Source organism: Ignavibacteriales bacterium (genome assembly GCA_026390595.1).
Lineage (GTDB): Bacteria > Bacteroidota > Ignavibacteria > UBA10030 > UBA10030 > UBA9647.
In genome coordinates this window covers 173014-288356 of the sequence record JAPLFQ010000020.1, presented here as the reverse complement: position 1 = coordinate 288356, position 115343 = coordinate 173014, and the positions used below count along the sequence as shown (strand labels likewise).

The 115343-nt window shown below is 54.1% G+C and carries 84 protein-coding genes, 2 tRNA genes and 2 pseudogenes (2 of these 88 only partly in view); 72 read left to right on the top strand and 16 right to left on the bottom strand.

The annotated features are described in order from the left end of the window. From NTU47_09315 to NTU47_09305, 3 genes are all read right to left on the bottom strand, one after another. Nucleotides 1–782 carry the beginning of a thioredoxin domain-containing protein gene (locus NTU47_09315; GenBank protein MCX6133996.1) on the bottom strand. Its footprint begins 1357 nt before the window's first position, so 782 of the gene's 2139 nt are visible here — the first part of the coding sequence; its start codon is at nt 780–782; its stop codon lies beyond the left edge, outside the window. Between the two features lie 250 nt (nt 783–1032). After that, on the bottom strand, nt 1033–2856 hold the full coding sequence (locus tag NTU47_09310; GenBank protein MCX6133995.1) for a thioredoxin fold domain-containing protein: 1824 nt from the start codon (nt 2854–2856) through the stop codon (nt 1033–1035). A gap of 61 nt (nt 2857–2917) precedes the next feature. Continuing rightward, nucleotides 2918–3406, bottom strand: coding sequence for a TlpA disulfide reductase family protein (locus NTU47_09305; protein ID MCX6133994.1), 489 nt, complete (start codon nt 3404–3406; stop codon nt 2918–2920). Between the two features lie 361 nt (nt 3407–3767). On the opposite strand from NTU47_09305, the gene NTU47_09300 reads away from it, so the two are divergent. The 10 genes from NTU47_09300 to sucC all read left to right on the top strand — a co-directional run bounded on the left by NTU47_09300 (nt 3768) and on the right by sucC (nt 17714). Then, on the top strand, nt 3768–4634 hold the full coding sequence (locus tag NTU47_09300) for a hypothetical protein (GenBank protein ID MCX6133993.1): 867 nt from the start codon (nt 3768–3770) through the stop codon (nt 4632–4634). Then, nucleotides 4631–6103, top strand: a complete 1473-nt coding sequence (locus NTU47_09295; GenBank protein MCX6133992.1) for a glycosyltransferase family 2 protein — start codon at nt 4631–4633, stop codon at nt 6101–6103. Before NTU47_09300 ends, NTU47_09295 begins: the two co-directional genes overlap by 4 nt. Nucleotide 6104: 1 nt before the next feature. Further along, nucleotides 6105–6614: a GNAT family N-acetyltransferase gene (locus NTU47_09290; GenBank protein ID MCX6133991.1), complete on the top strand. Its 510-nt coding sequence runs from the start codon at nt 6105–6107 to the stop codon at nt 6612–6614. A gap of 83 nt (nt 6615–6697) precedes the next feature. Further along, nucleotides 6698–7684, top strand: coding sequence for a DUF4922 domain-containing protein (locus NTU47_09285; GenBank protein ID MCX6133990.1), 987 nt, complete (start codon nt 6698–6700; stop codon nt 7682–7684). A 21-nt stretch (nt 7685–7705) separates the two neighbouring features. Further along, entirely contained in the window at nt 7706–9040 is a 1335-nt protein-coding gene (locus tag NTU47_09280) for a SpoIID/LytB domain-containing protein (GenBank protein ID MCX6133989.1), read from the top strand. Nucleotides 9041–9296: 256 nt separating this feature from the next. Then, nucleotides 9297–11156: an MFS transporter gene (locus tag NTU47_09275; GenBank protein ID MCX6133988.1), complete on the top strand. Its 1860-nt coding sequence runs from the start codon at nt 9297–9299 to the stop codon at nt 11154–11156. A 204-nt stretch (nt 11157–11360) separates the two neighbouring features. Next, nucleotides 11361–14258, top strand: a complete 2898-nt coding sequence (locus tag NTU47_09270; protein MCX6133987.1) for a serine hydrolase — start codon at nt 11361–11363, stop codon at nt 14256–14258. A gap of 33 nt (nt 14259–14291) precedes the next feature. Beyond that, nucleotides 14292–15848, top strand: a complete 1557-nt coding sequence (gene pruA, locus NTU47_09265; protein MCX6133986.1) for an L-glutamate gamma-semialdehyde dehydrogenase — start codon at nt 14292–14294, stop codon at nt 15846–15848. Between the two features lie 164 nt (nt 15849–16012). Then, nucleotides 16013–16534 (top strand): hypothetical protein, encoded by a 522-nt coding sequence (locus NTU47_09260; protein ID MCX6133985.1) that lies wholly within the window; start codon nt 16013–16015, stop codon nt 16532–16534. Between the two features lie 16 nt (nt 16535–16550). Then, the gene (gene sucC, locus NTU47_09255) at nt 16551–17714 is read left to right on the top strand and encodes an ADP-forming succinate--CoA ligase subunit beta (GenBank protein MCX6133984.1); all 1164 of its coding nucleotides are present in this window, start codon (nt 16551–16553) and stop codon (nt 17712–17714) included. 30 nt (nt 17715–17744) lie between these two features. On the opposite strand, the gene NTU47_09250 is transcribed toward sucC, so the two are convergent. Beyond that, a complete protein-coding gene (locus tag NTU47_09250; protein ID MCX6133983.1) occupies nt 17745–18143 on the bottom strand; it encodes a four helix bundle protein in 399 nt (132 codons plus the stop codon). Nucleotides 18144–18287: 144 nt separating this feature from the next. On the opposite strand from NTU47_09250, the gene gatB reads away from it, so the two are divergent. From gatB to NTU47_09045, 41 genes are all read left to right on the top strand, one after another. Then, complete coding sequence (gene gatB, locus NTU47_09245; GenBank protein ID MCX6133982.1) at nt 18288–19757, top strand: Asp-tRNA(Asn)/Glu-tRNA(Gln) amidotransferase subunit GatB; 1470 nt, start codon at nt 18288–18290, stop codon at nt 19755–19757. Between the two features lie 270 nt (nt 19758–20027). After that, nucleotides 20028–20789, top strand: coding sequence for a triose-phosphate isomerase (gene tpiA, locus NTU47_09240; GenBank protein MCX6133981.1), 762 nt, complete (start codon nt 20028–20030; stop codon nt 20787–20789). 519 nt (nt 20790–21308) lie between these two features. Further along, entirely contained in the window at nt 21309–23798 is a 2490-nt protein-coding gene (locus tag NTU47_09235) for a hypothetical protein (GenBank protein ID MCX6133980.1), read from the top strand. Continuing rightward, nucleotides 23798–27346, top strand: coding sequence for a chromosome segregation protein SMC (smc, locus tag NTU47_09230; protein ID MCX6133979.1), 3549 nt, complete (start codon nt 23798–23800; stop codon nt 27344–27346). Before NTU47_09235 ends, smc begins: the two co-directional genes overlap by 1 nt. 14 nt (nt 27347–27360) lie before the next feature. Next, the gene (locus NTU47_09225) at nt 27361–28077 is read left to right on the top strand and encodes an MtnX-like HAD-IB family phosphatase (protein ID MCX6133978.1); all 717 of its coding nucleotides are present in this window, start codon (nt 27361–27363) and stop codon (nt 28075–28077) included. Nucleotides 28078–28245: 168 nt separating this feature from the next. Beyond that, a complete protein-coding gene (locus NTU47_09220) occupies nt 28246–28827 on the top strand; it encodes an isoprenylcysteine carboxylmethyltransferase family protein (protein MCX6133977.1) in 582 nt (193 codons plus the stop codon). A 3-nt stretch (nt 28828–28830) separates the two neighbouring features. Continuing rightward, complete coding sequence (lpxB, locus tag NTU47_09215) at nt 28831–29952, top strand: lipid-A-disaccharide synthase (GenBank protein MCX6133976.1); 1122 nt, start codon at nt 28831–28833, stop codon at nt 29950–29952. A 9-nt stretch (nt 29953–29961) separates the two neighbouring features. Further along, entirely contained in the window at nt 29962–30999 is a 1038-nt protein-coding gene (gene lpxK / locus NTU47_09210) for a tetraacyldisaccharide 4'-kinase (GenBank protein MCX6133975.1), read from the top strand. 12 nt (nt 31000–31011) lie between these two features. Next, nucleotides 31012–31746 carry a gamma-glutamyl-gamma-aminobutyrate hydrolase family protein gene (locus tag NTU47_09205; protein MCX6133974.1) on the top strand — a complete coding sequence of 245 codons (735 nt, stop codon included), beginning with the start codon at nt 31012–31014 and terminating at the stop codon, nt 31744–31746. Nucleotides 31747–31777: 31 nt separating this feature from the next. Further along, entirely contained in the window at nt 31778–34549 is a 2772-nt protein-coding gene (gene ppdK / locus NTU47_09200) for a pyruvate, phosphate dikinase (GenBank protein ID MCX6133973.1), read from the top strand. A 138-nt stretch (nt 34550–34687) separates the two neighbouring features. Then, entirely contained in the window at nt 34688–35725 is a 1038-nt protein-coding gene (gene queA, locus NTU47_09195) for a tRNA preQ1(34) S-adenosylmethionine ribosyltransferase-isomerase QueA (protein ID MCX6133972.1), read from the top strand. Nucleotides 35726–35787: 62 nt separating this feature from the next. After that, a complete protein-coding gene (gene ispD / locus NTU47_09190; protein ID MCX6133971.1) occupies nt 35788–36507 on the top strand; it encodes a 2-C-methyl-D-erythritol 4-phosphate cytidylyltransferase in 720 nt (239 codons plus the stop codon). Nucleotides 36508–36606: 99 nt separating this feature from the next. Then, nucleotides 36607–37299, top strand: a complete 693-nt coding sequence (plsY, locus tag NTU47_09185; protein ID MCX6133970.1) for a glycerol-3-phosphate 1-O-acyltransferase PlsY — start codon at nt 36607–36609, stop codon at nt 37297–37299. A gap of 75 nt (nt 37300–37374) precedes the next feature. Next, the gene (locus tag NTU47_09180) at nt 37375–38370 is read left to right on the top strand and encodes an NAD(P)H-dependent glycerol-3-phosphate dehydrogenase (GenBank protein ID MCX6133969.1); all 996 of its coding nucleotides are present in this window, start codon (nt 37375–37377) and stop codon (nt 38368–38370) included. Nucleotides 38371–38547: 177 nt separating this feature from the next. After that, a complete protein-coding gene (locus NTU47_09175) occupies nt 38548–39198 on the top strand; it encodes a glycerol-3-phosphate acyltransferase (protein MCX6133968.1) in 651 nt (216 codons plus the stop codon). Nucleotides 39199–39213: 15 nt separating this feature from the next. Then, the gene (locus NTU47_09170; GenBank protein MCX6133967.1) at nt 39214–40416 is read left to right on the top strand and encodes a trypsin-like peptidase domain-containing protein; all 1203 of its coding nucleotides are present in this window, start codon (nt 39214–39216) and stop codon (nt 40414–40416) included. Between the two features lie 14 nt (nt 40417–40430). Continuing rightward, complete coding sequence (purB, locus tag NTU47_09165; GenBank protein MCX6133966.1) at nt 40431–41726, top strand: adenylosuccinate lyase; 1296 nt, start codon at nt 40431–40433, stop codon at nt 41724–41726. A gap of 15 nt (nt 41727–41741) precedes the next feature. After that, nucleotides 41742–43235 (top strand): aldehyde dehydrogenase family protein, encoded by a 1494-nt coding sequence (locus NTU47_09160; protein MCX6133965.1) that lies wholly within the window; start codon nt 41742–41744, stop codon nt 43233–43235. Nucleotides 43236–43360: 125 nt separating this feature from the next. Then, entirely contained in the window at nt 43361–44797 is a 1437-nt protein-coding gene (gene lat / locus NTU47_09155) for an L-lysine 6-transaminase (GenBank protein ID MCX6133964.1), read from the top strand. Between the two features lie 29 nt (nt 44798–44826). Further along, on the top strand, nt 44827–45672 hold the full coding sequence (locus NTU47_09150) for an NAD+ synthase (GenBank protein MCX6133963.1): 846 nt from the start codon (nt 44827–44829) through the stop codon (nt 45670–45672). Nucleotides 45673–45797: 125 nt separating this feature from the next. Continuing rightward, complete coding sequence (gene rsmI, locus NTU47_09145; GenBank protein ID MCX6133962.1) at nt 45798–46508, top strand: 16S rRNA (cytidine(1402)-2'-O)-methyltransferase; 711 nt, start codon at nt 45798–45800, stop codon at nt 46506–46508. Nucleotides 46509–46768: 260 nt separating this feature from the next. Next, nucleotides 46769–47062, top strand: a complete 294-nt coding sequence (gene groES / locus NTU47_09140) for a co-chaperone GroES (GenBank protein ID MCX6133961.1) — start codon at nt 46769–46771, stop codon at nt 47060–47062. A gap of 26 nt (nt 47063–47088) precedes the next feature. Then, nucleotides 47089–48726, top strand: coding sequence for a chaperonin GroEL (gene groL, locus NTU47_09135; protein MCX6133960.1), 1638 nt, complete (start codon nt 47089–47091; stop codon nt 48724–48726). A gap of 229 nt (nt 48727–48955) precedes the next feature. Then, the gene (gene dnaG, locus NTU47_09130) at nt 48956–50833 is read left to right on the top strand and encodes a DNA primase (protein ID MCX6133959.1); all 1878 of its coding nucleotides are present in this window, start codon (nt 48956–48958) and stop codon (nt 50831–50833) included. Between the two features lie 83 nt (nt 50834–50916). Further along, entirely contained in the window at nt 50917–51171 is a 255-nt protein-coding gene (locus NTU47_09125) for a 4Fe-4S binding protein (GenBank protein ID MCX6133958.1), read from the top strand. A gap of 14 nt (nt 51172–51185) precedes the next feature. Further along, nucleotides 51186–52352, top strand: coding sequence for an NAD(P)/FAD-dependent oxidoreductase (locus NTU47_09120; GenBank protein ID MCX6133957.1), 1167 nt, complete (start codon nt 51186–51188; stop codon nt 52350–52352). Nucleotides 52353–52468: 116 nt separating this feature from the next. Beyond that, a complete protein-coding gene (locus NTU47_09115; protein MCX6133956.1) occupies nt 52469–53512 on the top strand; it encodes a glycosyltransferase family 9 protein in 1044 nt (347 codons plus the stop codon). Next, entirely contained in the window at nt 53512–54360 is an 849-nt protein-coding gene (locus tag NTU47_09110; protein MCX6133955.1) for a DUF3108 domain-containing protein, read from the top strand. Before NTU47_09115 ends, NTU47_09110 begins: the two co-directional genes overlap by 1 nt. Nucleotides 54361–54365: 5 nt before the next feature. Then, nucleotides 54366–55325: a hypothetical protein gene (locus NTU47_09105; GenBank protein MCX6133954.1), complete on the top strand. Its 960-nt coding sequence runs from the start codon at nt 54366–54368 to the stop codon at nt 55323–55325. Next, nucleotides 55326–56273: a CPBP family intramembrane metalloprotease gene (locus NTU47_09100; protein MCX6133953.1), complete on the top strand. Its 948-nt coding sequence runs from the start codon at nt 55326–55328 to the stop codon at nt 56271–56273. 88 nt (nt 56274–56361) lie between these two features. Then, a complete protein-coding gene (locus tag NTU47_09095; protein ID MCX6133952.1) occupies nt 56362–57315 on the top strand; it encodes a phosphatidate cytidylyltransferase in 954 nt (317 codons plus the stop codon). Beyond that, nucleotides 57312–58640 (top strand): 30S ribosomal protein S12 methylthiotransferase RimO, encoded by a 1329-nt coding sequence (gene rimO / locus NTU47_09090; GenBank protein ID MCX6133951.1) that lies wholly within the window; start codon nt 57312–57314, stop codon nt 58638–58640. The genes NTU47_09095 and rimO overlap by 4 nt, the downstream gene beginning before the upstream one ends. 4 nt (nt 58641–58644) lie before the next feature. After that, on the top strand, nt 58645–59958 hold the full coding sequence (locus tag NTU47_09085) for a GWxTD domain-containing protein (protein MCX6133950.1): 1314 nt from the start codon (nt 58645–58647) through the stop codon (nt 59956–59958). Nucleotides 59959–60062: 104 nt separating this feature from the next. Beyond that, entirely contained in the window at nt 60063–61754 is a 1692-nt protein-coding gene (locus NTU47_09080) for a BamA/TamA family outer membrane protein (GenBank protein ID MCX6133949.1), read from the top strand. Continuing rightward, on the top strand, nt 61744–62583 hold the full coding sequence (locus tag NTU47_09075; protein ID MCX6133948.1) for a geranylgeranylglycerol-phosphate geranylgeranyltransferase: 840 nt from the start codon (nt 61744–61746) through the stop codon (nt 62581–62583). The genes NTU47_09080 and NTU47_09075 overlap by 11 nt, the downstream gene beginning before the upstream one ends. A gap of 8 nt (nt 62584–62591) precedes the next feature. Beyond that, nucleotides 62592–63254 (top strand): ribonuclease HII, encoded by a 663-nt coding sequence (locus NTU47_09070; GenBank protein ID MCX6133947.1) that lies wholly within the window; start codon nt 62592–62594, stop codon nt 63252–63254. After that, nucleotides 63251–63604 carry a YraN family protein gene (locus tag NTU47_09065; protein MCX6133946.1) on the top strand — a complete coding sequence of 118 codons (354 nt, stop codon included), beginning with the start codon at nt 63251–63253 and terminating at the stop codon, nt 63602–63604. Before NTU47_09070 ends, NTU47_09065 begins: the two co-directional genes overlap by 4 nt. Before the next feature lie 51 nt (nt 63605–63655). After that, nucleotides 63656–65071 (top strand): nicotinate phosphoribosyltransferase, encoded by a 1416-nt coding sequence (locus NTU47_09060; protein ID MCX6133945.1) that lies wholly within the window; start codon nt 63656–63658, stop codon nt 65069–65071. Nucleotides 65072–65087: 16 nt separating this feature from the next. Beyond that, entirely contained in the window at nt 65088–65633 is a 546-nt protein-coding gene (locus NTU47_09055; GenBank protein ID MCX6133944.1) for an isochorismatase family protein, read from the top strand. A gap of 113 nt (nt 65634–65746) precedes the next feature. After that, nucleotides 65747–67600 (top strand): carbon starvation protein A, encoded by a 1854-nt coding sequence (locus NTU47_09050; protein ID MCX6133943.1) that lies wholly within the window; start codon nt 65747–65749, stop codon nt 67598–67600. A gap of 270 nt (nt 67601–67870) precedes the next feature. After that, nucleotides 67871–69115 (top strand): class 1 isoprenoid biosynthesis enzyme, encoded by a 1245-nt coding sequence (locus NTU47_09045; GenBank protein ID MCX6133942.1) that lies wholly within the window; start codon nt 67871–67873, stop codon nt 69113–69115. 189 nt (nt 69116–69304) lie between these two features. Here the strand turns inward: NTU47_09045 and NTU47_09040 are convergent, their stop codons facing one another. The 4 genes from NTU47_09040 to tilS all read right to left on the bottom strand — a co-directional run bounded on the left by NTU47_09040 (nt 69305) and on the right by tilS (nt 74126). After that, nucleotides 69305–70018, bottom strand: a complete 714-nt coding sequence (locus NTU47_09040; protein MCX6133941.1) for a dolichol kinase — start codon at nt 70016–70018, stop codon at nt 69305–69307. Next, nucleotides 70015–72066 carry an ATP-dependent zinc metalloprotease FtsH gene (gene ftsH, locus NTU47_09035; protein ID MCX6133940.1) on the bottom strand — a complete coding sequence of 684 codons (2052 nt, stop codon included), beginning with the start codon at nt 72064–72066 and terminating at the stop codon, nt 70015–70017. Before ftsH ends, NTU47_09040 begins: the two co-directional genes overlap by 4 nt. A 97-nt stretch (nt 72067–72163) precedes the next feature. Further along, the gene (gene hpt / locus NTU47_09030) at nt 72164–72712 is read right to left on the bottom strand and encodes a hypoxanthine phosphoribosyltransferase (GenBank protein ID MCX6133939.1); all 549 of its coding nucleotides are present in this window, start codon (nt 72710–72712) and stop codon (nt 72164–72166) included. Nucleotides 72713–72728: 16 nt separating this feature from the next. Beyond that, nucleotides 72729–74126: a tRNA lysidine(34) synthetase TilS gene (tilS, locus tag NTU47_09025; protein ID MCX6133938.1), complete on the bottom strand. Its 1398-nt coding sequence runs from the start codon at nt 74124–74126 to the stop codon at nt 72729–72731. A 512-nt stretch (nt 74127–74638) separates the two neighbouring features. Between tilS and NTU47_09020 the strand changes: the two genes are divergently transcribed. Next, nucleotides 74639–77596, top strand: a complete 2958-nt coding sequence (locus NTU47_09020; GenBank protein ID MCX6133937.1) for a PAS domain-containing protein — start codon at nt 74639–74641, stop codon at nt 77594–77596. Between the two features lie 13 nt (nt 77597–77609). Further along, a complete protein-coding gene (locus tag NTU47_09015) occupies nt 77610–78167 on the top strand; it encodes a PAS domain-containing protein (GenBank protein ID MCX6133936.1) in 558 nt (185 codons plus the stop codon). 142 nt (nt 78168–78309) lie between these two features. On the opposite strand, the gene NTU47_09010 is transcribed toward NTU47_09015, so the two are convergent. Both NTU47_09010 and NTU47_09005 read right to left on the bottom strand, forming a co-directional pair. Next, nucleotides 78310–78383, bottom strand: a tRNA-Met gene (locus tag NTU47_09010). Between the two features lie 230 nt (nt 78384–78613). Continuing rightward, nucleotides 78614–79348, bottom strand: coding sequence for a hypothetical protein (locus NTU47_09005; protein MCX6133935.1), 735 nt, complete (start codon nt 79346–79348; stop codon nt 78614–78616). A 602-nt stretch (nt 79349–79950) separates the two neighbouring features. On the opposite strand from NTU47_09005, the gene NTU47_09000 reads away from it, so the two are divergent. The 5 genes and pseudogenes from NTU47_09000 to NTU47_08980 all read left to right on the top strand — a co-directional run bounded on the left by NTU47_09000 (nt 79951) and on the right by NTU47_08980 (nt 83814). Next, on the top strand, nt 79951–80478 hold the full coding sequence (locus tag NTU47_09000; GenBank protein MCX6133934.1) for a nuclear transport factor 2 family protein: 528 nt from the start codon (nt 79951–79953) through the stop codon (nt 80476–80478). 144 nt (nt 80479–80622) lie between these two features. Next, complete coding sequence (locus NTU47_08995) at nt 80623–81006, top strand: hypothetical protein (protein ID MCX6133933.1); 384 nt, start codon at nt 80623–80625, stop codon at nt 81004–81006. A 399-nt stretch (nt 81007–81405) separates the two neighbouring features. Further along, nucleotides 81406–82104 (top strand): annotated as a pseudogene (locus tag NTU47_08990) (S8 family serine peptidase). After that, nucleotides 82093–82905, top strand: a pseudogene (locus tag NTU47_08985) (S8 family serine peptidase). Before NTU47_08990 ends, NTU47_08985 begins: the two co-directional pseudogenes overlap by 12 nt. A 576-nt stretch (nt 82906–83481) precedes the next feature. Beyond that, nucleotides 83482–83814, top strand: a complete 333-nt coding sequence (locus NTU47_08980) for a T9SS type A sorting domain-containing protein (GenBank protein ID MCX6133932.1) — start codon at nt 83482–83484, stop codon at nt 83812–83814. Nucleotides 83815–83898: 84 nt separating this feature from the next. Here NTU47_08980 and rpsU read toward each other — a convergent pair whose 3' ends face one another. Beyond that, nucleotides 83899–84105 (bottom strand): 30S ribosomal protein S21, encoded by a 207-nt coding sequence (rpsU, locus tag NTU47_08975; GenBank protein ID MCX6133931.1) that lies wholly within the window; start codon nt 84103–84105, stop codon nt 83899–83901. A 26-nt stretch (nt 84106–84131) separates the two neighbouring features. Then, a complete protein-coding gene (locus tag NTU47_08970) occupies nt 84132–84560 on the bottom strand; it encodes a hypothetical protein (protein ID MCX6133930.1) in 429 nt (142 codons plus the stop codon). A gap of 497 nt (nt 84561–85057) precedes the next feature. Between NTU47_08970 and NTU47_08965 the strand changes: the two genes are divergently transcribed. Beyond that, a complete protein-coding gene (locus NTU47_08965) occupies nt 85058–87643 on the top strand; it encodes a glycosyltransferase family 39 protein (protein ID MCX6133929.1) in 2586 nt (861 codons plus the stop codon). A gap of 161 nt (nt 87644–87804) precedes the next feature. Here the strand turns inward: NTU47_08965 and NTU47_08960 are convergent, their stop codons facing one another. Beyond that, nucleotides 87805–89841, bottom strand: a complete 2037-nt coding sequence (locus NTU47_08960) for a pectinesterase family protein (GenBank protein ID MCX6133928.1) — start codon at nt 89839–89841, stop codon at nt 87805–87807. Between the two features lie 558 nt (nt 89842–90399). On the opposite strand from NTU47_08960, the gene NTU47_08955 reads away from it, so the two are divergent. Next, the gene (locus tag NTU47_08955) at nt 90400–92100 is read left to right on the top strand and encodes a T9SS type A sorting domain-containing protein (GenBank protein MCX6133927.1); all 1701 of its coding nucleotides are present in this window, start codon (nt 90400–90402) and stop codon (nt 92098–92100) included. A gap of 106 nt (nt 92101–92206) precedes the next feature. On the opposite strand, the gene NTU47_08950 is transcribed toward NTU47_08955, so the two are convergent. From NTU47_08950 to NTU47_08940, 3 genes are all read right to left on the bottom strand, one after another. Continuing rightward, on the bottom strand, nt 92207–93406 hold the full coding sequence (locus NTU47_08950) for a T9SS type A sorting domain-containing protein (GenBank protein MCX6133926.1): 1200 nt from the start codon (nt 93404–93406) through the stop codon (nt 92207–92209). Between the two features lie 20 nt (nt 93407–93426). Next, complete coding sequence (locus tag NTU47_08945; GenBank protein ID MCX6133925.1) at nt 93427–94203, bottom strand: T9SS type A sorting domain-containing protein; 777 nt, start codon at nt 94201–94203, stop codon at nt 93427–93429. Between the two features lie 690 nt (nt 94204–94893). After that, nucleotides 94894–95361: a hypothetical protein gene (locus NTU47_08940; protein ID MCX6133924.1), complete on the bottom strand. Its 468-nt coding sequence runs from the start codon at nt 95359–95361 to the stop codon at nt 94894–94896. A 541-nt stretch (nt 95362–95902) separates the two neighbouring features. Between NTU47_08940 and NTU47_08935 the strand changes: the two genes are divergently transcribed. The 12 genes from NTU47_08935 to NTU47_08880 all read left to right on the top strand — a co-directional run. Beyond that, nucleotides 95903–95976, top strand: a tRNA-Ile gene (locus tag NTU47_08935). A 184-nt stretch (nt 95977–96160) separates the two neighbouring features. Continuing rightward, nucleotides 96161–97840 (top strand): hypothetical protein, encoded by a 1680-nt coding sequence (locus NTU47_08930; GenBank protein ID MCX6133923.1) that lies wholly within the window; start codon nt 96161–96163, stop codon nt 97838–97840. Between the two features lie 24 nt (nt 97841–97864). Continuing rightward, entirely contained in the window at nt 97865–99448 is a 1584-nt protein-coding gene (locus tag NTU47_08925) for a DUF2723 domain-containing protein (protein ID MCX6133922.1), read from the top strand. 107 nt (nt 99449–99555) lie between these two features. Next, a complete protein-coding gene (locus NTU47_08920; GenBank protein ID MCX6133921.1) occupies nt 99556–101142 on the top strand; it encodes a DUF2723 domain-containing protein in 1587 nt (528 codons plus the stop codon). Between the two features lie 234 nt (nt 101143–101376). After that, complete coding sequence (locus NTU47_08915) at nt 101377–101760, top strand: hypothetical protein (protein ID MCX6133920.1); 384 nt, start codon at nt 101377–101379, stop codon at nt 101758–101760. A 207-nt stretch (nt 101761–101967) separates the two neighbouring features. Continuing rightward, nucleotides 101968–103347 carry a type II secretion system F family protein gene (locus NTU47_08910; GenBank protein ID MCX6133919.1) on the top strand — a complete coding sequence of 460 codons (1380 nt, stop codon included), beginning with the start codon at nt 101968–101970 and terminating at the stop codon, nt 103345–103347. Nucleotides 103348–103532: 185 nt separating this feature from the next. Next, a complete protein-coding gene (locus tag NTU47_08905; GenBank protein ID MCX6133918.1) occupies nt 103533–105329 on the top strand; it encodes an ATPase, T2SS/T4P/T4SS family in 1797 nt (598 codons plus the stop codon). Nucleotides 105330–105808: 479 nt separating this feature from the next. Further along, nucleotides 105809–107128, top strand: coding sequence for a PilT/PilU family type 4a pilus ATPase (locus NTU47_08900; protein MCX6133917.1), 1320 nt, complete (start codon nt 105809–105811; stop codon nt 107126–107128). Between the two features lie 70 nt (nt 107129–107198). Next, the gene (locus NTU47_08895; GenBank protein ID MCX6133916.1) at nt 107199–108788 is read left to right on the top strand and encodes a hypothetical protein; all 1590 of its coding nucleotides are present in this window, start codon (nt 107199–107201) and stop codon (nt 108786–108788) included. A 6-nt stretch (nt 108789–108794) separates the two neighbouring features. After that, nucleotides 108795–109706 (top strand): hypothetical protein, encoded by a 912-nt coding sequence (locus NTU47_08890; GenBank protein ID MCX6133915.1) that lies wholly within the window; start codon nt 108795–108797, stop codon nt 109704–109706. Nucleotides 109707–109713: 7 nt separating this feature from the next. After that, a complete protein-coding gene (locus NTU47_08885) occupies nt 109714–110949 on the top strand; it encodes a hypothetical protein (protein ID MCX6133914.1) in 1236 nt (411 codons plus the stop codon). Between the two features lie 44 nt (nt 110950–110993). Next, nucleotides 110994–115343 carry the 5' portion of an Ig-like domain-containing protein gene (locus NTU47_08880; GenBank protein MCX6133913.1) on the top strand. The gene runs 1095 nt beyond the window's last position, so only the first 4350 of its 5445 coding nucleotides appear in the window; its start codon is at nt 110994–110996; its stop codon lies beyond the right edge, outside the window.

The window sequence follows — 115343 nt, the reverse complement described above, 5'->3', positions numbered from 1 at the left end:
TGAAATCCGCCCCCTATATGATCGTACATACCGCCGTGTGCCATGCGGCAAAGGGTCTCAAGGGGCATATCGAGTGCACGCGGGTTCTTGCTGCGCGCATGATATCTGAGAAGAAAATTCAGCGCCACGGGGCGCGGAAACTTTGGCGCTCCTCCGAATCCTGCATTGTGATGATCAAAATTCTTCTGGAATGACTCGAATGCCGACTGAAGCGCACCTTCATCGGGATCAACGCCGCCGCCCTCCGCTTTGGTGAGTCGTACCAGATAGTCGTTCGCCGTTTCGGCAGCATCGAGAACCTTCTGGCGATCGGATGACCAGACCTCGCATATTTTTTCGAGGATCTGAGGAAATCCTGCACGGCCGTGCCGTTCGGTGGGAGGGATGTATGTCGCGCCGAAGAACGGCTTGAGATCGGGTGTCAGAAACATCGACATGGGCCAGCCGCCGCTGCCGCTCATCGCCTGCAGAGCCGACATATAAATCCGGTCGATGTCGGGGCGTTCCTCGCGGTCGACTTTGATCGGCACGACCAACCGGTTCATGAGCGCGGCGATCGTCTCGTTCTCAAAAACCTCTCGTTCCATAACATGGCACCAATAGCACGTTGAGTATCCGATAGAGAGGAAGATCGGCTTGTCTTCCTGTCGCGCTTTCTCAAATGCCTCGTCGCCCCACGGAAACCAATCCACAGGGTTGTAGGCGTGCTGGAGAAGATAGGGGCTCTTTTCCTGGAGGAGTCGGTTGGGTCTTCTGGTTTGAGTGATGTTTGGCTCGTGCATTGGGAATAGGGTCTTCCTACGTGCAACACATGGTGGCGGCGCAAAGTTGCAGTCTGCCAAGGTTCGCGAAAAGGTGGGGGTGACTGGTGTGCAGGGAAGATGTATGCGTAAATACTACACTGACTCTTCGAACCAACCACTCGTGCACAAATCTGTGGTCATCAGTACGATCTGTGGTATCCGTGTTCTATTCGATGATCCAACGGTTATCTGTGCATTGCCGGCACAGAGACGGTTCCATTCCAATTTGCTATGACCCCGTCGCCAGTACAGGTTTCACTTTTTCGAGGAATTCCTTCGGAGGGAGATACCCGACGACGCGAGAACTCGCTACTTCTTGACCTGTCCTGTCGATGAACACAATTGTCGGCACGCCGGAGATGTTGAATTTCTTCCGCAGTGCTTCGGATTCCGGCGAATCGAAATGCGTGAGATCGACTTTGAGCCGTACGAAGTCTTTCGTCCCGCTGATGACCTCCGCGTCAGTAAAGGTCTTGTGCTCGAGTTCCAGGCACGGGATACACCAGTCGGCATAGAAATCCATCACAACAGGTCTGTTCTGGTTCTTCGCCTCAGTGACTCTCGCCTCAGAGAAGCTCTCCCACGTCATGCCGGTTTCGCGCAGAGCGTTTGCCGACACGAGTCCGAATACGAGTGCGAGGACGCCAAACGCCCATTTAAACCGCTGCAGGCCTTTCTTCTCTTTTCCGGACGGCTCGAGAAATCCGAGATAGATGCCGCCGAGAATCAGTGCGGTTGGTATCACGAACACCGAGAGTTTCGGTACGAATGCCAGCGCCAGATAAAACAGTCCTGCCGCGCTCAGGATCACTCCGAACATTCTCTCGACCCAGACCAGCCACGCGCCAGACCGGGGAATCTTCTTCAGCATTCCCGAGAACGTGCCGAGGATGAGATATGGAAACCCGAGCCCGATCGAAAGTGTGAAGAAGACCCAGAACCCGAAGACCGGGTCGGCTTTTGAACTGACAAGCGTAAGCAGGGCGATGACAGGAGGGCCGATGCATGGCGCCGCAAACACACCGACCACAAGACCCGACAAGTACAAGCTGATGATACCAGTTCCTGTCGTGCCGCCGAGTTTGCTCGTGAGCCAGTACGGCATTTGGATCTGGTAGAGACCGAAACTGCTGAGGGCGAGTCCGATGAGGAGCGCCCCGATGCCGCCGAGAACCCATGGACTTTGAAGCCAGCTGCCGAAGAGCGTCCCGCTCAGCGCCGCGCTGACTCCAAGCACGGTGTACATTGTGGCTATCCCCAGAACGTACATCACGGCTTTCAGAAACACCTTGATGGCGTTTGTTTCGGATTGACCGCCGAACAATGACACGGTGACGGACAGCATAGGATAGACGCACGGTGTCAGGTTCAGGGCGAGTCCGATCAGAAAAATCGCGAGGAACGCGACGAAGGTCCCTCTTTCTTCAAACAACTGGCCAATGTCGCTCCGTGAAGTCGCTGCCGGCAAGGCGCCCTGTGAAGAATAGGCGGAGAAGACGTCATCGTTGATTGGATTAGTCTTTTCGTGTTCCCCGACGATCTCAATCGGCATGTTGACGTCGATTGTGGCAGGGGCAAGACACACCTGATCGTTGCACGCCTGGACCTGAAGCTTGGCTCGCAGCGTGTCATAGCCGGCGCTGACTTTCGAGGAAAGCTTGATTGTGAGAAAGATGACCGGCGTGCCTTCGTAGACGCTGAGGGAATCTTCCGCGAAGCCGAATTTCAGTTTCTCCCCCTTGGGGTAACGTAGGTCCGTCACAATGAATCCCTCGCGCTGGGGCGGCTCGATGCTTGTGGCGATGAGGTAGTCGTACGTGGGTGTGTTCGAATTGATGTGCCATCCGTCGGCAATCTTCAGGATCACCGCGGCTTTCAACGTGGAGCCCGCGGCGGCTTTGTCGACCGAGAGCTTCGACTCAGCACGCACTTTTCCTGCGCTGGAACTCGGACCTCCGCCGATTTGGAATGCGAAGCCGGCGGACGAACGCAGCACACCAAGCAGGAGAACAATGAATGCAACGCTGGCGATACTAATGTGTGAACGACGCATGCTCTGGTATCCTTGTAGTTTTCCTGTCAACGAGTGTTCGGTATTTCGCGGTAGATATTTCTCAAACGCCCTTCTTCAAGTACTGCTTGATCTTGCTTTCCAGCATCGCTTTCGTCATAACGCCGGTGTGCTCATCGACGATGGTACCGCTGGGATCGACAATAAACGTAGTGGGAATGAACTGGATCTTCCCGAAGGTCGATGCGACCGCTCCGTCGTCGAGGACCACAGGATAGTTGATCTTGTTCTGCTTCACGAACGGATTGACCTTCTCCCATCCCCCCTTGTCGAGCGAAACGCCGACTATTTCCACTCCCTGATCCTTGTACTTTTTGTAGATTTCGATGAAGTCGGGGATTTCTTGCCGGCACGGTCCGCACCAAGTGGCCCAGAAATTCACGACGATTACTTTTCCTTTGTTCTGGTAAAGTTCGTACGTCTTCCCGTCGCCGGTCTTCAGCGAGAAATTCGGAGCTTTCTTCTGCGCCATCGCTGTGGTGAGAAGACCGATGCTGAGAGCGATGATAATTGCGGCTGCGATACGCTTCATGGCAATTCTTCCTTCTTCTATGGTTGGATTCTGGTTCCCTTTTCTGATAACCTCAAATCCCGCCGTTTCACTGACCTTCTGCCCTGCGGACAACCGGTCTCGTGCTCTTCATCGAGGAAATCAGCTCATGATTGGATGCAGCAATCTGCAATAAGGCTCCAGGCGCAAGCCTCTCGCATCACGGTCATCCTGGAGAATCCGAATGACGAAGCCGGGCGACCATTATAGCGAACATTTTTCGAAAGGGCAACGCGCGTAGTCTTGGAAGCATTCTTACAGACAGACGAGCTTCCCCGCACGGAACGAGCGATGCATTTCTTGATTTTCCCTCCAATTATGTCTACTTTCTTCGGGGTGTGAAATGACAAAAAAACAATTCGTTATTGGAATGGACGGCGGCGCGACGAAGACCGCCGCCTTGCTCAGCGATCTCGAGGGGGTCGTGCTCGCCGAAGAAACCGGCGGCCCGAGCAACCCGCAGGTCGTAGGTCCGGAGAAAACAGCTGACGTCATTGTCGGCCTCGTCGAAAGACTGTGCAGCAAGGCTCAGTGCTCGACCAGCCAGGTTCTGGTTGTGGTTGCCGGACTTGCAGGTGCCGGTCGAGATGGCGACAAGGAGCGCGTGAAGACGGCGACGCTGGCTGAGGCGAAGAAACGAAAAACCAACGTTGGAAAGGTCGTCATTGAAAGCGATGGAAGGATCGCCCTCGAAGGAGCGCTGAAAGGAAGACCCGGAATCATTCTGATCGCCGGCACAGGGTCGTTTTCCCTCGCCAAGGACCACAAGGGGGGCATTCACCGTGCAGGCGGATGGGGAAGGGTGGTGGGAGATGAAGGAAGCGGTCTCGTCATTGGACGCGACGGATTGAACGCGGTGGCGAAGCACATCGATGGCAGGGGGAAGGCCACGATGCTGACCAGACTCGTAGACGAAAAACTCGGACTTTCGAATCAGGAAAAAATCATCAACGCCGTCTACCGGGAGAACTTTGACGTCGCCACAGTTGCCCCGCTTGTCATCGAAGCAGCCGAGGCAAAGGATGTCGAATGTGCCCGCATACTCAACAAGGCGACGTTTGAACTCGCCGAGCACGTGCGCACGCTCGTGAACAAGATCGAGCAGAAGATCACATTCTCCTTACCGCAAGTCACCGTCATTGTTCCCGAGGCCCCTCCGGCATATGGAGCAGTTCTTTTATCAATCCGATTTGCACAGGAATACCTATGAGTCTGATGTCCGTTGCGCTTCCCTTCACCACGCAACCGCATTTTGAATCAACGCTTCGTCAATTCATCGACTCTCCGCTCGTTGAGAAGATCTTCGTCATTCATTCCGGTCAGTATGCCGGGAGATATGAGAAATGCGAAGGATATGTTTCTCAAACGCTCACGTCCGGCAAACTCCTGAACGCCCTCCTTGGCAAAGTGGCAACGGAGCATTTCCTGTTCATCACGCAGACACAGGAAATCCAGCTCGGCCAGGCCTCGCTGGAACGCTTCGCAGATATCGCCAGTCAGACTTCCGCGGGCATGTGCTACTCTGACTATTTCGAGGTTAAAAAAGGAGTCCGCTCGGAGCGGCCGGTGATTGAATACCAGTTGGGCAGCGTGCGCGACAATTTCGAGTTCGGAGCGCTCTTGTGGTTTTCGATGGATGCAGTCCGGGCAGCGTTGAAGAAATATGGCGACGTAGCAGATGTTAACGCGGCTGGCCTCTATGACCTCCGCCTGAAGGTCTCTGTCGACCACGAGCTCTTCCATATCCAGGAATATCTCTACACAAAAGTCGAATCCGATTTGCGTCTGACCGGGGAAAAACTGTTCGACTACGTCGATCCAAGGAACCAGGCCGTCCAGAAAGAAATGGAATCTGTGGCGACCCAGCATCTGAAACATGTCGGGGCCTATCTCGCGCCGAGTTTCAAACTTGTTCCCCAGTCTGCAGGTTCATTCCCGGTTGAAGCGAGCGTGGTGATCCCCGTGCGCAATCGCGAGCACACTGTCGCAGACGCGGTGAAGAGCGTACTTGAGCAGAAGTTTGACGGTACATTCAACATCATCGTCGTTGACAACCACTCGACGGACGGCACGACAAAGGTCCTGGCGGACCTCGCCGCGAAGAATCCGTCGGTCAAACATCTCATTCCTCAGCGGCAGGATCTCGGCATCGGCGGGTGTTGGAACGAGGCGGTCTTCTCTCCTCACTGCGGACGCTTCGCAGTGCAGCTCGATTCCGATGACATCTACAGCGGGACGGAAACTCTTCAGAAAGTCGTGAACCTCTTCCGCACCGGCCACTACGCGATGGTTATCGGGTCGTACAAGCTGGTGAACATGAATCTCGAAGAGATCCCCCCGGGGCTTATCGATCACCGGGAATGGACTCCAGAGAACGGGCGGAACAATGCCCTCAGGATCAACGGGCTCGGTGCGCCGCGCGCATTCGATACCGGTCTTCTCAGGACGGTCAGGCTTCCGAACACGAGCTACGGCGAAGACTACGCAGTGGCGCTCGCCCTCTCCCGGGAATATCAAATCGGACGAATCTTCGAACCGCTCTACCTCTGCCGCCGCTGGGAGGGGAACACTGATTCGGCGCTTTCTATCGAGCGGGCAAACCGCAACGACGTTTACAAAGATAAGATCCGCACTATCGAAATGTCAGCACGCCAACGCCTTAATCGCCAAGGAGCTTGATATGGCACAACCCATTCGCCGCTGGACTCTCGATGATCTGGCCGTTATTCAGGATGTACTCTGGAAGACATGGCTCGATTCTTACTCACATTTTATTCCTGAAGCAGATCTGAAGAGCTACTTCTCGGAGCACTATGACCTCGATTCGCTGAGAACGCTCTTCCATAACCCGATGGCGGATGGCTTCGTCGCCCTCGACGACAACAAGGTGGTTGGGTTCATGCGAACCGCCCGCGATCCGGAGGAGAACCGGTACTACATTTCCTCCATCTACGTGCTGCCGCAGTCCCAAACAAAGGGTCTCGGCAGGGGGTTGATGGTGCGCGCCGCGGAAGAAGCGAGAGCATTCCGACTCGACCGGGTCTGGATCGGAGTCATGGTGCAAAACACGCAAGCGCTCGATTGGTACAAGTCGATGGGGTACGAAGTTGTCCGTACAGAGCCCTTCACGATGGGAAAATCGACCGTCGATCATCATGTTGGATTCCTCAAGGTCGATTCGATTCGCTGAGCGCACAATCCACGCGGCTCGGGACTTTCAGCGGGCCGCGCAGTTTCACAGCAGACAGTGCCGGAAATCCTCTCTCGATTCCTTTGATTGAAGAAAAGCTCTTCGCCGTATTCGAACTATCGTCGCACACGAGCGCTCTTGCTGAGCTTTCGGTCAGCTTGCTCGAGAGTCAGAAGAAGACCTGGCCCCAGCTTACAGCCGGGTATGCGTCGCTGGACTCGATACGGCTCCGCGAGATTGCGTGCCAAGGATACTCAGTCTGGCTCCAGTATAACCCGGGCCGCATCGTCAGCACGGGGGCGAAGGTCGATGCCAGGTCTATACAAGAGCGCCGCTGTTTTCTCTGCGTTCAGAACCTGCCTGAAACGCAGAAGGGAATTCTCTACAAAAAGGAATTCTTGGTGCTCTGCAATCCGGCTCCGATCTTCCGCGAACACTTTACGATTTCCCACGTCGAGCATATCCCACAGCTTTTTGCGAATTCGGCGCTGTGCTGCCTCGAACTTGCCCGCGATCTCAGTCCGCGTCTGACGGTCTTCTACAATGGACCGAAGTGCGGCGCATCCGCTCCGGACCATATGCACTTCCAGGCATGCCCTTCCGGAGCGATTCCGGTGGAACGTGCTGCGTGCGAGAACAATCGCAGAAACGCCCGCAAGAGTATCAACAATGTTCAGATCCTGACACTTGAAGGATTCGGCCGAGAGGTGGTTGTGCTCGAGTCACAGGATATTGTGAACCTCGAGAACGTCCTTCGACAACTCATCGGGTCGCTTGCCGCCGTCACGGGTACGACTGAAGAGCCGCTGATGAACCTCCTGTGCTCGTATGCAGACTCTGCCTGGCGCGTGATCCTGTTTCCCCGGAGTAAGCATCGCCCTGACGCCTACTTCAAAGAGGGGGATGATCGGATCCTGATAAGTCCCGCGGCAGTTGATATCGGAGGGCTGATTATTACGCCCATCGAAAAAGACTTCAACGTACTCGAAGCTTCCATCATCGAGGGAGTCTTCAGCGAGGTGAGTCTCGCGAAAGAGCTGGTGGATGCGGCGATTGAGAAGCTCTCCTGAACAACCCATTGTCCGAACGATATGATCAAAGAAGAACCTAACATACACGTTGGAGTTGTCGAACACGCGGCGGAAATCCGCGGAGTGCTCAACGGGTCGTTTGAACTTCCGACAACGATCCATCTCGAAGGCTCCTTCACAGCACGTTGCGTGGATCGTCGCATCGTCCTGTTCGATCACGAAGGGGTGGAGGTGATGAAAGGGAACGACATTGCGTTTCGTCCTCTTCGCAATGGCACGTTCACCCTGAACGGAGTGACGATCGGGATCAGTTTCCATTGGGAGCGAAAAGAGGATCAGACATTTGAAGGCTCGCTCCGGCTCCTCGCCGCGCCGGACGGAACGATCACAGCGATAAACGAACTCAGCGTCGAAGCATACCTGCGAAGTGTCATCTCGTCCGAGATGAGTGCTGAAGCCCCGCTGGAATTGCTGAAGGCACACGCAATCACTTCGCGGAGCTGGCTTGTCGCAATGCTTGATCGGCAGAAACGCGGCAAGAACGTCCATACTCCCGCGTTGCGTTCCAGGGAATCGGATTCGGAGCTTGTGCGCTGGTATGACCGTGAAGATCACACCGCGTTCGATGTCTGTGCTGACGACCACTGTCAGCGATACCAGGGCATCACCAAGATTATCTCGGCGCAAGCCAGGGAAGCCATCGATTCTACGCGCGGTTCGTTCCTCCTGCACGAAGACGAGATCTGCGATGCGCGCTACTACAAGGCGTGCGGCGGTTTGACGGAACTCTTCGAAAACGCGTGGGAAGATACGAGCGTGCCGTATCTCCAGTCTGTGTCGGACGGGGAGCGTCTATATCCCGCCGTTGTTACCGAGGACCAGGCGAGGGAGTGGATCCTGTCTTCACCCGACGCGTACTGCAACACGACGGACGGGGAAATCCTCAGGCAGATTTTGCCCTCCTTTGACCAGGAAACGACAGATTTTTTCCGGTGGAAGGTGGAGTACTCCCGCGAAGAGCTGGAACGCATCGTGGAAAAGAAGTCGGGCATCGACTTCGGGACAATCATGGACCTTGTTCCCCTTCGGCGGGGCCCTTCAGGCAGAATCATTCGGCTGAAGATTGTAGGGTCAAAAAGAAGTATTATCGTGGGGAAGGAACTTGAAATCCGGCGATGGTTGTCGAACAGCCATTTGTACAGTTCTGCGTTTGTCGCAGAGCTTGAGCGCGATGGCAGCGGCGTCCCATCCCGGATTGTGTTGCGGGGCGCCGGCTGGGGGCATGGCGTTGGTTTGTGCCAGATCGGAGCTTCTGTCATGGCCGCCCGCGGAAAGAAGGCAGAGGAAATTGTTCTTCATTATTTTCCCGGGGCCCGGCTTCAGAAGCTTTACTAGAACCTATCTCAAAAATGCTCACGCAAAGGCGCCAAGACAGCAAAGGTAAGATCTTGAGTTGAAAATTCTCTCCTTTGCGGCTTTGCGTGAAATTCTCATCTTACCGAGGTGTTTTTGAGATGGCTTCTAATACCGACCACTTCCCACGAATGACGGGTATGTCGGGAGCGAAGCACCCGACGGGCATGGAAAAGGAAACGTCTTCGTTGGATTATTGAGATGGCTTCCAATCAGTTTCAATAAAGAGAGACCGAAAATGGAACCGAGAAAGCCAAGTTACCGGCAGCCCTGGGCCTGGGTACCGAGCTTGTATTTCGCACAGGGGATACCCTACGTTGTCGTCATGACTGTCTCCGTCATCATGTACAAACGAATGGGGATCTCGAATACAGACATCGCCCTCTATACAAGCTGGCTCTACCTGCCCTGGGTCATCAAACCTCTCTGGAGTCCCCTCGTTGAAATTTTCAGAACGAAGCGTTTCTGGATCGTTACACTCCAGTTGATTATCGGCGCGGCCCTGGCTTCGGTTGCGCTCACGATTCCTCTCCCGGGATTTTTTCAGATAACGCTCGCGATTCTCTGGCTGATGGCCTTTTCTTCCGCTACGCACGACATCGCTGCAGACGGATTCTACATGCTGGGACTTGAGCAGCATCAGCAGGCAGCATTCTCCGGGGTGAGAAGTACCTTCTATCGCATTGCCATGATCACTGGCCAGGGGCTGTTGGTTGTCCTGGCGGGATCCATCGAGACATCCTCCAGTCTCCCAACCGGAAACGTTTCTGTGACAGTCCGGAGAGATGCATCGTTGCTCGCAAACGCCTTTCCCCTCGATTCCGCGTTTGTCCCGGAATCTCAGCCCAGGATTGTGAGCTTTCCTGAACAAGTAATCATGCGACTGGAGCCTCGACCGAGGAAAGAGATCGATTCCATCGTTGCGCTCGCTAAGGCGTGGAATATCAATCACGGATTCCGTCCCGCTGAGCAAAAACGATCGTCCTCCGACTCGACCTGGTGGGAACGGTCAGTGAGTGCGCCATTGGCATCGTTTGTACGGACCAATTTCGGCGAGCAATCAGGGCAACCTGTCTCATCATTGCTCAAAGGAAACATCGGTGTGATCTTCGTGAGAATGTCAAAGGCCCCCGACGCAGCAAAAGGACGGGCGGTGACCTTTGGAAGGATTTCGGGTGACAACAGTATCAAAGTGATCGAAGGCGAGCGCCTCCAGTTGACCGATGCGAACTGGACGACGCCGGCCCTCGTTGTCGTCCAGGCGGACGCAACGCTCAAAGAGGAATCTTCCGCAGTGTTCACTGCTACGTCCGGGGATATTTCCCTTGCGTGGTCGGTTACGTTTGGCGCCCTCGCTCTTCTGTTCAGCCTCTTCTTCCTGTATCACAAATTCTTCCTGCCGTATCCTGTGGCGGACGGAAATGTGGGGGCCGTGAGCTTCAAGAACTTCTTTGGGGAATTCGTCAAGATCTTTCAGTTGTATTTCAAACGCAAAAACATTCTCGTGATACTCGCCTTCCTTCTCTTGTACCGGTTCGCGGAGTCTCAACTGGTGAAACTGGTTACCCCGTTCCTGCTCGATCCTCGTGACAAGGGAGGGCTTGGATTGACCACCAGCGAAGTCGGCCTGACATACGGGACTGTGGGGATTGTGGCGTTGACCTTGGGCGGACTTTTGGGAGGCTATCTTGTATCGCGACAGGGGCTGAAATTCTGGCTCTGGCCCATGGTGTTCATCATCCATTTACCGGATCTTGCGTTTGTCTATCTCTCGCAGGTTCAACCAGAGAGCCGGATTTTCATCAATGCCGCGGTGGCAACGGAGCAGTTTGGCTACGGTTTCGGTTTTACAGCGTATATGCTCTATATGATCCTCGTTTCGGAAGGAAAGCACAAAACCGCCCATTACGCGATCTGCACAGGATTCATGGCGCTTGGGATGATGATCCCGGGCATGTTCAGCGGCTGGCTGCAAGAACTTGTCGGATACAAGCATTTCTTCATCTGGATAATGCTCTCGACGATTCCGGGATTCTTCGTCGCTTCGATGGTGAAAATCGATCCCAGCTTCGGCAGAAAAGCGGCACAGCCTCAATAAGTAGTTCTGGGCCTTGCAGCATCGTCGTGCAGATGACACTTCGTGGTGCGAAATCCGCTGTGAAAAACCCTTCTGCGGAAGTGAGCACCGTTAGCGGCAGTTGTGTGCTGTTCCTTGGGCTGGCCGATTCAACTACATTGATTCTCTGCACATTGCTTAGTATTTTTTCCATCATCGTGTGCTGGACTTTCCCTGAAAAACTCTATGCTTCTGACACAATCGCGAATGTGCGCTTTTCACAATCCGTCCAAATGGATTCTTCTACTCCTCCTCACGGGCGTGTTCTCAGGCATTTGCACCGCCCAACAGGTGTCCGGAGCCTCTTCGGCTGCTTCGACGGCGAAGGGGGGCAGTGAGTGGGTAGAATCCACTCTTCAGCACCTGACTCTCCAGGAAAAGGTCTCTCAGCTGATATTCCCGTCGATTCAGGGATCCTATTACGCCGAAGATGCGGGTGCGTGGCGTGAGCTCGAACGCCTTGTCGTCACCCGGAAGGTCGGCGGTTTGGTCCTGTCCATCGGCGATGTGTACGAGTATGCGGTACAAATGAACCGGATTCAGGAACTAGCCGACGTGCCGCTTCTTGTTGCCGGTGATTTCGAGTACGGGGTGGCCATGCGCGTTCCACGAGCCACCGCGTTCCCCAGGGCCATGGCAATTGGAGCGACCAGAAACGTTCGCTATGCATTTGATATCGCAAAAGCGACTGCCCTGGAAGGCCGGGCTCTGGGCGTTCAGCAAAACTACGCACCGACAATCGACGTCAACAACAATCCCCGGAATCCGGTCATCAATACGCGGTCGTTTGGTGACGATGTAACCCTGGTCAGCGACATGGGGGCTGCGTATGTCAAGGGGACGCAAGCCGGTGGAATGGTCTCGACCATCAAGCATTTCCCGGGTCACGGCGATACAGATATCGACACACACCTGGGGCTCGTGACGCTCAACCTCGACAAGAAACACTTCGAGACTGTCGAGCTCCCGCCGTTCAAGGCAGCGATTAGAAGCGGTGCAATGTCCGTCATGGTTGGGCATCTCGCTGCACCGGCGCTCGACACCGGAACGGGCATCCCTGCGACTGTTTCTCCAAGAATCACAACTGATTTGCTTCGCAATGAACTGCACTTCGACGGTCTCATCGTGACCGACGCGATGCGTATGCGTGCTGTCTCGGGCAAGTACGGTGCGGGAGAAGCGTCTGTCCTCGCACTCAAAGCGGGAACGGACGTCGTCCTTATGCCGGCGGACATCGATGTCGCGATCGACGCTGTCGTCGCCGCGGTGAGGCGTGGAGAAATCTCCGAACGCCGTATCGATGCATCGGTGCGGAAGCTCCTGAAGACAAAACAGTGGGCCGGGTTGGACCGGAATCGTTTCGTGGATATCCAGCAGGTCTCCGGCATCGTCGCCTCACGTGAACATGAAATACTCGCACGTGAAGTCGCCCGCAAGGCTGTCACCGTGCTGGGAAACAGGAAGGACATCCTCCCGTTGTCGCCGACGGACACGAGGAAGTTCCTTGACCTGGTTGTTTCCGATACAGAAGACCCACGTGACGGTCGCAATTTCCACTCTGAACTCCGCTCCCGCCGCAACAACATCGAATTCGCCAAAGTGGACCCGCGTAGCAATGAGATCGAATATGATGCTGTGCTTGAGAGCGCGAAAAGTGTCGACGTGATTCTCTGCCAGTTGCACCTGACCACGCGTTCTGGCGAGATGACCGGATTCGTCAGCAGCAAGCAGAAGGCCCTGCTCAGCCGTCTCGCGTCGCTGGGCAAACCGGTCATTGCGATCGCATTCGGGAATCCATACGTTATCATGGACTTTCCAAAAATCGATGCGTATGTGTGCGCCTATTCGAACTCCGACGTCATGCAGGATGCCGTCGCCGAAGTCGTGTTCGCGGAATCGCCCGCCGAGGGAAAGTTACCCGTTGCAATTCCGGGCTTGTACAAGTTCGGAGATGGTGTCGCATACCCTAAGATGAGGTTGCGGAGAGGCCTGCCCGAGGAGGCAGGGTTCTCGAGAGAAGGGCTTGAGAAAGTGGATGCCATTGTTGAACAGGCCATTCGGGATACAGCGTTCCCGGGAGCGGTTCTGGTCATTGCAAAGGACGGGATCATTGTTCATGAAAAAGCATACGGTGCGTATGACTACGACCCATATTCGAGGCGGGTTGACGTAAGCACCATCTTTGATCTGGCCTCGGTAACAAAAGTGATCTCGACGACGAGTGCCATGATGCGGCTCGTCGGCGAAGGGAAAATCAAACTCGACGATCCGGTCGTCAAGTACGTCCCGAAATTCGGCCAGAACGGAAAAGAACACATCACGGTCTACAATCTGCTCGTGCACAATTCCGGCCTCGTCGGATGGGGGAGATTCTTCGAGGTGTGGAAGACGCCTCAGAAGCTGCTCGACACGGTCTTCGCAGCGAAGCTGATGTACAAGACAGGCGATACGACGATCTACAGCGACCTCGGCCTCATCACAACCGGAAAGATTATCGAAAAAGTTGCGGGGACAACGCTCGACAGGTTCGTCGACTCCGTCTTCTTCAAGCCGCTCGGTATGTCGAGCACAATGTTCAATCCGCCCGAAAGACTGTGGAATCATGTCATGCCGACCGAAGTCGACAATTTCTGGCGCAAAACGGGCGTGGCAGTGCGCGGAACGGTGCACGATGAAAACGCCTGGGTGCTTGGGGGCGTTTCGGGACACGCGGGACTATTCTCCACCGCCCCAAATCTCGCTATTCTCCTTCAAATGGAATTGAACGGCGGGACCTATGGCGGCAAGAGGTATTTGAGAGAGGACATCATACGACAGTTCACCACCCGGCAGTCTGAAAAGAGCACACGCGGCATCGGCTGGGATATGAAGCCCGCGAGTCGATCGTGGGCGGGCACCCTTTTATCCACAAAAACGTTTTTGCACACGGGCTTCACGGGGACTTCTGTGGCGGCTGATCCAGAAAGAAATCTCGTTGTTGTGTTCCTGACGAATCGCGTCTACCCAACGAGAGACAGTCAAAAAATCAGTGCTGTCAGGCCCCAGGTCCATGATGCTGTCGTAAGGGCTTTGAGACAAGAATAACAATGAGACTATTCAACGAGAAGGAATCATAGTATGGCAATTTCAACGTTCAAGAACGAACCTCTGACCGATTTCACCAAGCCTGCAAACCGGAAGGCTATGGAACGAGCGCTCGCCAAAGTGAAGAAGATGCTCGGCAGGGAATACCCGATCGTCATCGGGGGCGAAGAGATCCAGACGGAAAACAAGTTTAACTCCACGAATCCGTCCCGCCCGGCGGAAGTGATCGGTACGTTCCAGAAAGCGGATGCTCGCCTGGCGGACAAGGCCGTCGAGACCGCCGCCGCGAAATTTGAAGAGTGGAAATGGGTCGAGCCGAAGAAGAGGGCCGACTATCTCTTCAAAGCAGCGAAGCTCATGCGGAAACGAAAGCACGAATTCAGCGCCGTGATGGTGTACGAAGTCGGAAAGACCTGGCCGGAAGCGGACGCTGACACGGCCGAGGCGATTGACTTCATGGATTTCTACGCACGAGAGATGATGCGTTTTGCGGGAAAACAGCCGCTGACGAAGATGCCGGGCGAGAAGAACGAACTCGTGTACATACCGCTCGGTGCAGGCGTGATCATCCCTCCGTGGAACTTCGCGCTGGCGATTCTCGCCGGTATGTCCTCTGCGGCAATCGTCACGGGAAATACGATCGTCCTGAAACCGTCAAGCGACTCACCGATGACCGGCTGGATGTACTTCGCACTGATGCGCGAGGTTGGTGTCCCGGCGGGGGTCATTAATTTTGTCACCGGGCCCGGGGGTTCCTTCGGTGATGCGATCGTTGCGCATCCGAAGACCCGGTTCGTGTCGTTTACAGGTTCCAAGGAAGTCGGGATCCACATCAACGAACTCGCGGCGAAAGTGCAGCCCGGTCAGAAATGGCTGAAGAGGGTCGTTGCCGAAATGGGGGGCAAAGACTCTATCGTTGTGGATGACCAGACGGACCTTGAAGCGGCAGCGCAGGCGTCCATCGCGTCTGCATTCGGTTTCCAGGGGCAAAAATGTTCTGCGGCGTCGCGCGCAATTGTCGTCGAGAAGGTGTACGACAAGTTCGTCGGGCTCGTGAAAGAGAAAGCTTCAAAGTTGAAGGTCGGACCCTCGGATGACCAGGGCAACTACATGGGGCCGGTGATCAACGAGAGTTCCAAGAGGAAGATCCTCGCATATATTGAGAAGGGGATTCAGGAAGGCGGGCGGCTGATTGCGGGCGGTGCGCAGGCTCCGGGAGATGGGTACTTTGTGCCGGCAACGGTGATCGCTGACGTCGGCCCGAAAGCCACGATTTCACAGGAAGAAATTTTCGGTCCCGTTCTGGCAATCATCAAGGCGAAGGATTTCGATCACGCCCTTGAGATTGCGAACAATACTGAATTCGGTCTGACCGGCGGCGTGTGGACGAAGAACCGGAAGAAGATAGAAAAGGCGAAGAAGGTCTTCCACGTCGGAAACTTCTACATCAATCGCAAGATCACGGGAGCCATGGTCGGCGTGCATCCGTTCGGTGGATTCAACATGTCGGGGACGGACTCGAAAGCTGGCGGCAGGGATTATTTGCTCCTGATGATGCAGGCCAAATCGATTGCAGAAAAAGTGAAATAGGAAACGCAGAGGCCGTCGCACGACCCTCGCCAAGAAAATGACGATGTCATCTCCGTCAGTCTTGAGCGGGTATCCAGGCAGTGTTGATCGCCGGCCGCAGGCAGGGTTTCCCGTTTAAACTTGAGTTCCGGTGACCAATGATTCCTAACGGAGCGGAGGGACCAATGGGCTCTTCTGAATATGTCAACTGCAGTTCGTGCAGCGAAGAGGTTACTGCCGACAGCGAGTTCTGCCCGCATTGTGGCGTTCTCTTTGACGGGGCGGCAGCGGAGAAATGTGACACACATCCGGCAACCCTCGCCAAGGGCATTTGCATCATCTGCCGAAAGCTCGTCTGCGGTGAGTGTGGAAAGGTAGTCTACGGGCGCAATGTTTGTCTTGACCATCAGACCGTCGAGGTCCAGCAGGATTGGGCACGGGCGTTCCAGTCAACCGACATCAACGAGAGCGAGCTTGTGAAGTCTCTGCTGGAGTCGAACGGGTTCAAAGTGCTCGTTCAGAACTTTATGACGATCGGAGGCGTTTGGGATGGCGGGGGAGATTCCTCGGTCTCACGCAGTAACCTCAACAAGCCGGCAAAAGTGTTTGTCCCAATCCCCGAATACCTCCGCGCGGAGGAAGCAATGAAGGAATGGAAATCGGGCGAAGCCGATGCCCGGGAACAAGTATCGGATACCAGTCAATAGAGACCAAGGAGAAGTCATGAAAATTCATGAGTACCAGGGGAAAGAGATCCTCAAGAAATTCGGCGTCCCGGTTCCTATCGGAAAGGTGGCTTTCACCGTTGAGGAGGCTGCCCGCGCTGCGGAGACGATTGGAGGACCGGTATGGGTCGTAAAGGCTCAAATTCATGCCGGCGGTCGCGGCAAAGGGGGCGGTGTCAAACTGGCCAGGAGTATTGATGAAGTGCGGGACCGCGCGTCGGAGATTCTCGGAATGCGGCTTGTGACCCATCAAACGGGTCCGGAAGGGCGAATCGTCAGGCGGCTGTTGATCGAACAGGGTATGAACATTGCCAGGGAAATGTATGTCGGCATTACGCTCGATCGCGGCAGGTCGCAAAACGTGGTTATGGTTTCGACGGAAGGGGGAGTTGAGATTGAAAAGGTCGCGGCCGAAACTCCGGAGAAAATACTCAAGGAGTATGTGTATCCGTCGCTCGGACTGCAGGCACACCAGGCGCGCCGATTGTGCTTTGGACTGGGTTTGACGGGCGATGCCTTCAAGAACGGAGTGAAGTTTCTTCTGGCTCTCTACAAGGCGTACGAATCTTCCGACGCATCGTTGGCAGAGATCAATCCCCTTGTCATCACAACGGAGGGGAGCGTCATCGCCCTCGACGCGAAAATGAGTTTCGATGACAATGCTTTGTACCGTCATCCGGAAATCGTTGCGATGCGCGATCTCGAAGAAGAAGACCCTCTTGAGATTGAAGCGTCAAAGTCGAATCTCAACTATATCAAGCTCGATGGCAATGTCGGCTGTATGGTCAACGGCGCCGGTCTTGCGATGGGGACCATGGACATCATCAAACTTGCAGGCGGCATGCCTGCGAATTTCCTTGATGTCGGTGGTGGCGCAAGTGCGGAGACTGTGGAAGCCGGCTTCCGCATCATTCTCAAGGATCCAAATGTGAAGGCAGTGCTGATCAACATCTTCGGCGGTATCGTCCGTTGCGATCGCGTCGCGAATGGCGTTGTGCAGGCTGCGAAGAACGTTCACGTGAGCGTTCCCATTGTTATCCGTCTGGCCGGCACAAATGCGGAACTCGCCGCGGACATCCTGAAGTCCTCGGGGCTGAGTTTCCTCGTCGCCGACACTCTGAAGGACGCTGCCGAAAAAGTGACAAAGGCGATAGCGGCGTGAGCAGTAACAAACTTCGTGATTCGGAACTCGTCAATCGCTAATCGTCAAAGAAGAAGTTGCGGGGTATCGGCCGTCGCCGCGCGAGGTCCGGATACTCTTCACAAAAATAGAGATTAGTTGGTTACACTCGTCTGACGATTTGCGCAGGTTGTCCGTCGAATCGGCAGAAGCCATGAGTTCGACGATCTGAAGTGATACTCGCGTTTCGCGCAACTCTTTGGTAACGATTTTGAGTTTGTGGATGAAGTCAGCTTTCGACTCCGCGTCTTGTGCCTCGCCATAGTTCAGAGCGGGAGATGTTCCGGAACGCACCAACTGGTTGGCGAGGTGATTCCCCGCTTTCGTGACCGGTAATGACTCGGCTATCGCAATTACGCGGACTGCGAATTGGATGAGCCGTGCTTCGAGATCGATGGCTCTTTGATTCATTTGCTGACCTCAGGCTAAAAGTTGACGGATAGAGTGTCTCTCCTCAAATGTAATGCAGGACAACTGTGACCGGAAGGGAAAATGATTGACACTCCGGAGGCAAGATGAAAATCAACATCCGATTAGCGAATTTCGATTGACGAATTGAGCCCCTGGAATCCCACATACGAGCCCGTCATCGGACTCGAAGTGCACGCTCAGATGCTGACGCACTCCAAAGCGTTTTGCAGCTGTTCGACCAATTTCGGCGCCGAGCCGAATTCGAACGTCTGTCCCGTGTGCCTCGGCATGCCTGGTGTTCTGCCGGTTTTAAACCGGAGCCATGTCGATTTCATCATTCGTATGGGGCTCGCAACGCGCTGTTCCATAGCTCCTCGCTCCATTTTTGCCCGCAAGAACTACTTCTATCCCGATCTCCCCAAGGGATACCAGATTTCTCAGTACGAAGAGCCTATTTGCTCGGGTGGTGTTGTCGAAATCGAGCTTGAGGACGGAGCGCGTAAGAGCATCGGACTCACGCGCATCCATATGGAGGAAGACGCAGGCAAATCCATCCATGATGTTGACGTGGACACGCTGGTCGACGTGAACCGATGCGGGGTCCCGCTTATCGAAATCGTGAGCGAGCCGGACATCCGATCCCCGCATGAAGCCTATCTCTATCTGATCAAGATCCGCCAGCTCGTGACGTACCTTGGCATCTGTGACGGCAATATGGAGGAGGGGAGCCTTCGCTGCGACGCAAACGTCTCGGTACGATTGAAGGGAGAGACAAAGCTCGGCACCAAAACCGAAGTGAAGAACATGAACTCGTTCCGCTTCGTGGAGAAGGCAGTGGAATTTGAGATCGGCAGACAAATTGAATTGATTGAAAGCGGCGAGAGAGTTGTGCAGGAGACACTTCTCTGGGATTCAGGGAAGGGGATTGCTGTCCCAATGCGCTCGAAAGAAGAAGCCCACGATTACAGGTATTTTCCTGACCCGGACCTTATCCCGGTTATTGTCACCAAAGAATGGATTGAGAACATGTCCGCTACACTTCCGGAAGATCCGACGGCGCGGCGGGATCGCTTCGTCGCAGACTACAAGATCCCGAAGTACGATGCTGATCTCCTGACGGCGGAAAAACCGCTGGCAGATTACTTCGAAGGGGTAATAACGAACCTGAAAACAAAGAACGAGGAAAACTACAAACTCGCCAGCAACTGGACGATGGGGGATGTCTTGCGGGTTGTGAACTCCGGGAATGTCCTCCTGGCAGAATTTCCCGTTACGCCCGCGCACCTCGCCGAGATGATCAACATGATTGTTGACGGTACGATCAGCGGCAAGATCGCGAAGGATGTCTTTGAAGAGATCTTGAAGACGAAGGAGTCGCCGCGGGTGATCGTCGAAAGGAAAGGGCTGCTGCAGGTGAGCGACACTGCCGCTCTCGAAGGTATCGTTGACCAGGTCCTTGTGACAAACGCCGGTCAGGTCGCTGAGTTCTTGGGCGGGAAGACGCAATTGTTCGGCTTCCTCGTCGGTGAATCGATGAAGGCGACAAAAGGAAAAGGGAATCCGAAAATTGTGAACGAACTCCTGAGGAAGAAACTGGAAGGGATGAAGAAGTAGGAGAGTGGAACGGGCCAAGAAGTGACCGGGAGATGTGTACGAGCAAAGTCGAGTTCACCCCCCTTCTCTGCTCCCCTCTCGCAACTCAAACTCCCTGTACGACAGGAGACTGAACCATCCGAAGCTCCACGTCCCAAACTCATGAATTGACGTCCCCTCTGTGGGCTGGATCGCAGGGAGGCGAGAGGGGATTCAGGGGTGTGTGTGCTTCTCTTTTTATTTGATGACCAAGTGAACAATACTCCATTACTCCACTAAACTGAGCCTCTTATGCGTACGAAGACTATCGCCGGCAACTGGAAAATGAATAAAGATGTTCCTCAGACTGAAGAACTCATTCTTGGGCTCAAGCAGTCATTGAGCTTTGATTTGAAAGGAGTGAAGGTGATCATCTGCCCGCCCTTCACGTCCCTCGAACTCGCTCATCGCCTGATCCAGGGATCACCGATGGAACTCGGTGCACAGAACATGTATCACGAGAACGAAGGTGCCTTCACTGGAGAAATTGCGCCGGGTATGTTGAAAACCGTCGGATGCACGTACGTCATCCTCGGACACTCTGAGCGAAGACAGTATTTTCAGGAGAGCGATGCCTTCATCAACAAAAAGGCAAAAAAGGCGATCGACTCCGGCCTGATTCCGATTATCTGCTTCGGTGAGACACTCGAGCAGAGAGAAAAAAACATCACGGCTCAGGTTGTCACTGCGCAGGTCCGCGGTGTGCTCGAGGGTATTCCGGCTGCTCAGGTTGAAAATCTCATCCTCGCATACGAACCTGTCTGGGCAATTGGCACAGGCAGAAATGCCACACCGCAACAGGCCGAGGAAGTTCACGCACTCATACGGAACTTGCTGTCAGAATTGTACTCGAAGTTGACTTCGGAAAAAGTCATCATCCAGTATGGTGGAAGTGTGAAGCCGGAGAATGCACCAGAGCTTCTCTGGCAGCCAAACGTGGATGGCGCGCTCGTTGGAGGTGCATGCTTGAAAGCTGATTCGTTCGCCGGCATTATCAAAGCTGCTGCGAGGTGAACGTCAGTGCTTCACCATACTGTTCCGTTTGAATCAGAAAACTCTTCAAGCGCAGAAGCGTGCTGTTCCGAATGAGTCCCCGAAACCTGGTGCCCCGAATCCAGCTACTCTGAGCTGAATCGGGCAGAATTTCACCTTGAACTCGTGGGAAAACCGGAAGTCCTGTTGCCGACGTATCTGTTCCACGTATTCTGTGGCCTGCTCTTCAATTGATGGCTGGAAAACGTTGAAATTCTAGCATTTAGGCATATTCCCAAATGTGCAAATGCGATGATTTTCGTTGATTTCCGGCCATTTTTGTATTATATTCTGGGCAATGTTTCACGGGTGCGCTCCACCATCCGTCCCGTCTTTTCCCCAATTGCTCTCATAAGAGAATTGACCAGAAAAACTCAAAGTTTTAAAGCGATTCTCCCCTTAGTCATCGCTTTTCTCTGCCTTTCTACAGGCACATCCGCGTTTAGCCAGGTCACCATTTACGAAAACGGTCAGCCGACCCTCGTTGGCTCGGACGCGAGTTTGCATGTAGACAATCAATCGAGGCGTAAAATCGACCTCGCAGGCGCCTGGACCTATTCCATTGACAACGAGAACTGGAATGAGGTGAGGATACCTGCTTCCTTCGACTACAAGGGGCGAATCACCCTCGTCAAGAAGTTCACGCTCGACCAAACTACCCTTGCATCCTCGGCCATACACCTCGTTGCGTTCGGGATCAATCACGATGCGGAGATCTATCTTAATGATGCCTTCGTGGGAAGGCACGTGGGAGGTTACACCACCGTCGACATCGACCTGCCTGAGAGCGCTTTGCAGCTGGGAAGCGAGAATGCCATCAAGATCGTCGTCAACAACAATCTCAGCGCGAGGTCCACGCTTCCGCTTAGGCAACAGATTTGGGGATGGCGTACCTACGGCGGAATCCTGCGCGATATTTATCTGCTCGTGACACCGAAATTGTGGATCGATCGCCTGAACATCCGCGCTGAACTCAACACGGAACTCACGCAGGGGACGTTGAAAGTCACGGGCGTCTTGAACAGCAAGCTGTCCGGCGCGTCCGATGATACCTTGAGCGCGCTTATCAGATCAGCACAGCCGAGTTTCGCGGTGGAAGTCGTCGACAAAGCGACGGGAGCCGTGGTTGGCCAATCGGTTCCGCAGTCGGTCAACGTTCCTCCGAACCGCGATTTCGAAGTGAGTGCTGTCGTATCCCTCAAGTCACCCAGGCCATGGAGCCCGGAGACGCCGGATCTGTACATCGTCCGCGCGAAATTGTTCTTGCAGCAGGGGAAACAGGCAAAACTGATTGATGAATTCGAACGCTCCACGGGGTTCCGGAGTTTTGTCCTTGACGATCGTGGATTCAACCTGAATGGAAAGCCGGTTATGTTGCGCGGGATAGTGTGGCACGAATCCGCACCGCGTGTTGGAGCATCGTTGTCGTATGAACAAATGGAAAAGGACGTCGCTCTCATCAAGACGCTGGGCGCGAATGCTGTCCGGTTCGCATTCCATCCACCGCACCCGTACGTCCTGAGCCTGTGTGACCGGTACGGTCTGATGGCGTTCGTCGAGATTCCGGCCTTGTGTGTCCCTGGAGAGATCCTTGGCCAGGAACAATTCAAGGTGCTCGCGGAATCAGCGATCGCCGAGGTCATCGATCGCGACCAGCATCGCCCATCGGTGGTTGCCTGGGGAATCGGTGACGGGTTCGATTCTGCGGACCCTCGCACCTGCGCATTTGTCGAGAGAGTCGCCGCCGCTGCGCGGAGGCTGGATAGCCGTCCGGTGTACTTCGGGTCGTCCGTGTTCGCCAGCGATCAGTGCTCGGGTAAGGTGGACATCGCTGCGGTGCGATTCAATGCAGATGCCCCGGGGTCCCTGAAGAGCTCTCTACTGACTTGGAAGGGGATACACTCCGGACGTCCGGTGGTTCTGCTCTCCTATGGAAAAACCGTCGAACCTGAGAACCGCAACGGCTGGAGTGATCCGATGTCTCAAGAGGCGCAGGCCGAGTACTTCAAGAAGGCCATCGCGACGATCAAGGAATCGGGAATCGCCGGCTCGTTCATCGATGCGTTCGCCGATTGGCGGGGGGATCGGCCGCTGATGGCGATTGGCTCCGGTGATCGTTACGTCCATCCCGTCGGACTTCTGAGCTCCTCCCGGGAGAAGCGGGCGTCGTTTGATATGGTGAAGCTCCTCTACAATGGCGAGAAGGTTGTTGCGCTTCCCATTGGCCGCTACCGTGCGTCATTCCCGGTCGCTCACATTGCGTGGGGCTTCATTGTCATCTTTGTGATTGCATACCTGTATCACTACAATCGAAGGTTCAACGAGACATTCAAGCGGTCCCTTATCCGCTCGTACAACTTCTATGCCGACCTGCGCGATGTGCATACGGTCTCTATTCCTCAAACGATCGCACTCGCCGCTGGTGTCGCAGTGACCCTGGGGGTCATCCTATCCGGCATCCTCTACAGGTACCGAACGGAGACGCTTGCAGATCAACTGCTGACCATGGTTGTGGTGTGGGATGGTTTGAAGGAGAAGCTGATCGGGGCGACGTGGCATCCGTTCACGGGAATCCTCATCTTCTCTCTCGTGCTGCTCGCGTGGTATCCGATTGCGGCGGCCTGCATCCGCGTATTCGCGTTCCTGGTCAAGCGAAAGGTCTATTGGTATCACGCCTTCGCCGTTGCAGTGTGGGGATCACTCCCGCTCGTCCTGCTCAGCCCTGTTGCGATGGCGTATTTCAAGCTGCTCCAGACCGACTTCAACGTCATTCCTGCATTCTCTCTCGTTGCTATATTCCTCATCTGGTCGTTCCTCAGAGTTCTGAAGGGGGTTTCAGTCATCTACGACATAACCCGGCTCAAAGCGTATACCGGCGGAATCCTCTTGGTTCTGGTGGTCCTCGGAGGAGTCTTTGTGTACTATGAGACGACATTTGCTCTCTCGGCGTATATCGAATTCTTCTTTCACATTGGCCGGAGCGTCAGTTAATGTACCTATCCAAACTTGAAGTCTTTGGATTCAAGTCCTTCGCCCAGAAGATCAATCTGTCTTTTGACTCGGGTCTGACGGCGATTGTCGGGCCGAACGGCTGCGGGAAAACCAATGTCGTGGACGCCATACGATGGGCTCTGGGGGAACAGAGACCGACGATGCTGCGAAGCGACAAGATGGAAGACGTCATTTTCAACGGCACGAAGAACCGGAAGCCTCTCAGCATTGCCGAAGTATCCCTCACGATCGAGAACACCAAAGGGATCCTTCCGTCGGAATACACTGAAGTGGTGGTTACCCGGCGCGTGTACCGCTCGGGAGAAAGCGAATACTATCTCAACAAGACCCTTTGCCGGCTGAAGGATATCCGCGACCTCTTTATGGACACCGGCATGGGCTCGGATGCGTACTCCGTCATCGAGCTCAAGATGGTTGAGACAATTCTGAGCGACAATGCAGACGAGCGTCGCAGGCTGTTTGAAGAGGCGGCAGGCGTCACGAAATACAAACACCGGAGAAAAGAAGCATACCGCAGGCTGGAAGCGGTGCAGCACGATCTCACGCGCGTGAGCGATATCGTGCGGGAAGTTCAGAAAGCGGTCAACTCCCTCGAACGGCAGGCGCACAAGGCGGAACGCTACAACGAGTACGCGAAGACCGTTCACACCCTCGAAACAAACCTCCTCGCGAGAGACTACGCAAGCGTCGTCACCAAGATCTCTCCGCTCCAGGAACAACTGAATAGGGCAGTCACCGAGAAGTCGAAGATTCACATCGAGCTCTCACAGGAAGAGACCCTTCTCGACGTCCTCCGAAGCGAAATGGATGAGCTGGAAGACCGGATGTCGGAGCTGCAGACGGCATTCTCCGAACAACAGGTGAAGGTCCACCAGTCCGAACAATCCATCGCGACTTCCAGCGAACGCCGCCGTTCGCTTGCCGTGAACATCGAACGGTATGAGAAGGAGAAAGTCCAGTTGCGCCAGCAGGAGGAAGAACTTGCGCGCAGACAGGATGAGCTAGCCCTGAAGCTCGGCGAAGTGCGCGGAAAATCGGCTGCGGCGGAAGAAACATACAGGTTGAAAAAAGAAGAACTCGACGGGTTCGAGCGGCAGCTGAACGAGAAGAAGGCGGAGATGAAGGCTTATCGCGAACGCGTCATGGCTCTTCTCCACGAGATGTCCGAGCTGAGGAACCGCGAGGGGCAGGTGCGAGCGAGGATGGAGAACCTGCGCGGCCGCATCGACTATACGGCTGAGGAAAATCAGCTTTCGCGAGAGGAAATTGCCAAGAACTCGGAGCTGGTTGTTCATCTCACTACAGAAGACCGTGAACTGCGCCGGAAGCATGCTGAGGCCGAGGTGCGCGTCCATCAGAAGGAAGAGCGCAAGATCGAGCTCCAAAAAGAACTCGAATCTCTCCGAAACCGCGACTTCGAGATGCGGAGCATCATCGACCGGAAGCAGGCGAAGATGGACTTCCTCAAAGGACTGGTCGAGAACTTCGACGGCTACTCTGAGGGAGCCCGTTACCTGATCACGAGCGGCGATTGGAAGTCGATTGTCCAGACAACTGTCGGTGAAGCAGCATCGGTTGATCCGCGTTATCGTATCGCGATCGAGTCCGCGCTGGGTGACGCCTCGGGCTATGTCATCGTCTCGAACATCGAGCATGCCTACGGCGCAATTGAGTACCTCAAGAAGAACCAGAAAGGAAAAGCGACATTTATCTGTCTGGATCGGCTCCCAAGGCTGATGGACCACCGGCCGTTGCACACCGATGAGGGTGTGATCGGTTGGGCGGGAGGGCTGATTCACACGGAGGACCGGTTCAGGGATGTGTATCGCGTCTTGCTGGATGACACGCTCATCGTCTCTGACGTCGAAGTTGCGCGACAGCTTGTCGGGAGGGAGAAGGGGATTCGGTGCGTGACGCTCGAAGGCGAGATCGTGACCAACAAGGGTGTGTTGCGCGGCGGCAGTGTTCGCCAGGATGAGGGGGGACACATTGGCGGGCGCTCCCAGCTTGAGGAAATGGGTGAAGAAATCCGTGGTCTTGAACAGCAGCGGGAACGATTGCTGAAGGAAGTCGAGAATACGAACGACGAGCTCGGCAGAATCGACGTGAAGCGGTTGACGGAAGAGGCAAAATCCCTCGAACAGGAAATGACCACCGTCGAAATCCGGATTGCCCAGCTCGAATTTGAGAAGAAACGCGCGGTGGAGATCATCGAGCGGAACAAGGTCGAAACACAGAAGCTGCAGCAGGAAATTGAGCTTCTCGGGAACGAGCTGAACTCTCTGGCGCCGTCCATCGAACGCCTCGAGCAGGACAAGACCGAGGCAGAGCGTCTCACGGGAGCCGCGGCAAGCGAGCTCGAAACGATGGAATCTCTCTGGAACGAATACAGCCGGATCGCAAATGAAGCCAACGTTGCCGTTCTCTCCCTGAAGGCCGAGGAACGAAGTGTTCAGCAGGATATCGACCACGCCGCGTCGACACTCCAATCGATAGCGGCGACATTCGACCAGCGCACAGCCGAAATTCTTGCCGCTCGTGAAGAAATAGAGCAACTGACGAATGAGATGGCGGAGACCGAAGACGCGCTGGCCGCATTCCGGGTGGAATTGACATCCCTGAGCGAGAAGAAGAAGGGGATGGAGAAAGAGGTTGCCACCAAGCGCGGTCAGGTGCACGAAATCGATCTGAAGCTGAAGGACGAGCGCCTGCGCCACGAGGGTTCTCTCAAGGCGGCGCACGATCTGGAGATCAAGATCCAGGAACTGACCATGAAGGCCGAGAATCTCAAGGTTCGGGCGAAAGAAGAATTCGATCTCGAGCTCGAGTTGCAGGCTTTTGAAGACAACGAGACGTTCGACTTCCATGTCGCCAGGGAAGAAGTACGAACCCTCAAAGAGAAAATCCGGGCCCTCGGCCCGGTGAACTTCGCTGCGTTTGATGAATACAAGAGCGAAAAAGAGCGTCTGGATTTTGTGAATGCCCAGCGGAAGGACCTGACCGAATCCGAGCAAACGCTCATGACGACGATCGAGGAGATCAACGCCACCGCGCAGCGTCAGTTCGTCGACACATTCACCAAGATCCGGGATAACTTCATCACCACGTTCAAGGGATTGTTTGACGAGGGCGATGAGTGCGACCTCCGGCTGGAAGAAGACGTCGATCCTCTCGAGGCGAAGATCGAAATCATTGCCAAGCCGCGTGGCAAGCGTCCGACATCGATCGACCTGTTATCTGGCGGCGAGAAAACTCTAACGGCGATCGCTCTGTTGTTCGCCATCTACCTCGTCAAGCCGAGTCCGTTCTGCATCCTCGACGAAGTTGATGCACCGCTCGATGACTCGAACATTGACCGCTTCACGCGCATCCTCCGCAAGTTTTCTGACAACACGCAGTTTATCGTGGTCACGCACAACAAGCGGACGATGGAAGCGACCAATGCAATGTACGGTGTGACGATGGAGGAGGAGGGAGTCTCCAAGCTTGTGTCCGTCCGATTCAACGAGACGGTTCCGAGCAGCTAGGAGACGGAGAAACGATGCTCAGAGTGTTTAGCGATTTCGACGGAACAATCGCGCTGGAAGATGTAGGGAGCCAGCTGTTTCGGAGATTTGCCGGATCGAAAGCGGATGAGATTGTTCTGCATCTGCTGGATGGGACGATTTCAGCGCGGGAATGCCTGACGCAGGAGTGTGGCGCCGTCGAGGACGCACCGCTTGGCGAACTGGAACAGTTCGTGAACCAGTTTTCGCTCGACCCCGCGTTTGAAGTATTTGTTGAGTTCTGCAGGCACCGGAATATACCTGTCGTAGTCCTGAGTGATGGTCTCGATTTTTACGTTGATCGCCTGTTGCGGAAGCACGGCCTGGGGGATCTGCCGTACTTTTCCAACCACCTCGACCTCGTGGATCACGGCGGGGTGACGAAACTGGTCCCCTCGTTTCCCCATACGGATGCCGAGTGCCTCACGTGCGGGAACTGCAAGCGCAATCATCTGCTTACGCTTTCGGGGGACGACGACATCATCGTGTATATCGGCGACGGTATCTCCGATCGGTGCCCCGTTCGGTTTGCTGATATTGTTTTTGCCAAGGGCAGATTGATTCGCTACTGCCAGGAACAGAATATCTCGTATCACGAATTCAACACCTTTGACGACGTCCGCCGTCGGCTTGAAACGATTCTCCAGCAGAAGCGGATCCGAAAACGACGGGAAGCTGAGATGGCGAGAAGAGACGTTTTCGCCCAGGGTTGACCGATGTTCGATGGTGCCCCGATCTTCCCGGCTGCGTCCTTCGGGCTTCGGCGGGCCGGCAGATCGGCGATGAATACATAAATGAGAGAAATGGTAGCCTCGACTTCGGCGGGCAGGTAGGTCGAGAAGATTGAATGTGTCCCCAAAGAATCTGAGAGGACGATCACGTTGTCAGACATACGTCAAACATTGTTCCAGTACCGAAGCTACACCCCCTTCCCATTTCTGTTTGCGATGGTGTTGTTCGCCCGCCCGACCGTAACCACGCTTGCAGTCGGTTGCGTCCTGACGCTTCTCGGCGAGTCGATACGGTTTTGGGGAGTCGCGTATGCGGGCAGTCTGACCCGCGTGACCGGCAGTGTTGGAGCTCCTGAGGTGGTGATCGCCGGACCGTACTCGTACGTCCGCAATCCGCTTTACATTGGTAATATCCTTATGTATGTCGGTGTGGGCGTTATGTCGGATGCCATCGCACCGTGGCTTGTCCTTACGGCGCTTGTATATTTCTCGGTTCAGTATTCCCTGATAGTCTCGCTTGAAGAAGAGTTCCTGGAAAAGGAATTTGCTGAAGGATACCTCGAGTTCAAGAAGAATGTCCCGCGGTTCCTGCCGCGCATCCGGCCCTATGTGCATCCTCGTCAGGAAGAGCAGAAACCAAGCTGGCAGGAAGCCGTGCGTTCGGAGCGGCGAACATTCCAAGCGATTGTGTTGGTCATGATCCTTCTTCTCTTGATCTGGACCTGGAGGTAGCGTGTGGTTCGGAGCGTGATGATCATAGCGGGAGAGGCGTCCGGAGACCTTCACGGATCTGGTGTTGTCAGGGAGCTCAGGAAGGCGAATCCCGGCATTGAGATTTTCGGTGTGGGCGGCGACCGGATGAAGCAGGAGGGAATGCGGCTCATCTATCATGTGAATGAACTCGGTTTCATGGGTTTTGCAGAGGTGATCAAGCATCTTCCCGTGATCCGTTCCATGAAGAAGGCTCTGGAAACGGTTCTTCGCCTCAAGAAGCCTGATGTAGTGTTATTGATCGATTATCCCGGATTCAACTTGCGATTCGCGAAATCTGCGAAACGAAGCGGGTCCAGAGTCGTCTATTATGTCAGCCCGCAGGTATGGGCATGGCATCGCTCCCGGGTAAAGAAGATGGTCGGGATTGTCGACAAGATGCTCGTGATCTTTCCGTTCGAGGTCGATTTCTACCACAAGGATGGAATCGATGCGGAGTTTGTCGGCCACCCGCTGCTTGAAGTTCTCAAGTCTGATCTCGACCGCGCGGAGTTTGGCAACAAGTACGAACTCGCGGACGGGAAGAAGGTACTTGCGCTGCTTCCCGGAAGCCGGAAACAGGAAATCGAAATGATCTTCCCGGAGATGCTCAAGGCCGCCCGCTCGATCGCCCGGGATGAAAACATGGAGATTGTTGTGGCAGTCGCGCCGACGCTTCAGGAGAATTACTTCCGGACCTTGTTCAATCTTGAGGGTGTTCGTCTTGTGAAGAATGCGTCGTACGACGTGATGCAGAATTCTGATTTTGCGCTTGTGACCTCGGGAACCGCCACACTCGAGACGGCATTGTTCGGAACTCCGATGGTCGTCGTGTACAAGACCTCATGGCCGACGTATCTCATCGGCCGGCTTCTGATACAGGTTCGGAACATCGGACTTGTGAACATCGTGGCCGGGAAACAAATCGTTCCGGAGTTTATTCAGGGCCGGGCACGTGCTTCAACGATTGAACGCGAAGTTCTGGCATTGTTGCGCAATTCGGATCAGCTCTCGGCGATGCGAAAGGATCTCTCGACTGTGCGGGGAAAGCTGGGTGAGATCGGCGCATCCTCACGGGTTGCGCAACGAATCCTGCAAATGGTTTGAGTGAATCCTATGCGGCCACTCTTGCTGCCATGTTCGTACCTCTTCGGCGTTGGCGTGGTCATTCGTAACTGGTTATTTGACATCGGGGTCTTGCGGAGTCAATCGGTCGGTGTTCCTGTCATCTCCGTCGGGAATCTGTCCGCAGGCGGCGTCGGGAAAACGCCGTTCGTCGAACTCCTGGTGAGAAAACTGACACACAAAGGCAGGAACGTCGCGGTGGTGAGCAGGGGATACAAGCGTGCGACGACAGGCACGGTGGTGGTTAGCAACGGAAGTGTTCGGTGTGCGGAAGCTTCTGATTCGGGAGACGAGCCGGCGCAGATGGCGTTGAAACTTGGCGGGACCGTCGTCATTGTGGACGAACAGCGGGTCCGGGGAGCGCAGTACGCAGTGGACAAGTTCGGTGTGACCGCGATCGTGCTCGACGATGGATTCCAGCACCGCTACATCAGGCGTGATGCGGACATCGTCATCATGTCTGCGGAGGAGGTCCATAACCCCGGATGGCTTTTGCCGGCCGGCAACCGGAGAGAACCTCTCGCGTCCCTGCGGCGCGCATCGCTGGTTGCTATCTCGCGATGCGAGAGCGTCCTGCACTACGAGGAAGCGCTCCGTTCTCTGAGACAATGGACCAACAAGCCGTCGATCGGACTTGCGACGAAAGTTTCGGCGTGCAGAAAAGCAAGCACGAGATTCAGTATCGATCTCGCAGGACTCAAGGGAAAGACAGTGCTGGCGTTTTCCGGTATCGGAAACCCGAAGTCGTTCCGGAAAACACTTGACGCCCTCGGGGTTCTCGTGAAAACACATGTTGAGTTCCCTGATCATCACCCGTACGATGGAAGTGAGCTCAAGAAACTGGAAGAGGAGGGGCGGGCCCTTGGTGTGGATTTTCTGATCACGACTGAGAAAGATGTCGCCCGGTTCGATATGAACAACGCGGCGCATACTGCTTTTCTTGAGCAGGCCGCCCTGTACTTCGTGGAGATCGAGCAGATTATTCTGCAAGGGGAGCCTGATCTGAACGGACTGCTTGAGAGATTCTAAGAGTACCAGTATATGAAAATCGGAATAACGGACACGTTGAAGCCAAACCTTGCTTTCTATTCAGATTGGCTCAAGAGCGTGAACCCGGGAATTGAATGTAGAGTGATGTCCCACGTGCGGAAGAATGTCGAAGAAGTGAATTCTGTCGACGGGCTTCTGCTCACGGGGGGCGGCGACGTAGACCCCAAGTACTATGGCATCGATGATGCGCTCGGCAAGTCGAAAGACGTGAGCAGCGCGCGCGATGAGTTTGAATTCAATGCCATCGAACTGGCCCTCGATCAGAATCTTCCCATCTTGGGAATCTGCCGGGGAATGCAGGTCATGAATGTGTATCTCGGTGGGACTCTCATTCTGGATCTTCCGTCGGCCGGATTTGAGAATCACGCCCGGGATAAGAGCTATTCTCCAGACCATCAGGTCCACGTCGATGGTCAGTCAGTCCTGCGGGACGTGGCACGCTGTGAGGTCCTCGACGTCAATTCGTCCCACCATCAGGCGGTTCATCGCCTCGGGAAAGGACTGATGGCGAACGCGGTGTCGCCGGACGGAACCATCGAGGGGGCAGAGTGGATTATCAAAGATCGTATGCCGTTTCTCATGCTCGTGCAATGGCATCCGGAACGAATGGAGCACACAGCCAACAGCCCCGCATCGAGGGCCCTGGCTGAGAGGTTCTTACAGGAAGTGCAACACATGATCACAACAAAACACTCGAATACTGCTTCACACCTAATCGAGAAATAAGTAAGAAGGAAAGAAAGAGAGAAGAACAACCATGGCAAAATCCAAAAAATACGTGTATTTCTTCGGCGGCGGAAAAGCTGACGGGAATGAATCCATGAAGGAGCTGCTCGGAGGCAAGGGGGCCAATCTCGCTGAGATGGCAGGCCATCCGAATCTGCGTCTTCCGGTACCCCCGGGCTTCACGATCTCAACGGAAGTGTGCGTGCATTACCTCGCGAACAAGCGAAAGTACCCCAACGAGCTCAAGGCCCAGCTTCAGATCGCGCTCGGCAAGGTCGAGAAACTCATGGGGAAGAAGTTTGGCGACCCGAAGAACCCGCTGCTCGTATCTGTCCGCTCCGGTGCACGGAAGTCAATGCCCGGAATGATGGAAACGGTGCTGAACGTTGGTTTGAGCGAAAAGACTATCAGCGGTCTTGTGGCGCTGACGAAGAACGAACGCTTTGTGTATGATGCCTATCGCCGCCTCATTATGATGTATTCCGACGTAGTGATGGAAAAGGCGGCTGGCATCGAGCCGAAAGACGGCAAAGGGATTCGCAAAGTGCTCGATGAAAGACTCGAACAAGTCAAGCACAGCAAGGGATATAAGATCGACACGGAACTTACGATCGAAGATCTCAAATCGCTGGTCGTGGAGTTCAAAGAGATAATCAAAGCGACACTCGGTAAGCCGTTCCCCGACGATCCGTACGAGCAGCTTTGGGGGGGCGTCGGCGCAGTGTTTTCGAGCTGGAACGGAAAGCGCGCGTTTGAATACCGCCGTATCGAGCGGATCCCCGACGAGTGGGGAACTGCCGTCACGGTGCAGACGATGGTGTTTGGAAACATGGGCGATGATTGCGCCACCGGCGGTGCATTCAGCCGCAACCCGGGTAACGGTGAGAACCAGTTCTACGGTGAGTACCTGATCAACGCACAGGGCGAAGACGTCGTTGCCGGAATCCGGACGCCCGGTCCGATCAATGAGTATTCGAAGAATGATCAGAGCCGCACTCTGCCCACGCTGCACGAGATCATGCCGAAGTTGTACAATGAACTCGATGCGAACAAACGCCGCCTCGAAAAGCACTACAAAGACATGCAGGATATCGAATTCACGATTGAAAAAGGCAGGCTGTTCATGCTGCAATGCCGCGTCGGCAAACGCAATGGAGTCGCCGCTGTTCGCATGGCGACGGACATGGTGAAGGAGAAGCTGATCGATGAGCACACCGCTCTGCTGCGCGTCGCACCGGGCCAGTTGGTAGAGCTCTTGCTGCCGATGCTGGACCCGAAAGTGGAATTGACCACAGCGCCAATTGCAAAAGGGCTGCCCGCAGGTCCTGGCGGAGCGAAGGGCCGTGCAGTGTTTACCTCTGAGGATGCAGTGGCATGGGCGGCACGGGGTGAGAAGGTGATCCTCGTTCGTGAGGAAACCTCTCCGGAAGATGTCGACGGCATGCATAAAGCGCAGGCAATTCTGACGAGCAAAGGAGGCATGACCTCTCACGCAGCGCTCGTGGCTCGTGGCTGGGGCAAGTGCTGCATCGTCGGTTGCAGCGACATCGAAGTCGGTGATGACAAGAAGTCCTTCAAGACGAAGAAGGGAACGGTGATAAAGGAGGGCGAATGGATAAGCCTGAATGGCACCACGGGCGTTGTTTATGAAGGTGGGCTTCCGCTGGTCGATGTGGACATCGAGCACAACAAGTCGTATGCCGATCTGATGAAAATGGTCGACAAGGTTCGCGTGTTGCGCATTCGGACCAACGCTGACACACCGAAGGACAGCGCAAAGGCAATCCAGTTCGGTGCCGAAGGCATCGGCCTCTTCCGGACGGAGCACATGTTCTACGGTGAAGGGAGCGACAAGTCGCTCTTTCTCCTCCGCAAGATGATCATGAGCCGCACGATCGAAGAACGCCGCCGGGCGCTCGATGAACTCTTCCCGTTCGTCAAGAGCGATATCAAGGCGACGTTGGAGGTCATGGACGGACGTCCGGTGACCATCCGTCTGCTCGATCCTCCGTTGCACGAGTTTGTTCCGCACAGCGAGGACAAACTGCAGGCGCTGGCGAAAGAACTCGGCGTGAATATGGCCGAGCTCCACAAGCGTGCGGAATCACTTCGTGAAAACAACCCGATGCTCGGTCATCGCGGCGTTCGTCTCGGAGTCACCTATCCGGAAATCACCGAAATGCAGATTCGGGCTATCCTCGAGGCGGCAGGCGAGCTCGTAAAAGAAGGCAAGAAGGCCAATCCCGAGATCATGGTGCCGGTGACGTGCCACGTGAACGAGTTGAACAACCAGAAAGTCATTGTCGACAGGGTCTACCCTGAAGTCTGTGCGAAGCTCGGTGTGAAGAAAATCCCGTTCCTGTACGGGACGATGATCGAAATCCCCCGTGCAGCGCTGACCGCGAACCGTATGGCGGAGACGGCGGAGTTCTTCAGCTATGGCACGAATGACCTGACGCAGATGGGTTTCGGATTCTCGCGCGATGACATCGGCAGCTTCCTGCCCGATTATCTGAGCGCGAAAATTCTCCCCGTCGATCCGTTCCAGTCAATCGACCAGGAAGGCATCGGCGAGCTGATCAAGATCGGCATCGAACGAGGCCGCTCGACGCGTCCGCACCTGAAAGTCGGTATCTGCGGCGAACATGGTGGCGACCCTGAGAGCGTCAAATTCTGCCATCGTGTCGGCATGGACTACGTCAGTTGCTCACCGTTCCGCGTGCCGATCGCACGTCTCGCCGCTGCGCATGCAGCGCTCGAGTCGAAGAAGGCCGCTGGCGGCAAGAAGGCAGGCAGGAAGTAAGCTTCATGCTTCGATGGAATACTGGTGTGCCCGCCTCAGAGGATTGTCTTCCCGGCAGTCACTGAAGGGGCGGGCGCACAGAGTTAACGATTGTATTTGTCCACACTCATCTTCATTTATTGAGAGAGGCGCAGAGCGATGAAACTCTCTGATTTCAAATATCCTTTGCCGCGTAATCTGATAGCAAAGTTTCCTGCGAAGCCGCGCGATCACTCCCGCGTCATGGTGCTCAACCGTGCCGACGAGTCGATCGATGATCGGAAGTTCTATGAGATCGTGGACCATCTGAACAAAGGGGACTGCCTGGTTGTCAATGAGACCAAAGTGTTCCAGGCGAGGTTGTTTGGGAAGAAGGAGAAGACCAACGCAAAGATCGAAGTGTTCCTTCTGCGTGAGCTGAACGCCGAAGAGAATATCTGGGATGTGATTGTTGATCCCGCGCGAAAGGTGCGCATCGGAAACAAGATCTTTTTTGACAACGGGAAACTCTGGTGTGAAGTTATCGACAATACCACGTCCCGCGGCCGGACTGTCCGGTTCAATCACAAAGGCGACTTCTTCAAGATTATCGAGAGAATAGGCATCACACCGCTTCCGTACTACATCAAGCGCGACGCGTCGGAGAAAGACAAGGATTCATACCAGACAGTGTATGCCAGGGTCCTGGGGGCAGTGGCCGCCCCGACAGCGGGGCTCCATTTCACGAAACAGCTCCTGAAGAAGATCGAGAGCAAAGGAGTCAAGATCGTGCCGGTGCTCCTCCACGTGGGACTCGGTTCATTCAGGGCAGTCGAGGTGGAAGACCTGACCAAGCACAAGATGGACTCGGAGTACTACGAAATTACGCCAGAGGCGGCGCACACAATCAACAAAGTGATCGATTCAAAACACAACGTGTTTGTCGTTGGCACGAGCACGTGTCGGGCGCTCGAATCCAGTGTTACTTCCGACGGTCACCTGAAGCCCTCGAAAGGATGGACGGACAAATTTCTCTTCCCTCCATATGATTTCAAGATCGCCGACAAACTCATCACGAACTTCCACCTCCCAGAGTCGACATTGCTGATGCTCACCAGTGCATTTGCAGGGCACGACTTTGTGATGCGCGCCTACAAACGCGGGATCAAGGATGGGTATCGCTTCTACAGTTATGGCGATGCCATGCTGATTCTGTAACAGTCCGGACCTCACAAATCTCCGGTGTTCCGGAGCGGGCGAAGTCCGCCTCTTTCAACACTATGCCGAAAACAAGGCCAAAAACTTTCGCAATCGTTCCTGCTGCGGGATCGGGAAAGCGTCTCGGCGGATCCGTCAAGAAGCAGTTCCTCGTTCTCCGGGACAAGCCGATCATTGTGCATACGTTGCAGCGTTTTGAGCATTGCACGGACATTGACGAGATCGCGGTCGCAGTGCCGGAACAGTCAATAGCCGAAATGGAGTCGCTGATATCTCGCTACCGCCTGCACAAAGTCAGCATGGTCACTGTCGGCGGCGAGAAGAGGCAGGATTCTGTGTTCAATGCCCTGCGGCGGTTCACTTTCAAACCTACGGATATCGTCCTGGTACACGACGGGGTGAGGCCGTTCATTGAATCGAAACGCATCGGGCAGCTTGTCAGGACCTGCAGGGAACATGAGGCGGCTGTGCTTGCCGTCCAGCCGAAGGACACAATACGGCGGTCACGGGGGGGCGAGTTCTTTGACCAAACACTCGACCGGAATGCCCTGTGGCTTGTCCAGACTCCTCAGGCGTTCAGAGCTGAAGTACTCATGAAAGCGTTCAAGCAGGCGAAGCAAGATCGTTTTTACGGAACAGACGAATCGGGTCTTGTTGAACGAATTGGTGTCAAGGTGAAAATCGTTGAGGGATCATACGATAACATCAAGATAACCACACAGGAAGATATCGATCTTGGTGGTTTGATTCTCGAACGGTGGAAAGCAAAAGGGCTCATGTGAGACCTAAGCAGGAATCGTTCTGAATTTTGTTGCATCTCATTGAGTGACTTCCTACATTTTATAGAGTTCATTTTTGAGAAGAACGAAAGGTCTTGAAGGATGATCAATCTCGCTATCGTCATTCTCCTGAGCTATGTCATAGGCTCCATTCCGACGAGCATTATGCTCTCGAAGTGGAAGCACGGTTTTGACATCCGGACGAAGGGGAGCGGGAATGCCGGTGGCACCAATGTCTTCCGCGTGCTCGGATGGAAATCGGGCGTGCTGGTGATGGCAGTCGACATGGGCAAAGGTGTTATCGCAACCGCATTGATTTCAAGACTTTTCTGGGACCCGACGCTTCCGTTCTACAACAGGACGCCCTTCGATGATTTCACCATCATTCAAATGATCTGTGGTGGCGCTGCGATCGTCGGTCACATATGGACGATATTCGCAGGCTTCAAGGGTGGAAAAGGAATCGCGACCGGTGCAGGAATGCTGATCGGCGTCGCGCCTACCGAAGCCGCAATCTCTATCGGGGTTTTCTTTCTCGTATTCCTGGTCTATAAGTACGTTTCTTTGGGCTCCATTGCCGCTGCTGTCGCATTTCCGCTCTCGTTGTTTGTGCGGCACAACATCTTTGGTGACGAGATCCAGAGTTACAGGACGTTGATTGTTTTCAGCCTGTCCGTTGCCAGCCTGTTGCTGTATTCGCACCGCCACAATATTAAGCGTTTGATAGACGGGACCGAGAAGAAGATCACAAGCTTCACTCGGAAGAAGGTTCGGGAAACCAGTTCCCAGCTGTAGACCCTTTACAGTAATCGGTCTCATCGGCCTTGAGCCGTCCCAGGAACGTAGCACACCGGAAGAGCATCCATCTTGATGAAAATCACTGTCCTCGGAGCAGGTAGTTGGGGCACTACCCTTGCCTTGGTATTGCACGGCAACGGCCACGAGGTCACGCTCTGGTGCTATACGCATGAACAGGCCGAGCTCATGCGTGAGAAGCATGAAAACCCCGAGTTCCTCCCCGGTGTTCCCCTTCCCCCCAATCTGAAGTACTCGAGCGACATCGAATCGGCCTCTGTGCGACGGGACATGATTGTGATGGCAGTCCCTTCTCAATACCTCCGTTCGGTGATCCAGAGGATCGCTCATCTCGACCTTGAACAGACGGCGATCTGTAACGTGGCCAAAGGAATTGAAAACTCAACGCTGATGACGATGTCCGAAGTGCTCATCGACGTTCTCAAACACGAGAGGAAGGAGAACCTCGCAATCCTCTCCGGCCCAAGTCACGCAGAAGAAGTTTCCAGGCAGATCCCTACGGCAGTCGTGGCTTCGTCGTTCAAGGAGAAGACCTCGAAAATCGTTCAGGATGCCTTCACCACGAACTATTTCCGCGTGTATGTCAATGATGACATCAGGGGTGTCGAGTTGGGAGGATCACTCAAAAATGTGATCGCGGTCGCTGCCGGCATCAGCGACGGAGCTGGATTTGGCGACAACACCAAGGCCGCAATCATGACGCGCGGAATCTATGAGATCACACGCTTGGGCGTGAAGCTCGGAGCGCAGGCGAGGACGTTTGCCGGTCTCTCGGGGATGGGGGACCTCATCGTTACGTGCATGAGCCACCATAGCCGTAATCGGTATCTCGGGGAACAGCTGGGAAAAGGTCGCAAGCTGAAAGAAGTTCTCGCTGAAATGGTTATGGTTGCCGAAGGCGTTGCCACAGCTAGGTCTGTTCGCGATCTTGAGAAGAAGTACGATATCGACCTCCCCATCATGACCGAGGTTCACAAGGTTCTCTTTGAGGACAAAGATCCACAGAAAGCTACAATTGACTTGATGACCCGCCATGCGAAAGGGGAATAAAGGTCCAGAGATTTGTCATTCCTGAAACAAACTGCTCTCACCCCTCCACGTTTTCATTCCCTCCGAACGACCGAATCCGCTCTTTGACCCCTGAATCCGCCTTCCTTGCTTCTCGCGGTCCATTTCTGTAAATTCACCAGGAAATCGATCCCTGAAGCCGACAAAATTGGTGAACCTGTGCTCGAAGTTGTTGCGACCTTCGTCGTAAGCTATCTCGTTGGTTCCATCCCGGTCGGCCAATTGATCGTCCGTAGGAAGGCAGACGTAGATATTCTCGAATCGGGCAGCGGACGATCTGGCGGGTTCAACGCCTTCGTTGTCACCAAATCAAAGTATATCGGTATCCTCGTTGGCGCTTTGGATGCTCTCAAGGGGTTCCTTGTCGTTCTTGCGGCTGGTGTCGTGTTTCCGCAATCGCTCCTGCACGACTGCGTTTCTTTATTTGGAGTTATCACCGGTCACAACTATCCGGTCTGGACGAAGTTCAGGGGGGGGAGAGGGCTCTCGACCGCCGCTGGCGGCATGTTCATCCTCGGTTTCAGCTATACGATTGTCTGGTGCATGATTTGGTTTCTGACGAAAGTTGGTCTCAAACGCGACATACTTGTCTCGAACATCACCGCGATCATGCTGACGCCCCCGGTTCTCTGGCTGCTTCCATGGGATATGATTCGCGGGCTTCTTGTCGGGCAATTCGATCAATGGACGTTTCTCTTTTTTTCCTGCACACTGAGTATGGTACTGCTCCTGAGCCACATCGATGCCATGACCGAAATCTGGAAAGGCTCAGAGACGGAGCACACGAATGACTCCACACCTCAATCATAACGTTCTTGGATTTCCATGAAGAAGAACTTCCTCGTACTCTCGTTCGTGTTGGTGATTCCCCTGGCGATTGGAATCGGAATCGGCTACACGATAAAGCCCTCTTCCGCTGCTTCCCGGGAGACGGACGCGGCATTTGACGCTGCCTTTCCGACGACAGTCCGCGTTCAGGACAAGTCAGGCAGCGAGCAGGATCAGCTCGGAGGCTCACGCAGGAACGCCATCACGCGCGCCATCGCGAAGGTGAGTCCGGCGACCGTCGGTATCAACGTGACGGAAGTCCACGAGCAGCAAGTCGATCCATTCCTGAGACAGTTCTTCGGCAATGATCCGTTTTTCCGGCAGTTCGTCAATCCCCAGCCATACAAAGTTCAGAACCTCGGCTCAGGAGTCATTATCTCACCGGACGGCTATATTGTTACAAACTACCATGTTGCCGGAAACGCCAAGGAAATCACCGTGACGTTTGTCGGCGGGAAGAAATTGAAGGCCAAACTCGTCGGTGCCGATCCGGTGAGCGACATCGCGCTCCTGAAGGTTGAAGGCACCGATCTTGCGTTCGCCAACCTCGGCACCTCTGATGACATCGTCATCGGCGAGTGGGCGATTGCGCTTGGCAACCCTTTCGGATTGTTCGAGATCAATGACAAGCCGACTGTCACTGTGGGAGTCATCAGTTCCGTTGGCATGAATCTTGGCAGGCAGGGCAATGCCGTGTACCGGGATATGATCGAAACCGATGCCGCTATCAACGGAGGTAACAGCGGCGGACCGCTCGTAAACAGCAATGGCGATGTCGTGGGCATCAACACGCTCATCTTCACGGGCGGCGTGAGCCAGGCATTTGTTGGTTATGGATTCGCCATCCCCGTAAACAAGGTCAAGAAAATCGTGGCCGATCTTCGGAAAAAGGGGCAGGTCACGCGCGATATCTACACCGGGTTCGAAGCGCAGGAAGTGGATGCCCGCGTCGCACGGTATTTCGGGATGACCGAAGTCAAAGGAATTATCGTGAGCGACGTGGCAAAAGGAGGGCCGGCGGAAAAGACCGATCTCCGCGTAGGAGATATTATCCTGGAGACAAACGGGATGAAGGTCAACAACGCGGACGATTTCTCTTCAATCCTTTCTGACGCCAGCGCGGGGGACATGTTGAAGCTCAAGGTTTTCCGCGAAAAGAAGATGATTACTCTCGATCTGAAATTGACAAAGAAACCATAGACCAAAGGCCGAACGTGATAGCACGCTACACCCGCCCGGAAATGGGCACGTTGTGGGAAGATGAGAACAGGTTCCGTATCTGGCTCGAGATCGAGGTCCTGGCATGCGAGGCTCAGGCTGAACTTGGGGTGGTTCCGAGAGAAGCTGTTGGTGTGATACGGTCGAAGGCGAATTTCAATGTCCAGAAGGTTCTTCAGATCGAGGAAGAAGTCAAGCACGACGTCATCGCGTTCCTCACAAATGTCGGTGAGTATGTCGGACCCGAATCGAGGTATATCCATCTGGGTATGACGTCGTCGGACGTGCTGGATACTGCGTTGGCCGTTCAGATGACGCAATCGGCTGACCTGATCCTCCAGGACCTGGAATCGCTCAAAACAGTTCTGGCGCGGCGGGCGAAAGAGTTCAAGACCACGCTGATGATCGGACGAACGCATGGAATCCACGCTGAACCGACAACATTCGGGCTCAAACTGGCTCTTTGGTATGCGGAGACAGTCCGGAACATCGAGCGGATGAAGCGCGCGCGCGAAGCCGTTGCCGTCGGGCAGATTTCGGGAGCTGTGGGCACTTATGCGCATCTGGATCCGTCCGTTGAGCGGCACGTGTGCGCGAAACTTGGCCTGAAGCCGGCTCCTATTTCGACGCAGGTTCTCCAGCGTGACCGGCACGCTGAGTTCATGAATACGCTGGCGTTGTGCGGAAGCTCGCTCGAAAAATTCGCCACCGAAATCCGCCACCTCCAGAAAACCGAAGTGCTGGAAGCAGAGGAGTTTTTCTCGAAAGGGCAGAAGGGCTCCTCGGCGATGCCGCACAAGAGGAACCCGATTACGTGTGAGCGCGTCGCCGGTCTGTCACGCGTCCTTCGCGGCAACGCCGTGGCGGCGCTCGAAAACGTTGCGCTCTGGCACGAGCGGGACATCACCCATTCGTCGGTGGAACGGGTCATTGTCCCCGACAGCTGCATTCTGCTGGACTACATGCTTGTCCAGTTCACCAAGATCGTAGACCAGTTGCTCGTCTATCCCGAGAACATGAAGGCCAATCTCGAAAGAACGCATGGCCTCATATTTTCGCAGGAAGCGCTGCTGGCCATGACGAAGGCGGGCATGAAGCGGGAGGATGCGTACCGCATCGTGCAGGAAGAAGCGATGAAGGTCTGGAAGAACAAACAGAGCTTTCGGAGCCTTCTCGAAGAACGGGAAGATGTGCGGAAATTCGTTTCGAGCGAGGAATTGGACCGGCTCTTCGATCCAACGCGGTGTCTCAAGAATGTTGATTACATATTTCACCAGGTAGGACTAGAATGAAAGCGGAGCTATCCAATGTCTAAGACTTTTCAGAACTATATCGACGGGAAGTGGGTCGACGCAAAATCCGGCAAGACATTTGAAAATCGCAATCCAGCGAACTGGGACGAGTTGGTTGGAACGTTTCCGTTGTCGGGCAAGGAAGAAGTCGACGCAGCTGTGAAAGCGGCGCGTCGGGCATTTGAATCGTGGCGGCTGGTGCCTGCCCCCAAGCGCGGTGATATCCTCAAAAAGGTGGGTGATATCATGACGGCCCGGAAGGATGAGATCGCAAAACAGATGACGCGGGAAATGGGGAAAGTCCTTCTCGAGACACGCGGCGACGTACAGGAAGGTATCGACACGGCGTATTACGCTGCGTCGGAAGGACGACGACTCTTCGGCCATACCGTGCCCTCTGAATTGCCCAACAAGTTCAATATGGCGATGCGTGTGCCCGTCGGCGTGGCTGCAATCATCACTCCCTGGAATTTTCCGATGGCGATCCCGACGTGGAAGATCTTTCCGGCCCTCGTCTGCGGCAATACGGTTGTCTTCAAAGCTGCCTCCGATACGCCTGCCACGGCGACAACGCTCGTGGAAATCCTCCTCGAAGCCGGCGTCCCGCCTGGTGTCATCAACATCGTCCATGGCGGCGGGTCGGAAGTTGGCCTTGCGCTCGTTGAGCATCCAGACGTGGACCTGGTAAGCTTTACGGGGTCAACGAGCGTTGGAAAGAAGATCTCTGAAATCGCCAGCAAGACGCTGAAACGGGTATCTCTCGAGCTCGGAGGCAAGAATGCCCAGATCGTGATGGACGACGCAAACCTGGACCTCGCGCTCGAAGGGGTGCTGTGGGGAGCATTCGGCACTACCGGTCAGCGCTGCACAGCGACGAGCCGCCTGATCATTCACGAAACAGTGTACGACAAATTCGTATCCATGGTGGTGGACCACGCGAAGAAACTGCGTGTCGGCGATGGGTTGAAGGACAATGTCGATGTTGGCCCATGTGTCAACAAGAAGCAGCGCGAAACAGTCGATCAATACGTGAAGATCGGCACAGGCGAAGGCGCCAAACTCCTTTGCGGCGGCAAGGCGGCCCAGGGCGATGGCCTTGCCGGGGGATGGTTCTACGAACCGACTGTGCTCGGCGACGTGAAGCCTGCTATGCGCGTTGCCAAAGAGGAGATCTTTGGGCCCGTGCTCTCGGTGATCAAGGTGAAATCTCTCTCCGAGGCAATCGAAGTGTCGAACAACACTTCGTACGGTCTTTCCTCCTCGATCTATACGCAAAACATCAACAACGCATACATGGCAATCCGGGACATCAAGGCCGGTATCACTTATGTGAACAGCCCGACGATCGGCGCAGAAGCGCACATGCCGTTCGGAGGCGTCAAGGAGACCGGCAACGGTCACCGCGAGGGGGGCTGGACTGTGTACGAGTTCTTCAGCGAATGGAAGACTGTGTACGTTGACTACAGCGGAACGCTCCAGCGGGCACAGATCGACAACGTAGAGAAGTAGCACATGAGCGGTCGTCCATACATCCTTTCGATGTACGAGCACCAGGAGTTCTTCTGAATTCTTGTGGGGATCGATGCGTCAACTCACGACAACCACAACCGAACAGAACCCCATGGTGATATATGATGGACACATTGACTGCGAATCCTGAACGGGCAGTGACCGGGAATCAGGCTGCCGCACCGGAACAAGCCGACTCCATGCTGAACGAGGAAAAGCCTACGACCAGGAACCCGATTAAAGTATCTCCGAACGAAGTTCACACCACTCTGGCGAAACACATGCTGGTCGATGGCTTCGATCTCATCGTCGATCTCAAGCGAAGCCAGGGATCCTATCTCTTCGATTCGAGATACAACAAGCGATACCTCGATTTCTTCACGTTCTTCGCTTCCGGTTCGGTGGGATTGAACCATCCGAAACTCACGTCACCGGAATTCCTGGAGAAACTCGGCTACATCGCAGTGAACAAGGTGTCGAATTCGGATGCCTATACGGTCGAGATGGCCGAGTTCGTGGAGACGTTCGGACGGATCGCGAAGCCCGACTATCTTCCGTATCTCTTTTTTGTCGACGGAGGGGCTCTCGCCGTCGAGAATGCGCTCAAGACCGCGTTCGACTGGAAGGTTCGCAAAAACTTCATCAAAGGATACACAGAGGAACGCGGCCGCCAGGTAATTCATTTCCGCAGAGCCTTCCATGGCCGCAGCGGCTATACGCTCTCGCTCACCAACACAGATCCGACGAAGACCAACTACTTCCCAAAATTCCGCTGGCCCCGCATCCACAACCCGGTGATCGAATTCCCGCTGAACAAGGAACACCTCGCTCATGTCCACAAGGCGGAGGCTGTTGCGATCCAGCAGATCAAGCAGGCGATCATCAACAATCCCGACGATATCGCGGCGATGATCATCGAGCCGATTCAGTGCGAAGGGGGAGACAATCACTTCAGGAAGGAGTTCTTCGTTCAGCTCCGGACAATTTGTGACGAGAGTGACATCCTCCTCGTTTTCGATGAAGTGCAGACGGGGATGGGCATCACAGGAAAAATGTGGGCGCACGAGTATTTCGTGAAGCCCGACCTGATGTCGTTCGGCAAGAAGACGCAGATTTGCGGCTTCATGTGCAGCAAGCGGATTGATGACGTTCTCGAAAATGTTTTTCACAAGCCAAGCAGGATCAATTCCACATTCGGCGGAAACCTGGTCGATATGGTCCGTTTTCAGCGAATCCTGGAGATCATTCACGAGGAGAAGCTGGTGCAGAACTCCTTCGACGTGGGAACCCACCTTATCGGGAAACTGGAAGCTCTGCAGCAGGAATTCCCCGGATTGGTGTCGAATGCCCGTGGCCGCGGTCTCCTCTGCGCGATCGATCTCGATGAAGCTCAAAACAGAGATCAGCTCCGTGCCAAGGCCTACGAGGAGGGGCTCATCCTCATCGGATGCGGCGATCGGTCAATTCGATTCCGGCCGCCATTGAACGTTTCAAAGAAGGAAATCGACGATGGACTTCACATCATCCATCAGGCGCTGATTGAGATCAATCAGGGTAATTGAGGCACTCAGGAACTTTCGAAGGCGGTGTCGTGGAAACCAACCTACCAGAATCAACAAACGGGCTCTCTCTGAATGCCGCGATAGTGAGAGATCTCCTTACGAAGTTCTTGCGTGATGAAACAAAGAACGCCGGATTCCACCGGGGAGTCATCGGACTCTCCGGCGGAGTCGACTCCGCCGTCAGCACCTTTCTCACGGCTGAAGCATTGGGAAACGAGAACACCATGGCTGTGTTGATGCCATACCGTTCAAGCAGCTCGAAGAGCGTCGAAGACGCACGGACCGTGATTGACAAGCTGGGAATCCGGTCCGAGACTATTGATATTTCGGCGATGGTCGATGCGTATTGTGAGGCCTGGAAGGTGACAGACAGGGTCCGCCGGGGAAACGTGATGGCGCGCATGCGCATGATCGCTCTCTACGATATTTCGGCCAGGGAAGGTGCACTCGTCATCGGCACGAGCAATAAGACGGAAATCATGGTTGGATACGGGACTCTCTTCGGTGATACCGCTTCAGCCATCAATCCTCTCGGCGATTTGTACAAGACGCAGGTGTGGCAGCTCGCCGGCGAACTTGGTGTTCCGCAGAACATCGTGGAGAAGACCCCCACGGCGGATTTGTGGGAGGGGCAATCGGATGAAGACGAACTCGGGTGCAGCTATGCGCAACTCGATTCGCTGTTGTTCCGTCTCGTTGATGAACGGCGGAATGATGAGGAGCTTCAGAAACTGGGATTCGCCCCCGATTTTGTCGGTCGTGTGAAGGGAATGATCCGGAAGAATCAATTCAAGCGCAGGCCGCCCGTGATTGCAAAAGTTTCGTATCGGACGGTGAATGTTGATTTCAGGTACGCTCGCGATTGGGGAATCTAGGCCTTCCGAAGGTCCCTTCTGTCTGTCCCGCTCTTTCGAAGGGCTCCACGGTAGCAAACCCGTCCGCGTGATGAATTACGAACACAATTGTTTGAGGAGGCGCAGTGGATTCTCCGAAGACTGAGATGGAACGCAAAGATCCTTCGGATGGTCAGGTCTCTCCCGGCACCCTCTACCTCGTCGCAACTCCCATCGGCAACCTCGACGACATTACGTATCGCGCGGTCAAAGTGCTTGGCTCCGTCGACCTCATTGCGGCAGAGGACACCCGGAAGACGAAGATCCTGCTGGATCACTACGCCATCAGCAAGCCGATGCTGAGCTACTTCAGCTACAACGAACGTCAGCGGACTCCTCAGTTGATTGAGAAACTTCAACAGGGCATTTCGATCGCTCTTGTGTCCGATGCAGGCACACCCGGCGTTTCAGACCCGGCGTACTACATTGTTCGGTCTGCTCTGGAGTCGGGTATACCGATCATCCCCATACCCGGTCCATCAGCGTTCATATCTGCATTGATCGTCAGCGGACTGCCGACTGACCATTTCGTTTTCGAGGGTTTCCTGCCCGTCAAGAAGGGGAGAAAGACCAGACTCGGAATCCTATGCACTGAGCCCAGAACCATAATCTTCTATGAATCGCCTCATCGGATACTGAAAACGCTCGAAGAGATCCGCGTGACGTTTGGGGAACGCAACGTCGTCGTCGCCAGAGAACTAACCAAGAAGTTTGAAGAAATCGTCCGTGGACCCATCTCCTCCGTTCTGGCGAGCCTGACGTCCAAACCCACACGTGGGGAGTATGTCTTGGTCGTAGAAGGGTTCAAGGCCGAATAGCCCCCCAAAGCTCCATTCTTTGCACCTTTTTTGCCATCCCGAATTCCTGATCCTCACCGAACCTACCGTCAACGCCTTTGACTATCAGTCATTGGCTAACAGTCATCGGCCGCTAGTCATTGACAATTGGCCATTATTTTCCCTCTTGACAGGAACCTCGGATTGTTGTATATTGTTAGCACTCAAGAGCATAGAGTGCTAATTCTTAGTGCCTTCCATAAGTCTTTAAAATACATAATCTTATATAGGAGGTATATCATATGAATCTGAAGCCATTGGCAGATCGTGTAGTTGTAAAGCCGTCGGCCGCAGAAGAGAAGACCAAGGGCGGAATCATCGTTCCGGACACCGCCAAAGAGAAGCCAGTTTGGGGTTCAGTTGTCGCAGTTGGCCCGGGAAAGTTCTCAGATGAGGGCAAATTGATTACACCTGAGGTGAAGGTTGGAGACAGCGTGCTGTATGGAAAGTATTCCGGCACGGAAGTAACCATCGACAGCGAAGAGCTCCTCATCATGCGTGAGAGCGATATCTTTGCCATTATGCCGAAAAAGTAATTTCTGACGAAAGGAGATTTAAAATTATGGGAGCAAAGTTAATCAACTTTGACACTGATGCCCGATCTGCATTGAAGCGTGGTGTCGATCAACTTGCAAATGCGGTAAAGGTCACGCTGGGACCCAAGGGTCGCAACGTCGTCATTGACAAGAAGTTCGGTGCGCCGACCATCACGAAGGATGGCGTTACTGTTGCGAAGGAAGTGGAACTCACGGATCCGATCGAGAACATGGGCGCTCAGATGGTACGCGAAGTTGCGTCGAAGACCTCTGATGTGGCCGGCGACGGAACAACGACCGCCACAGTGCTCGCACAGGCAATCGTTCGTGAAGGACTCAAGAACGTCACGGCCGGTGCCAATCCGATGGATCTGAAGCGCGGCATCGATCTCGCCGTTCAGAAGATCGTCGAAGGCCTGAAGGAAATGAGCAAGACCGTGGGCGACGATAAGGAGAAGATTGCCCAGGTTGGATCAATCTCCGCCAACAACGATCGCGCAATCGGTGAGCTGATTGCCAACGCCATGGAAAAAGTCGGAAAAGACGGCGTGATCACAGTTGAGGAAGCAAAGGGAACTGAGACGACGCTCGATGTGGTCGAAGGTATGCAGTTCGACCGCGGCTACCTCTCTCCGTACTTTGTGACAGACGCGGAGACAATGGAAACCATTCTTGAAGATCCGTACATCCTGATCCACGACAAGAAGATCAGCGCGATGAAGGATCTTCTCCCGATGCTCGAGAAGGTTGCGCAGTCTGGTCGTTCGATTCTCGTTATCGCAGAAGAAGTCGAAGGCGAAGCACTGGCGACCCTCGTGGTCAACAAACTGCGCGGCACACTCCGCGTCTGCTCTGTGAAGGCTCCGGGATTCGGAGATCGGCGCAAAGCGATGTTGGAGGATATCGCAGTTCTGACAGGCGGCACCGTGATTTCGGAAGAGAAGGGCTTCAAGCTCGAAAACGCTCAGCTCTCCTACATGGGAACGGCAAAGCGCGTCACAATCGACAAAGACAACACAACGGTTGTCGAGGGTGCGGGCAAGAAGGAAGACATCAAGAAACGCATCAACGAGATCAAGCAGCAAATCGACAAGACCACATCGGACTACGACAAGGAGAAGCTGCAGGAGCGTTTGGCGAAGTTGTCGGGTGGTGTTGCCGTGCTGAAGATCGGTGCATCGACTGAAGTCGAGATGAAGGAGAAGAAGGCACGTGTCGAGGACGCGCTGCACGCTACACGCGCTGCGGTGGAAGAAGGCATCGTTCCCGGTGGTGGCGTCGCATATCTGCGCTGCCAGAAGAAGCTCGAAGAAGTCAAAGCGGCCAACGAAGACCAGAAGATCGGCGTCGAGATTATCCGTCGTTCAGTCGAAGAGCCCATTCGATTGATCGTCGAGAATGCCGGCCTCGAAGGTTCCGTTGTTGTCAACAAGATCAAAGAAGGCAAGGACGACTACGGTTTCAACGCTCAGACTGAGCAGTACGAGAACCTGATCAAAGCCGGTGTCATCGACCCGACGAAGGTCGCTCGTATCGCTTTGGAGAATGCTGCCAGCGTTGCTGGACTTCTGTTGACGACGGAAGCAACAATCGTTGAGAAGCCAGAGAAGGACAAGTCGCCCGCGATGCCTCATCCGGGTGGTATGGGCGGGGATATGTACTAGCCCCCCATTACCAGAAGTGCTCCAACACCCTCCTGTTCAATACGAGCAGGAGGGTTTTTGTTTTAACAAGGGTGATGGTCCCTTATCCGGAATAAGCCGGAGTGCGGGCTACCTTTCCGATTCACGTGAAGTGCGTGGCACTTCCACGCTCACCGTCGATAGTACCACGCGTCTGCGATATCCGGCCGTCTTGCTTGTACTTCCATATTTGGCTACATTGACCTTGCTTATGCGCATTCCCGTCGAGAAAATTGAAGAAATACGCTCCGCAAATGACATCGTTGATGTGATTTCGCAGCATGTGCGGCTGAAAAAGCGGGGGAAGAACTTCGTCGGCCTTTGCCCCTTTCACCAGGAAAAGACCCCATCGTTCACCGTAAGCACGGAAAAACAGGTCTTTCACTGCTTCGGCTGCGCGAAGGGGGGAAACGTCTTCACGTTTGTGATGGAGTTTGAAAAAGTCTCTTTTACGGAAGCTGTCAGATCGCTCGCAGAGAAGGCGGGAATTACGATCTCCTTCACGGAGGCAGATCAGGAACAGCAGAACGAAATCGAAGGCCTCTATAATGCCTGCCGGTTTGCGGGACTGCATTTCTATACAAGTCTTACGAAGACTGATGAAGGGCGCGGCGCCGTCGAGTACTATCATCAACGCGGGTTTACCGATGAGACAATCAGGACGTTCGGCCTCGGATACTCACTCCATTCGTGGGATGGGTTCCTCAACCGGGCAAAGGAAGAAGGGCTCAAACGGGAAGACCTTCAAAAAGCCGGCCTGATCAGGACGAGGGAGGATGGCACCGATTACGACTATTTCCGAGGCCGGGCAATGTTCCCGATTTTCACGACCACGGGGAGAGTCGTGGGCTTCGGTGCAAGAAAGCTCCGCGAAGACGATCCGCTCGGCAAGTACATCAATTCGCCTGAAACCCCGATTTACAACAAAAGCCGCATCCTCTACGGCCTCTTCCATTCAAAGGACGCAATCCGCACGGAAGACAATTCCTTGATGGTGGAAGGATATGCCGACTTGATTTCGCTCTACCAGGCGGGGATTCAGCATGTCGTTGCCTCCAGCGGCACGGCGCTCACGGAGGAACAGGTTCAACTCATTTCACGTTATAGCAAGAAGCTGACGCTCGTGTACGACGCCGATTCGGCCGGATCCAACGCGACAATCCGGGGGATGGACATCGCCCTTGCGCAGGACCTGGATGTTACGATCGTCCAGCTGCCGGAAGGGGAAGACCCTGATTCGTTTGTGAAGAAATCGGGGGGGAAAGAATTCCGGAAACTTCTCGATCAGGGAGTATCCTTCATCGATTTCAAGGCAAAACAATTCCTGAAGGCCGGCGCCTTCTCAACCCCTGAAGGAAAGGCACAGGCGGTGAGGTCCATCGTCCAATCGATTGCGAAGATGAAGGACGAGCTGAAGCGGAATTTCTATATCAAAGAGGTCGCCACAAAGTACGATATCTACGAGTCTGTTCTCTACCGTGAATTGGATCGATGGACTGTCGACAAAAATCGTCCGGTCAGCAGCCGGCCCGACTTCGCTCAACGGTTGCAGACGGCTTCCGAGACTTCAAAGACCGGAAGCGTACCTGCCGGCAAGAAAGAAGCTCCCGTGGCAGAGCGCGACATCCTGAAGCTTCTGCTCGAGCATCAGGCCGACATGGTCGGTTTCATTTTTTCCTACATCACCGTTGACGACATCTCCGATCCGCAGTTCAAGAAGATTATCGAGTTTCTTCTCGCCCGGTTCGATGAGAAGGGGCCTGGAACGGTAACGGAGTTTGTGAATGAAATCGAAGACCCGGTGTCCAAGGGTCTCGTGACCGACATCGTGATGAGCAAGTACGACATCAGCAAGAGGTGGGAGAGTAGTGAGATGGTCTTTGAGGAAGTCGATCCCTGGAGGGTTGCCCGGGATGCGATTGTCGCGATGGTCAAGAGGAAACTCCACGCACAGATTGAAATCAACCGGCGCGCACTGAAGGACGCTTCCGCCCGGGGTGCCGATGTGCAAGCGTTGATGCAGCGAAACCAGGAATTGACGGCTCAGTTGGGTAATGTCGATGCAGGCATGCTTTTCAAGCCCAGCTGACAGTTATGCTTTGTTGGTGTTGAGTAGATTGCGATTTCACAGCCACATGTTTTGATTCTCTCACAGTGATTGAAGAGGTTCGATTGCCGCGCACGACGCCACTGATGATCTACCTGGTCCCCGGGAAATGCGATTTCTGCGGTTGCTGCGTCGGTGTGTGTCCCGAGGACGCCATCGAACTCCTTGAATCCGAGATACGGATCATCGACGAGCGCTGCACGAACTGCCGCAAGTGCGTTTGGGCGTGTCCGTGGGAAGTGATTGAATTCCATCGTGAAGGCATCGACCATCTGCCGAAAGAGATGTCGCTGCCGCAGGAACATCCCCCCTCATTCTAGAGATCAAGAGACCGATGAACGATGCGTATGACGTCATTATCGTAGGAGCGGGACCCGCCGGATCAACGGCCGCCCGGTTCGCTGCCGCCGGAGGAGCCTCTGTCCTTGTCCTGGAGAAAGACCGGGACGTCGGGTATCCTGTCCGGTGCGGAGAAGCGGTCAGCCATGAAGGGGTCGTTCAGTTTATCGAACCTGACCAGCGTTGGATTGCCGCGACGGTCACGAAATTCAGAATCATCTCCCCGGACGGCAACTCGATCGTGCCGCGGCTCGACGGCGTTGCATACGTTCTTGAACGGCGGATCTTCGACTACGAGCTTGCGAAGCTTGCAGTCCGTGAAGGAGCGGAGGTCGTCACGAAGGCGTATGCGTACGATCTTCTGAAAGAAGACGGCCGGGTGGTCGGTGTGCGCGCGATCATCAAGGACAAGAAAGTCGAGATCCGATCGAAGGTGGTTGTTGGGGCCGACGGTGTGGAGAGTCGGGTCGGCAAATGGGGCGGGATCGATACAACATGTCACATCCACGACATGGAGAGCTGTGCTCAGTTCACGCTTTCAGGCATCCAGGTGGAACAGGGAATCCTCGAATTCTACTTTGGTGATAACGTTGCCCCCGGCGGATATCTCTGGGTCTTTCCAAAAGGGAAAGACAGTGCAAACGTCGGCATCGGCATCAGCGTCGAGTTGGCGAAAGAAAAGTCGGCAGTGCGATACCTGGAAGAATTTGTCGGGAAGAAGTATCCGAACGCAGCGATTCTCACCCGGATCGCGGGAGGTGTCCCGTGTGCAAAAACGTGTGACGACATCGTGAAGGGATCTGTGCTCCTCGTGGGAGATGCGGCCCACCAGGTCAATCCGACGAGCGGTGGGGGGATCATCAGCGGGATGATCGGGGGCATGATCGCCGGTCAGATCATCGCTGAAGCCGTGGCGAAGAACGATATGGCGCATCTTGATGAGTATCAGAAGCGTTGGAGCAAACGGCTTGGCTGGCGTCACGAAGTGTTCTACAGAATCAAGGAAGCGATCTCCTCATTCTCCGACGAGACCTTGAACAAGATCTGCATCGATGGACTGAAGCTGCCGGAAGAGAAACGAACAGTCGGGGGCATTTTCCGGACAGCGCTCTGGAACCAGCCTTCGATTCTCCTGGATGTCGCGAAAGTGTTCATTTCCTGACGGCTGTTATGAAGGAAACATCGATCTAACCCTTACTCGGAGTCTTCCACTCTCTCCCTGCCTTGATACTCTGAGCACCGTGCAGTATATTGATCAATAACCATTGATGCGGAGCAGTGAAAGAACGCACATTTGAGAATGTTCTCATCGTTCGGACCGATCGGATCGGTGATGTCGTTCTGACACTCCCGATGGTCCCGGTGTTGCGTGAGAGCATGCCGCGGATCAGAATCTCGATGCTGCTTCGGTCTTACACCAGCGCGTTGGTTGAAGGATTTGCCGGGCTCGATCACATCATTTCCTGCGACACATCGGGGGAGCAGAAGGGGTTTCTTGCGTTGCTTGCAGAGCTTCGGGCTCAGCGATTTGATCTTGCCATTGTTTCCCACCCGACTCTCCGTATTGCACTTCTGACAGCGCTTGCCGGTGTGCCGGTACGCGTGGGGTCGGGATATCGATGGTATTCGTTCCTATTCAACAAGAGAGTTTTTGAGCACCGCAAAACCGCTGAGAGGCATGAGGCGGAATACAACCTTTCGTTGCTTCAGGAAATTGGGATTCGCACTCCAGGCGTTCCCCGAATCATACTCCCCCTCGCGAAAGGGGCGCATGAAGCCGCCGCCGAAGAACTCAAGAGACTCGGCATTGGGCAGACGGAGAGGTTCGTGGTGATCCACCCGGGTAGCGGAGGATCAGCACGGGATTGGAGTGCGCAGAACTTCGGCGACCTCGCAAAGGGTCTGGCTGCCGATGGTGCCAGAGTCGTTGTCACAGGGATTGCAGCAGAGGAGGAACTGGTGAGGCAGGTATTGACGCGTGCTGGGGGAGCTGCTGTGGGGAGCGTGGGCCGAATGCCGCTCAAGGTCCTGGCGGCGTTTCTTGGTAATGCGGAGCTTTTCGTTTCAAATTCCACGGGGCCGCTGCACATTGCCGCGGCGACCGGAACGCCGGTGATCGCCTTCTATCCCCCTATTCTCGCATGCAGCCCCCGCCGCTGGGGGCCGCTGAGTGACAGGAAGGCTGTCTTCATGGCTGATAATGTCGTGTGCCCGCGCTGTAAAGGGGGGCCATGCCAGGGAAATGACTGCATGGACCAGATCAAGGTTGGGGAAGTGCTGAATGCAGCCCGGAACCTCATTTCCCGGAAAGAACGATCATAATGATGAACACGATGTGCGGACGCATTGCATTGACGGCGATTATTCTGACGGTCGCGATTTCCGCTGAAGTTGTGTCGCAAGACTCACTCGGCAGGGCGCTCTTGTCCCGGGGGAGTCTCTACGGGTCGAACACGATGCTCCGTACGGTTCCGCATGGAGCGTTCGCCGAAGGAGAGCGCCTGGTCTTCGATGTGGGTTACAGTTTCATAACCGCCGGGGAAGCAGTCATGAGCATCCCGAAATCCGATTCGATGTTCGGTCGGTCGGTGTATCAGGTTCTCTTCACCGTGAATTCGACGAAGACGTTCTCCTGGATCTATAAGGTGGATGACCGCTACGAGACGTATCTTGATGTGCTCGGGATTTTCCCTTGGCACTTCACGCAAAGGGTGCGGGAGGGATCTTACAGCCGGGATTTCAGCGCCTGGTTCGATCAGGTGAAAAACATCGCGTATTCTGGTGACAAGCAGTACCCAATCCCGCCGTACGTCCATGACGCGGTGTCGGCGTTCTATTTTATCCGGACGCTCGACTACTCGAAGTCCCGCATTGGCGAGAAGATGATGCTGCAGAATTTTTTCAGAGACACAACGTATTCGCTCGAGGTGAAATTCCTGGGCCGGCAGAGGATCGAGGTGGACGCGGGAACGTTCAACTGCATTATTGTCGAGCCGCTCATGAAAGAGGGAGGGCTGTTTAAGAGCGAGGGGAGGGTCCTCATCTGGCTGACTGACGATGAACGGAAGATTCCGGTCAAAGTAAGCACAAAGGTTGTCGTTGGATCCATCGATGCGGAGTTGAGAGAATACTCCGGCATCAACGGCCCCATAGGGGCAAAGGTACGGTAACTGCCATGTCAAAATACAAACAGATCAAGCTCTCCGGTATCAAGACCATTTCCATCGCCAAGCGGAAAAGCAAGGTCTCGCCGAAAGACTTTGCCCGCGTGATCGATCCCCGGAAGGCACGCGTCGCCGAATTTGTGGATTCACTGCCGCGCATCCTTATGGCGGACGAGCTGCGTGAGCTTGTGAGCGACATTGAACGCTCCCGTCGCCGCAAGAAACCGGTGATCCTGATGATGGGCGCCCACGTCATCAAGGTGGGCTTGTCTCCTCTGATCATCGATCTGGTCAGGCGGGGAGTGATCACCCACGTGGCTATGAACAGTGCCTCGGCTATCCATGACGTCGAAACCGCGATGTGGGGACAGACTTCTGAAGATGTGGCAGTCAACATCATGGACGGGAAATTCGGGATGTCGAAGGAGACGGGAGAATTCATCAACCGCGCGCTCGTACGCGGGTTTGCCGAGACCAGCGAAGGGTATGCCGAGACGCTTGCAAAGAAACTCATCGCTTCGAAAGCTCCGCACCTTTCTGTCAGCATTCTTGCGGCGTGCTACGAGCAGAATGTCCCCGTCACGGTCCATGCCGCAATCGGAACCGACATCATACACCAGCAGCCAACGATGGACGGAGCGGCCACAGGCGAAATGAGTTTCCGAGATTTCAAGATCTTCGCAAACTCCGTCAAGGAACTCAAAGGGGGCGGAGTTGTTCTGAACGTGGGGTCTGCAGTGATTCTCCCGGAGGTATTTCTGAAAGCGCTCACGGTCGCCCGCAATCTTGGATACAAAGCGCAGGGGTTCTCAACGGCGAATTTTGATATGATCAGACAATACCGCCCTCAGGTAAACGTCGTGGAACGGCCGACGCGGACGTCTGGAAGAGGATATTCTTTCACCGGGCATCACGAAATCATGATTCCATTGCTCGCATCGATGATCAAGCTGCACGTGACCAAAGGATAGATGTCCTTGACTCATCTGACCGAACCATCGATGCCCGCACCCGTGCCGCCTCCGACGGCGCCTTTTGTTGAGAGGTACGGCATCTCGCCAGTCTTGTTCGCCTTCGTATGCCTCCTGATCGTCTTCGTGTTGTATCAGCTCATCGGCGGATTCCTCACCCTGTTGTTGGTGGGCAGCAAGGTGACTCCCGACAATGTGATGATGCACAGAATCTTCACGATGTCCGGGCAGATTCTGTTCATACTGGTTCCAACCCTCATGTTCGCGCGGTTGCTGGACCATCGATTCGCCGGTGTGTTCCCATGGCGCATGCCGAAAGCGGGTGAGTCGGTCTTTGCGGTTCTTAGCCTTCTCTTTCTTCAGGAGGTTATGCAAATATATATGTATTTCCAGGACCGGATCCCCCTCCCTCAAGGGCTGAAAGAGATTGTCGAACCAGCGAAGCAACTCGTGGAAGAGATGTTCCGCACACTCGTCTCGGCCAACAGTGCGTGGGAACTCATGCTCGTGGTTCTTGTCGTAAGCATTACACCCGCAATCGTGGAAGAGCTTCTGTTTCGCGGACTGGTGCAAAGCAGCTTTGAACGGAGAATGAAAGCCATGAATGCCGCGATCTGGACGGGCGTTATCTTCGGTTTATTCCATTTTAACCCGTTCGCGCTTGTGCCCTTGATTATTCTGGGTTGTTTTTTTGGGATTCTCCGGATGCGTTCGAGAAGCATCGTAATTGCGATGAGCCTTCATTTCCTGAACAACGGACTCGCCGTGGTCGTCTCGTTTTTCCAGATGGATGACAAGATGGTTCTCGGCGCCGCCAAAGGAGTGGAGATCAACCCTGCAGCGATCCTTGCGCAGCTCTTCCTGTTTTCCATGCTTTTCGTTGTTTCATTCACCTCCTATCTGCGTGTGACGGCTGACGTAAGAGCGGCGGATGACGCCCATAGGTAGGCCGTCGTGCGATGTCCCTGTGGTGAATGGTGGTGCCATCAGAAACTCTCTTTGATCTAGAACTGTTCTTCTTGGTATGGAGTCACCCGTGAAATCATCACGTTTCAGTTCACTCCCGACGCGCCTTGCCGTGGCCCTGGTGGCAATCCCCGTCATTGTCTGGGCTGCGATGGCCGGAAGTTATTTCTTTTTTGCCCTCGTGGCCGTGATCTCCGCCGTATCGTTGCATGAGTTTTACGTCCTCGCCGAGACGAAAGGTGCCTTTCCACAAAAAGCAGTGGGCATAGCGGGCGGATTCCTGGTGAACGCGGCATTCATCTACGAGCGGCTGCAGGTGGAGGTATTCAGTTTCTTTGCTTCCCGGGGATTCCCTCTTTCCATGTTCTCGCAGCTGCAATTCCTTCTGGTTACACTTCTTGTCTTCCTTCTGGTTGTTCTTTTGATTGAGTTGTTCCGCCAGAAGGGATCTCCAATGATGAACGCGGGGGCGACGGTATTCGGAGTGATGGTGGTCTCGTTGTTTTTCGGCACGCTCATCGAGATTCGTGAATTGTTCCCGTTCGGCTTTCCTGTTTCCAAATTTTTCAGCGTCGCAATGGCCGGCGACCTGGAGCTTGCCACGATCTCCCGCTGGGGCGGCTACACGATCGTGTCACTCCTTGCGAGCATCTGGATTTGCGACACGGCAGCGTATTTTGGCGGGTTGACGTTCGGGCGTCACCGGCTGTTCGAACGTGTGAGTCCGAAGAAATCATGGGAAGGCGCTGTCTTCGGGTTTGTCGGCGCTGTGCTTGCGATGCTCGCAGCACGCGCTCTCGTTCTCGACTATCTCCGACTTCAGGATGCTTTGATCCTCGGCGTCATTGTCGGGATCTTCGGACAACTTGGGGATCTTGTTGAGTCGAGATTCAAGCGCGACGCGAACGTGAAGGACTCGTCTGCGCTCATCCCCGGCCACGGCGGAGTGTACGATCGATTCGACAGCCTGGTGTTTGTAGCCCCCATTGTGTATCTTTACATTGATTTTGTCGTGCTCTCGTGACCACTTTCAAAAATAACCTGAAGCCGAAAATCAGCATCGTGACTCTGGGATGTTCGAAGAACCTCGTAGACAGCGAAGTGCTGCTTGGGCAGCTTACCGGAGGGAAGGCAAACATTGTCGATGACGTGGACGACGCCGACATTGCTGTGATCAATACATGCGGCTTCATCGAGGCAGCGAAGCAGGAATCCATCGACGCGATTCTCGAGGCGGTCGAGAGGAAGAACCAGGGGAAGCTGAAAAAGGTCGTGGTGATGGGCTGTCTTTCCGAGCGTTTTGCGAAGGATCTTGCGGCTGAAATCCCCAGCGTTGACGCCTATTTTGGCTCCCACCACATCGCTCAAATTGTTCGTGAGCTCGGGGTTGAATACAGGGAGGAGCTTCTCGGTGAACGCCAGCTTACAACACCCTCCCATTACGCGTATCTAAAAATCTCCGAGGGATGCGACAATCCCTGCTCGTTCTGCGCAATTCCGTTGATGCGAGGCCTGCATGTTTCACGGCCGCTCGGACAACTCGTCACCGAAGCGCATCATCTCGCTTCCCGCGGCGTAAAAGAACTCATACTGATCGGTCAGGACACGACGTACTATGGTCTTGACCTGCAGAAGGATCGTCAGCTCGACGCACTGCTGAGCGAGCTCGCAGGTGTTGAGGGAATCGAATGGATCAGGCTGATGTACGCCTATCCCGCGAAATTTCCCAAGAGCATTCTGAGCGTCATCCGCGACAACCCGAACATCTGCCGCTATCTTGACATGCCTATTCAGCACGTTGCGGACGAGGTCCTGAAGTCCATGCGAAGAGGCGTCACGAACCGGTCTCTGAGAGATCTCCTCTCTGAGATCAAGACCGCCGTCCCGGGCATAGGCCTGCGGACAACGCTGATAGTCGGATATCCGAACGAAACCGACGACGATTTTGAGCAGCTGTGCGAATTTGTAAATGAAGTGAGATTCCATCGGCTCGGAGTTTTTACGTACTCTCAGGAAGAGGGGACCACGGCGTTTGACCTGGGTGATCCCATTCCGACAGAGCTTAAAGAAGAGCGACGGGCCAGAATCATGGAATTGCAGCAGCGGATTTCAGAAGAACACAATGAGTCGATCGTTGGGTCGGATGTCAGGGTCCTGATCGACAGAGTTGAAGATGAGTTCTTCGTAGGACGGACGGAGTGGGACGCACCTGAAATTGATCAGGAAGTATACGTAAAGAGCTCGGCGGCCCTGCCAATCGGGAGTTTTGTGGACGCCCATGTGACGCGCTGCACGGAGTACGATCTCTATGCAGAGGTGTCCGGAACCACCATTGATAGAAGGATATAGGACCATGCGCATCACCAGAGGTCTGTTCATCATCTTGGGGTTATTTGGAATGGCGATGTCGCTCGTCACGACCGGGCACGCTCAAACGGAGATGCGGCGGGGGCTCGTGGAAGCCGGACCCGCGTTCTACGCCGATGCCATTGCCTATGCGTCGGATCAACCTCAGAAATCGCGTCTCGATGTCTATGTGCAAGTTCCGCATGAGGAGATCCGGTTCGTCAAAGAAGGGGATCAATACATCGGCCGCTACGAGATTACGCTTTCTCTGTTTAGTCCATCCAAAACTCTGACGCACGAGCAAACCTGGACTGTCGATGTCCCCGTCGCTGAGTTTTCCCAGACCACGCAAAGTAAGCTCCACAGTCTGACACACCGGACCGTGGACGTTGAACCGGGAAATTATCAAATGACGATCCAGCTCCGGGATCAGGAATCGCGCAAGTCTTCTCAGCTGAAGAAGTCGCTTCTCATCACTGATTTCACCAAGGATTCTCTCTCTCTGAGTGATATCATGCTCGTGAACCGGTTGTCGACAGATGGAGAGAAGCGGACGATTGTCCCGAACATCCCGGGAAGCGTCAGCAATCTCGCCGAAGGGTTCTTCGTGTTCTTCGAAGCCTACACGCGGCATGCGTTCGACTCGCTGGTGTTTGAATCGAAGATCTACGATTCGAGGAAAAACGAAGTGGCCAGTTACACTCAGTCAGAGGCCACCGTCGGGACCAAGACGCAGATTTTTCTGAAACTTGACAGCACCGGGCTGCGCATGGGGACGTACTACCTTTCCGTTGTTGCGGCAGGCAAGGTCGGCTCGGGCACCGGTCAAGTCACAGTCAAGTCCTCGACTTCCAGAACGTTTACTGTGCGCTCGGCGGATCTTCCGGTCGCAATTATCGACCTGCAAAAAGCGATCGATCAGCTGATCTATATCGCCCGTGAAGCAGAGCTGGATTATGTCCGCTCCGCTACGACCGAAGAAGACAAACGTAAAAGGTTTCTCGAGTTCTGGTCCAAACGTGACCCCGATCCTCAAACCCAGCGGAACGAGCTTATGGAGGAATACTACGGCCGGGTCCAGTACGCGAATCAGTCCTTCACACACTACCTTGAAGGATGGCGGACGGACATGGGGATGGTGTTCATCCGGTTTGGAAGCCCTGACAACATCGAACGTCACCCGTTCGATGTCGATAACAAGCCGTATGAAATATGGTACTACTACCAATTGAATCGCCAATTCATTTTTGTTGACGAGACGGGATTCGGAGACTACCGGCTCCGTTATCCCACAACCGATCTGTGGGGAAGGATGCGTTGATCCTGATGCAGCGATTTCGGACACGAAAAGCCAGCGCGGCATGCAGTTCGCCTGGCTTTTTCCATTTGGCCGTATGGTGTTGCGCGTTCGTGTTGTGTCCATGCATGGTCGCAGCCCAGTCTGAACGCCGTGTCAGCGCGATCGTTGTGACAGGGAATTCAAGAGTGTCCAGCGCGACAATCCGTTCCTGGATGGAGACGAAAGAAGGGGGCTCGTTCTTACCGTCGGATTCAGCGCGCATCGCAGCCGGGTTTTCTTCAGAGGGTTTTCTCTTCGCAGCGGTCGATTCGGTACGGTTGATCCCGATGGCAGACAGCTCGACGGTAACTGCCGTGATCTCGGTGCATGAGGGTAAGAGGGCCTTTGTTGCTTCGGTAAAGATGGAGGGGCTGAAATCGCTCGAACAGGTGGATGCCGAACGCCTCATCGAAACACAGATAGGGACAAAGTTCGTACCGGCCATTCTCGAACGTGATGTGAGCAGATTGCTTGACAGCTATGAACAATCGGGGTTTCCGTTCGCGAAGATCGAGATCCGGGATATCCGCTTCGAGGAGCTGAAGGACTCTGTCGCGACTTTTCTGACTCTCGCCATCGCCGAAGGGGCATTGGCGAAGATTCGCGATCTTCGAATCGAGGGGAACACAACCACAAAAACCAGCGTCATCACGCGGGAGGCCCGCCTGGTTGAAGGGGAGGTGTTGCGCGGAGGCCACCCGATGCTCGTCAAGCAGCGGCTCGAACATATGCAGCTGTTTTCCAGTGTCTCAATGCCGGAGCTCTTTGTGAACCAGGATGGGACTGTCGGACTCCTGGTGAAAGTGACCGAAGGAAACCCGAACCGGTTCGACGGAGTCGTCGGTTATGTTCCCTCGGGTAGTACAGGCACGGGCGGATACCTCACCGGGTTGGTTGACGTCCAGTTCCGCAACATTCTTGGAACGGCGAGAAAGCTCACGGCACGATGGTATCGGGAAACGGAGTCGTCACAGGAAATCGAACTGCGCTATCGCGAGCCATGGATTGCATCGCTCCCCCTCAATGGTGAAGCCGGATTTGCACAGAGAAAACAGGATTCGACCTTCATCCGCAACGAATACAGGTTCTCTGGTGAACTCATGGCCACCGACGAACTCAATCTTGGAGTTGTGTTTTCAAGTGAGCGTGTCCTGCCGACGGAAGGTTTTGGCGTCCTTGTCGCAAGTAAAAGTCATACGACGAGCGTCGGAGTGTCTGTCTCGTATGATTCACGGAACGATCCCGTCACGCCTTCGAGTGGATTGAGGTATCGCACCGAGTACCAGACGGGTGTCAAAGAGACGCAGAACTCGCTGTCGTCGTCGAGTGATCATGCGTCCACTCAGAAGCTGGCGTTTGATCTGGAGTACGACATCTCGCCGGTACAGAACCAGGTGCTTTCGGTGAGTCTGTCAGCAAGGAACTTCAGCAGCGGGGCCGTTGAGCAGAGCGACCTGTTCCGATTGGGAGGTTCAAATACGCTTCGTGGGTACCGGGAGGGACAGTTTCTGGGTTCCCGTGTCGCATGGTCGAATGCGGAATACCGGCTTCTGACTGGACCTCGCTCCTACGCATTCGGGTTCATCGACATCGGCTACATTCTCATGCCTGATCGCGCGCAGGCAGGTCTCGTGCAACAGGAAACCAACAAGATCGGATACGGCGCAGGAATACGTCTCGATACTCCGTTGGGACTTATGGGCGTCAGCCTCGCTTTCGGTGAGGGGGACACATTCAGTACCGCAAAACTCCATATACGGTTGATCAATGAATTTTAAGAATCTCGACCCGCGCATCGAACTGTTGCGCCCTGTCAACCTTGCGATTGTCTTTATGACTGTCGCGGTTGCGGGCGTCCTTGCCAAACCGTCCGGCTTGGACTGGCTGCTGATCATTGTTGCTTCCATCGCGGCGTCCTCGATTGCCGGCGGTGGAAATGCGATCAACGATTACTTTGACATCAAGACGGACAAAATAAACCGTCCTGATCGCCCGCTGCCGAGGGGAGCGCTCAAACTTGGCGACGCGAGAAGACTCTGGATCACCACATCTGCGTTCGGTCTCGTCTTGAGCCTTCTGCTTGGAATCTGGGGAGTCGTCATTGCAGTCGTCTGGGTTGGCGGGCTATATTTCTACAGCCAGCGTTTGAAAGGAACTGTTGTGGCAGGGAATGTCGCGGTGGCGTTCATGACAGCGCTCGCATTCCCCTTCGGTGCGGCCGTTGCGGGCCGTCCTGATCTCGGCATCTATCCCGCGATCTTCGCATTCCTCGCCAACCTTGCCCGGGAGCTTCTCAAAGACGTCGAGGATGTCGATGGCGATGCAACAGTGGGAGCCGAGACGCTCCCCGTAAAGCATGGTCCTGAGGCGGGGCTCCTTGGAGCGTCGATTGCCATCGGTGTGCTCATCCTGACGACGTTTGTGCCATTTGTTGCCGGAGTGTACGACCTGCGGTATCTGCTCGTTGTTCTCTTTGTGAACCTCGCTCTCGCGTATGTGATTATTGCGATGTGGTATGATTCAACGCTCTCGAATTTGAAGCGGTTAAGTCTTATCTTGAAAGTGTGTATGGTCGCCGGTATCTTTGCCGTGTTTCTTGGTTCCTGAATATGGAAGTGACGATCTCCAAGCCGAAGCAGAAGAAACAAGTCCCGACGCTCGAGTTGGAAGCGACGTATTGGGCTCAAGGGCTCGAACACATTGCCGGAGTTGATGAGGCAGGGCGTGGACCGCTCGCGGGGCCTGTGGTCGCAGGTGCTGTCATCCTTCCGAAAGGGCTCTGCATCGATGGGGTCAACGATTCGAAAAAGCTGAGCGCCAGGCAGCGGGAAGTGCTCTACCATCGGATCTTCGACGCGGCATTGTCCGTAGGCGTCGGCATCGTGAGCCATGAAGTAATCGATCGGATCAACATTTACCAGGCGTCGATTCTGGCAATGCGAAAAGCGATCGAGAACCTGACACTACCGCCGGCGATCGTTCTTGCGGACGGGAACAGCTTCAAACACGAAGAGCTACGATATCATAACGTGATCGACGGCGATGCGCTCTCGGTGACGATCGCCGCATCCTCAATCGTTGCGAAGGTGACGCGGGATAACCTGATGCGAGACTACCACGACCAGTACCCTGAATACGGATTCGATCGTCACAAGGGATATGGAACCAGGATTCATGTCGAAGCACTTCGGCACTACGGACTCTGCCCGATTCACCGCCGGACATTCCATATCCCGGAACTCAAAGAGCTCTCCACTGAAGGGCGCTCCGTGCGATGAACAAGCACCAGAAGGGACGATTGGGGGAAGATCTTGCGGCGCGGTTCCTCGAGGAACAGGGATACCGGATCATCGAACGCAACTACCGGTATGACCGGGGGGAGATCGATATCATCGCTCAGGATGGGACAATCCTCGTGTTCGTCGAGGTGAAGTCTCGCGAGAGCGAAGCGTCCGGGCCGCCCGAGGAATCGGTCACGCCCTCCAAGGAAGAGCAATTGAAGAAGGTGGCTGAAGGATACTTGTTCGAGCGCAACATTGAGCATCAGCCATGCAGATTTGACGTCGTTGCCATTACTATTGTGAATGGAATTCCAGGGATTCGCCTCCTGCAGAACGCAATCTCATAAGAAGGCCCCGGAGCAGGTCGGGATCTTCACACCCACACCAACAAGAATCAGATGAATCTCCTCAACAACAGTTCCGGAATCTATACCGACTACTACCAGCTCACAATGGCGCAGGGCTATTTTCTGACCGGTCGGTCTGATGCAGTGAGTTGTTTCGACTATTTCTTCCTGGAAAACCCTTTCCATGGTGGTTACGTACTCTTTGCCGGATTGACGGACGTTCTGGAAATGATCGAAGGGTTCTCGTTCAGCGATGAAATCATTGAGTATCTCAGGGGCCTCGGGTTGAAAGAGGAGTTCCTCCGGTATCTACGGTCGTTCAAGTTCAGGGGCTCGATCACTTCGGTACGGGAAGGAGAGGTCGTATTTCCGCTCGAACCGTTGCTGCGTGTCGAAGGTACGCTCATCGAGGCACAGCTCATTGAAACGCTTCTGTTGAACATACTGAATTTTGAATCGCTCATCGCGACGAAGGCTTCCCGGGTGAAGGCCGCGGCGGGAGGGCGTCGTGTGATGGATTTTGGTCTCAGGAGGGCTCAGGGGTTGGGCGGCATCCATGCGACGAAGGCCGCGATCATCGGCGGCATCGACGCCACTTCCAATGTCTACGCGGCGTTTCACAACGACCTCGAGGTGTCAGGCACGCAGGCCCATTCGTGGGTGCAAAGCTTCAGCGATGAACTGACCGCGTTCCGCAAGTTTGCCGAGGTCTATCCCGATAGCTGCATCCTGCTTGTCGATACGTACAATACACTGCGCAGTGGAGTCCCGAACGCGATCATCGTGGCGAAGGAGTTGGAGCAACGAGGCCATCGCATGGCAGCTATTCGTCTCGATAGTGGTGACCTGGCTTACTTGTCGAAGCATGCGCGGACCATGCTCGACCAGGCAGGGCTCTCGTATGTGAAGATTACGGTGTCGAACCAGCTCGATGAATATGTGATCCGAAGTCTGCTGGAAGACCAGGGAGCCCCGATTGACATGTTTGGCGTTGGAACGCGGCTGGTAACCGGACAGCCTGCTGCCGCTCTGGATGGCGTCTATAAATTGAGCATGTGCGATGGAGAGCCACGGCTCAAGTTCTCCGAGAATTACACCAAGCTGACGCTGCCAGGCGTCAAGAGTATTCATCGGTTCCTGAACGAAGACGGAATCTTTACAGCAGATGGTGTGACGCTCGACGGAGAGCCTTCACCAGAGAGTATTTATCATCCCTTTTTCTCTGAACAGCGAAGCAACCTGAAACAATGCACCTCCGAACCGCTGATGCACAAGGTCATGGAAGGGGGACGCACATTGGTCAGGAGCAGCGTCCACGAAAGCGCACAGTATGTCCAGGAGCGGCTGCTGCATCTCGCGGCGGAGCACAAACGCTTCGAGTTCCCGCATATCTATCGCGTTGGAATCTCGCAGAAACTTCTGGGTTTGCGGGCACGATTGGTCGAGGGATTTCAGCAACAGTTCTGAGGCAACAAAGGAGGCGATGGTGAAGGGCTTGTTGATCGTCGATGTACAGAATGACTTCTGCCCGGGCGGCGCCCTGGCGGTGACTGACGGAGACAAGGTGGTCCCCGTTATCAATCTCCTTTTGGGTCATTTTGACGTTGTTGTAGCTTCGAAAGACTGGCATCCGACCGCGTCTGTCCACTTCAAGAAATGGCCGCCGCACTGTGTTCGAGACACGGCCGGCGCAGAATTTCACCCGCAACTGCTGAGAGGCAAGATTCAACAGGTCTTTCTCAAAGGCACGCACGACAAAGATGACGGGTATTCCGCCTTCGAGGCCACGAATGTGGACCTGGGCACCTACCTGAGACAAGCAGACATCACCGAACTGTACGTTGTCGGCCTTGCCACCGATTACTGTGTGAAGGCCTCCGCATTGGATTCCGCGAAGAGTGGATTTCACACGTATGTGGTGACCGACGCTGTGGCTGCCGTCAACGTCCGGCCGGATGACGGGGCACACGCTCTTGATGAAATGAAACTCGCGGGGATCACGCTCCTCGATTCTTCAGAGATCCGCTGATTGCCATCAGTGCCGGGGAGTTGATAGTCTCTCAATATTCCTGTATCGTCCAGTTAGTTGCAGCCTTGTCGTGAACTGCGGATACCCGGTACCATCAGAGATTGGACCAGCACATGAATGCACTGTACCTCCTGCTTGTAGCCCTCTGCGTCATGGTCATTGCCTACCGTTACTACAGCGCCTTCATCGCAGCGAAAGTAATAGCGCTCGATGATACGCGCGTAACACCCGCGCACGAACTGAACGACGGTCAGAATTTCCATCCGACGAACAAATGGGTCTTGTTCGGACACCACTTCGCGGCCATCGCTGGAGCGGGCCCGCTGATCGGACCTGTCCTGGCTGCACAGTTCGGATATCTACCGGGTTTCCTCTGGCTGGTGATTGGTGTTGTCTTCGCGGGGGCAGTACACGATTTTGTCATCCTCGGGGCCTCGATACGGCGAAAGGGGCGGTCGCTGGCAAGCATCGCGAGATTTGAGATCAGTCCTCTTGCGGGGACCGTTGGATCCATCGCCATCCTGATTATTGTGATTATAGCACTCTCCGGCCTCGGTCTGGCCGTGGTGAATGCGCTGCGGGAGAGTTCCTGGGGAACGTTCACCATTGCGATGACGATTCCAATCGCGCTCTTTGTCGGTCTCTGGATGAACAAGATTCGTCCCGGCAAGATTACTGAAGCAAGCATCATCGGCGTCGTGAGCGTGGTGGCATGTGTTCTGCTCGGGAGTCTGATTCCGGGTTCATTCCTCGAACCGTACTTTACCCTCTCGAAGGAGGGGATCATCATCGCGATGGCCATTTATGGGTTCATCGCGTCTGTGCTTCCCGTCTGGCTGCTGCTGGCGCCCCGTGATTACCTGAGTTCCTACATGAAAATCGGTACGGTCGCAGCCCTTGTGATCGGAGTGTTCATCGTGGCGCCGCATCTGAAAATGGAGGCTGTGTCACAATATATCCACGGAGGCGGGCCGATCATCCCTGGCAAGATCTACCCGTTCATGTTCATCACAATCGCATGCGGCGCCATATCCGGATTCCATTCGCTCGTCTCTTCGGGGACAACGCCGAAAATGCTGAACAAGGAATCGGACGCCCGGATGATCGGGTACGGGAGCATGTTGATGGAAGGGCTGGTGGGTATCATCGCTTTGATAGCCGCCTGCTCACTCTGGCCTGCAGACTACTATGCGATTAACCTCTCACCGGAGAAGTTCAAGGCTCTTGGCATGACTGTCGTGAATCTCCCGGAACTCCAGAACGAAGTCGGGGAAATCGTGGCCGGCAGACCCGGAGGAGCCGTTTCGCTCGCAGTCGGCTTTGCTCAGATCTTCTCAGCAATCCCGGGCATGAAGGGGCTCATGTCTTTCTGGTATCACTTCGCGATCATGTTTGAAGCGCTCTTCATCCTGACGACGATTGATGCCGGGACCCGCATCGCGAGGTTTCTTGTGCAGGAGTTTGTCGGAAGAGTCTGGAAACCTTTTGAGCGCACAGACTGGATACCCGGAGCGTATCTCTCCACGGCTGTTGTCGTCTTCGCCTGGGCGTACTTCATCTGGGCCGGCAGTATCAGCACGATCTGGCCGATGTTCGGGACCGCAAACCAGCTTCTTGCCGGTGTGGCGTTGGCGGTCGCCTCATCTGCGATCATCAACGCGGGAAAAGTGCGCTATGTCTGGGTGACGATGATTCCAATGTTTTTCGTTTCCATCACGACGCTCGTGGCTGGATGGTACAACATTTTCGACAACTATCTCCCTTTGACTGAGAAGCCCGCCACAGCCATGCAAGGATACGTGAACAGTACATTGACCGTGATCATCATGACTTGCGCTGTGATTGTCATGGTCGAGGCTTTCCGGCGCTGGTACAAGGTCCTTGTCAAGCACGAGAACTTCACTGCCCAGGAAATGATCTTTGCCACAGAAAAGGTCACGCATCTTCCGGGTGGCGGCTGCTGCTGAGTGCCAATGATTGGGCGCTCGTTGCGTTGTCAGACAGTTAGACTGTCGGACATGAGCCTTCTTCGGCAGTTCAACTGTCGAAGAACCGATGATTGACCTTTCGCCATTGAGAATTTGTTCTTCCCCCGGCCATCCGCAACTTTTGACTCGATCCCTCGTACACACCCGAAGGCACCACGAACGTGCCGCCTGTTTTCACAGAAGATACAACCCTTCACCGTGAAAGAACCCGAATTACTCGCTGCAAGTGCACCAACCACGCAAGTCGGCATGATCTCTTTCGATGCACATCTCCAGATTCTCAAGTCGGATTGTTCCTCATTGTGGCAAAACACATCGATGGCTTTGCCGTGGTGTGGCAGGGAGTACAACGAGGAAGAACAGCAGGCGACCGAAGCAAGGGTGGAGGAGTCAATCCTCGCTGAAAAGGATATCGACGTGAACTCCGAAGAAGCGATGGCTCAGTTGCAGCGCATGAAGTCATCGGTGCGAAATATGGTCGTTCGATCGATGGACCCCGGGCGCCGCGCGGAGACAGACGAGATGCTGGGGGAGTTCTCGGATGCGGGTGACGAATTTGCGCGGCGGGCGCACTCATTTGATCCCGACCTCCAGGTCGAGGACCTCTTCCAGGCGCTTCGCAACTTGTGGATCTTGAACAGTATGCAGGCCGGGTTCGGCCTGCCGGTGCGGGTTACTCCGTCCGGAGTAGCATACAGCCTCCTCTATCCGTATTCGGATAACTTTCTTGATGATCCGGTGGTCACTGGAGAAGAGAAACGGGAGTTCAGTAAAAGATTCAGACTCCGGCTTTCAGGGTACAGCGTTCCGGCCCCTTCGAGACTCGAGGCGAAGATATCGGATCTCGTGGAGATGATAGAATCAGAATTCCCCCGATCGTCCTTTCCGGATGTCTTCGAGAGCCTGCTCGCAATTCATGCAGGCCAGGAGAAGAGCCTTCGTCAACACTCATCGTCGAAACGGTGGACGGAATCGGACCTGATGGACATCAGTATCGAGAAGGGAGGGACGTCTGTTCTGGCGGACGCTTACCTCGCCAAGGGTTATCTCTCTCTGGAAAATGCCGCGTTCTCATTCGGTTACGGTGTGTTCCTCCAGCTCATCGACGATTTGCAGGATGTGGAAGAGGATCTTAGAAACGGTCACCAAACTCTTTTCACGCTCGCTGCCTCCATGGGGACCCTTGACGCGGCGGCGAATCGGCTTCATGCGTTTACGGACGTCGTCCTCACGTTGGGCAGTCCCCGTGTTTTCCGTAACGCCGATACGTTGACAGAACTGGTGCGACGGAGTTGCCGGTTCCTGATTCTGGAATCGATAGCCCGATGCCCGCGACTGTTCAGCGAGACGTATTCCAGAAATATGGAACGGTACTCGCCGATGAGGTTTTCGCGGATACGCTGGGTGCATGAGAAAATGAAGGCGAATCAGGTGAGAGTGCGGAAGGCGCTGAAGAACAAACGCGTCTTTACGGTAATTGCAGCGTGTGTGTGATGATAAGCAGGTGCAGTTCCTGATCACTGCCTCATGAAACCCTGCGTTGTTACTCGAATGACATCCTCTGTCCAATGCGTCGGATCCAGCCTGCAGCCCAATCTAGTTCCGTTCTCGGTCTGCTGATCTCAAATCAATCCGTGTGCGTGGCGTGAGATTTGTGTATCCAGGTTCCGGGGCGAACGGGTCTTACAGGAAAGCGTAGAGGTTGATTCCGGGGAGAAAGAGCGTATAGAGTGTCCAAAGAACGAAACCAATCACGAGCGGAACGCTGATGTTGTCATCGATGGTAGTCGACATGGATTCAGTGACTGCCCCCGCGGCCGCTGCGATGATTCCCAGGACGTATTCCATCGGCAATCGTTCGATCTTCGGTGCGAGGAGAACCACAACGAGAGCAGAAACAAAGAATCCTGTCGCCCCTTCGAGAGACTTCTGAAAAAATCGATGCTTGCCAAACCGCCTTCCCACCAGGGCCGAAGTGATGTCCGAGATAATCAGGATTGCAAAGGCGTTAATGGTGATGATCTTTGGAAAGATCATCACGCAGACGATTGCCGACAGCAGGATATTCGTCGCCCCTGTCAGTCGTTTCGATTTGGAGTCTGACTCGTGCCTGCGCAGAAGCCAGCCGAACCAACGATAGAACCAGGCCTGCGTGGGCTCGTGATAGAATCTCGCGAGATCGACGATAAAGAACGCGAGAAAAACCGGCGCCAGGATCTCCAGGGCGCGTTCTCTCGAAATGAAGTAGTAGACAGTGGGGATGGAAAGCGAACAGAGGTGGATAAGCTTCCGGATGAATTCGGATTTGTACTCAATCGTCGCCTTCGCGTGAAGGAGCTCCGATTCAGGCAACTTGCGAATCGGAGCGTCCTGCACTTTCAAAGGGGATTCGCTCATGCGGTTTTCTTTGGCTTGCCGTTGTCGATTGCCTGCTCGGTCTTGGGCTGGGCAGGCTGGCTGGTCTTTGCCGCATCTGCTTCAGGCTCGCCGTTCTTACGCCGGTCAACCGGAGGCAGTTCTTCGCCCCGGATAATTCTGTCGATTTCGTCTGAATCGAGTATCTCGCGTTCGAGCAGGGCATTGGAAAGCCGGTGGAGCGTCTCGAGATCTTCGCGCAGAATCTTCTCGGACCGCTTCATCGCCACCGTAACGATCTTCCGGACTTCCAGATCAATTGCGATCGCCGTATTCTCGCTGAAGTTTCTGGTTTTCGTGATCTCGCGTCCGAGGAACAGCTCTTCTTCCTTCGCTCCGTATGCCAGAGGTCCGAGTTTCTCGCTCATCCCCCATTCACACACCATCTTCCGGGCGATTTCGGTCGCGCGCTCGATGTCATTGCCGGCGCCAGTCGTCAACTGGTTGAAGATAAGCCTCTCGGCCGCTCGTCCACCCAGTGCGTAGGTGATCATCGCATCCAGGTATTCTTTCGAGTAGGTGTGCTTTTCGTCGATCGGGAGATACGTCGTGACGCCAAGTGCGCGGCCGCGCGGGATGATCGTCACCTTGTGCACAGGGTCGGCATCGGGCAGATGTCTTGCGACAAGCACGTGCCCCGACTCGTGGTATGCGGTGACGCGCTTTTCGCGGTCGGAGATGATGAGGCTTTTCCGTTCCATCCCCATCATGACTTTGTCTTTTGCCGCTTCAAAATGCAGCATCGAGACAACCTTGCAGTTCTGTCGGGCCGCGAGAAGCGCGGCTTCGTTCGCGAGATTTGCGATGTCCGCACCGGAGAGCCCGGGCGTTCCTTTCGCGAGCACCTCGAGTTTCACGTCTTCGGCGAGCGGGATATTCTTCGTGTGGACTCTGAAAATCCCCTCACGCCCCTTGACGTCTGGTCTGTCCACGACGACCTGCCGATCGAACCGGCCGGGCCGGAGAAGCGCCGGATCCAGCACATCGGGTCGGTTTGTCGCGGCGATGATAATGACTCCGCTGTTCTGCTCGAAGCCGTCCATCTCCACGAGCAGCTGATTCAAAGTCTGTTCCCGCTCGTCGTGTCCGCCGCCAAGACCTGCACCGCGGTGACGGCCGACTGCATCGATTTCGTCGATGAAGATGATGCACGGCGCGCTCTTTTTCCCCTGCTCAAACAAGTCTCTCACGCGCGACGCTCCAACACCGACGAACATCTCGACGAAGTCTGCGCCGCTGATGGAGAAGAACGGTACGCCTGCCTCACCGGCGACCGCACGGGCGAGAAGAGTCTTGCCGGTGCCCGGAGGGCCGAGGAGCAGGACGCCCCGTGGAATCTTGCCGCCAAGGCGCTGGAATTTCGATGGCTCTTTGAGGAATTCAATGATCTCCTGGAGCTCCATTTTCGCTTCATCTGCCCCGGCAACGTCCATAAAGGTCACTTTCGACATCCCTTCGGTAAGCAGTTTCGCTCTGCTCTTTCCGAAGCTGAATAGCCCCTTGGTGCCGCCTGCACCGGCCTGCATACGCCTAAAAATAATCAGCCAGATGCCAATCAGCAGAATCCAGGGAAGCGTGGATATCAGCAAACTTGTCCACGTGCTGTCTTCCTTGACGACGTTGAATTTGAGCTCCTTCTTCGTCCAGATGCCGATAACTTCTTCGTTGATGGAGGAGTAGGGAAGCGTCAGCCAGACCCGGGTGGCCCCCAGAACGCGCTTTTCGTTCGAGGTCGTGATCTCTGAGGGTTCTTTGAGCTTGCCGTGGAAATCGTAGTTGTTGAAATCCGACTTCTTTATCAGGGCCTCTGAGATCTTCCCGTCGTTCAGAAGCTTCTGGTACATTGTGAAGTTGATTTCGTATTCGGTTTCCTCTGTCTGCTTGAACGCGAGCATGATCAGATAGACAGCCAGCAGAATACCAAGCCAGCCGGCGATCATCCGCCCCACTTTGTTCCAGTTGAAATCGTCTTCCCGGACCGGTTTAGGCCCTTTCTTGGGGAGTTTCGGAGGAGGATTGCGCCGCTTCATGCCCCCGTCCTTCTGCTTGTCATCTGATGGTTCTTCACTATACCATTGATAATTCATACACTTCGCTCCTTCAAACTCATCGCCACGGTTGCCGGAATTATTCCTGCGGGGCGAGCCGATAAATACTCTTCAAGTTACGAACTTTTTGCGCATAGTCCAAGCCGTAGCCGATCACGAATTCGGGTGGAATCTCAAATCCCACATAATCAATGGGGAAATCAACCTTCGCCACCGACTTCTTGAGCAACAATGTCACAACGCTGAACGACGCAGGATTCTCTTTCATCACAATTTTCTTCATGAAGTCGATCGAGATTCCCGAATCTACAACGTCTTCCACAACGATGATGTCTCGGCCGCTGACCTGGCAGTTGAGGTCTTTGAGCAAACGGACCTGGCCCGACGATATCTTCGCGTCGCCATAGCTCGAAAGCTTGAGAAAATCGACCTCGCAATCGATCGTGATCTCGCGTATGAGATCGGCAAAGAAAATGAAAGACCCATTCAAAATGCCAATGAAAATGGGCACCTTGCCGCGGTAGTCGCTGTTGAGCCGCACGGCGAGTTCTTTCACCCTGGCTTTGATCTGTTCTTCTGAAAGATACAGGGCAAACCGGTCGTTGTTGATCGTGATCTCGTTGGCCATTATTATACAGTCGATTTTAGTGAGCGAATATTGTAGATCCAAACTCGAGCCTGATAACGCTCTGGGTCCGATCTGTGACTTTGAACCTGTCATCCAGCCGCATCCCGCAAATCCACACGATGTCGCCGTTCGATTCGAGAATCGGGATTTCCTTCTTCTGGAGAAGCGAAATCTTCCGATCGACGAAGTAGTCACTCAGTTTCTTGCGGGCGTGCAGGCCCAGCGGCATAAACCAGTCGCCTTCTTCCCATGACCGCACGAGAAGCTGGTCGCCCAGCTTGCCGGCATCAACGAACTCAACGCCGGAAGCAGCCCCGAGAGTTTCCGGCGGGGGAATCGGAAGGCTCAAGGAAAAGCGGAAATCGCGAAAAACATAACTCTTGCCGATTGAGACTTGCTCGTGGAGCAGTGTCTCCTTTTGCGGGCGGACGAATGTAAGCTGTTCCCTGTCACGATACACGTGAAGAGTCTTGGAAAGCTGCAACTGGCTCCCGGTTCTCAGATCGCAGAGCTCGAGCAGTCTCAGGATTTTTTCCGAATCGACCTCGGATTCAAGCCTTCGCAATACCTCCAGGACGATTCCCTCCTGTAGATACTCAGGTTTCGATCGTAGCTTTGCGATGTCGAGCAGCGTCGCTCCCTGTTGGTCCTGCGTGAGCACGCCAGGGAGTACTAGCCGAACCTCCGCTGTCAGCAAATCGTCCAACTGCCTCATAAGTCGTGACATCCGATTCAGCGAGGAGACTACGTCGAATGCACCTGATGACTCCAGGATTGGAATCACGTTATGCCGAAGGTAGTTTCGCCTGTACTCGACAGACTCATTCGAGGAATCTGTGCGATACCCGATGTTTCGGATCCGGGCATATTCTTCGATGTCTTTGCGCCGGGCAAACAGGAGAGGCCGAATGACGGCGCCGGCCTCGCGTCTGACCGGAATGCCCGCCAGACCGCGGATGCCGGTACCTCGAAGAGTATTCAGCAGAACTGTTTCAGCGTTGTCGTCCGCTTGGTGGGCGGTTGCGACGGATCGTGCATCAACCCCTTGCCGTGCACGCTCGAGGCATTCATACCTCAGCTGGCGCCCAGCCTCCTGCTTGGAAAGGTGCGCGCTGTGTGCGAAGTCGATGATATTCACCCGCTCTGCAGAACATGGAATCCTGAGAGACTCTGCCAGGTTTCGGACGAACGCCTCGTCGCCGTCGGATTCTTCTCCGCGCAGTTGATGATTGACATGAGCGACAGTCAACGTGAGATTCCATTGAGGGCGGAGATCTGCGAAGAGATACGTCATGACAGTTGAATCGATGCCGCCGCTCACTGCGAGCACAATCGAATCGCCCGGCTGCACAAGTCCCGACGACTTCAGGAAATGGGCAAACTGGATCTCAAGAACATGGTGCTGCTGGTTCACCCGAACCCCTTATAAGAAGAATTCTTGACCCCGATCTTCCAGGGTCAAGAATTCATGTGACTTCTTTGCCGCGGGGCCGGTGTCAAGTCTGTGGCGGGATGACACCCGGAATCCCCGCTCTCAGCAAAACCGAGAACTCAAGTACACTCTGGATTTGAAATTACGAAAACAGTTGCGCATCTGCAAGCGGTGTTTGGCAGGCGGAGTCAGTAACGGTTCCAGTTGGCCTCGCCAGCCATTTGGTGAGTATGATTCCCTGCAAAGAGTGCTACCATTTAGGAAGAAAGTCCCGATTCCAGTTTTGTGTACCACGAGTACGTAGTTTAGGTCACCCTATCTCGGGTACGCCTCCGATTGCTTGTTGCAGATCAAATGACTAGTTTGGCATATGATGAACTCAATCTCAAGGTCGTAGGATCCCGTCCGGCGAAATATTTCCGGCTTCTTCTATGGTGATTCATTCGTAGAAACCAGATTTTCGGAAGCGCCGTTAAGCATATCTGTGAGGATCTATGAAGAAGAAAACAAGTCCTAATCGATCTGCCGTCAAGAAAAACAAAAGCACACGTGAACGCAATTCCTCAAATAATTCATTTTATGTTGTCGGTATCGGCGCATCCGCAGGCGGATTGGAGGCTCTCGAAAGATTTTTCCAGCATATGACCGAGAATTCTGGCATGGCGTTTATCGTAGTGTCCCATTTGGATCCAAATCATGTAAGTATCATGCCGGAATTGCTTCAGAAATCTACCAGGATGAAATTATTCCAAGCTGAAGATGGAATGACGGTTGAACCCAACCATGTCTATGTCGCACCGGCCAATAGAGATCTGGCTATACTTCACGGAACCATTCAATTGATTGAACCTCTTGAAGCGCATGGATTCCGGCTTCCAATTGATTTCTTCTTCAAATCCCTTTCAGCAGATTGCGGCGACAAAGCTATTTGTATTATCCTCTCCGGAATGGCTTCTGACGGTACTGCCGGGTTAAAGGCAGTGAAGGGTGAGTTAGGAATGGTCATGGTCCAGGATCCAAAATCGGCAAGATTTGACGGTATGCCAAGCAGCGCCGTCAAAACCGGACTAGCCGATTACATCCTTCCGCCTGAAGAAATGCCGGATCAGTTGATGAGATATACCTCCCAAACAGTCAAAGGTGCTCTGTTACATAGAGAAACTGCTGATGGCAAAATTCCCGATGCATTTCAAAAAATCTTTATACTTCTCAGAACTCATACTGGTCACGACTTCTCACGCTACAAACAAAACACGATCTTCCGGCGCATAGAAAGAAGAATGAATGTCTCTTTGTTAGACACTCTTCCCAATTATGTCCGGCTGCTTCAGGAACATCCCGCAGAAATTGAAAACTTGTTTAAGGAGCTTCTGATTGGGGTGACAGCGTTTTTCAGAGATCCCGAATCTTTTGAGAAATTGAAAAAGATATTGTTGGAGGTAGTGCAAAGCAAGCCGGATGGTGGTCAGATAAGAATGTGGGTCCCGGGATGTTATACCGGCGAAGAAGCATACTCCGTTGCAATTGTGTTACGAGAGTGCATGAATGAAGCGAGGAAGAATCTAAACGTGCAAATATTTGCAACAGATATTGACAATAACGCAATTGAGAGAGCACGCATCGGCACATTCTCCGGGATTGCGTCCGATGTGAGTAAAGAACGTTTGGACCGTTTCTTTTCTTCCGAGGGAAATCTATTTCATATTCGAAAAGAAATCAGGGAAATGCTGGTCTTTGCTCCGCAGAGCATCATAAAAGATCCCCCATTCACCAAACTCGATCTGATCTCCTGCCGCAACCTTCTAATCTATTTGAATGCCGAACTGCAGAAACAGATAATCCCGCTGCTCCATTACAGTCTCTTGCCTCATGGAATACTGTTTCTCGGTTCATCGGAAACTATCGGCGAGTTTGTCGATTTATTTTCAGTGGCAGATAAGAAATGGAAGCTCTACAAAAGAAGAGATTCCATTTACTCGGTGAGACCGTACATGGAATTCCCGGTCTCAAGGTCGGAAGGGAAAGCTCACGGGACCATTATGAAGACTAACGAAATACAAAACATTACTCAGCTAGCGGAACAAGTTATCCTGCAAAACTACTCTCCCAATTGCGTGATCACAACAGCGAATGGAGATATAGTATATATCCACGGAAGAACCGGCAAGTACCTTGAGCTCACTCACGGCGAAGCGAAGATGAATATTATCGAAATGGCCCGCGATGGATTGCAGCAAGAGCTTCCGGTGTTGATGAGAAAAGTGTTGTCAGGCAAGAAGTCGCTCACCGCCGAAGGGATCAAAGTAAAAACCAACGGCAGCACTCAGGTAATAAATCTTACGGTGAAGCCGATCAAAGAGCCCAAGGAGATGCTCGGTTCACTCCTGGTGATTTTTGAAGAAGCCTTACCGTCAAAACTACTGTCGGCTTCCAAGCGCATTCATTACGATAAGAAATCGGGAAAGCATATTGAAGGACTTGAGCGCGAATTAAGATCTACGAAAGAAAACCTGCGGTCAACCATTGAAGAATTGGAAACGTCCAATGAGGAACTTAAGTCGACCAATGAAGAGATGCAATCAACCAACGAGGAGATGCAAAGTTCAAATGAAGAATTGGAAACTTCCAAAGAAGAATTGCAGTCGCTCAACGAAGAATTAATTACAGTCAACACCGAGCTTCAGAACAAGAATGACGAACTTTCGGGTATCAATAATGATATGAAAAACCTGATGGAAAGCATCGGTATGCCGACCATCTTCCTGGATGCCAAGTTGCGTGTTAAGAAATTTACGTTCCACGCAACGAAGATTGTGAACCTGATTGCGTCCGACATTGGAAGACCAATAACCGATATAGCTACGAATCTCAAGTATGGCAAGCTGATTGAGGATGCAAAAGAAGTCCTGAGAACTCTTGAGTGTAAAGAAATTGAGCTGCAAACCAATGACGGTCTCTGGTATCAGATGAGGATCTTGCCGTACCGTACAACAAGCAATGTTATTGACGGCGTCGTGGTTACGTTTTCAGATATTAGCAATGCGAAAGCGGCCTACGAAAAGATAAATAGGTTGAACCAGGGCATTCAGCATGCACGTGAGTATGCAGATAATATCGTTGCTACCGTGAGGGAGTCGCTTCTCGTTCTTGACAAAGACTTAAGAGTTGTCTCAGCAAACCGTTCTTTCTATAGAACGTTCAATACTGCCAGCGAAACAACTGTCGGGAAAAGTATATTTGAACTTGACAATGCAAAGTGGGAGATACCTCAACTGCGGGAACTTCTTGAGGAGATTCTTCCCAGGCAGAATGTTTTTGAGGATGTTGAGATCGATTACAATTTTGTCAATGGAGGCAGAAAGAAACTGCTTGTGAACGCTCGCCAGATGTTCCACGGGAAAAAAAGGACCAAGCTCATCCTTCTTGCAATCCAGTGCCCAAGCATACCATAAAAAGGTGCAAAAAATGAATCAAGCTAAAAATAAATCAAAAGCGAAGATCGCTAGAACAGCGAAGGTACAAAGGCAACGAAGGCCGAAAAAACCGGCTGTTGGAAAGAATGAAGAGGTTGAGAAGCTGATACATTTGCTCCAGGTGAATCAAATCGAACTGGAACATCAGAACCAGGAGCTTCGAATTGCGGAACAAGAATTAGAGGTATCGAGAAATAAATATGTGAACCTCTTTGATTTTTCACCAATCCCTTACTTCGTTCTGGGCGTGGATGGTGTAACGAAGGAGGTCAATGTATCTGCAAGTACAATGTTCGGCGTTGATCGAAGTAAATTAGTCGGTAAGCACTTTATTGCGTATGTCCCGCTGGATGAGCGGGATGTCTTTAATGCTTTTGTCAAATCCGTCTTCACCTCTCCCGTAAAACAATCCTGCAAAATGAAAGTCTTCACAAAAGACAAAGTGGTTCGCCATGTCCAATTAGAAGGTGTAAAGTTGGATAACATATTCGAACCAGACCAGCAATGCCACATCGCGATAATTGACTTGACGGAATACAAGCAATCGTAGGATGAAAACGCGAGTCGCATGGTCTAAGGGAAACAAAAGTTCTTCCTTTCGGGCTCATCCGGCTTCGACTGTGCACGTGTTTCTAATTGGCACAAAAAAACGGGGCTGACCCAGTACTTATGGGACAGCCCCGTTGCGTTTGTAGCGGGGGGGGGATTCGAACCCTCGACCTACGGCTTATGATTCCGACGCTCTAACCAACTGAGCTACCCCGCCAACACTATTGTCGATTTACAATTGCCGATTGCGCGTGTTTCACTTTATCCGCCTTCTGGATTCCGCCTATCAGCGGGATTAGAAGCGCGGAACCGCCGTTTCTTGCCGGGGTCGACCGAAAGCTGATTGTCCATTCCATTAGAAACAAAAAATGACCCTTGGAAGGTCAATCATCAGATGAACTCTAGGGATCAATGAACAGTTCAAGGTACGTCAGAAGGCTCAAAAAATCAAGCGGAAATTCTCCTGGCAGCGGTTCGGGAATGGTTGGCAGGTTGAGCGGGGTACTCGAGCCTTGCAGTCTCCGGAGCAAATGGATCGAAGGATAGAATGGTTTCTAGCCCAGGAAAAGTCTTCAGCTTTTCCAACGGTGTCTTCCCGTTGAGGCTGGCCATTGCGCGGTTGTTGTTGTGAAAATACAGAAAAGTGATCACCTCGCCGACAAGTTCGGGAATAGCCGGCAGCCGATGGGAACTTCCGGCTTGATGGACAAACGTGAGATGATCGAAGACCGAAAAAAGATCGTCCTCCGAACGGTCTGCGATAAGAATATGAAGGATGCCCTGTGCTTCGAGGTGATTGGTGAACCGTTGGACCGGAGAGAGAAGGGGGTCTACCCAGAACGGGGCCACAGTCGTCGTCCTGATCCGGGAAATGCCGAACGGGATTCTCCTTTGAACGAAGTCAAGGAAATCTGCCGCACAGGCAAATGACGAAGTGAGGTAGATCCTGGCTATCTGGAGGTGTGTACATGCATCGAATGCCGAGAACAGTATCGGCTGTGTGTCGGCGACCTGAACGGAGAGAGGCGCCGCGTCCAAATAAACAAGTGCTCCGGGTTTGGGAGCCAGCCGAACAAGCTTCGATGCCAGCCGCACCATCTTTGCTTCGCCCAGAGCGCCGCCTGAAAGCTGCCCTCCGTTCCCATCCGCCCGCGATTGAACTGTTCCAGGAAGAGTAACCATATGTTCCTCCCTCCAATTCGTCACTCCCGGCTTCCCCGCACATGCTGCTACCATTCCTGTGCCAGAGCAGAAGATCTGGATTCGAGCGATCGGTAGAGACCGGGGTGAGGCAATCCATCGCCAAGGGCCGGGCCCGGATGAACTTTCCGCAAGCCCGATGTGCATGATGGCCGGGTTGTGCGGACTCTGAAGTTTGTACAATCTACACGGTTTGAAACAATCCCGGTTCTCCTTGATTTTTCCTGTGTCACTGGATATATTCAATTCCACGGATATCGCCGGAAGGTCCCATTCAATCAGGCTCCCAAGGTAATCTTACCGGATGGTTCTCGAACGGAATCCGAATGTGGTGATCAACAGTCATCCCGCTTTCGGGCGTTCGCTCAGAATGTGGTTGCTCCTGTGGCGCGACGCTGTTCGACATTTCCTTAATCCAAGGGATATCACGCGGAACGAGAAGTGTGAGCTCCTTGTTCGAATGGGGGGGCTGAAAGTGTCCCTATGTCTGTTCTCGAGGTCGGGGACGGAACGTGAAACCGGGCATTTCATCGGGCAAGCCGGCTGTGCGTATGCCATGTGCCAAATTACAAAAAGGGGAGACTATGAAAGCTATTCTGCTTCTCTGTTCGCTGTTTCTGTTCTCCTGCGGCACGCCAGAGAAAAAAGAGCCCGCAACGTTTCCTGCTCAGGAAATTGCACGGATCGAGGAACGCATCTCTTCGTTGTATGCCGGACTCTCCCGGGCCTACAATGGGGGCTCAGTCAATACGGACAGCCTGTTTGATGCATACTACGAGAAGGATGTCCGTTATGTCACAGCCTGGGGATGGACGGAGCCTCTGGATTCGACGAAATCGCGCCTTCGCAATGCCGTGTACCACGTCAAGGATTTCACATATCGCATAGAAAGCATGCAAGTCAAGCCGTACTCAGGCGTCGCATACGCCTTCTTTGTCCTCCGGCAAAACTATCGGGTCGACGGTAGCCCTCTCGAAGAATACCTTCCCACGACGCTGGTGCTGGAGCGCCATGGACCGGATTGGAAAATCGTGCACGCTCACCGGTCTACCGACTACGAAACGATCAGGCAATACGTCGCGATGCAACAGAAACGCGAGAACAAAAAATAGCTGCAGGTTGTGTCTGTGTCAGCGTGGCGTAGAACAACAGACGCCGGCTGAGACGCATATCCAGGCGAATCCCAACCCGCTTCGGTCTGGACGAATCGAAAGACGCCGGAAGTCCTTTTCAGACGACAGAATGGTAGCGCAGTCATGAAAGCAACATCTGGTTATTATAGAGTGCATCTGGGAACAATCGTGGCATCCCTATTCATCACGGTCTTGGGCTGCTCACGCACGACGGAGCTCACGGCGGTCGAACGGGAGAAGCTCGATCCTCAGTTGATAATGCTGCTGCGCGGCGATGCCATTGCGGATTCGGATCTCGACGTCGGTATCCGCAAGGATGGAAGCAAGGAGTATGGAATCATCATCAGATCAAAAAACGCTGAAGAAATCAGGAAAGCCGGGATTCAGATCGGAAGTACTTTCAGTGATGTCATAACCGCCCGAGTGACAATTCCGGAGCTCAAGAGAGTCCTGAGCCTGGAATCAGTTCGTGCCGTCCAGGCAAGCTCGAAGAACCATCCACAATAACGCTGAAGCGATAAAGGAAGCACGTCGATGTTCAGGAGATCGTTGCTCGCTGGTGTATTGTTGTATTCATTTTGTTTGACGGCTGCCGTTGGTCAATCACTCCAGTCGCTCATTGCTGAGAAACTCCATCCGGCATTCCAGGCTCTTGTCGCCGGGGAGGTGGCCGGACCGTTGCTCAAGGTAACAGCCTCAGGCCCATCCGAAGCTGTGAGAGAATCCGAGATTCGCTACGATGTCATTATCACGACAACGAATGCCGATGCCGTTCGGGCGAGCGGAATCCACATCAACTCGGTCATTGACAGGTTTGCCACAGCGGTGGTGACACGGCAGGATCTGGTGAAATTGATCCAGCTGAATGACGTGGCCTACCTGGATCCGGGATCGACGAACTATCCTATGACCGATCTCAGTGTTCCGGAAACGGGGGCCAATCTTTTGCAGAGCGGTTTCCTGAAGAATACGCGGTATACGGGCAAGGGCGTGATCGTGGTGATCTATGATACGGGAATTGACTGGAAGCATCTCGATTTCCGTGATCCGGCGGACCCGACGAAGTCCCGCATCCTCGCGATTTGGGATCAGTCACTGTCCCCTGTATCAGGTGAGTCGTCACCAGGTGGTTTCAGCTACGGCGTCGAGTATACGAAACAGCAGATCGAAGCAGAGCTCGGGATCAGTCCTCCCGCTTTCGTGCGTGAGATAGATATGGCGGGGCATGGCACTCACGTTGCAGGGACGGCCGCCGGCAACGGCGCTTCCTATTTCCGGCGATACGTCGGCATGGCGCCGGAGGCCGACATCATTGTGGTCAAAGGGGGAGACGAGTCGTTTTCTGAATCGAAGATGATCGATGGGCTCACGTACGCGGCCGGCAAGGCAAGCGGACTGGGAAAACCCGTTGTGGTCAACTGGAGCATCGGCGGGCACGCGGGGCCGCATGACGGAACGCGCGCCTATGAGCTGAAGATAAATGATTTCGTGAAGTCAGCGGGAAGAGTTGTCACGGTCTCCGCCGGCAATGAAGGGGACCAGATCATGCACATCGGCGGAACAATCAGCTCCGGCGGGACGACGTCGATCTCCGTGAAAGTACCTTCCCTGTACACGCCAAAAAGCGGAACAGACAACGACAAATTCGAACTCGATGTGTGGTTCAACAGCAGTGTGAGTCTCACGGCGACCGTGACCTCTCCGAACGGCATTACATATTCCGTGAACTCCTCACAGGTATCGGGGACTGCCCCGAACGCGAGCGACGGCACCATTGAGTTGTTCAACCAGGTGAGCAGCTTGAACCAGAACCGAGCAATCCAGCTTTTTGTCCGTGACAAGACAACGAGCGTGCCGAAATCTGGTACATGGACTCTCTCGCTCTCCTCGCCCTCTGCATCAGCAGCGTTCGATGCCTGGCTTTCTTCCGCGAGCGTCGGAGATTCTACCGTCACGATTATCAACGGTAATGCAAACAAGACCGTTGCGATGCCGGCGACCGCAGAAGGAGCGATTACCGTTGCTTCGTACGTCACAAAATGGAACTGGACGTCATCAGACGGCAATGGCTGGACGTATAATAACACGGTGAATCGGACGTCCAATATCTCGGATTTCAGCAGCATTGGTCCGACTGCCGACGGCCGTCAAAAACCCGATCTCGCTGCTCCGGGTCAGGGTATTGCTTCTTCACTCTCGAGTGCGTTTTCAGGCTCGACGACCAGGATCATGCCTGGACTCGGCGCTTATCTTCTCCAGGGGACAAGTATGGCGTCGCCGCACGTTGCGGGAGCCGCTGCGTTATTGCTTCAGATCTCGCCCTCCCTCAGCGCACAACAAATCAAATCGTTCCTCACAAGCACCGCGGCGACAGACTCGTACACGACTTCGGTACCCAATGTGTCATGGGGATATGGAAAGATGGATGTGCTGAAGGCTGCCGTGCAGGCGATCAATTCGCAGGCAGCGGTTCAGAGACAGACAGTTGCATACGATAATGAGGGCGCGAACCAGATCCTACAGCCCTACCTGACCGGATCAACGAAGTATGCTCTCCGGTTTACGCCTGCTATCACAGGCCAGCTTACCGGGATGCAGGTGAACCTGACAACTGTCGCCAACCGGCCGCTGCAGGGGACGGGTCCGCTTGTGTGTGAAGTTTGGTCAAACGTGTCGGGAAGCGTCGGAGGTATCCCGGGATCAAAACTCGGGACCACGGTGCTACAGCCATTTGCCCGGCTGTCACCCGGGACGAACAACTACGTTGATATGACTGCTGCAGGGGTCACCGTGGCTGCCGGCCAGGACTACCAACTGGTCATTTCAGTTTCGAACCCGCAAGATACTGTGAAACTGAGGACTGATAACGTCACACCGGTGACAAACCGATCCTCGTACTACGACGGCGCAAGTGCAAAATGGATCAACCTTGTGGCCACGAACTCAGGAGCGAACGTTCAGCAGAACATCCGGATCCGGGCGATGGTCACATCAGTGTCAGGATTGGTATCGGTCGAGCCGCACGCTTCAGTGCCGAATACGTTTGAGCTCCAACAGAATTATCCGAATCCTTTCAACCCGACGACGACGATCCGGTACAGCGTTCCCGTGCAGGGCCGCGTCCGGCTTCGCGTATTCGATCTGATCGGAAGAGAAGTAGCGGCGTTGGTAGATGAAGACGAGGTCTCTGGGAATTATGTCGTCGATTGGCATGGGACAGACAATTTTGGTTCCCCATTGGCAAGCGGTGTGTATTTCTACAAGCTGGAGGGTTCAGGACGGCAAGTGACGAAGAAGATGCTGCTGCTGAAATAAAATCGGATGCAGCAAGTGGAGTACAAATAAAACGTCCCGGCGAGATCGTCGGGACGTTTGTTTTGAGAAACGAGAAGGTGATGATTACATTGCCTCTTCCAGCATTGTGCGTTGAGCACGGCGGATGGCTTTCACTTTCTTCATACGCTTCTTCACTGATGGCTTGGTGAAAAACGTTCGCTTCTTGAATTCTTTCAGAATGCCGGAGCGTTCATACTTTTTCTTGAAACGACGGATAGCGCGGTCGATGGGTTCGTTTTCACCAATGATAATTCCGACCAGAGAAATCACCTCCTTACAGTAGCGGCGTCCAGCGGCTAGGCCTGAACTGGAACACTCTCGATAATTTCGGGTTCTGCCGATTGCGGCATGTTTTCAATCAATCTCCGTTCGCCAAGTTTCTCGAACGTAACCGTGATGGACTGCATGCCGGCGGAGATCTTTTGTTTCGCGATTACTTTTCCTACATCGTCCCACTCTTCGTGATAGATTTCCTGACCAATCTTGAATACAAGCCCTCGTGAATAGGTGACACAGGTCGATTTCTCTATCTTGGATTGCTCGCCTTTTTTCAGCGCGGGTGTGGGCTTATCGAGAAGGGCGCTGTGCTTGCATCGGGTGCATCGATACCATGCCTTTGCGGCCGGCACTTCGCTCCCCTCGGTTTGCATCTCTCCCACGAGCTCCATTTTTGTCGTCTTCCGACAATAAGCACATTCGTACGTCATGTACTTTGTCTTCGCCATCGCACACTCCTTCACAATGTGAATCAAGGGAGAAAATCGTCCCGAGGTGATGTCGCCGCCAGGTAAGCTGAACTGCAAGCGAGAGGGTTGCGGACAACTTCGTATCTAGAGATAAGATACGGAAAAGATCGTAGCTAGTCAAGACCGATTGTGCACCACTTCGAACGCCCGAGAGCTCAATCCTCCCGAAATGCTGAGGTTTTCGTGGTCGCTATCATGACAGTCAGTAAATGCTTGCCTCTACCAACGAATGAAAAGGCCCTACGAGCAACCACGCAAAATGTTTGTGCTGAGCGGTCAGAGCTTAGCCTGCCTGTCTCAAGATGTTTTTCAGTGGAGTGCGCCAACTCTTTCCCGAAGAATGTGATCATGCTCAAGTAGAATTCCGTGAAGAATTGTATATTGGGTGGCCAATCAGCCTCGAGTTCGGCTCTAGGTCAGCAGATCCGTGCAGCAGTTCACATGGACAGATCACAAGATCAGGGAGAATTACGCTCGTGCAAGAATCCGCGGAATCGCAGACCCATCTTTCAGGTTCGTTCAATTCAGACTTCAAAGCCGTCCCGACCTCACGACTTCTTTTTGATGCGCGACTCTGGCTGCTGGTTGCGGCATTTGTGGTGGTCGGAGTTTTCAGCCTCAACGACACAATGCTGTACACTCCTGACTGCCCGCGGTATCTCATCTGGGCCAGGTCGCTGGCAGCGTTCGAAGGATTCAAGGACACGAGCAATCCGGATCCTTCATTGTATGTTGTGCACGCGCCTTTCTATCCGCTCCTGCTCGCGCCTTTGGCATGGTTCTTCGGCAACATCATCATCCCAGCGAAAGTTGTCACCATCCTTTTCGGCGCTGCGTTGATTGTTCTCTTTTATGTCTGGGCGGCAAAACGATCGGGGAAGACCTGGGCTCTAGTGGGGGCTTTCTTCCTGGCGTTGAACCCGCTGATACTCTTGTTCTCGACCCACGTGCTCTCAGACATTCCGTTCACGGTCTTCATCATCCTCTTCTTCATGCTGGCGGAAAAAATGTCCGACGCGCCGGAGGAGGAACGATGGGGTTGGATGTTCGTCGTGGTCCTCACGCTGGGCATTTTCTTGCGCGAGGTTGGATTGACTCTGCTTCTAGGAGCCCTCAGTTACTTGCTGCTCAGGAAGGAATACCGCCGTCTCCTCCTGGTCTTCACGATTCCGATGCTCTTCTACATGATCTGGTATTTCCGGAATGAAGTGTACATCGCGGGAATCGAGAATCCTCCGATGAGGAACATGAAGATCTTTCTGAGCCATGCCTTCACAGGAGGGGGAGCGAGCCTGGTCGATGAATTTCTCGCGCGTCTCCGTATCAACATCGCGGTGTACCTGAATCAGGCGAAAGGGCTTATCCTCTTCCCGCAGTACCTTGGGCGGCTGTTTCCCGTCGTGACGCCTTCGAACCCGATGATGAGCGGAATGATGACGGTCCTCGGCTACGCCCAGTATCCCCTTGTGCTCCTTCAGTACGGGCTCTTTGCGTGGGGAGTGGTTGTGACCTTCAGGACGATGAAGACGATGCTGCTCGTCATCCTGTTTTCATTCTTCTACTTGATGATGGTTCTGCTCTACCCGATCAACGACCTTCGGTTCCTGGTTCCGATACTCGTTCTCGTCCTATACTTTGCGGCCGCAGGCGGACAAGACGTCGCCGCCCGGCTGGCGCGTCTGCGAAGCAACCGGCGGGTCGTCTTCGCGTCGGCTGCGTTCTTGGGTATCCTCCTGGCCATTCCAAACGGAGTGTGGACCTACAACTATGTCGCCAACAACAGGGTGTATGTTGGAAATCTGAATGAAACATCAAAGCCGTTTCTGGTGGGAGCCCGAACGCCCGAGCTCTACGTGCGGCCGATCTCTCTCATCGGAGAATGGATCGGACGTCAGCGCGATTCGTCGACCACCGTGCTGGCGCGCTGGAAAGAACTGACGTTCTGGATCAACGGCAGGAAGATGCTGGATACGGACCCGCTTCTGTCGCTGACGCTGTTTGAAGGGTTACTGCGTGACTACAATGTTGGCTACATCGTCTCCCTGATCACCGATCCCGGGATCCGTGAGTTCGAGTTCCAGATGCTCCAGTCAAAGAAGTTCGGATTCACGCCCGTCTATCGTGCGGGGAACCTCGAAGTAATCCAGGTCCATCATCTGTATCGTCACATGCCGGATGCCGTGAACGCCGATCTGCGAAAACTCGTCAAGCCGCTGGCGTGGGTCTCCGATCGCGAGCAGGAAGCACGGGGGCTCTTCCGCGAAGGGATTGAACTGCTCGAGTCGGACCGGCACCAGGAAGCGGTAAACATGTTTCATGCTCTGCTCGAAATGACGCGGGGTTCCGGATATATGGCGCTCTTCAAAGGCATCGCGCTGGAATTCGGCGGCCAGTATGATGAGGCCATGGCATTGTACGATCGATTCCGCTACCAGCCGCAGGCGGGACCTTTCGTGAGGCACGCATGGTTCCACCAGATGTTGATCACCGAAAGCCGGAAGGCGGAAGTTGATACCGGCAAGACATCCAAGGCGATGACATATCACAAGATCTCCGCAGGGTACTGGGATCTTGGATTCCACAAGCATGCCTTCGACGTGCTCCAGCTGGGCCTCCAGGCCGACTCCGCATTTGCACCCGGACTGATTTTTGGAATGTACTATTCCCTCGAACTTGGTGATACGACGGGAGCCCGTACATTCTCATCCCGCACGCAGCTGGCCGATTCGAACCACATCATGAACAAACCGGTGCGCAGGATTTTCGCACTGATGGACTCAACGCGGATGGCGAAGACAGTGGAGAAGAGAATCGGCTATGAACTGAGCCTTGCAACGATTTACTATAACATCGGGCTGCGGGAATTGTCGATCGATCAGTCGCTTGCGATACTCCAGAGGGACCCCAAAAACGCGGGCGCCCTGGAGCTGCTCGCGCAATGCTATGATGCCAAGGAGAGGAACTGGCCGGCGATTCAGATTCTCGAGAGGCTACTCGCCGTCAAGCCGGACAGTCCGGTCGCCCGGCAAAAGTTGGCGGAGCTCAAAAGTCACCTGAACTAGACGTGATCATTGGAATGCTGTACAGAAGCCGTTTCAAAAAACTTCAAGCAGAGGAGCGAGAAGAACAGAACTGAACCAGCGTCATAGTGCCTTTGCGATATCGCTGTGCGAAAATCCGGCCGCGAGATGTTTTCCTGAGGCTGGCTCTCAATCAATGAAGATCATTTCTTCGTCCCAGTTCCCGCTGGAAGCGCTCCCTGAGCATCTCCATTCACGTCCCCCGCTGCAAGTCCAACGACATCGTTGATGACATCCTGATTGCTGATCGCGACTGAACTGGATGCCGCTGAGAACACCCAGTCTCCCTTCGCGAACGAAGATACGGCGCCCGCATAGCGAAGCATGATCTGCAGCGCATCTGCAGCGTTGATCTTCCCGTCGCTATTCACGTCTGCAGCGAGCCGTTGAATCGTTGTGAGCGGATAGGTGAGGCTGTCCACACTGAAGAGTGCTGCCTTCAACGCGTCGGCAGCATTTGTGTACTGCGTCGGATGCCCGCCTGACTTGGCGAAACTACATGTGTATGTTCCGATCGGAATTGAACTCAGTGTGAATACGCCCTGGGCGTTCGATGCTCCGCTTGAAGCGGGCGAGGTGGCAGACGAGAACGACGCAGTCACCCCTTGAACGGCAGGACCACTGGAACTGCCGTAACGGACTGTTCCTGAGATGTCGAACCGGATGCGAAGGGTTGTGAGATTTCGTGTCAGGGACCAACCGCTCGCTCCTCCGGCGTTCGAAGCTGAGACCCGCCAATAGTACTTTGTCCCGTCTGTCAATGGTCCGATTTGCCGGCTCGGTGTCGTCAGCGTTGAATCGTCTATCAGAACTGGTACGAATGTCGCGCTCGCAGACACTTGCAGCCGATACGTTGTTGCGTTGCCGATGTTGTTCCAGGTCAGCGTTGGAGTGGCGGCGACTCCGGTGGATCCGTCTGCCGGAGACATGAGCGAAGGGGCAGCCGGCTTGGGCGTGAGGTATCCGGAAAAATCGACCCGGCCGATGGAAGAGTTCTCCCGCTGGTCGTAAATCAGCGAGTCGATGATGTTCGCATCGGTCGTACCCCAGTTGTTGAATCGAGCGGAGAGCGATAGAGAATTCTGGTTGTAGATGTTGTATTTCCCGTTGTTGCTGATGGTGTTGCGACCCGGGCTGCTTAGTGTTCCCCCTCCGAGGTCGGGCTGATTCGCGGGAGAAGTCCAGCTTGTCACCACGCCATAGCGGCCATTCCAGGTGATCTCGTTGTCGTGTATGGAGGCTGAGGCGGCACCGTAGAGCGAAATGCCGCTATTGAAATGCTGGATGACATTTCCGTAGATGTCGGCAAAGGCGCTCCATCCGTTGAAGGAAATGCCCGCCGTTGTCAAAAGACTTGGAATTGCGTAGCTGGAGTCCTTCACCATCCCCGCAAAACGGTTGTTTCGTATAACAAGCTCGGCCCGATGTCCGGTTTGATAACCGAAGACTCTGATTCCCTGCCCCCAATACGAGAGCCTTGACCCGAAGAATGTCGAGTTCTCGATTGTCCCCTCATTGTATTGTGATGTGTCGGCCGGGTAGTCTCGCCCAAGGAATGTGGGAATGTCATGTACGTTTGGTCTGACATCGATGATGTGATCGATCTGCGCACCAGCAGTCAGACGACTGATCGAAAACCGGGCGTTCATGAGTAGCACACCGATATCGGAGCTGATCCCGACCAGATTCGAGGTGCTATCGACCATAACTCGATCACCGCCGTTGAGGGACGAAATGGTGACGCTGTCGATGGTCAGCCGCCCGTTGATCGCCGCGATACTCACGTTAGAAAACAGGACGAAGGCGCATTGGGTGAGAGTCGTCGTCGCGTTTCTGGCTATCAGCCCTCTTTTCCCGAACCCGTTCTGCGCCTCGCCGAAGAACTGGATCCCTTTGATGGTTACCGTTGCGGTGTCTATGATGAGAGCAGTCGAGTCCGGGCCCGCCGGCGTTTCGACAATGACCGTCTTGTCTTGACCCGCCCCAATGAGTGTCAGGTTCTTCTTCAGCACCAGTTGTTCAGCATAGGTGCCTCTGCCGATCAGAATCGTATCGCCGGCGGAAGCGCCTTTCACGGCATCGGATATTGTCGGGTATGCTCCCGGCACAATGCGGGTGGTTTGAGCGAAAAGAAGCCCAGACCAGGCAAGCACCAATATCATGGTCGCCCGAATCTTCATCACTACTCGCTGAGTCAATTATCGAGAAGGACGAGATGGCAAACATCTTCGTCCAAATCTATTGGGGGAACTTCCGGATTTCCTGTCGAAAAGACAACAACCAAATGGCGTTTTGAGTTCTGGGATGATGAGGGGGGAGGCAGGTTCACAGGCCGGAAGGAGGGATGGACAAAGTGAACCGCGGGAGGGCCTATTCCTGAACGATTGGCACTGGCCCCCGGAAGGAACACAGGGGGGCTTGGCATTCAGCTCGCCCTGAGCATGTGGATAGCCTGTTGTGTTTTGCCCGGTCAACCTCTATATTGCTATTGGATGTCGCCACCACTGATCGAGGCACGGTGGCAATTGATCTCACTAGCCTTACTCCACTTGCAGAGTACTTGATCCCTGCCGATAAACGAATCCGCAGCTGTGTCCGGATGACAAGAGAATTTTCCAGAAGGTCTTACGTTTGAGCGGTGCGCTGGACAAGTACCGCACTTGGTTCGCCAAACCGCCGGTCATCGTGGTCGCAGGAGTCTGTTCGTCCATCGTTCTCTCACTATCCAGGAGGTCTCCATGAAAAAATATCGACAGATTTTCATCCTGCTGTCGGCGATGATGTTGCTCGTAACTTCACAGGCTCTTGCGAACGTCTATGCTTCAAACGTCCGCATTACGCAGCAGGGGACACAAGCCGCGTTTGACGGCAAGTTCACCGATGGCACGGGCGTCTCAATCCGCTTCGTGCTGAGCGATCGAGCCGATTCAGTTATTGCCACAATCAAGAATGGAAGTGTAGTCGTACGGACTCTCAAAGCAGTGAAGATGTCTCTTGGCGACACCTCGATCGTTTGGGACGGCAAGAACAGCGCCGGCACGTACGTCGGCAGCGCCACGTACACGCTTTCTCTGGCCACGTACGACCAGGGATATTTCTCCTTTACAGAAATCGTGTACTACTTAGCCCCAGGTCTTTCGACGCGCGGAGCGACCACCGTCAACAATCCTGCCTCGAAGAGCTTTGGTTTCGCTTTCGGGATCGACTTCGGCGGATTCCTCGGGACCACAGGCATCGCGAAGTTCTCAGGAGACGGACAGCCATGGGGGAATTCACAAGGAGTCTCACAGGTCACAAACACTGGCATTGCTCTGGGAACCGGTGAAGCCCGCTGGGGTCCTCAGGCTGATGCTGATGGATACATCTATGTCCTCGGCCGGACAGCGAAACAGGTCTATCGCTTCCATGCGGATACGGCGAATGTCGTGCTCGTGGATTCCGGATACGGAGCATACTACCCGTTCGGAATCGCGATTAGAAACGATGCCGCGTCAAAGACCTTTGCCGTTGTTGTAAATAACAGTTCAAGCACAGCCAGTCTGACAGCCGACTCCAAGATTCTGACCTACAAGTTGAATACGGGAGCGGTCACATACTTTGGAGCGAAAGACACTCTGGTGAAAGGGGCCGGAGCATTCGCGTTCTGGGATGTCGTGTTCGGAAGAGATTCCACTCTGTATACCACATACATATCGAGCGTGGGTGACTGGCCCCGGTCAGGAGTCGCCAAATTCAATCTCAAGGGGAAGAAACTCCCCCTCACGATGGCCGATACGGTATGGACGGTACGCGTGGATTCAGGCCGCGTAGGGACACTTTCGATGTTCACCGGGTCAGCGGCAGACGGTTCACTGGATGTTGTCTACTTTGTGAATGCAAGGAGGGCAAGCACCGATCCACCGTCCGGGCAGGGCATCTACGCTATCTACAACCCTAATTCGGCACGTCCGACAAGGGCCGTCGCATATCCCGACAGAGACAACAATGCTTCGATCACAAAATCCGACGTCTCCGTCGATCCGGCGGGAAACCTGGTCTACTTCGAAAACTCAAATGAAGAAATCGCGATTATTTCTCCTCCTGATGGACCGAACAGCTATACGACGACGGTGTCCATGGCGTTGACTGTTACAACTGATGTAGAACGGACCGGACAGATTCCTTCGAATTTTGCGCTCGAGCAGAATTACCCGAACCCGTTCAACCCGAGTACGATGATCCGCTTCAGCGTCCCGACGAGCGCACGGGTGACGTTGAAGGTCTACGACGTCGTTGGCAGGCAGGTGGCGGAATTGGTTGATCAGGAACTCTCCGCAGGAGTTTACAACTACCGGTTCGATGCGAACAGGCTGGCAGGAGGGACCTACTTCTGCAGAATGACAGCAACCGGCACGCAGCAGAGTTTCTCTGAAACAAAGAAGCTCGTTCTGCTAAAGTAAGCAGATGTAGCGGCAGCGAGAAGATCCAGAAATGCAAAGCGCCCGATCGAGAGATCGGGCGCTTTCGTTATGGGGAAGGGATGTCCGAGATTACTCTCGGCTGATACTATCTCAGCAAGGTCATCTTTTTCGTGTCCGTACATGTCCCAGCTTGCAGTCTGTAGAAGTAGATGCCGCTCGGCAGAGAATTCGCGTTCCATTGTACCGTGTGCGTGCCTGCCGGGCGGACTTCGTTTACGAGGGTCGCAACTTCTTCTCCCAAGACATTGAATACCCTTAGAGACGCAAAGCTGACGGCTGACAGCCGAAAGCTGAGAACTGTACTCGGATTAAACGGATTGGGAAAGTTCTGTCCGAGCTGGACAGTCCGGGGCAATGATTCGTCCCGCGAGCCGGCCTCAACGCTTGTGAGAATCTCCGCCATGGACTTGCCTGTAGCATATGGGGTCGGAAACCCGAGAAGTGACCCGATAGTCGGCGTGATATCGGTGATTGTCCTGCGAACGGACGAGTGCATCCCTTTCGGCATGCCTGCCCCCACGCCAAGAAACATGATGTGTCTGCACCCCCAGCATCCATCACCGTGGCTCACAAATCCATTCTGAACACCGTCGAGATGTCGGCCATGATCGTTGGTGACGAGCAGCGTGGTGGTGTTCCGATAGAATGGATCACCTTGAAGGAAATTCCAGAGCATTCCGACGATGCTATCCGCCGTCACGATTGCCTGTGTATATGCAGACCAACCTCTGGAAGGGGCCGAATCAACATCCGGAAAGTAGATCACGGCGAGCTCAGGATGATGTGCCTGGAGTTTTGCCTTCGCATTTTGCCAAACATCCAGATCCGACGAGCCTTGAAGAACGTACCAGGGCCAGTATGCCGGACCGTACTGCGGATGGATGCTCTGAATCCATGGAGTCGACAACAATTTCATGATGTACAGTGCGTGTGTTGAATCCACACCCCGGGATTTGCGAAAATACTCCCAGACAGTGGGGGCCGTGGCGTACTGGTTCGCGGCGCCATTGACTATTGTATCGTGAGGAGCTGCCCAGGAGCCAGACCATATCGCCGGAATGGCACGCGCAGTGACGGTGATATCGTCGTTCAGCATGCTGTCGAGCACGACGCCTTGCTGAGCGAGTGACCGTATTCGCGGGACATATCTGGCGGAAGGGTCGCCGAGAGTCTCCGAGTAGCGGGCGCCGTCGATGATCACCAGAATGACGCGGCGATCAGCTTGAGCATTCAAGAGACTTAGGTGAGTAAGGGCAAGGCTGAAAGCGAGAAGTATCTTTTTCATCGGCAGAGTTGAGAGTAGTGTTACCTCAGCAGTAGCATTTTCTTCGTCGCCAGATACCCGTTGGATTGAAGGCGATAGTAATAGACGCCGCTCGGTAAGGAACTCGCGTCCCATCGCACCGAGTTCAAGCCCGCTGGGCGAACTTCGTTTACGAGTGTCGCAACCTCTTCTCCCAGTGCGTTCGATACCTTCAGCGTTACAAGGCTGATGGCTGATAGGCGAAAGCTCAGAGCTGTACTCGGATTGAACGGATTCGGATAGTTTTGATGAAGCGAGAACGCGAGTGGCATGGATCTCTCCTGGTCCACGCTTGTGACAATCTCAGCAGAAGTGATCGAAAGAGCGCGGCTCTGTCCGCTACCGCTTGACGTTGTGCCCTGAAATGCCGCCGCATAGAGAGTGACAATTCCGCTTCCCTTCGCGGGGGCCGTCCAATTGATCACGGCTGAATCGATGGTATGAGGACTGGCGTAGACCCCGCCATCGGCTCCCGAGTAGAGAGTGCTATTCGAGACAGGTGCGAATGTTCCCCCGACAACGGACGTCGAGCCTATCCGTGTCGTCAAATTGAAATTGACGATGGGAGAACCGCCGACGTGCGCAACGGTGAGCCGGTAGGTCTGACCCGCTACATACGAAGCAGGAAAACCGTTCACGACCAGAGTTCCGCTGCCGCTTCCGTGACATGAAGATGCGCACGTGCGCATTCCCGGTGCTCCGGAGTAGCCCCCCGTGTAGGAATTGTGCGCATATGTTATGGAAGCCAACAAGAGCATTCCGAACAGGACGATCCTCATACTCCTCCTTAAATACCTTAATCTCTGAATCAGTTCAGTATGGTTCACCATCAGGCGGTCTCCAAAATACGAGAGTGTCAGGGTCCAGTCAACATAAAAATGCACGTCGGTTCGCTCTCGGTAGTCTGCTGAAGGCACACAGGCAAGTGCCCGCCACCTAAGCCAGGCATTTTTCGTGTGAGGTGGCGGTCACCCGCAGTGTTGATATCGCGGCGATCAGACTTATTGACCTGGAGTTCTGGCCGGTGTCAGGTCCGAAGGACTCCTTCGGAGAGTTTGCTGCTGACACCCACGGGGACACGGTTACGTCAGGGCCTCTGCCAAATAGCTTGGCGGACAAGAAAGTCCTGACGGAGCAGCTAAACCTTGTTCAGCTTCATGCCAGGAGGTGTTGCGACGGAGGCCGGGGCGCTCTTTGAGTTTTTCATTGAGATATCCTTCCGTTGTGATGTGATTAAATGAATGGAAACAACGGTTGGAGGGTAACAGGCCTCGAATGAGGTGTCAAGATCTGAACACTTGAGACAAGCAGAAAATCGCTTCGGTGTCTAAGAAAAACCAGGGAAAAAGACTTCTGCTGAATAGGCGAGTCGGTGCTGAGGCGTGAGTCTGACATCAACTCTACGGCAGAGGACCGAGAATCAGAGACGGTTTGTCAAACTCCGTTCAGCCCCGTCGGTGTAGCAGTTTCTACCGATTTTGTGGTTTGTATGTCGCTTCTTGATATCTCTTATCTGTTTTCCGGAAGTAAAACTGGCCCACATTCACGTTACTGCCGTCATTGCCAAACGAAAAATTATAGACGACATTCTTCTTGAATCCGATCAAGAATCTTGTTGAAACATTGTCAGTCGTGAGCGACGTGAAGCTGTTAATCGTAAGAATATTTGAACCACCTCCTGAAGCAGTGCGATATTCCCAAACAGAGGAATCTCGAAATGCGATCGCAGCATCGCCGCCGCCACCATAGGTCGTGAAGTGTACCTCAAAATAGAACTTATCTGGGATTGTTCTTAGTGTGTCACGACCGGGCAAATCAATTTTCGTATAATCATCAAACTCTCCTTTTGGATCAAGAATGTCGCAAGAAACAGACATGAAGCAAAGCAAAAACAAGAGCATGATGATGGGCCGACCTTGAGCTACTTTTGGCTTCATAGCAATTAATCCTCGCTGAAATCAAACCATTGATTGGGACGTCGGGGCCTCGTTAAGTGCATTGCCAAATCTCGAGATTCGCGAGTTGGGATATGAGGCGCTTCTTGATGCGATGGCAAAGTGAATCAGATGTCCTGATTTGAATCAGATATCAAATCTTGATTTCTTCGGTGCTTCGAAAGGAACAATGGTACGCACTATACAAAATTGTTTTTTCCGGTTCAACTCCGAGAATTACCTGCAGAGGCTTGTCGTGAAGAATGCCCGCAATTGGCTGTCTCTGCCGCCGGGAAGCAGAGTTGTTTTTTCATGCTAATCACCGTATCTTTCAGTCACCACAGGCAGTCAGAAAAGCTGTAGAACGATTGTTCACCAAGTCACCAGTTTTTCAACAAATATCATCAGGCGCAAAATCTGTGGTTCTTGGGTCGGCTCTGTCAATGTCCAACGCCGAACGCCCAATGTCGAACACCGAAGTTGACTTGGTATCAATCATAAATCGAAAATCGGCAATCGACAATTACTCAGCTTAAACATGTTTGGGCCCTTAGCTCAGTTGGTTAGAGCAGCAGACTCATAATCTGCGGGTCGCTGGTTCGAGCCCAGCAGGGCCCACGAGAGAAGTAAGAAGTAGGAAGTAGAAAGTAAGAAGTAAGGAGAAAGAAGTAGAAAGTAAGAAGTTAGAAGTCATGCCTGTGCCACGGATGCCTGTCCCGGAATTCCTCCGCGATTGCTAATTCACCGGGCGCACAGTCTTCGCACCCTCCTTCGGCAAGTCCTTAACGAATGCATCCCCACGATGGTCGAACCGACGAATCTTCAGGAGCAAAAAGAGCGTAAGTTGCTTCTCGTCCTTTTGCTTTGCCTTGGGATTGTGCTCATCGCCACGACAATCCGCGGCCCTTTCATCATCGACGAAATCAATTATATGGTCACGGTTGTTGGCCTTCGAGATGGGAAAGTCACTGTGCCGGGAACGGAAGGACTCTCGCCCAGCAAGGAATTATTCTCGTTTGATCCGGAGTCGTTTGGCAGAATTGCCGACAGAACTCCTGTCGCTTCGCTGGCTCCACCACTCTACGCACCGTTCGCGCTTCCATTCCTGTTCATGGGCTGGCGGGGTCTGGCGGTGTGGCCGCACATGTTCTCAGTCCTTCTCGTCACCCTCGCTGTCTACATAGCTGGAGACGTGTGGGATGGAGGGAAACCAATCCTGGCGGCATTGTGTGGACTTTTAATGGGCATCGCAACAGGCGTGCGCGAACAGAATATTGTTCTCGCCGCATTTCTTGGTCTCACCATCTTTTTATTTGCTGGAAGGAGGATCCTCTCCACCATCTGGTACGGGGTCGGGGCGGTGTTGCCGCTGACCGCGATTGCTGTCATCAACCTCGCTCGTGATCACCTCTGGCACCCATTTCCAAAATTTGTCGCATTCTCACGTCAGATGACACATGCTGCCGATGCCGGGTCATTCTTTCGACCGGTCAGGATGTTCTGGGCGCGGTTCGTAGACTTCTCAGCCCATCCTGAAATTACTTATCCTTTCCAATCTGAGATCTACAAACAGAACCCTGAATCTGGGGCTTACCTGGTCTTGGGGACACTGAAAAAGTCCTTCATCCAGTCAAGTCCCTGGGTGGGTCTGGCCTTGGTGGTTCTCCTGTTCGTCTGGTTCTCAAAAGATACCTTCAAAGAAGAGGTGCGGAAAAAGCTGCAGGGAATTTCCCTGCTGGTGTTCCCGCTCGTTCTTGTGTTCTCTCTCTCGGGGGCCGGGCGCACGGACGGGCTCGCGTATAATCAGCGGTACTTTCTCGAGTTGATTCCGATTGCCGCACTTGCCGTTGCTCTTGCTGTGGATGGTCTCGCCCTGAGTATCGTGCATCTCGCGGCCGGAGTTCTCGTCGCGGGCATTACGTTTGCTGTGACGCTGATGCTTCCTTCCCGCACATGGTACGAAATCGCGCTCTTGAAGGTCCCCTTGGCCTGCTCGTTGTTCCTTGTTCTGGCCTGGTTCTTTCGGGTGCATCCGCGGACACGGAATGTCATGCCGATCATGCTCGGTGTTTGTGTCGGCTGGTCGCTGCTTGTGCACACCTTCGATGATCTTCCGGCGTCGCGCAACCGCCGGTACCAGAATGCGGACCGGCTGGTTGCTCTCGAGGCGTCCGTCCCGAACCGCTCTGCGCTGTTCGCCTACTGGGGCTCGAGAGACGCTGCAGGTCCGCTGCATCTCACGCGCGATGTGGTGATCCTGGATGCGGGTGCTGATGAAGGGGCCGACGCCCCTCGCTTGACCCGGGAACTTCAGAGCACGGGACGAAGGATCTTCATACTGGGAGATTTTTTTCCGCGATCGATCATGAAAAACATTGCCGGTGTCGACTCGCTTGTGACGGTGTGCGAAGCTCCCATCCGCCTTTTTGAGGTCGTTCACAGGAGCGATTCAAGAAGTGCGAACCTTGAACAACAACCCTGACTTCTCATGGTTAGCGACCAGCCTATGGGCACTGGCTCGATGAACAATTTGCGAAGGCTGGCAGGTATTTCTCTGCCGACGGTTGCGGTTGTCGTCGTTCTTCTGGTCTACCTCAAAACGCTCCTGCCGGGAGTAGGATATTCGGGGGATACGAGCAAGTTCCAGTTCGTCGGCAAGGTGTTGGGGACTCCCCACGAACCGGGATCACCAACCTACGTCATTCTGAATTACCTCTTCGTCTCGTTGTTCCCGTTCGGCGCGACAGCCTACAAGGCGAACCTGCTGTCAGCTCTCTTCTCCGCTCTCACGCTTTTTGTAGTCGCTCGCACACTGATGATGCTCGGGGTCCGCCGTTCCATTTCTGGCGCAGTTGTTCTGATCTTCGGATTCACATACACCCTCTGGTCGCAATCGATCATTGCCGAAGTGTATGCTCTGAATACCCTCTTCGTTGCCTTGACGATCCATTTCTTCATCCGCTGGCATCTCACGGGAAAGTACAGCGATTTCCTGACAGCGTGTGGCGTGTATGCGTTTTCGTTCGGTGTTCACCTCATTGTTCTTATGCTCCTGCCCGGAATCGTGTATCTCGTCTGGGTTACACGCAGGGAGTTCTTCGGAAATCCTCGTATCATACTCCATGTGGCGTGTATCATTCTTCTCGGCGCAGCTCAATATGGTTATCTGTTCTGGAGATACTATGCGGCCGATACTTCGTACCTCGAAATTGCGGTGCCCGATCTGAAAACCCTCCGGTTTTATGTCTCCGGGGGGCAATTTCAGTCGTACTTTTTCGCAGGTGGTCTGAAGGGGTTCTTCTTCATTGGGAGCCCAATCATACTCCGCCTTCTCTGGCTCGAGTACCTTCTCCTTCTTCCTGTCTCTTTGATTGGCTTCCTGGCGTTGCGCAGTGGCCGGCTGAAAATGTTCCTCCTGCTTTGTGTTTCGACGACTTTGCTCTTCACGCTTTTGTACGCCATTGCGGACATTTTCGTATATCTCCTGCCCGTCTATCTGGTGGTTGCGCTGATGCTTGGTCTCGCCCTCGAGTGGATGTTTGTGAAATGTCCCCGACGGTACTCCTGGCTTGTTGGCACCGTCCTTGCTGCGTTGCCGCTCACGTTTTTCATGATGAACTACACGACGGTCGATCAGAGCCATAATGTGCGTGCGAAGCACCTTGTCGAGGAATCCATCCGTGTTGTCGGTAGAAACTCACTCATAGTCTGTCCTGATTACGACTTTGCGGAGTACTACTGGTACTATGTGTTCGCCGAGGGGAGGGAGCGAGACAGCATCTATGTTCTCTTCTCTCATGATGACAACCTCCCGTTGCACGATCTGCGCGAATACACAAGCAACGGCCGTCCGTTCTACCTGCCGCTGGAACGACGGAATACACCTCCCGGGCTCACCGTCTATTATTGTACAGCGTATCAGCCATCGCCGATTGATCGCCAGCGGACCAGATATCCGGCAAGCCGGGACATGCTCGATGACTACCGCCGCTCATTCGTCGAAGGGCCGATGAGACTTCTGGCAGCGACAGGCTACCGGTTCGTGCTGGCTGCCGATTCCCTGTACCGGGTCGAAAAACCTGTCCGATAGTTTCATGCCTGCCCGCCAGGTGATTCTATCGTCGTGCCGCTTGACAAAACGCGCCTCCTGTGGTATCTTTGCACTGCGTCAATCATAACATCTCATATCTGTCATCCATGGCGACCCAACCGACCACTTCATACCAGCGTCAAATCAAGCGCTATGGAGTCATTCTCTTTTGCCTGTGCGCTTTCTTTTTCGGATTGATTCCATACGGCGGTGTCCGATCGTCAGACAGCGAAGTGGTATTTCGTGTCGGAGAGTCGCTTGCGCTCAGAGGGGTGTTTTACGTAGAGCATGATCTGGAAGATTGGCATTCGTTTGGAGTTGCCACCGGTAAATCGAATCGCCTGTACGCTATTTTTGGTCCGCTCGAATCTATTCTCCTTGCCCCGATCATCAAAGTTGGCGATCTCGTCAATGAAACGGGGTGGTACAAACCACTCTCCCCGATTCTTCCACTGAGCCATTTCACCGAAGGTGGGTTTTTCGATTACCTCGAAGGGAGGCACACGCAAACCCCCAGACCGCATGCCCTCAGGACGTTCACTTCCTTCTTCAACGTTTTCATGACCTCGTTCTGCGTGTTCGTGTTCTGGCAAATCCTGTTGTTGTTGACCAAATCGATTCCCGCAAGCTTCCTCGTTTCGATCATCTATGCATTCGGGACGCACGCCTGGCCGTATGCGGGGACGTTCTTCAGCGAGCCGCTTGCCACCTTGCTGGTGCTCCTCTCATTCTTCTATCTCCTGAAAGCCGGAGAACCGGAAGCGTCAGGAGAGGGGAACCGGACCAACCGACCGGTTTTCCTCAGCGGGATATGGATGGGTCTTGCCATCACCGCGCACATCACAGCGGCGCTCTATGCTCCGTTCTTCGCGTTGTATTTTTTCTGGAGAGACATCGAAAACCGTCCGTCGCTTCTCGGCCGGTTGGAGAGGGGAGCTGTCTTCGCGGTTGGTGTTTTTATTCTCCTCTTTCTCCTGGGTTGGTATAACTATTTCCGATTCGGCAGCTTCTTTGAGACGGGCCGAACCGCGAGCGCGATTTCCGGCGAGATCTTCGGCTATGGTACGTTCGTGTATCCATTCAGGGGGCTCTACGGACTGATTTTCGGAGCGGGGAAGGGCGTCCTGTTCTTCATGCCCGCCCTGGTACTCGGAGCGTTCCTCTCAAAGAGCTTTCTGCGTGAGAATAGACAACTCTTCTGGACGGTGACATTAGCGGTTGCGTTCAGAGTGCTGTTCATTGCATCACGCAGCGACTGGCATGGAGGATTCTGCACCGGCCCGCGCTACCTCGTCATGGCGATTCCATTTCTTCTGATCCCGATTGCCTTCTGGTTGAAGAGTCACGAGTCGACGCGGTTTGCACGCGCTTTTGGATTCATGACGGTTTTTGGCTTGCTCTTTTCGATTGAGCAGTTTTACTTCTGTCTGGCCGAGGCCTTTTCATTCCTGCAGATTTGGAAGTTCAACGAGCAGCTCGCCGGGTTCAGTGTGTTTGAGAACGATATTATTTATCTGGATTGGAAGTATTCTCCGTTGCTCAGTCCGTCTTCGATGAAAATATCCCCCTTTCTGCTTCGTTGGACTCAGCTCCCGATGGGCGAATTGATGGCACTTGGCTCGGTTGTGTTGCTGATCCTATTCTTCATTTTCTACCTGATTTTGCTGAAAATGCCCAGATCTGCCTCAAACTGAGCATACCGCGAGCTTCCTGCGCGGTAATTATGGATCGGAAATAAGTTCCTCTCCAGGTAATAAATACCTATCCCAGACGTGTATTGACATTGAGAACCCGCTATTTCCGTCTGATTTCGCACAAAGGGGATTCCTGTGCGCCGGGCACGTATGTTGAGTGAATCGAAGCACAACTCAACCAACGGCGACATTGTAGGCTACAGAATCCAATAACTCAATCAAGGAGGTTACACTATGGGACAACAGCAACTTCTGCTCATCATCCTCGGCGTTATCATCGTCGGTATCGCCATTGCAGTCGGCTTGAGCCTCTTCAGCGCTCAAAGCGTTCAGTCAAACCGTGATGCCATGATCAATGACCTGAACAACCTGTCAGCACAGGCGTACCAGTTCAGGATTCGTCCGAGTTCAATGGGCGGTGGACAGGGTGACTATACCACGTTTGCCATTCCGACCAAGATGAAGACGAATGAGAACGGAATCTATACGGCAGCGCCGACCACGAACACGATCGTGTTCACGGCGGTGTCAGCTCAGAATGCCTCGAACACCATCAAGGTCACAGTTGACAGCGATGGAAAGCTCGGCACCTGGGTTTATGCTGGTGACTTCCAGTAAGCCAGCTCCGTTTCAGATGTATTGTTAGCAGAAAGGCATCCCGCTCAGGCGGGATGCCTTTTTTTTGTGCCCCGTCCTCGGTCGCCCTCCATCGGTGCATGCGCCGGACGATTTCCCATTGCTTGACAGAGTCTCGTAAATATCGTATAATCTGTACAGAATTCTTCCGTTCCTCGCTGCAACGCGAAAATCTTCCAAGGGGATTCCATGGCTGAGTACAAAATTGAGGGTCTGACCGTCGCTGGCAAGCCGGTTTCCGGTTTGATCAACGCGGACAGTCTCAAGGATGCCAAGCAAAAAGCTTCTCAGATGTCGACCGAGAAGAAGTTCAAGCTGACGGGGGTTCTTGAACGTGTCGTGTGGATGTACAAAGTCCAGAAGGGGACGGAAAAACCGCTCGACGGTGAACAGAAAGCGTATTCCAAGGACGAAGTCAAGCAAGCCCTTGAGAAGATGGGCTACCGTGTCATCTACGTTCGGAAAAAGCTGTTCGGAGGAAAGGCCCGCGCGGCGCCGGCAGTCGAAATCATCACTTTCGTTCGCATGAGTGCCGACCTGATGAAACAGAAGCTGCCGTTCAATGAGATCCTGATCCTGCTCATGAACGACATCGACAACCCTGCTCTGAAGGACGCGGTCAAGGAAATCAACAGCGAGCTGAAGCAGGGGAAGGACAGCGAAAAGGTGTTCATGAAGCAAGCTCCGGTGTTCGGCAAGTTCACCGCCAACATGCTGGGCCTTGCCTCGAAGAGCGGTAACATGACGGAGATCTACGAGAGCACTGCGAAGTTCCTCGAGCGCAACGCTCAGTTCAAGCGCAATCTCAAAAGCGCGCTGATCATGCCTCTCGTCACTCTGTTCATCCTGTTCCTCGCCTGTCTCTTCTACGTGGGCTATATTTTCCCCGCAACGGCAGAGATGTTCGAGAAGTTCAAAATCGAGCTCCCGCCGATGACGAAGGCGACGCTGGGGTTCAGCCGATGGCTGACGGCGAACGCGATACCGGTGGCGTTGGTGATCATCGTGCCTGTGGTGTTGTTTGGCAGGTTCATCACGACAGAGCGCGGGCGCTTTCTGTTGGACAAGACAATCATAAAGGTCCCGATCGTCGGTCCATTGCTGCACAAGACCGCCATCGAGATCTACTGTCGCGTGTTCTATGCGCTCTATAGCGGATCAGGTGAAAACATCGACGTTATCCGCATGGCGGCAGAGGCGTGCGGCAACAAGTACATGGAACATCAGATCAAGACGATTGCCATCCCTATGATGCTCGAGAAGGGAAAGGGATTGACCGAAGCGTTCCAGGCGACAGGGGTGTTCACGCAAACGGCGATTTCCCGTTTCAATTCCGGCGCCGAGACCGGGACGGTGAAGAACACGGCTATCCAGCTTGCGGAGTACTACGAGAAGGAAACGACCTACAAGCTTGCGAACGCCATCGAAGCGATTCAGCTCGCCGTTTCCATGATCATCATGCTTGTGCTGACGGCGCTGACGCTTGTTTCGTCCGAAACGGCGACGATCCGCCCGAAAGCCCCCGGCCAACTCATCCGGTATGTGATGTACTATCTGGGGCTGGGCTAAAGGTGCAGTTGCAAGTGAATCTCTGAGACAAGGACGCGAACAGACGCAGAGAAGGATGTATGCAACGTATCATCAGAAGGGTGTGAGCGATTCGTGGGAGGTCTTTTCGCGGGATCATTGCTTCGATAGAAAATGGTCGTCGAAATCGATGCGGTTGAGGTTCAGGAGCTAGAAGGAGTTCATCTATGCCAGAAATAGATATAACTGATAAAATCGGTTATACGCTTCTCAAGAAGGGGATCATCGATTTTGAGACTCTTGAGAAGTCTCTGAAGATGAAGGATTCCGAGGAGAACAAGAAGAACCGGAAAAACCTCGGACAGATCCTCGTCACAGAGTTTGGGGCCGATCACGACGCGGTGTTCCGTGAAGTTGCCAACCTTTACGCGTTTCGCGAAATCTACGTGGCCGATGAGAAAGTCGACGACGCCCGCACTGCATTCATCAAGAAACTGGTCGAAGGTCTTCCCGATCAGCAGCGTGAGATGATGGTGCAGGCCAAGATGCTCCCGTTCAAGTATGACGAGCGCCAGACTGACAAGCTCGTGATCATCGCTGCCGATCCCACCGATCGCAACCTGCCTGTCGTTGCGCGAAGCTTCAATGTGAAGAAATATGAAATCTGCTACGTGCGGATGAAAGATCTGCAGATGCTGATGGACAAGATCGTGCCGGCGCAGAATGAGTTCCTGAAGCTTTTGCAGCAGGACGGAGACGTCAATATCGGAGACGATGGGACGGGCGGCGATTCTGAGGTTGACGAAGACGTACTCGAAGCCGAGATCAACAAGAGCGCACTTGTCAACCTGTTCGAGGGATGTCTCGTGGAGGCCGTCCGGAGGGACGTGAGCGACGTTCATATTGTCGCTGCAGAAGGGAACAAGACGAACTTCATGTTCCGTGTGGATGGCAACCTGCAGGTTTGGCACTGCCAGGAAAACACGATGCCTGAAGCGGTTCTGGCTGTTGTCAAGGATCGGACGAAAAACGTCGATCGATTCGAGCGTGAAGCGTCACAGGACGGATTCATCCAGCGAACCGTTGACGGTCACCAACTCAGGTTCCGTGTGTCGATCATGCCTATCGTGACGACGGAATTCAAGAACAAATTCGAGAGCGTTGTTATCCGCGTGCTCGATGATCGCAAGGTTATCACCGATCTTGAAAAACTCGGTCTCCAAGGTCCTGCGAGAGCCTTCTTCTATAAGGCGATCGCGAAACCGCAGGGGATTATCATTCTGACCGGTCCCACAGGATCCGGAAAATCCACCACGCTGATTGCTGCTCTGTACCAGGTGATTGATCCCACCGTCAACGTGTTGACGATCGAAGAGCCGGTGGAGTATATCATCAAGGGTGCACGTCAATTGAAAATCGGTCCGAAGATGGGGTTTGAGCAATCCATCAGAGGAATTCTGCGTCACGACCCCGATATCGTGCTCGTTGGCGAAATGCGCGATAAGATCACTGCCGAGACCGCCATTAAACTGGCAAACACTGGTCACCTTGTTTTTTCGACTCTTCACACGAACGATGCCCCCAGCGCAGTTGCGCGTTTGTATAAGATGGGTATTGAGCCGTTCCTGATTGCCTATGCAATTAACATTATCGTCGCGCAACGTTTGATCAGAACCCTCTGTAAGATCTGCAAAACGCCCGTCGAAGCGGATGAGTTCGGCGATCTGATAAAATTCGGGTTCACGGAGGAGGATCTTCGTGCGCATACGGTCTACAAGGCCGTCGGGTGCGACAAATGTGGCGGCGGTTATAAAGGCCGCGCTGCCATCCACGAGGCGCTGTTCTTCACGAAAGAAATCAAATCAATTATCCTCGGTGCAGGTGACAAGGTCGATGAAAACAGGATCCGTGACCAGGCCTCAAAGGATGGTATGTGGACTCTGCGGCGATCTGGAATGGAACGAATGTTGGAAGGGAGCACCTCGCTGGAAGAGGTTATTGCCAACACAACCGAGGACGACTAGTCCAAGACTAAGATCTATTGCGCTGCTGTCTCTTTCTGAGGCACTCACTCCGTGGGTGCCTTTTCTTTCTTCTCTTCTGCGCATTTACTTCTTGCCCCGCCAGCGCTCTCAGCACCCCAACCTCGTCGATCCGGTATTTGTCCTGCGTCACAACACTTTAGCCTGCAAGGACTTAAATAACTAGCCGCTGAGAAGTCGGATTCTTAGAGGGATAACACCTCGGTTTCACCTTCCGAAACAAGGAGGATGATTCGCGGCCTGTGCAAATATGAGAATTCTGGCAAAAAACACGACCTCGCCTCAAAACGGGTGAAGTCGCTATGGGGGAACGAAATGGGGAAGACTTCAGATTATTTTCTTTAAGGGAGTTGCATTTTCGTGTGGAGTTTCTTATTATCACACCATAGGGGGGGTGCCTGTTTTCCCTCTCGACTCCATGGCGTTCGCGCGACCAAAAACTCAATAGTCGAGCACACTGAATGACCACTCCTGTCCAAAACCCTGGTGCTGCAAAACCTCCGGCGACTGATCCTCAATCTGTCGCTATGGCGCCAGAGCCACCATTTGTGGCCGATGCGAGAAGGTTACTGAAGGAATTGGCATCACAACTTCCTTCGACCGTTACCGGCCTCGAACGCCAAATGATGATTGGCGATGTTCTCGGGAGAATGGATGATGGGGACAAGCAGAAGCTCCGGGCCCTGATAAACTACTTCCTGCTGCGGATGCTGAGCATCGGCGCCTCTGATATTGATCAGGGGGGCTATGGTTCGGGCGGCCAGGTCTGGTTTCGCGTCTACGGTTCCAAGAAGCCTGACAAAACTCTGGGCCAGTATGCCACCGACGAAACGAACTATCTTATTCAAAGTGTGCTGGGTGAACGGCAGCGGGCGTTCTTGTATGAAAACCGCAATCTGGATTTTTCATACATGCTGTACCTCGAGAATGGCGAATTCCGCCGATTTCGTGCTGACGCGTATTTCGACCTCGACCAGCTTGCGCTCAATATGCGCGCGATCAACAACACAGTTCGCCCTTACAAGAACCTCGAGTTACACCCGAATGTAACGAGAATGTTAAGCCTCGCCGGAACGAAGGAAGGTCTGTGCCTTGTCACCGGCATCACAGGGTCCGGCAAAAGCTCCACGCTCGATGCGATTATTGATGCGAACAACCGTGCGGTCGATGCGCACATCGTCATCATCGCTTCACCGATCGAATTTGTGCACAAATCAGACCGCTGCATTATCCGTCACAGGGAAGTAGGGCGTGATGTTTTGTCGTTCAAGGACGGAGCGGTACAGGCGTTGCGCCAGGATCCTGATATCATCATGATCGGCGAGTTGCGGGATCCGGAAACAATTCTGACAGCGCTTGAAATCACCGACTCCGGTCACAAGGTTTTCTCCACACTGCATACCGCTTCCTCGGTCGAAAGTATTGACAGAATCATCGGTGAAACTCCGCCGGTTGAACAAGAGCGTGTGCGGAACAGGCTTGCCGACACACTTCGATGTGTCATGTCGCAGAAGCTCGTTCCGAGTCTTGATGGCAAACGAGTGATGGCAAAGGAAGTGCTGCTTGGCGTCCCTTCTGTGAAAGCTGCGATCAAGAACAACAACACCGGGGAAATCTATCAGATGATTTCCGAAGGAGTCGAGCAGGGGATGACCACGATGGAGCAGGACCTGAAGCGATTGTATCTGCAGAAAAAGATTTCACTGGAAAACGCGCTTAACTACGCGAACAACAAGCGGCGGATTCAGCAGCTTCTCCAGGTCAATCCGTCGGAGGGGTAGAGCAACGTTTGTAGTTTCACCAAGCACCACCACGGTTCACTCACTCTCACAACTAGGGACAAAGCTCGAAATGCCATACCAGCCTGGTCAAGGCAAAACTGCGGTTGCGTTGTTCGTCGACGGTCTGGAGCTGAAATTTGTCCAGTTGTCGATGAAGAAGGGGAAGGTGACGCTGCGGGACTACAAGACGGTTGCGCTGGTTCAGAAGTTTGAGGAGAAGCCCGGATCTTCGACAGAGGCGGGAGCGGAAACTGCGGAGATGGGTGCCGAGTCGTTTGGTGAGCAGGCGATGCCGACTGAAATGTCCGAACGGGAAGGGCAGAACAATGCTGCCGTTCTGCTGAGCATCCTGACAGATCTCCCGTCAACGAAATACACACTCTCCTACGCGCTCAGCGAGCCAGCCGTTACCTATCAAGAATTCGAGAGCGATTCCGGTCTCAAAGGGACAAAGCTGAAAAAGCATGTTGCCCAGGAGCTCTCGGCAATGCGTTCCGCTGCACCTGCGCTCGATGCGCTTGATTTCATCCCGACCGCCCAGGGCGGACTTCTCAGCATCGTGCGTGAAGACGGGATGCACATCTATGACCTCTTGCGGGAGATCAAGCCGTTTATCGGCAACCGGGTACCGAAGATCGATGTGATCGACAGCGCGGATACCGCGCTCATCGGACTGGTCAGAAGTTCCTTTGACCTGCAGGAGGACGAGGTCACAGTGCTGGTGTACGTCGGCAATGACTTCAGCCGCCTCATCTTTATGCAGGGGAAGAACTATCTTCACTTTGCTCCGATCATCAGCGAAGGGTACGGCTCGTCCAATATCGAGAACACGATCTACAGCCGCATCTTGCTCGAGCAAGACAACATCGCCCTGACGCGCATCGACCGGATCATCCTGTGCGGAGAATGCCACAAGGTGAGTCTGCGCGAGTCGCTCGCTCCGCAATTCACGAGCGCGACCGTGGAGTACCTCCAGACCCCCGAGCTTGACATGAGCGTCTACGAAGGGCTCGTCGGAGAAGCGATCTCGGAGTACGCCATTCCGCTGGCGACGGCGTGGAGGGCGCTCGAACCCAAGAGGCACGGGTTCTACGATATGAACCTCTGCCCGGTGATGATCACCGAAGGGCAGAAGGCGTTCAAACTTGCATGGCATGGATGGGTCCTCGCGCTGATGATCATCGGCTCAATCGTATTCCTGTTGACGTCCATCGAAAGCCGTAGTACGGAAATCAAGCGCCAGAAGGATCAGCTCGTTCGAAAGCGGGGTGAGCTGAAGGACCTGGAAGATCTGCGAGTTACGCGCTCAAAACTGCAGACCGACATCGCCCGGTACGCGAACGCCGCTTCTGTCTATGATTCGATCGCGCCCGGCAGTGACCGGTGGAGTCGGGTCCTTCATTATCTTGCCAACAGTGTCGAGGATTTGAATTCCCTCTGGCTCTACAAGATTGTGAAAGACGATCAGAACCCCACAATCCTCAGGATCAGCGGCCGTTCCATCTACCGCACACGGATCTCGCGTCTGGCCAGTCTGTTCGAACGCGCGACATTGAAACAAGTCAGAACAACTGCTATCCGGGACAAGATCGTGTACGAATTCGATCTGATTGTTGAACAGGTCGACAAGGGTGATGGCGCCCCAACTAAACCACGGTAAGACACTATGTCCTTTAAGATACGTAATACCATCGTTCTTGCTGTTGTCTTCTTGGTCATCACCGGCGGCGGACTATTCTATTGGCTGTACTTGCAGCCGAAGCAATTGAAGACGACGCTTGCCGAAATCCAGAAGATCGAAAAAGAACTGGTCGATGTGCCGCAGACCGTCGCCGAGGTGAACGAACTCACGGACAAACTCGCCGACACGAAGCGTCGCTACGATTCGCGCAGCAAAGAGATTCCGGCGTTCGACATCACGTCCCAGACGTACGCGTATATGAGCAAGGGGATTGACGAAGCCGGGATCACGAACGACAATGAATTCGTTCGGTTGGGTCAAGTGACCTTTGACCAGACAAAGGATCTCGGCCCGTACGGGTACAATGTCTACCAGTTGACAGACTGTGAAGCGGCATTCGAAAACCTCTACAAGTTCGTGTATTACCTCGAAAACGGCAGCAGGCTCTACAAAATCGCGTGGATCAATCTCGAAGGCAAAGAATTCGTCAACGTGGAGTCGAAGGAGACACGCAAATATGTCGGGTTCTCGATGGAGCTGCATGCATATTTTACGAAGATTCAGGAGCTGAACACGTCTCTCGCGGCGAAGTCGCTTACGTTTACCCAGTCCCCCTTCGATCCGTTCGACCCCATCATCCTTTCGGCTCTTTCCGGTGATGCGCCGGAAGGCGAATTGGACACAAGGCAAATGGATGTTCGGGCGGTTCTTCCGGGCAAGGCGTTCGTGATGTACAAAGGCGAGTTGATGGTCCTGCATCTTGGGGATAAGGTGTGGAGAGGCTTTGTGAGCCGCATCAGTCCGGCGGACAGCAAAATCGAGTTCACGGTCAACGAGGGGGGTATTACGAGGAAGATAGCGAAGGCAATGGTTTTCGATAAAAAGAAACGTAAATGAGGGAGTCATGAAAAAACGAACAAGTATCTTCATCACCTGCTGCCTGCTCCTTCTTGCCAACGCTCTTCTCGCTCAGAGCCGGGAGGAACAAAGGATGAAACGCGCGGCTCAGGGGAAGGAAACCTATACTCAGGAAGAGCTGGTGTCCTTCAAGAGTGATGTCCCGTACAAAAACGCCATGGAATCCCTGAGCACACTCAGCAAGAAGTTCCTGAAGAAACCTATCGTTGATCCAGCGCCGCTTACGACACCGATCAACGTGGAGATCCAGTCAATGTACTGGAAGGATGCCATGGAGCTCATCCTGCGGACAAACAACCTCTGGTATCAGGAGCTCGAGGACTATATACAGGTTGCGACCGTTGGTATGCTCGCTGCCTCGGCCGGGGGTACGCCATCCGGAGTCTCAGCGCCAACGGATTCGTCGGCAATCATCTCAAAAACCCGCGAGGTGACGATCTCTGCGATCTTCCTCGAAATCAACAAGGCGAAATTGCGCGAGAGCGGCATGAGCTTCAATATCTTCAGAGGCCGTGACCTGAACCTCGGTGTGCAGTTCAATGGGGCCGATCGGGTCACCAGCAATGTGTTCGGAGTCACTGTCTCGCCGACAAATCCCAAGCTCGCAGTCAATATCGATGCTGCGCTCAAGATTTTTGAGAGTGAACAGGTTGGCGAGGTGCTTTCCCGGCCTCAGACCACCGTCCGGTCCGGATCCAAAGGGAGGCTCCAGGTTGGTACTGATTTCTCTATCAAAGAGCGGGACTTCTCCGGAAATATCATTGACAAGTTCTACAGCACGGGAACAATCCTTGATGTGAGTCCGAAGGTTTACCGATACGGCTCTACCGATTTCATCGACCTCTCATACCACGCAGAACGCAGCACCGTGACTCCAGGCACCGTCAGCACCCTGATCAACAAGAGCCAGTCCGATGGGCGCGCGACAATTCTGAACGGCGAAGAGACGTACGTGGGAGGATTGTATTCAAACGAGGACAATGTCACGCGCGAAGGAATTCCGTTGCTGAAAGATTTGCCATGGTGGGTGTTCGGGCTCCGGTACATCTTCGGATATGACAAAGTGGAGACGGTACGGAAAGAGCTCATCATTCTCCTGAAGGCAGAGCTCGTCCCGACTATTGAAGACCGCGTGAAGGAGCTTGCGAAGGAACGGAACATCATTCAGGACAAGCTCAAAGAAATTCAGCAGGATGTTGACAAGAAAACGAAAAAGCAATGACCAACGATTCTGAACGGCACACTAAAGTACTTGGGGAGTTCGTCATGAACGTCCGTACGATCTTGTTGTGGGGGATTATCGCGGTGTTGACGCTTCTGGTGTCATGTCAAAACCCGACAGGGCCTGATACACAGGTCACATCCATCCCGACGTCGGTCCGCGGTTTGGTAATGAGAAGTGACAACCTTACGCCGGTCACCAATGCAATCGTGTACGACGTTGGCGGCCTGGCCCGGGATACATCAAGATCGGACGGAACATTCCGATTGGTGTACCAACTTCTCTCGCAGACGAAAACCCGGATCATCGGTTCCCGCTCCGGTTACGGTAATGACACCTCTGTTGTAACGCTGAACCCCGGGGTGGACACGACGATCGTGTTGCGGCTCAAAGCCGACAGCTCGAGCCCCTCGGGGGCGGTGTCGACGGGCAAGGCGGCGAACATAGTCCTCGTCGCATCAAGTTCCGACAATATCTCCATTCGCGGTACCGGTTCCAACGAGACGGCTGTCCTTCAGTTCGAAGTGAGAGATTCTCTGGGTATCCCGATCGCGGGTGTTAACAAACTCACCGTGAACTTCTCTATTCTTGGCGGCCCCGGCGGCGGGGAATATGTGTTCCCCGTGACTTCCGAAACCGATCCATTGACCGGTCGAGTGACGACGCGTATCTCCAGCGGCACGAAAGCAGGCGTCCTGCAACTTCTTGCGACGGCAACCGTTCCGGGCACGCCTCCACTGACCATCAAATCCAGTCCGATAAAAATAACCATCTCCGGTGGCCTTCCCGACGACAGCCATTTCTCTATCAGTCGCAAGCCGCTCAACATCGCCGGAGGCGTATACGATAATCTCCGGGCACAGATACAGGTTATCGTCGGTGACAAGGAAGGGAACCCCGTACAGCAGGGGACGGCGGTCTCCTTCACGACGACCGGCGGCGTCATTCAGCCCAACGCTGTGACCGACCGCGATGGAATTGCTCAGGTAGATCTGATTTCCGCCAATCCACGTCCATCGAATTCGGTGGCAATCGTAACGGCAAAGACCATTGGTGACAGCGGCAAGGTCATCCAGAAAAGTACTGTTGTGTTGTTCTCCGGAGCGACGAGGATTTTGACTCCCTCTTCTACAGTCGTGGTTCCGGACAGCGGTGTTGCATCCTTTGAGTATCGTGTGCAGGATCCGAACGGATTCCCTCTCGCCGGCAGCACAAGCGTTACGCTGACGGTGGACGGTCCTGGTTCAGGTGATCTGGAGCTTTCGGGTGATGTCACGAAGACTCTGGAAGATACCAACGATCCCAACAGCACGCTTTTCAAAGCGACCGTGCGTGACAAGAAATTGCGCGGACCAGGCGGAGCCGTCACGTTCAAAATCTCTGTCGTCAGCCAAAACGGTAATGTGTCCGCCACGTTCCCTGGATTCGTACTCAGTGACACCAGTGTGATTGTCGCGCCGTCGAAGTCGGGGTACATCTCAAGTCTGACTCTCGCGGGGATCGACAACACTCAACTTTCAGTCAGCGGCACCGGTGCCAATGAAACCGCGAAACTGACGTTCGCTGCCAAGGATTCGGTGGGGAATCCCATCGAGCTTCGAAAGAGAGCATACGTAACCTTCTCCCTGTCGCCGACCGGCGGTGTGGGAGGGGGAGAGTTCCTGTTCCCGGCGGCAGATTCGACGGACGCCTTCGGCCAGGTGACGACGACGTTCAATGCTGGCTCACGAGCTGGCGTTCTTCAGGTGATAGCTCGGTCAACGTACGCCGGACGCACAATCACGACCTCTCCGATCAGGGTCACGATCGCCGGTGGACTCCCTGACTCGAACCGGTTCACTGCTACTCTCTCGAGCGTCAATATGCCGGGTCTCATCAAAGCCGGAGCGCTTGGAACAGTCGGTGTTCAGGTTGGTGACAAATTCGGAAATGCGGTGCAGCCAGGAACGGCGCTCGCCTTCAGCATTTCAGGCGGCCTTATCCAGGCCAACACAACCACCGACGCTGCGGGCCAGGCATCCGCCGTCGTGTATGGCGGCAATCCGGCTCCGAATGAACCGACACTCGGCGGAGTGGGACACGGCTTTATTACTGTACAGACAGTGGGCGAAGGGGGCATCGCGATACGCAAGAAGATTCCATTCCTCTTCTCTGGTCAGAGCCGCATCGTGCCTCCGTCGGCACTCATTTCCATTCCCGACAGCGGAGTCGCGACGTTCCAATATCGGGTACAGGATGTTAACGGCAATCCACTTGTAGCAGGGACGACAGTCAATCTTACCGTCGATGGTCCAGGTGCCGGCAACTTAGCGCTGTCCGGAGATGTGGCGAAGACGCTTCTGGATCTCGATGATCCCGTATCGACTCTTCTCACAGCGACGGTTCAGGATAAGGTGCTCAAGGGTTCCAGCGGTGCAGTTACATTCAAGGTGACAGTGGCGAGCCCGAACGGCAATGCCGTCACAACATTCCCTGGGATCGTCCTGCAAGATACGTCAACCGTGCCGCCTGTGGTTGTCGGTGGAGGCAAAGCGCGGTATGCAGCGAGTCTTACGCTTGTCGGTGGATCACTCCCTGGGACGCTCGGTCCGATATCAGTCAAAGGAACCGGCTCTACCGAGGCAGTGAGAATCACGTTTGTGGCAAAAGATTCAGTGGGAAATGCTATCGATGCCTCGAAGCGAGCCTATGTTAAATTCAAGATAATGCCTCTCGGCGGGACTGGTGGTGGCGAGTACTTGTCACCTGTCGCAGACTCAACCGATGCAGCTGGCCAGGTTTCAACAACGTTGAACGCTGGAATAAAGCCAGGAGTAGTTCAAATTGTCGCCACGACCCGCGGAGACACAGTGATATCGTCACCGGTGACGATCACCATTTCCCAAGGTCTTGCTGATCAAGCTCACTTCACGATGGCAATTGCGACGGGGACAGAAGGAAGTGTTCAGGTGATGCCGCAGGACACGATCTCACTTGTGACTTGGCCCAAAGCAGGTGCTAATGTCGCTCAAATCATAGTTCAAGTTGGCGATCGGTATGGAAATCCTGTCCAACCTGGTACAGCTCTGTATTTTGGTACCAGCGCAGGATTGATTTTCCCACGTGCCGTGACAAATGAAAACGGTTGGGCATCTACCGTCTGGCAGGGCGGAAATCCAGCACCGAAAAACGACACCGCCAGCATCTGGGTGGAAACCGTGGGTAACGGGGGAATCGCGGTCGGTCAGCGGAACATAGTAAGGTTGACGCAATCGATTGGCTCTTACTCGTCTGGCTTCGCGTCCAGCCTCACGCTCAAGAGCAATGTGACAAATCAGCTCTCAGTTCGTGGAACAGGGGCGATTGAAGCGACGACGCTCACGTTCGTGGCGCGAGACTCGGTTGGGAATCTTCTTGATCCAAAACGTCGGCTCTTGGTGAACTTCTCAATCTCTCCGACAAATGGACTTGGAGGTGGCGAGTTTCTCTCACCGATCAGCGGGTACACCGATGGCAGCGGTGAGGTGACCACGACATTCAATTCAGGCGTCCGGTCGGGTGTGGTCCAAATCGTCGCCACGGCAACTGTATCCGGCCAAACGATCACTGTCGCTTCGGGTCGGATAACGATTTCCGGCGGATTCCCGGATCCCACGAAGCTCACGGCGTTTCTGTCGCGCGTCAATATGCCGGGTATCGCAAAAACCGGCCCAATCGGGACAATGTCCGTTCAGGTTGGCGACAAGTTTGGCAATCCCGTCCAGGCCGGCACAGCTGTCTCGTTCAGCTCGAACGGCGGGTTGATTCAGCCGTTCGCGCAGACGGATGCCAATGGACTGGCCACGGTGACGCTGCAGGGAGGCAAGCCATTCCCGAACGATCCTACTGCAGGTGGACCAGGATATGGCACGATAACACTTCAGACTGTCGGGGAAGCCGGTGCAGCAATCAGTGTCCCGATTCAGTTCCTTTTCTCCGGCGCTCCGATCGTCACGCTGCAGAATGTTCCGAATGATACTCTCAAGATTTTTGATGCTTCATCCTATGATGTCGATTTCACCGTGGCTGATGCCAATGGCAATCCTGTTTCGTCTGGACACAATATTACGGTCAATGTTTCGGGCCAGGCAGCGGCGAGCATCGGTCTCGTCGGCGATGTAAATCTGTTCACGCCTGACACGAAGGACAAAGCAAACTTCACACATTATCGATTCCGTGTGACTGACCTTAACCCGAATGGCGGCATAAGTGGTGAGGTGGTGTTCACGGTCACTGTGAATGGTGAGGCGGGGTCATTTGTAAAGAAGTTCTATGGCAACCTCCAGCCGCCGCAGGTGGCGAATACTGTACCCCCAACGGCCCGGCAGCCATCGCAGATTGCATTCCTCGGTATCTCGAATACTGACATCTATGTT

Excerpts from the sequence above, each read along its gene's own strand:
- NTU47_09310 (MCX6133995.1), bottom strand. The coding sequence starts at position 2,856 with ATGCGTCGTTCACACATTAGTATCGCCAGCGTTGCATTCATTGTTCTC.
- NTU47_09305 (MCX6133994.1), bottom strand. The coding sequence starts at position 3,406 with ATGAAGCGTATCGCAGCCGCAATTATCATCGCTCTCAGCATCGGTCTT.
- NTU47_09300 (MCX6133993.1), top strand. The coding sequence starts at position 3,768 with ATGACAAAAAAACAATTCGTTATTGGAATGGACGGCGGCGCGACGAAG.
- NTU47_09295 (MCX6133992.1), top strand. The coding sequence starts at position 4,631 with ATGAGTCTGATGTCCGTTGCGCTTCCCTTCACCACGCAACCGCATTTT.
- NTU47_09290 (MCX6133991.1), top strand. The coding sequence starts at position 6,105 with ATGGCACAACCCATTCGCCGCTGGACTCTCGATGATCTGGCCGTTATT.
- NTU47_09280 (MCX6133989.1), top strand. The coding sequence starts at position 7,706 with ATGATCAAAGAAGAACCTAACATACACGTTGGAGTTGTCGAACACGCG.
- NTU47_09275 (MCX6133988.1), top strand. The coding sequence starts at position 9,297 with ATGGAACCGAGAAAGCCAAGTTACCGGCAGCCCTGGGCCTGGGTACCG.
- NTU47_09270 (MCX6133987.1), top strand. The coding sequence starts at position 11,361 with ATGCTTCTGACACAATCGCGAATGTGCGCTTTTCACAATCCGTCCAAA.
- pruA (MCX6133986.1), top strand. The coding sequence starts at position 14,292 with ATGGCAATTTCAACGTTCAAGAACGAACCTCTGACCGATTTCACCAAG.
- NTU47_09260 (MCX6133985.1), top strand. The coding sequence starts at position 16,013 with ATGGGCTCTTCTGAATATGTCAACTGCAGTTCGTGCAGCGAAGAGGTT.
- sucC (MCX6133984.1), top strand. The coding sequence starts at position 16,551 with ATGAAAATTCATGAGTACCAGGGGAAAGAGATCCTCAAGAAATTCGGC.
- NTU47_09250 (MCX6133983.1), bottom strand. The coding sequence starts at position 18,143 with ATGAATCAAAGAGCCATCGATCTCGAAGCACGGCTCATCCAATTCGCA.
- tpiA (MCX6133981.1), top strand. The coding sequence starts at position 20,028 with ATGCGTACGAAGACTATCGCCGGCAACTGGAAAATGAATAAAGATGTT.
- smc (MCX6133979.1), top strand. The coding sequence starts at position 23,798 with ATGTACCTATCCAAACTTGAAGTCTTTGGATTCAAGTCCTTCGCCCAG.
- NTU47_09225 (MCX6133978.1), top strand. The coding sequence starts at position 27,361 with ATGCTCAGAGTGTTTAGCGATTTCGACGGAACAATCGCGCTGGAAGAT.
- lpxK (MCX6133975.1), top strand. The coding sequence starts at position 29,962 with ATGCGGCCACTCTTGCTGCCATGTTCGTACCTCTTCGGCGTTGGCGTG.
- NTU47_09205 (MCX6133974.1), top strand. The coding sequence starts at position 31,012 with ATGAAAATCGGAATAACGGACACGTTGAAGCCAAACCTTGCTTTCTAT.
- ppdK (MCX6133973.1), top strand. The coding sequence starts at position 31,778 with ATGGCAAAATCCAAAAAATACGTGTATTTCTTCGGCGGCGGAAAAGCT.
- queA (MCX6133972.1), top strand. The coding sequence starts at position 34,688 with ATGAAACTCTCTGATTTCAAATATCCTTTGCCGCGTAATCTGATAGCA.
- ispD (MCX6133971.1), top strand. The coding sequence starts at position 35,788 with ATGCCGAAAACAAGGCCAAAAACTTTCGCAATCGTTCCTGCTGCGGGA.
- plsY (MCX6133970.1), top strand. The coding sequence starts at position 36,607 with ATGATCAATCTCGCTATCGTCATTCTCCTGAGCTATGTCATAGGCTCC.
- NTU47_09180 (MCX6133969.1), top strand. The coding sequence starts at position 37,375 with ATGAAAATCACTGTCCTCGGAGCAGGTAGTTGGGGCACTACCCTTGCC.
- NTU47_09170 (MCX6133967.1), top strand. The coding sequence starts at position 39,214 with ATGAAGAAGAACTTCCTCGTACTCTCGTTCGTGTTGGTGATTCCCCTG.
- NTU47_09160 (MCX6133965.1), top strand. The coding sequence starts at position 41,742 with ATGTCTAAGACTTTTCAGAACTATATCGACGGGAAGTGGGTCGACGCA.
- lat (MCX6133964.1), top strand. The coding sequence starts at position 43,361 with ATGGACACATTGACTGCGAATCCTGAACGGGCAGTGACCGGGAATCAG.
- rsmI (MCX6133962.1), top strand. The coding sequence starts at position 45,798 with ATGGAACGCAAAGATCCTTCGGATGGTCAGGTCTCTCCCGGCACCCTC.
- groES (MCX6133961.1), top strand. The coding sequence starts at position 46,769 with ATGAATCTGAAGCCATTGGCAGATCGTGTAGTTGTAAAGCCGTCGGCC.
- groL (MCX6133960.1), top strand. The coding sequence starts at position 47,089 with ATGGGAGCAAAGTTAATCAACTTTGACACTGATGCCCGATCTGCATTG.
- dnaG (MCX6133959.1), top strand. The coding sequence starts at position 48,956 with ATGCGCATTCCCGTCGAGAAAATTGAAGAAATACGCTCCGCAAATGAC.
- NTU47_09120 (MCX6133957.1), top strand. The coding sequence starts at position 51,186 with ATGAACGATGCGTATGACGTCATTATCGTAGGAGCGGGACCCGCCGGA.
- NTU47_09110 (MCX6133955.1), top strand. The coding sequence starts at position 53,512 with ATGATGAACACGATGTGCGGACGCATTGCATTGACGGCGATTATTCTG.
- NTU47_09105 (MCX6133954.1), top strand. The coding sequence starts at position 54,366 with ATGTCAAAATACAAACAGATCAAGCTCTCCGGTATCAAGACCATTTCC.
- NTU47_09100 (MCX6133953.1), top strand. The coding sequence starts at position 55,326 with ATGTCCTTGACTCATCTGACCGAACCATCGATGCCCGCACCCGTGCCG.
- NTU47_09085 (MCX6133950.1), top strand. The coding sequence starts at position 58,645 with ATGCGCATCACCAGAGGTCTGTTCATCATCTTGGGGTTATTTGGAATG.
- NTU47_09080 (MCX6133949.1), top strand. The coding sequence starts at position 60,063 with ATGGTCGCAGCCCAGTCTGAACGCCGTGTCAGCGCGATCGTTGTGACA.
- NTU47_09075 (MCX6133948.1), top strand. The coding sequence starts at position 61,744 with ATGAATTTTAAGAATCTCGACCCGCGCATCGAACTGTTGCGCCCTGTC.
- NTU47_09065 (MCX6133946.1), top strand. The coding sequence starts at position 63,251 with ATGAACAAGCACCAGAAGGGACGATTGGGGGAAGATCTTGCGGCGCGG.
- NTU47_09060 (MCX6133945.1), top strand. The coding sequence starts at position 63,656 with ATGAATCTCCTCAACAACAGTTCCGGAATCTATACCGACTACTACCAG.
- NTU47_09055 (MCX6133944.1), top strand. The coding sequence starts at position 65,088 with ATGGTGAAGGGCTTGTTGATCGTCGATGTACAGAATGACTTCTGCCCG.
- NTU47_09050 (MCX6133943.1), top strand. The coding sequence starts at position 65,747 with ATGAATGCACTGTACCTCCTGCTTGTAGCCCTCTGCGTCATGGTCATT.
- NTU47_09045 (MCX6133942.1), top strand. The coding sequence starts at position 67,871 with ATGATCTCTTTCGATGCACATCTCCAGATTCTCAAGTCGGATTGTTCC.
- NTU47_09040 (MCX6133941.1), bottom strand. The coding sequence starts at position 70,018 with ATGAGCGAATCCCCTTTGAAAGTGCAGGACGCTCCGATTCGCAAGTTG.
- ftsH (MCX6133940.1), bottom strand. The coding sequence starts at position 72,066 with ATGAAGCGGCGCAATCCTCCTCCGAAACTCCCCAAGAAAGGGCCTAAA.
- hpt (MCX6133939.1), bottom strand. The coding sequence starts at position 72,712 with ATGGCCAACGAGATCACGATCAACAACGACCGGTTTGCCCTGTATCTT.
- NTU47_09020 (MCX6133937.1), top strand. The coding sequence starts at position 74,639 with ATGAAGAAGAAAACAAGTCCTAATCGATCTGCCGTCAAGAAAAACAAA.
- NTU47_09015 (MCX6133936.1), top strand. The coding sequence starts at position 77,610 with ATGAATCAAGCTAAAAATAAATCAAAAGCGAAGATCGCTAGAACAGCG.
- NTU47_09005 (MCX6133935.1), bottom strand. The coding sequence starts at position 79,348 with ATGGTTACTCTTCCTGGAACAGTTCAATCGCGGGCGGATGGGAACGGA.
- NTU47_09000 (MCX6133934.1), top strand. The coding sequence starts at position 79,951 with ATGAAAGCTATTCTGCTTCTCTGTTCGCTGTTTCTGTTCTCCTGCGGC.
- NTU47_08995 (MCX6133933.1), top strand. The coding sequence starts at position 80,623 with ATGAAAGCAACATCTGGTTATTATAGAGTGCATCTGGGAACAATCGTG.
- NTU47_08980 (MCX6133932.1), top strand. The coding sequence starts at position 83,482 with ATGGTCACATCAGTGTCAGGATTGGTATCGGTCGAGCCGCACGCTTCA.
- NTU47_08970 (MCX6133930.1), bottom strand. The coding sequence starts at position 84,560 with ATGGCGAAGACAAAGTACATGACGTACGAATGTGCTTATTGTCGGAAG.
- NTU47_08960 (MCX6133928.1), bottom strand. The coding sequence starts at position 89,841 with ATGAAGATTCGGGCGACCATGATATTGGTGCTTGCCTGGTCTGGGCTT.
- NTU47_08955 (MCX6133927.1), top strand. The coding sequence starts at position 90,400 with ATGAAAAAATATCGACAGATTTTCATCCTGCTGTCGGCGATGATGTTG.
- NTU47_08950 (MCX6133926.1), bottom strand. The coding sequence starts at position 93,406 with ATGAAAAAGATACTTCTCGCTTTCAGCCTTGCCCTTACTCACCTAAGT.
- NTU47_08945 (MCX6133925.1), bottom strand. The coding sequence starts at position 94,203 with ATGAGGATCGTCCTGTTCGGAATGCTCTTGTTGGCTTCCATAACATAT.
- NTU47_08940 (MCX6133924.1), bottom strand. The coding sequence starts at position 95,361 with ATGAAGCCAAAAGTAGCTCAAGGTCGGCCCATCATCATGCTCTTGTTT.
- NTU47_08930 (MCX6133923.1), top strand. The coding sequence starts at position 96,161 with ATGGTCGAACCGACGAATCTTCAGGAGCAAAAAGAGCGTAAGTTGCTT.
- NTU47_08925 (MCX6133922.1), top strand. The coding sequence starts at position 97,865 with ATGGGCACTGGCTCGATGAACAATTTGCGAAGGCTGGCAGGTATTTCT.
- NTU47_08920 (MCX6133921.1), top strand. The coding sequence starts at position 99,556 with ATGGCGACCCAACCGACCACTTCATACCAGCGTCAAATCAAGCGCTAT.
- NTU47_08915 (MCX6133920.1), top strand. The coding sequence starts at position 101,377 with ATGGGACAACAGCAACTTCTGCTCATCATCCTCGGCGTTATCATCGTC.
- NTU47_08910 (MCX6133919.1), top strand. The coding sequence starts at position 101,968 with ATGGCTGAGTACAAAATTGAGGGTCTGACCGTCGCTGGCAAGCCGGTT.
- NTU47_08905 (MCX6133918.1), top strand. The coding sequence starts at position 103,533 with ATGCCAGAAATAGATATAACTGATAAAATCGGTTATACGCTTCTCAAG.
- NTU47_08900 (MCX6133917.1), top strand. The coding sequence starts at position 105,809 with ATGACCACTCCTGTCCAAAACCCTGGTGCTGCAAAACCTCCGGCGACT.
- NTU47_08895 (MCX6133916.1), top strand. The coding sequence starts at position 107,199 with ATGCCATACCAGCCTGGTCAAGGCAAAACTGCGGTTGCGTTGTTCGTC.
- NTU47_08890 (MCX6133915.1), top strand. The coding sequence starts at position 108,795 with ATGTCCTTTAAGATACGTAATACCATCGTTCTTGCTGTTGTCTTCTTG.
- NTU47_08885 (MCX6133914.1), top strand. The coding sequence starts at position 109,714 with ATGAAAAAACGAACAAGTATCTTCATCACCTGCTGCCTGCTCCTTCTT.